Genomic DNA, 105,719 nt, shown 5'->3' on the forward strand with positions numbered 1-105,719 from the left:
GGCACCTCCGTCGCCCCCGACCCGGCGCGCGAGGTCGAGTACTGGACCGGCAAGGAGCTCGGCGCCCGCGCGCCGGAGGAGTACCTGGCCGAGGGCCGCAAGACGGTCAACCTCAACGACGAGTACCTGTACTACGTCCTGGGCGAGCCCAACGCCTTCAAGTACCCCACCGGGCGGCGCATCTACCAGGAGTGGACGCCGCTGGTGCTGCGCGGCACCAAGCCCGTCGCCACCCGCTACTCCGACCAGGTGCTCGGCGCCCGGTTCGCCGTCTGGTGCGACTACGCCAACGCCCAGACCCAGGACCAGGTGGCCCGGGGCATCCGGATGCCGCTGCGCGCCGTCGCCCAGAAGCTGTGGGACCCGCGCACTCCGGCGCTGGAGTGGGAGGACTTCAAGGAGCTCGCCGACAAGCTGGGGTGAGCCCCGGCCGCGTGCCGCTGTGACACTTCGGGCCGCCCGCGCGCAGAACAGACCATGGGCAGGGTTGGGGGGGACCAGCGCCGTGGCCGGATCCGGAGCGACGACGGGGAGCTCGGGGCGGCCGTCGCACGCGCCCAGGAGGGGGACGAGCGGGCCTTCACCGTCGTCTACCGGCTCGTCCATCCCGGGCTGCTCGCCCAGACGCGGAGCCTGGTCGGCGCCGAGGCCGAGGACGTGGCGTCCGACGCGTGGCTGGAGATCGCCCGTGATCTGGCGCGGTTCCGGGGCGACGGGGCGGGCTTCCGGGGCTGGGCCGCGACCATCGCGCGCCACCGGGCCCTGGACCATCTGCGCCGCCAGAAACGAAGACCCCGCACGGTCGGGCTCGACCAGGAGGCGCTGGAGCTGCCCGGCGGCCAGGACACCGCCGAGGCGGCCCTGGAGTTCCTGTCGACCCGCTGGGCGCTCCAGCTGATCGCCACGCTGCCGCGCGAGCAGGCGGAGGCGGTGCTGCTGCGGGTGGTGGCCGGGCTGGACGGCGTGGCGGCCGGGCGGATCCTGGGCAAGCGCCCCGGTTCCGTACGCACCTCGGCGCACCGGGGGCTACGGCGGCTCGCGCAGGGGCTGGAGCCGGGGCGTGAGCCGGAGCTGGAGCCGGAGGCGGACGGGCCTTGAGGGCGCCCCGGCGGGCGGGCGCGGGGGAGTCGGCGCGGAAGGACGGCCGGGGCCGCCACCCCCCACAGGAGAGGCCCCGGCCGTCTTCCGTCGGGGCCGTGTGGCGACCCCGTACTCCTCTCAGCGCCGCGGCTGCGTTTTCTGTCACACCGCGCTCCGTCAGCGAATTGTTGCGGGTTGTACAAGTAATGGACTTAACCGCCCCCAAGGCCGTACCGTGCTCCTTCGCGCCGGTCGGCGCGGCAGCGGTGACCGGCTGCGACACCAGGGCAGGGTGCAGGAGTGCAGGGGGAAGACGCGGAGCTGACCGCCGCGATACTCGCGGCACAGGGCGGCGACGAGAACGCGTTCCGCGCTGTGTACCGCGCGGTGCATCCGCGGCTGCTCGGCTATACCCGCACGCTCGTCGGCGAGTCCGACGCGGAGGACGTGACGTCCGAGGCGTGGCTGCAGATAGCGCGCGACATCGAGCGGTTCAGCGGCGACGCGGACCGGTTCCGTGGCTGGGCCGCCACCATCGCCCGCAACCGGGCCCTCGACCACATCCGGATGCGCGGCCGGCGCCCCGCCGTGGGCGGCGACGAGACCGAGCTGACCGGCCGCCCCGCCGACTCGGACACCGCGGGCGAGGCGATGGAGTCCCTCGCCACCGGACGTACGATGGCGCTCATCGCGCAACTCCCGCAGGACCAGGCCGAGGCCGTGGTGCTGCGGGTGGTGGTCGGGCTCGACGCCAAGAGCGCGGCCGAGACCCTGGGCAAGCGGCCCGGCGCGGTGCGGACGGCCGCACACCGCGGCCTCAAGCGGCTGGCCGAAATGCTCGGGTCGCAGGACGGCCCGGCGGATCTCGGCGGTGTGCCGCCGCAACGGAACCGGTCGTGCGGTGTGACGCAATCGGGCGCGCCGACGCAGAAGGACATGTGATGGCCGACGAGCGCCACGAATGGCTGGACGAGGACGCCGCGGAGCGGTTGCTGCGCGGTGAGCCGGTCGTTCCCGCCGACGACCGCGCCCGCGAGCAGGCCGAACGGCTCTCCGCCGTGCTGCGCGCGCTGGCCGGTCCTGACATGCGGCAGACCATGGGCGCCTCCGCCGCCCCGGCCGCCGGCGAACTGCCGGGCGAGGCCGCGGCGCTCGCCGCTTTCCGCCGCGCCCGCGCCGAGGCCGGTGCCCCCTCGGGCGCCCCGGCCGACACCGTCGTACGGGTCGGACGCGAACCCCGTGCCACCCGCACCCCCCGACGGCGACTGCGGCCGGTCCGTTTCGGCCTGGCCGCCGCGCTGGCCGGGTGCGCCCTGGGCGGCGTCGCCATGGCCGCCGGGACCGGTGTGCTGCCCGGGCTCGGCACCGCCGACCCCGAGCCGGTCTCGTCCGTGTCGGCCGCCAGGACGCCGGGCCCGATCTCCTCGGACTCGCCGTCGGCGCGCACCGGCGCCCCCACCGGCAAGCAGTCGCCCACGCCGGGGCGTACGCCGTCGGGCGGGGCCACCGCTCCCGGCACCGCCGCTCCCGGCACCTCTACGCCGGGCTCCGCCGAGCCCCCGAAGGCGACGCCGGACCCGGCGGCCACGAGCCAGGGCCCGCAGGGCGACTGGGCTTCCAAGAAGGTCGAGTACTGCCGCGACTTCCGCGCGGGACGCCTGGACCAGACCCGCCGGCACCGGCTGGAGATCGCCGCTCTGGGCGCCGCCCGGGTGAAGCAGTTCTGCGACCAGGTGATCGAGGACGCGGACCGGGGCGGCAAGGGCGGCTCCGGAGGCGACGGCGACGCGGGCGGCAAGGGCGGCTCCGGCGACGACAAGGGGGACGGCCATGGCGGGCACGGCGGCGCCTCCGGAGGCCGGGGCGGCCGTGACGGCTCGGTCCTGAAGCTGCCCTCCGTGAGCTGGTCGACGCCGCCCGCGAGCGGTTCACCCGAGCTCCCCGGGCTGCCGGGCACCGGCGATGCCACTCCCGGCGGCCCGACCCTGCCGCCCGCCGTCCCGGTCGTCCCGCCGACCTCCCGCGCGCTCGACCGCCTGGTGTGACACTTTTCGAGCCGCCGACGCAGTAAGAAGTGAGCCGACTGGTCATCGGCGGCGCACAGAGCCGGGGTTCCCCCCGTACCCAAGGCTCGGCGCGAATGGCGCGGGCGGGAGACGTTCCCCCGATCCCGCCCGCGCCCTCTCTCTTCCGGCCGGGCCACCACGGCGGCCCGGCGACCGGATCACCGGTCGACCAGGATCACCGATCGATCCCGACCACCGATCGATCCCGACCACCGGTCAAATGCCGATCACCGGCCAATCCCGATCACCAGTAGACGACGACCTTGTCGTTGACCCGGACCTGGTCGAAGAGCTTGGCGAGCTTGGCCTTGTCGCGCACGTTCACACAGCCGTGCGAGGCGCCCGCGTAACCGCGCTTGGCGAAGTCCGACGAGTAGTGCACGGCCTGGCCGCCGCTGAAGAACATCGCGTACGGCATGGGCGTGTGGTAGATCGACGAGACGTGGTTCTTGCTCTTCAGGAAGACCTTGAAGGTGCCTTCGCGGGTCGGCGTGTACTGCGAGCCGAACCGCACGTCCATCGACGACTGCACCTTGCCGTTCACCACCCAGTTGAGCGTGCGGGTGGTCTTGCTGATGCACAGCACGCGGCCGGTCATACAGCGCTTGTCCAGCTTGGTCTTCGGCTTGTTGACGGCCTGGCCCGCGAGCTCCTGGGGGGTCGGCTTGGTCGTCATGGCGGCCAGCCGCTGCCAGGTGGCGGTGTCGGCCGAGCCCGTGGTGGGCAGGCCGCGCTTGCTCTGGAAGCCCTTGACGGCCGCGCTGGTGACGCTGCCGTACGTACCCGTCGGCGTGTCGTCGAACCAGCCGACCTGGGCGAGCCGGGCCTGGAGCTCCTTGACCTGCGCGCCCTGGGCGCCGGCCGCCATCAGGATCTTCGGGGCGGGCCTGGCGGCGGTGGTGGAGCCGGCCGGGGCCGCCTCCGCGCCGCTCACGCCGTTGGGCTGGTTGTCGTTGGCGGTGTCGGCCGTCGGCGACGTCGTCTGGGACGAGGGCGCGGCCGCCGCGGGCTTCTGGTCGGCGGCCGGGGTCCCCGACGCCTTGTCCGACTGGGCGCCGCACGCGGCCGTCACGGTCAGGACCGTGGCCGCGGCGAGCGTTCTGGCTATGACAGTGGTGAGATGGATCCGGCGCATCGTCGCCCCCCTGATATTCCCTCTGGTGTCCCCAGAGACTGTTTCCCGGGCCGAACGGTTGCAAAAGCCGTCGAGGAAGCGAGGCGGAGCACATGGCGCGCGAGTCGGACGGTGCCCGGCGCACCGAGAGCGGTCTGCCCCTCGACCCGGTCTACGGGCCGGACGCCCTCGACGGGTGGGACCCGGCCCGGCAGCTGGGTGAGCCGGGCGGGTATCCGTTCACCCGGGGCGTCTACCCGACGATGTACACCACACGCCCCTGGACCATGCGCCAGTACGCCGGGTTCGGCACGGCGGCCGAGTCCAACGCCCGCTACAAGCAGCTGATCGCCCACGGCACCACGGGTCTGTCGGTCGCCTTCGACCTGCCCACCCAGATGGGACACGACAGCGACGCCCCGCTCGCGCACGGCGAGGTGGGCAAGGTCGGGGTGGCCGTCGACTCGGTCGAGGACATGCGGATCCTGTTCGACGGCATCCCGCTGGGCGAGGTCTCGACGTCGATGACGATCAACGCGCCCGCGGCGCTGCTGCTCCTGATGTACCAGCTGGTCGCCGAGGAGCAGGGCGTCCCCGCGCACGAGCTGACCGGCACGGTCCAGAACGACGTGCTCAAGGAGTACATCGCCCGGGGCACCTACATCTTCCCGCCCAAGCCGTCGCTACGGCTGATCGCGGACATCTTCCGGTACTGCCGGGCCGAGATGCCGAAGTGGAACACGATCTCGATCTCCGGCTACCACATGGCCGAGGCGGGCGCCTCGCCCGCGCAGGAGATCGCGTTCACGCTGGCCGACGGCGTCGAGTACGTCCGTACGGCGGTCGCGGCCGGGATGGACGTGGACGACTTCGCGCCGCGCCTGTCGTTCTTCTTCGTCTCGCGCACGACGCTCCTGGAGGAGGTCGCCAAGTTCCGTGCCGCGCGCCGGATCTGGGCACGGGTGATGCGGGAGGAGTTCGGCGCGAAGGACCCCAAGTCGTGGATGCTGCGCTTCCACACCCAGACGGCCGGGGTGCAGCTGACCGCCCAGCAGCCCGAGGTGAACCTGGTCCGGGTCGCCGTGCAGGGACTCGCCGCGGTGCTCGGCGGCACCCAGTCCCTCCACACCAACTCCTTCGACGAGGCGATCGCGCTGCCCACGGAGAAGAGCGCGCGCCTCGCCCTGCGCACCCAGCAGGTCCTCGCGTACGAGACGGACGTGACGGCGACGGTCGACCCGTTCGCGGGTTCGTACGTCATGGAGTCCATGACCGACGAGGTGGAGGCGGCGGCGCTGGCGCTGATGGAGCGGGTCGAGGACCTGGGCGGCGCGGTGAGCGCGATCGAGCACGGCTTCCAGAAGGGCGAGATCGAGCGCTCGGCGTACCGGATCGCCCAGGAGACCGACAGCGCCGAGCGGGTGGTGGTCGGGGTCAACCGCTTCCGCCTCGACACGGAGGAGCCGTACGAGCCGCTCCGCGTCGACCCGGCGATCGAGGCCCAGCAGACCGCCCGCCTGGCCCGCCTGCGCGCGGACCGCGACACCTCCGAGGTGACGGCGGCCCTGACCGCCCTCCAGCGGGCGGCCCGGGGCGAGGACAACGTCCTCTACCCCATGAAGACCGCCCTGCGGGCCCGCGCCACGGTCGGCGAGATCTGCGACGCGCTGCGGGAGGTGTGGGGGGCGTACGAGCCGAGCGAGGCGTTCTGAGGGACGGCACCGTGCGGCGGGTCGGAACCGGACTGTACGGACCCGCAGGTGTGTACAGTTCTGGCGATGGATCACAGCGCGCCCACGGCCTCCAGGTAGTCGGTCAGGCCCTGCGGGGTCTCGCTCGCCCAGCCGATGTAGCCGTCGGGGCGGATGAGGAACAGGCCCTTGCCGTACGGCTCGTACGGGCTCATCGCGTGGACGTGGACCTGGGGGGTGTCGAGCCGCGGCGGCTCGGTGCCGAAGGCCAGCAGGGTGAAGTGGGAGCCCTGGAACAGGTCGAAGAGGCGGCCCTCGGGCAGGGTGCCGTCGGGGGCGCGGTCGCCCGCCTCCAGGGCGCCGGCGCGGCCGGTCGCGAGCGGGCCGCCGCGGTAGGTGATGCCGAGGCCCTTCACCTCGTCGCCGCGGCTGTCGGCCCGGCCGAGCAGCGCCTCGCGGTGCAGCCGGGTGCTGATGCCCAGGACGCCCGCGGCGACCGGCTGCCGCTCGGCCTCGTAGGTGTCGAGCAGCGCGCCGGGGGCGCCGTGCTTCAGCACCTGACCGAGCTTCCAGCCGAGGTTGTAGGCGTCCTGGACGCTGGTGTTGAGGCCCTGCGCGCCGGCCGGGGAGTGGATATGGGCGGCGTCGCCCGCCAGGAAGACGCGCCCGGCGCGGTACTGGTCGGCCAGCGCCGCGCGCGGCTGGAAGTCGGAGGCCCAGACGACCTCGGCTATCTGGTCGGCGGCGACCGCGGTGCGGGCGGCGAGGAGCTTGCGTACGCCCTCGTCCGTGGCGTCCGGGACGGCGGCCGGATCGCTGTACTGGGCGACCAGCTGGAACAGCCGCTCGGTGCCCGGCAGCGGGCAGAGCACCGCGCCGCCGTCCGGGTGGCTGGTCCAGGCGTGCCAGTTGCGGTCGTCGGGGAAGGCGTTCTCGGTGAGGATCACGTCCGCGACCAGGAGTGGCTTGGGGTCGACGGTCTCGCCGGTCATGGTGATGCCCATCAGGCCGCGGACCGTGGAGCGGCCGCCGTCGGTGCCGACCAGATAGCGGGCGCGGATGTCCGGGGCGCCGGCGAAGTGAGCGGTGACGGAGTCGGCGTCCTGCTCGATGCCGGTCAGCTCGGTGTTGAGGACCAGCCGGCCGCCGAGCCGTACGAGCCGGTCGTGGAGCAGCGCCTGGAGGTGCGCCTGGCCGATCAGCACCGCGTCCCCGTAGGGAGACTGCCCGGTCGGCTCGGAGCGCTCGATCATGTCCCACTCGCGGCCGCGCGTGGTGCCCTCGGGCCCCTCCCAGGCGAGCATCTTCGGGTACGTGCGCGACGCCCGGCGGACCGCGTCGGCGAGCCCGAGGTCGTGCATCACCTCCTGGGTGCGGGGCTGGAGGCCCTTGCCGCGCGAGCCGGGGAAGAGGGTCGCGCCCTTCTCCACGAGCACGGCGGCGACGCCGCGCCGGGCGAGCTCGATGGCGAGGACGAGGCCGGCGGGCCCGGCGCCGACGACGAGGACGTCGGTGGCGGAGGGGACGCCGGGCGAGGGAGCCACGGGATCCTGGGAATCCTTAACGCTGTTAAGTGCCATGCCCGGAAGCATGGGCTTAACAGTGTTAAATTGTCAAGGTGGCTACGACGAGAATCGACCGGGCGCAGGTCGCCGACACCGCGCTGCGGCTCCTGAACGAGGTGGGCCTGGACGGGCTCACGCTCCGGGCGATCGCCAAGGAGCTGAAGGTCCAGGCACCCGCGCTCTACTGGCACTTCAAGAACAAGCAGGCGCTGCTCGACGAGATGGCGACGGTGATGTACCGCCGCCTCGCGCAGGCCGAGGGCGGCGTCCCCGGCGTGGCCCCGGACGCCCCCTGGCAGGAGCAACTGGCCGGATTCAACCGGGCGTTGCGCACGATGCTGCTGAGCTACCGGGACGGCGCGAAGGTGTACGGGGGCGCCCGCTTCACCGGCACCGACCACGCCCGCTCGCTCGAAGCGCTGCTGGAGGCGATGGGGGCGGCGGGCATCGCCCCGGCGGACGCGGCGCTGGCCGGGACGACCGCGTACTCGTACACGATGGGCTTCGTGGCGGAGGAGCAGGGCATGGGCCCCGAGCCCTTCGACGTCGAGGCCCGCGCGGTGCGCCTGGCCGCCTTCCCGTTGGCCGCGGCGGCGGGCGCGGACCTCTTCGGGGACTACGACGACCGCTTCGAGGCGGGCCTGAGGATGGTGATCGCGGGGGCGGAGGCGGTGTACGGCGGGAGGCCGGGGCCGTCGTGAGGGCGCCGGAGCCGGCCCTGCCCCCCCCGGCGCCGGACGAGGCCCCGGCCAGGGTCAGGGCCCCGGCCAGGTGCAGGGCCCCGGCCAGGGTCTGGGCCCCGGCCCCGGCCCCGGCCAGGGTCTGGGCCCCGGCCCCGGCCAGGGTCTGGGCCCCGGCCCCGGCCAGGGTCTGGGCCCCGGCCCCGGCCAGGGCCCCGGCCAGGACCCCGGCCCCCGGCCTCTGCTCCGCTTACGCGATACGCGCCCGCCGCGCCGCCGCCCGCGCCCGCCGCGCCAGCTTCCGTACCGTCGCGTTGCGCGGGATGAAGGCGAGCTGGCTCGGGATCGCGCCGGGCAGGGCCAGGGTGGTCAGGCGGCGGCGCTTGAAGTAGCGCCAGGTGTGCGGGGTCAGATGGCGCGCGAGGTAGCGCTCGGCCGCCGGGCGCAGGTCGGGCCGGATCTCGGACTGCATCGCGTAGCCGACCGCCGCCACCAGCGCCGCCAGGTCGTCCGGCGGCTCGGGCGCCTCGCCCTCCAGCGGCGCCACCAGCGCGTCCACCAGCGTCACCGGCACCCGGTTGCTGTTCTGGTACGGGGTGAGCCGGTCCAGGAGCAGCTCCGTGCCGGTGCGGGCGACCGGGACGCCGTAGAACGCCGACGCGGTCAGCAGCGCGGTGGAGAAGCAGCCGGCCACCAGCGCCGGGCGGATGCGCTCGTAGACCACCTCGGCCAGCAACGGGCTGTCCAGGACGGTCAGCTCGACGCCGAGCGCCTCGGCCTCCGTGCGCAGCGACGCGGACCAGGCGGGCGGCGCCGAGGGGTGCGGCTTGAAGACGATGTGGCGGTGACCGCGCGCGGCCGCGCCCCGCACCATGGCGAGGTGCAGCCGCTCCTCCTCGGCCTCGGTGAGGATCGAGAGCGCGGCCAGGTACTGCCCGAGCAGCAGCGCCGCCCCCTCGGGCACGTCCACGTCGGGGCCCTGGGCGGCCAGTTCGGCCACCACCTTGGTGAAGGCGGCCGTCGGGATGACCTCCGCGCCCACCCCGAACTCCCCGAGCAGCAGCGGCTCAAGGCCCGGCACCAGGTCCAGGTGCAGCACGCGCCGCACCCGCGAACCCACCAGCGGGTCCAGCTTGTTGCGGGTGGGGCCGTAGCTCATCAGCCCGTCCGCGTACACGTGCAGCGGCGCGTCCGGGAAGAGCTGGGCGACCGCGCCCGCCGGGTTGACCTGGATGGACTCGACGGCCAGCTCGATCCGGTCGTCCCCGAGGTCCCAGGCGCGCCGCAGCTGCCGCTCCCACAGCGGGACGTCGTCCGCGCGCGGCGCCCAGCCGCCCGGGTGCATCGGCGCGATGGTCTCGTTCCACGACAGCACCCCGTCGAAGCGCCCCCGCAGCACCTCGAAGCCCGTCATCGCGTCCAGCGAGGGCGAAGTCTCCGGAATCGGGGCGTTGTTGCTGACCAGGAGGAGGCGCCGGTCGGCCGGGCCGAAGCAGTCGCTGTCGAGCGCGGCGGCCAGCGTCGCCATCCCGTACAGCGTCGACGCCAGGAAGATCTGAGTCGTCCGCATCAGGCCGCGGCCCCCGCCGGACCGAGGGAGGCGGTGCGGCCGCGCAGCCGCCGCAGCCGGGAGGCGCGGCCCGAGTCCATCGAGTCGAGCGCCTCCTTGAGAATGTCCTGCGGCATCGCTTTCAGCGCTCCCGCACTCATGGTCCGCAGTTTCCGTGCCACGGCCGGTTCGAACCTTTCACTGTTTCCCAGGTGGTGGGAAATGATGGCGCAGTACGTCCGTACCGCCTTGGGCAGCAGTTCCGCGGAATGTGGATCTTGAGCTGTTTCCTCGATTACCTGGTCGAATGCCCGGATGAAATCGAGCTGGCGCACATCACCGATCTGCGTCAGTGAAGTGGCCACTCCGCGCCGGTAGTAGACGCCCAGCAGACCCACCACCGCGAAAGATTCCGCCTCCCGGTGCAGCCGCCAGATCCACGGCCGGTCCTCGGCCGTGCGCAGGCCGTCCGTGAAGTGCAGCAGCCCCCGCTCCACCAGCCGCCGGTGGTAGATCCCGGCCCAGGCGAACGCGTAGTCCACCGAGGTCGAGCGGGTGGCCGGCAGGATCGCCGTGCGCGGGTCGAGCACCTCGCCGCGCCGCCCGTGCGGCACCCGCTGCACCGAGCGCTGGCTGCCGGTGCACTGCACGTGGTCGGTGCGCAGGAAGTCGCAGCCCAGCTCCTCGACGGCGGCGACCAGTCGGGAGTAGTAGCCGGGCGCGAGCCAGTCGTCGCCGTCGAGGAAGGTGACGTACTCGCCGCGCGCCGCGTCGATGCCGGTGTTGCGCGCGGTGGCGAGACCGCCGTTCCTCTCGTGCCTGAGGACCACCGCCCCCGGCAGCTCGCGCTCGGCGCGGGCCAGGAGATCGGCCGTACCGTCCGAGGAGCAGTCGTCGACCAGAAGGAACTCGAAGTCGTCCCGCGCGTTGTCGCGGAGACTTCTCAGGGTGTCGGGGGCATAGGTCCGCACGTTGTAGAACGGCACGACCACGGAGAGCTTGACCACCCGGGTGACGCTAAGTGGCCCCGCGTCATTCGTACTGTCCGGGCGAGGGATGTTGCGTGAACACTGGGCGACCGGGTTGTTAACCGGTCCGCCGCACGGGCTCTTCCCCCTTTCGTAGACGCGCTGTTAACCATCTGTTGCGGTCCAGTTGGGCCGCCAAACGGAATGGATTCCTAGCTTCTTCGACGTGCCATCACGTACGAATCCCCTCGACGCCCCGCCGCGGATCGCCGTTCTCGCCGATTCCGACACCCGGTGGAAATGGGGTGCCCTCACCGCCCGCCGGATCGCCGAGCGCACGCCCGAGCTCAGCGGCTTCCTGCTGCGCGGCCGGGCCACCCCCACCCCGCGCCAGCTCGCCGAGGTCGGCGTCGGCGCCGACGCGCTGCGCGAGGTGACGATGGCCGCGTTCCTGCGTGCGGTCGAGCGCGAGCCGTACGACGTGGTGGTCCTCGCGCTGGTCGGCGGCGCCGCCCAGGCGGCCCTGCACGGCCTCGCCCGGCTGTGGCCCGCCGGCACCCGCAGGCCCGTCCTGGTCACCGGCTACGTCGGCGTGGTCTACGAGAAGCTCGCCGACGGCCTGCTGCTGCGCCACGGCGCCGACGTGGTGCTCGCCAACTCCCGCCACGACGCCGAGCGGTTCCGCGCGGTGTACGAGGGCGTGGGCGCCGACGCCTCGGCGGTGACCGAGGCAGCCCTGCCGTTCCTCGGGGGAGCGCCCTACCGGCCCGAGCCGGGCCGCGACACTCTGGTCTTCGCCGCGCAGCCGTCCGTGCCCGAGAGCCGCGCCGACCGGCTCTACCTGCTGCGGCGCCTGATCGCCCACGCCCGCCGCCACCCCGGCCGCGAGGTGCTGCTCAAGCTGCGCTCCAAGCCCGGCGAGCACACCACGCACATCGAGGAGCAGCCCTACCAGAAGCTCGCCCGGTCCCTGGAGCGGCCGCCCAACTTCCGTCTGGTGTACGGGAACATGGGCGAGGTCCTGGACCGTGCCGACCTGCTGGTCACGGTCTCCTCGACGGCCGCCCTGGAATCCCTGCACCGCCAGGTGCCCACCGCCGTCCTTACCGACCTGGGCGTACGCGAGGGCCTCGGCAACCACCACTTCATCGGGTCGGGCTGCCTCGCCTCCTGGGACGAGCTGGACGCCGGCCACCGCCCGAGCCCCGACGCGGGCTGGCTCGCCGCCCAGGGGGTCGCCCCCGGCGAGGCCTACGCCACCGCCTTCGACGCGGCCCGCGCCCGCATCGCGGACCTCCTCGCCCGCCCCGGCCTGCCGCCCGTACGGCCCTACTACACGCCCGCGACCGCCCCCGGCTATCTGCCCGGCCTCCTCGCCCGCCACCACCTCGCCCCCGACGGCACCCCGCTGCCGGGCGCCGCGCCCGAAGCGGAGGCCACCGGCGTACGCCGCCTGGTGCGCGACGCCGTACGGGACGCGGCCCGCGGGGCCTACCGCCACGGCGTGCAGCGCGTGGCCCCGGTCATCCGCCGGATGGGAGAACTCTGATGAACGCGCAGCCTTTGGCGAACGCCGAGCCCGTGGTGAACGCCCAGCCTCTGGCCAACGCCCAGCCCGTGGTGAACGCCCAGCCCACCGCGCCCGCCCCGCCGGCCCCGCCCAAGAAGGTCCTGGCCGTCATCCCGGCCCGGGGCGGCTCCAAGGGGGTGCCCGGCAAGAACCTCGCCGCGGTCGGCGGCGTCCCGCTGGTCGTGCGGGCCGTACGGGCCTGTCTCGCCGCGCGCCACGTCACCGATGTCGCGGTCTCCACGGACGACCCGGCGATCGCCTCCGCGGCCGCCGCGGCGGGCGCGCACGTCGTGGTGCGGCCCGCCGCCATCGCCGGGGACACCGCGACCAGCGAGGCGGCGGTGCTGCACGCCCTCGAAGAGCACCCGGACGCCGCCGTCGTCCTGCTCGTCCAGTGCACCAGCCCCTTCCTGACCCGCGAGGACGTGGACGGGGTCGCCGCGGCCGTCGTGGGCGGCGCCGACACGGCCGTCACCGTGGCCCCCTTCCACGGCTTCGTGTGGCGCGAGAGCGCTCAGGACGGCGGCGAGGGCATGGGCCACGACAAGGCCTTCCGCCCGCGCCGCCAGGACCGCCCCCAGGACTTCCTGGAGACCGGCGCCGCGTACGCCATGGACGCCGAGGGCTTCCGCACCCACCGGCACCGCTTCTTCGGGCACACCGCGCTGGTGCGGACCGACCCGGCCCGGGTCCTGGAGATCGACGACCCGCACGACCTGGCCCGCGCCCGCGCCCTCGCCCCGCTGCTCGACGCGGCCCGCACCCCGGACCGCGACGACGTCGACGCGGTCGTCCTGGACTTCGACGGCACCCAGACCGACGACCGCGTGCTCATCGACTCCGAGGGCCGCGAACTCGTCGCCGTGCACCGGGGCGACGGGCTCGGCGTCGCCGCCCTGCGCCGCTCCGGCCTGAAGCTGCTCATCCTCTCCACCGAGCAGAACCCGGTGGTCGCCGCCCGCGCCCGCAAGCTCCAGGTCCCCGTCCTGCACGGCGTCGACCGCAAGGACCTCGCGCTCAAGCAGTGGTGCGAGGACGCGGGGGTCGACCCGGCGCGGGTGCTCTACGCGGGCAACGACGTCAACGACCTGCCCTGCTTCTCCCTCGTCGGCTGGCCGGTCGCGGTCGCCGACGCCCATGACTCCGTGCGCGCCGCCGCGCGCGCGGTCACCGCCACCCCCGGCGGCGAGGGCGCGATCCGCGAGATCGCCGCCTGGCTCCTCGGACCCGAGCTCCACCACACCCCTTCGCTCCACAACTCCCCTGCCCAGTAAGGACATCCCCTCATGAGCAACCGTCTGCGCACCTTCGGCAGCCGCAGCGCCGGACCGGGTCAGCCGGTGTACGTCACCGGTGAGATCGGCATCAACCACAACGGTGACCTGGGCAACGCCCTCGCCCTGATCGACGCCGCCGCCGACGCGGGCTGCGACGCCGTCAAGTTCCAGAAGCGCACCCCGGAGATCTGCACCCCGCGCGACCAGTGGGACATCGAGCGCGACACCCCGTGGGGCCGGATGACGTACATCGACTACCGCCACCGGGTGGAGTTCGGCGAGTCGGAGTACCGCACCATCGACGAGCACTGCCGGAAGCGCGGGATCGACTGGTTCGCCTCCCCGTGGGACACCGAGGCCGTCGCGTTCCTGGAGAAGTTCGACCTCCCGGCCCACAAGGTCGCCTCCGCCTCGCTCACCGACGACGAGCTGCTGCGCGCCCTGCGCGCCACCGGCCGCACCGTCATCCTCTCCACCGGCATGTCCACCCCGAAGCAGATCCGGCACGCCGTCGAGGTGCTCGGCAGCGACAACATCCTGCTCTGCCACGCCACCTCCACGTACCCGGCGAAGGCCGAGGAGCTCAACCTGCGGGTCATCAACAGCCTGATGGCCGAGTACCCCAACGTCCCGATCGGCTACAGCGGCCACGAGACGGGCCTGCAGACCACGCTGGCCGCCGTCGCCCTCGGCGCCACGTTCGTCGAGCGCCACATCACCCTGGACCGCGCGATGTGGGGCTCCGACCAGGCCGCCTCCGTCGAGCCGGGCGGCCTGCAGCGCCTGGTGCGCGACATCCGCACCATCGAGGCGGCGCTCGGCGACGGCGTCAAGAAGGTGTACGAGTCGGAGCTCGCCCCGATGAAGAAGCTGCGCCGGGTCACCGGTGTCGTCGCCGAGGCCGAGGCCGCCGACGCCGACCGCGCGCCGGTCTCGGTCTGAGACGGGCCGGCCGCCGTGCCTCGGGACACCTCCGCCACGATCGCCTTCGTGGAGAGCCCGGTCCAGCTGCTCAACGTGCTGGAGTGGGCCCATTCCACGCGCCCGCTGCTGAACGGCGTGCCGGCCCAGCGGTCCGGGCCCCAGGACGCGGCGGCCGCCCGCGACGACCTCACCGTCGTCGTCCTCTCGCCCACCGACCCGATGTCACGCGGCCAGCTGCGCCGGATGGCGGAGCTGGCCCGCGAGGAGGGCATGCGGGTGCGCTGGGAGGAGGCGCGCGGCGGCCTCACCGCCCCTCTGCGCACCATCGGCGGGCTCTCCGGGCTGCTGCGCCGCGCCGACCGGATCGTCATCGGCGACCCGTTCTCGCGCTACGTCCATCTGCTGCTGACCGTGGCCCGCGCCCGTGACCTGGTCGTCGTCGACGACGGCACGGCCACCATGGAGTTCGTCGCCCAGCTGGGCAGCGGCGAGCGCCTGGTGCGCTGGCACCGGCGCGGCAGCCGGGCGGGGGCGCGCGATCTGCTCTTCGCCCCGTTCGCAGCCTCGGCGCGCCGTCGGCTCACCCCGTCCCGCAGGCGTACGGTCGAGGTGTTCAGCGCCATGCCCGTCCAGGCGCCGGAGGCGGTCACGGTCACCCCGAACACCTTCGGCTGGACCCGGGCCCGGTTCGGGCCGCCGCGCATCACCAAGGGCGCGGACATCGTGGGCACCTCACTGGTGGAGACGGGCGTGGTCGACCCCGACCGCTATCAGGAGGCGGTCGCGGCCCTGGCCCGCACCCACGGGGCCACCCGGTACTTCGCCCACCGCCGCGAGTCCCCCGAGAAGCTGCGCACCCTGCACCTGCGGACCGGGCTGGAGATCGTGCGGCCGGACCTGCCGCTCGAACTGATAGCCCGGCGCGGCCCGGTCGGGCGTACGATCCTCAGTTTTCCCTCCACGGTCGTGCACACCCTGCCGCCCGCGCTGGCGGGCACCGGGGTGCGCCTGCTGGTCTGCGACATCGACCCGGGCTGGCTCACCGACAAGGCCTCCCCGCGCGCCCAGGGCTTCCTCGCGGACGTCACCGGCTCGGCCCGCACCGCCCACGGGCTGCGCATGGTCGCGGCGTGAGCGGGCACACGGGCCGGGGAGCCGTCCGGGCGGCGCGGGACCCCGGTCCGGGCCGGGGCTGAGACGGCGCTGAGAGCACGCGGAGAGCGCACTGCGAAACACCTGCGACACGCCTGAGAAACGGGCGGCGAGTTTACCCAGCCCCCGAGGCCGACAACCGTCGGGCGGGCAGGTTTCTTTCCCCTATCGGGCTGAACTTTTGTTGATCGAAGGTTAGTTGGCCCCTGAAGGGGCCTACCCTTCAACAGGTGAACCAGTTGATGTCGCGCGCCTCCGACGAACCCGAAGCCGATCAGCCCGGGGAAGCCCCGCTGCCCGGGTTGCTCCCCGAGCCCCTGCGCGCCGAACTCATCGCCTTCCGCCGGGACTTGCACATGCACCCCGAGCTGGGAAACCAGGAGTTCCGCACCACCGCGGCGATCAAGAAGCGCCTGGAGGCCGCCGGGCTCAAGCCCCGGGTCCTCGACAGCGGGACCGGACTCCTGTGCGATGTCGGCACCCGGAAGGGGGCACGGCCCATGCTGGCGATCAGGGGGGACATCGACGCCCTGCCGATCCCGGACGCCAAGGTCAACGTGCCGTACCGCTCGACCGTCCCCGATCGGGCGCATGCCTGCGGCCACGACATCCACACCACCACCGTGCTCGGCACCGGCCTGGTGCTGGCCGAGCTGGACCGCCAGGGCCTGCTGCCGAACCCGGTCCGGCTGGTCTTCCAGCCCGCCGAGGAGGTGCTGCCCGGCGGCGCCACCGACGCGATCCGCTCCGGCGCGCTGGACGGCGTGGGCAGGATCATCGCGGTGCACTGCGACCCGCGCGTGGACGCGGGCCGGATCGGGCTGCGAGCCGGGGCGATCACCTCGGCGTGCGACCGTCTGGAGATCACCCTGCACGGGCCCGGCGGCCACACCGCCCGCCCGCACCTGACCACCGACCTGGTCACCGCCGCCGCCCGGGTGGTCACCGACGTGCCCGCGCTGCTGGCCCGCCGGATCGACGCGCGCGCCGGGCTCGCCGTCACCTGGGGCCGCATGGACGCCGGGCACGCCTGCAACGTCATCCCGATGCGCGCGGAGCTGGCCGGAACCGTGCGCTGCCTGGACCTGCACGCCTGGCGCGACGCGCCCGGCAAGGTGCACGCCGCGATCGACGAGGTGGCCACTCTGCACGGCGCCAAGCCCGAGATCAATTACGTCCGCGGCGTGCCGCCGGTCGTCAACGACCCGGCCGTGGCCGAACTCCTGCGCGAGGCTCAGACGGCGCGCCGAGGGTCGTACGCGATCGAGGACACCGAGCAGTCGCTGGGTGGCGAAGACTTTTCGTGGTACCTGGAACACGTGCCGGGCGCGATGGCCCGTCTGGGCGTGCGCACTCCCGGCTCCGACGCCCGTCTTGACCTGCATCGGGGTGATTTCGACGCCGATGAGGCCGCGATCCAGGTCGGTGTGGAGCTCTTCACTGCCGCAGCGCTGCTGGAAGGACACCGTTCGTAACCGGACACTTCATCGTCTGTTCGCGGCGATTCGATAACGGCTTCCGAACAGGTCTTTACGCGACATCTACGCGCGTTACGATCCGACGCGAAACCAGCGCCGGTAGGGGCGCTCTCGGTTCGTTTTGAAGGGACCTCCTCGTGCGCCGGGTATCCAAGATCGCTGCGGCCGGTATCGCCACCGCCGCGCTCGCGCTTTCCGCCACCGCGTGTGGCAGCACCTCCTCCGAGAAGGACAAGGGCTCCTCTTCGTCGTCCAGCGCGGGCGGCAAGGGCATCAAGGTCGGCGTCGCGTACGACGTGGGCGGCCGGGGCGACCACTCGTTCAACGACTCCGCCGCGCGCGGCATCGACAAGGCCAAGGGCGAGTTCGGCGGTGAGATCAAGGAGCTGACCGCCAAGACCACGGACACCGAGGCCGACCGCGTCGAGCGCCTCACCCAGCTGGCCCAGGCGGGCTACAACCCGGTCGTCGGCATCGGCTACGCCTACGCCAACTCGATGAAGCAGGTCGCCGCCAAGTTCCCGAAGACCACCTTCGGCATCGTCGACTCGGTCGTCGAGGGCGCGCCCAACGTCGACAACATCGTCTTCACCGAGGAGCAGGGCTCCTACCTCGCGGGCGTCGCCGCGGCGCTGAAGTCGAAGTCCGGCCACGTCGGCTTCATCGGCGGCGTGGACGTCCCGCTGATCAAGAAGTTCGAGGCGGGCTTCGTCCAGGGCGTCAAGGACACCAAGCCGTCCGACGACGTCAAGGTCCAGTACCTCTCGCACGGCTCGGACACCTCCGGCTTCGCCAGCCCCGACAAGGGCAAGGCCGCCGCGCAGGGCATGCTCGACGACGGCATCGACGTCGTCTACACGGCCGCCGGCTCCTCCGGCAACGGCGCCATCGAGGCCGTCGCGGGCAAGAAGGGCGCCTGGGCGATCGGCGTCGACTCCGACCAGTACAACCAGGCCTCGCTGGACAAGTACAAGTCCTCGATCCTGACCTCGGTCGTCAAGAACGTCGACATCGGCGTCTACGACCTGGTCAAGTCGGTCAAGGACGGCAAGCCGCTCACCGGCACCAACAGCTACCCGCTGAGCAAGGACGGCGTCTCGCTGGCCACCAGCGGCGGCTTCATCGACGACATCAAGGCCCAGATCGACGCGGCCAAGAAGAAGATCGTCGCCGGCGAGATCAAGGTCAAGACCACCCCGTGACCCGTGGCGGTCGGCACGACCGCCCCGCAGTCACCGCGCCCGGCTCCGGCCGGGCGCACCTGCCCGGCGGGCAGAGCGTCCTCGCTCTGCCCGCCGGGCATAACGAAGTGTCAACTCTACGCGCGTAGGCCGGAGTTGGCGCGCTAGCTTCTCCGGAAGCCCCCCGCCCCCCGCTCCTGCTCATGAGGAGAGTGCGCCATCAACGCGTCCAGCCCTCCCGCCGTCGAACTGCGCGGCATCACCAAACGCTTCCCCGGCGTCGTGGCCAACAAGGACATCGACATCACCGTCAAGAAGGGCACCGTCCATGCCCTCTGCGGTGAGAACGGCGCCGGCAAGTCCACCCTGATGAAGATCCTCTACGGCATGCAGAAGCCGGACGAGGGAACCATCACCGTCGACGGCGAGCAGGTGGTCTTCCACAGCCCCGCCGACGCCATCGCGCGCGGAATCGGCATGGTGCACCAGCACTTCATGCTCGCCGACAACCTCACCGTCCTGGAGAACGTGGTTCTCGGCGGCGAGAAGCTGTACGGCATCGGGGCCAAGGCCCGCAAGAAGATCCGGGAGATCTCGGACGCGTACGGTCTGAACGTCCGTCCCGACGCTGTCGTCGAGGACCTGGGCGTCGCCGACCGCCAGCGCGTGGAGATCCTCAAGGTCCTCTACCGCGGCGCCCGCACCCTCATCCTCGACGAGCCGACGGCCGTCCTGGTCCCGCAGGAGGTCGAGTCGCTCTTCGACAACCTGCGCGAGCTCAAGGCGGAGGGCCTGACCGTCATCTTCATCTCGCACAAGCTGGGCGAGGTGCTGAAGGTCGCCGACGACATCACCGTCATCCGGCGCGGCACCACGGTCGGCACCGCCGACCCCAAGAACACCACCACCAAGCAGCTCGCCGAGCTGATGGTGGGCAGCGAGCTGCCCTCGCCGGAGACCCGCGAGTCGACGGTCACCGACGTGCCGATGCTCAAGGTCGCCGACCTGGCACTGGCCGCCACCGACCCCGACGGCGTGGTCCGCGAGGTGCTCTCCGCGGTCTCCTTCACCATCCACAAGGGCGAGGTCCTGGGCATCGCCGGCGTCGAGGGCAACGGCCAGGCCGAGCTCGTCGAGGCCATCATGGGCATGCGCGACCCGGACGGCGGTGTCATCACCCTCGACGACACCGACATCTCGCACGCGCCCACGCGCAAGCGCCGCGAGGACGGCATCGGGTACATCCCCGAGGACCGCCACCGCCACGGGCTGCTGCTTGAGGCCCCGCTCTGGGAGAACCGCGTCCTCGGCCACGTCACCGAGCGCCCCAACTCCAAGGGCGGGCTGCTCGACAACAAGGCCGCGCGGCTGGACACCGAGCGCATCGTGCGCGAGTACGACGTGCGCACCCCCGGCATCGAGGTCACCGCGGCCTCGCTCTCCGGCGGCAACCAGCAGAAGCTGATCGTCGGCCGCGAGATGAGCCACAACCCCAAGCTCCTCATCGCCGCGCATCCCACCCGGGGCGTGGACGTGGGCGCGCAGGCGCAGATCTGGGACCAGATCCGCACCGCCCGCCACGAGGGCCTCGCGGTGCTGCTGATCTCCGCCGACCTGGACGAGCTGATCGGCCTGTCCGACACCCTGCGGGTGATGTACCGCGGCCGCCTGGTCGCCGACGCCGACCCCGCCACGATCACCCCTGAGGAGCTGGGCTCGGCCATGACCGGCGCCGCCGCCGGCCATCTGGAGCACCAGGACAGCACCGGGGGAGAGGACCGATGAAAAAGTTCACCCAGCGCATCGACAAGGAGAAGCTGCTCCTCGCGATCGCGGCCCCCGTGCTCGCGGTGGTCGCGGCGCTCGTCGTGACCGCCCTGGTCATCCTGGCCACCGGCAAGAACCCGATGCCCGCCTTCAACGACATGCTGTCGTACGGCTCGGCCAGCGACAGCCAGGTCTACATCCTCAACAAGGCGACGACGTACTACCTCGCGGGCATCGCGGTGGCCATCGGCTTCCGGATGAACCTCTTCAACATCGGTGTGGACGGCCAGTACCGCATCGCGGCCTTCCTCGCCGCGGTCCTGGGCGGCGCGGTCTCCCTGCCCGGCGTCGTCGCCATCCCGCTGATGATCGTCGCGGCCATGGCGGTGGGTGCCCTGTGGGCGGCCATCGCGGGCGTCCTCAAGGTCACCCGGGGCGTCAGTGAGGTCATCTCGACCATCATGCTGAACGCCATCGCGACCGCGATCATCGCCTATCTGCTCCAGCCCGAGCGGCTCGGCCAGCTTGACCAGGCGGGCACGCTGGTCTCCACCAAGCCGCTGCCCAAGAGCTCCTGGTTCTTCACCATCGACAACGGTGACGCCGGCCAGATCTGGGGCTTCGTCGTCCTCGCGGTCGTCGTCGGCGTGGCCTACTGGTTCGTCCTCGGCCGCACCCGGTTCGGCTTCGACCTGCGGGCCGTCGGCCAGTCCGAGTCCGCGGCCGCGGCGAGCGGTGCCAACGTCAAGAAGATGATCGTCACCAGCATGATCATCTCGGGTGCGGTGGCCGGTCTCGTCGGTCTGCCGACGCTGCTCAACGACAGCCACCAGTTCGACAACAGCTTCCCGCTCGGCCTCGGCTTCACCGGCATCGCCGTGGCGCTGCTCGGCCGCAACCACCCGGTGGGCGTCGCGCTCGCCGCCCTGGTCTGGGGCTACCTGGAGCGCACCACCGGCCACTTCGAAGTGATCGGCTACGACAAGGAGATCCTCGGCGTGATCCAGGGCGTCATCGTCCTGTGCGTCGTGATCGCGTACGAAGTCGTCCGCCGCTACGGCCTCAAGCGCCAGCAGCAGCGCGTCGGCGCCGAGCTGGCAGCCCAGGCCGCCAAGAAGCAGGAGGTGACGGCATGAGCGTCACGACCACCACCGCCAAGACCCCGCCGCCCCCCGCCGGGCTCAAGGGCAACGCCAAGCGCAAGTTCTCCTGGGCGCAGATCCTGCTGATCGTCGCGGGCGCGCTGATCCTGGTCTCCGCCGTGCGCATCATCACCGGCGCCAACCAGCTGACCTCCGAGGGCCAGATCAGCGCCGCGCTCGGCCTCGCCGTGCCGATCGGCCTCGCGGGCCTGGCGGGCCTGTGGTCCGAGCGGGCCGGCGTGGTCAACATCGGCCTCGAAGGCATGATGATCCTCGGTACGTTCGGCGCGGGCTGGGTCGGCTGGCAGTCCAGCCCCTGGCTCGGCCTGATCGCGGGCGTCGGCTTCGGCGTCCTGGGCGGCCTCGTCCACGCGGTGGCCACCGTCACCTTCGGCGTCGACCACATCGTCTCCGGTGTGGCCGTCAACCTGCTCGCGGTCGGCACCACGCAGTACATGGCCAAGCTCTTCTTCAACGAGGGCGACGCCGCGGCGAAGGGCGGCAACCCCAAGCAGTCGCCGCCCGCCGACCCGCTGCCCGACTTCACCGTCCCGGGCCTGTCCTCCGGTCTGGAGTCGATCCAGAAGCACCACTGGTTCCTGGTCTCCGACCTCGCCGGCATCCTCGGTGGTCTGATCACCCACGTCTCCTGGGTCACCGTCATCGCCGTGGCGCTCTTCGTGGGCACCTGGTGGGTGCTGTGGAAGAGCGCGTTCGGCCTGCGGCTGCGCTCCTGCGGCGAGAACCCGATCGCCGCCGAGTCGCTCGGCGTCAACGTGTACACGTACAAGTACGCGGCGGTCGCCGTCTCCGGCGGCCTCGCCGGTCTCGGCGGCGCCTTCCTGGCGCTCGTCACCTCGCACATCTACCTGGAGGGCCAGACCGGCGGCCGCGGCTACATCGGTCTCGCCGCGATGATCTTCGGCAACTGGCGGCCGGGCGGACTCGCCATGGGCGCCGGCCTGTTCGGCTTCTCCGACGCGCTCCAGCTGCGCAACGGCGGCACCACCGTGCACGCCCTGCTGCTCCTGCTCGTGGTGCTGCTGGTCGCCCTGGCCGCCTGGAAGGCGTACAAGAAGGCCGTGCTCCAGGCCGCGATCAGCGCGGTCATGGCCGCCGCGATCCTGGTCTGGTACCTGGCCACCGACGACGTCCCCAGCGACTTCGTCGGCGCCACGCCGTACGTGGTCACCCTGCTCGTGCTGTCGCTCTCCGCGCAGCGCCTGCGGATGCCCAAGGCCGACGGCATGCGCTACCGCAAGGGCCAGGGCAAGTGACGCCGGACGCCCCCGGTGCCCCCGCCGTCGACTGGGAGGCCCTGCGCGAGGCGGCCCGGGACGCCATGTCCCGGGCGTACGCCCCGTACTCGGAGTACCCGGTCGGCGCGGCCGCCCTCGTCGACGACGGCCGCACCGTCACCGGCTGCAACGTCGAGAACGCCTCGTACGGCCTCTCGCTCTGCGCCGAGTGCGGGCTCGTCTCGGCGCTGCGCCTGGGCGGTGGCGGCCGGCTGACGCACTTCGTGTGCGTCGACGGTCGCGGCGAGGCCCTGGTGCCGTGCGGACGCTGCCGCCAGCTGCTGTACGAGCACGGCGGCCCGGAGCTGCTCCTGGAGACCCCGGACGGGATCCTGCCGCTCTCCGCGATGCTGCCGCAGGCCTTCGGGCCGGACCATCTGAAGCACCCCCCGCTCAAGTAACCACCGCGGCCCCTCCGTTGCTGATCAGCGAGGGAGGGGCCGCACCCGTCAGCCCTCTCTATGCGCGTAGAGTCGCGTATACGTACGGACGTACCGCACTTGCCGGAAGGAATGCCATGGACGTCATCTCCGTCATCCGCACCAAGCGAGACCGGGGCGAGCTGAGCCCGGAGCAGATCGACTGGGTCATCGACGCCTACACCCGGGGTGTCGTCGCCGACGAGCAGATGTCGGCGCTCGCCATGGCGATCCTGCTCAACGGCATGAACCGTACGGAGATCGCCCGCTGGACCGCCGCGATGATCGCGTCCGGCGAGCGCATGAACTTCGACGCGCTCTCGCGCCCCACCGCCGACAAGCACTCCACCGGTGGCGTCGGCGACAAGATCACGCTGCCGCTCGCCCCGCTGGTCGCCGCCTGCGGCGCGGCCGTGCCGCAGCTGTCCGGCCGGGGCCTCGGCCACACCGGCGGCACCCTCGACAAGCTGGAGTCCATCCCCGGCTGGCGCGCGCTGCTCTCCAACGAGGAGATGCTGAACGTCCTGGACACCACCGGCGCGGTCATCTGCGCGGCCGGTGACGGCCTGGCTCCCGCGGACAAGAAGCTCTACGCCCTGCGCGACGTCACCGGCACGGTCGAGGCGATCCCGCTGATCGCGTCCTCGATCATGTCGAAGAAGATCGCCGAGGGCACCGGCTCGCTGGTCCTCGACGTCAAGGTCGGCACCGGCGCCTTCATGAAGACCATCGAGGACGCCCGCGAGCTCGCCTCCACCATGGTGGCGCTGGGCACGGACAGCGGCGTGAAGACGGTGGCCCTGCTCACCGACATGTCCACTCCGCTCGGCCTCACCGCCGGCAACGCCCTCGAAGTGCGCGAGTCCGTCGAGGTCCTCGCGGGCGGCGGCCCCCAGGACGTCGTCGACCTCACCCTGGCGCTCGCCCGCGAGATGCTGGACGCAGCCGGGATCAAGGACGCCGACCCCGAGAAGGCGCTCGCCGACGGCTCGGCCATGGACGTCTGGCGCCGGATGATCGCGGCCCAGGGCGGCGACCCGGACGCGACCCTGCCGGTCGCCCGCGAGCAGCACGTGGTGACCGCGCCGAGCTCCGGCGTGCTGACCCGCCTCGACGCGTACGACATCGGCGTCGCCGCCTGGCGCCTCGGCGCCGGCCGGGCCCGCAAGGAGGACCCGGTGCAGGCGGGCGCGGGCATCGAGCTGCACGCCAAGCCGGGCGACACGGTGACGGCGGGTCAGCCGCTGCTCACCCTGCACACGGACACGCCGGAGAAGTTCGAGTACGCCCTCCAGACGCTGGGTGCCTCGTACGACATCGCCCCGGCGGGCACGTCGTTCACCCCGAACCCGATCGTCCTCGACCGGATCGCCTGACGCTCCCCGGCACCTCCCCGCAGACCCGCACCCGGCCGATGACTTTCCCGGCCGGGGCGGGTCTGTTCCGTGTGACCCCCACCGAACCGGCCCACCTGGTCGTCCCCGCCCCCGTCACCCTCGCCGACGTACCCCCGCTCTGCGAGCGGCTGCGGGCGCTGTACGCGGCCGGGGCGCGGGAGGTGGTCTGCGACGTGGGCGGGCTCGTACGGGCCGATCTGGCGGCGGTGGAGGCGGTGGCCCGTCTGCGCCTCACCGCCCGGCGGGCGGGCGGGCGCATCGAGATACGGAACGCGGGGCCGGGGTTGGTGGCGCTGCTGCACCTTGCGGGGCTCCTCTAGGGCCCGGTCTTTGTCTGCGGGCCGACTGTGGTTGCTCGCGCAGTTCCCCGCGCCCCTAACCCCGTTTTCGCCTGCGGGCCGTCTGTGGTTGCTCGCGCGGTTCCCCGCGCCCCTGAAGTGCGCCCTTCGGGCCGCCCAGGGGATTGCCGCGCAGCGGCACCTAAGGGGCGCGGGGAACTGCGCGACCAGCCCACCACCGGGCCGCAGGTGAAAGACGTCAGTCCTCGCCGAGGGCTTGGGGCAAGCCGAACATCGGGAACCAACGCGCCGTGTCCAGGAAGGCGTTGAGCCCGACTATCTTGCCGTCGGCGATCTCCACCACCTGGAGCGCCCACGGCTCGTGGCGGCCCCCGGGACCACTCGGGCGGTACTGCCCGAACGCGGGCGTCCCGTTGGCCACCGTCGGCACCAGGCGCGAACCCCGGCAGTCGGCTCCGGGCCCCACGTGCCACGCCACGATGTCCTCGGGGCCGCGCAGCCACAGGTCGTACGGCGGCATCGACAGCGTCGCGTCCTCGTGCAGCAGGGACGTCAGGGCCGACATGTCGTACCCCTCGAACGCCGCCACATAGCGGGCCAGGAGCTTCTGCTGCTCCTCGTCGAGCGCGTCCGCCGCGTCCGAGGCGCGCGGCTCCGACTCCGCCAGCGTCGAACGCGCCCGCTGGAGCGCGCTGTTGACCGACGCCACCGTCGTCCCGAGCAGCTCGGCCACCTCGCTCGCCTTCCACGCGAGCACCTCGCGCAGGATGAGCACCGCCCGCTGCTTGGGCGGCAGGTGCTGGAGGGCCGCGACGAAGGCGAGCCGCACGCTCTCGCGCGCGACCGCCGTCTCGGCCGGGTCGTCCACCGCCGTCGGCAGCACGCGCGCGTCCGGCACCGGCTCCAGCCAGGTCACCTCCGGCCGCGAGCGCAGCACGGCCGAGGACGCGGTCTGCGGGGCCGTGAGGTCCATCGGGCGGGCCCGCTTGCCGCTCGCGGTCAGCATGTCCAGGCAGACGTTGGTGGCGATCCGGTAGAGCCAGGACCGCAGGGACGAGCGGCCCTCGAACTTCTCGTAGCTCCGCCAGGCCCGGACCAGCGTGTCCTGCACCGCGTCCTCCGCCTCGAAGGCCGAGCCGAGCATCCGGTAGCAGTACCCCGTCAGCTCGACCCGGTGCTTCTCCAGGCGCGAGTCCAGGTCCGTCTCCATCGACAGGTCACTCATCGCGTCCACCCCAGATCGCCCGTGTGCTCCAGCTCTTCGGAAGCTACAGGAGCCCACTGACAATCGCGCCTCAGGCGGGCGTTTCAGCAGGTCGCGTGGTGTGAGGTGAGGCGCGTCGCGGCGCGGCGCCGCTCGGTGCGGGCGGCGTGGCTGCCGTACAGCGTCACCGAGACGACGCCGAGGACGGCGAGCAGGCCGAGCAGCACCGTGGCGGGCCAGCCGCCCGCGTGGAAGGCGATCGCGCCGAGCGTCCCGCCCGCGCTGCTGCCCAGGTAGTACGCGGACTGGTAGAGCGCGGAGGCCTGGGCGCGGCCCGTCTTCGCGGTGCGGCTCACCGAGGAGGAGGCGACCGCGTGGCCCGCGAAGAACCCCGCGGTGATCAGCACCAGCCCCGCCAGGACCGCCGCCGGCGTGTCGAGCAGGCTCAGCACCAGACCGGCGGTCGTGGTCGAGACGGCCAGGTACAGCGCGCCCCGGCGGCCGAGCCGGGCGACCAGCTTCCCGGCCGCGGCGGACGAGACCGTACCGACCAGGTAGACCAGGAAGATCGAGCCGACGACGCCCTGCGGGAGGTTGAACGGCTCGGCGGTGAGCCGGTAGCCGATCACCGTGTAGACGGCGCCGAACACCGTCATGAAGAGCGCGCCGATCGCGTACAGCCGTACGAGCAGCGGGTCCGCGAGGTGGCCGCGCACGGTCGCCGCCAGGGCGCGCGGGTCCAGGGAGGCGGCCTTGAAGTTGCGGGAGCTGGGCAGCAGCAGCCGGAAGGCCACCGCGCACCCGGCGGCCAGCAGCCCGACCGCCGCCAGCGCCGCGCGCCAGCCCCACGCCTGAGCCACCCAGCCGGTCAGGATCCGGCCGCTCATGCCGCCGATGGAGTTGCCCGCCACGAACAGGCCGATCGCCGCGACCAGCGCCTTGGGCCGCACCTCCTCGGCGAGGTACGCCATCGCGGAGGCGGGCAGCCCGGCCAGGGCCGCGCCCTGGACCGCCCGCAGCGCCACCAGCCAGCCCACGTTCGGCGCGAACGGGACGAGCAGCCCCACGCCGACCGCGACCACCAGCGAGACCGTCATCGTCCGGGACCGCCCGAACCGCTCGGACAGCGCGCTCAGCGGCAGCACGCACAGCGCCAGCGCGCCGGTCGCCGCCGACACGGTCCAGCTCGCCGTGGAGGCCGACACCCCCAAGTCGCCCGAGATCAGCGGGAGCAGGGCCTGGGTGGAGTAGAGGAGGGCGAAGGTGGCGACCCCGGCGGCGAAGAGCGCGAAGCTCATCCGGCGGTAGCCGGGAGCACCCGGGAAGAGCTGGTCGGGGGACGGCGCGGTGGAGGCACCCACGGTGGTGGGTGCCCCGGTACTGGCAGGAGGCATGATTCGACCGTAGGCCCGGGAGATTTATGCGTCCAATGTATGGAGCGCGCATAATCGATGCACGTACGCATAAGCACAGCTCAGGCGGGTGTCTGTCATTGAACGGTAACGAAGAAGACATTGTCACGGTGCTCGCGCCCCGCCTCGCGTACTTCGCCGCGGTCGCCCGCCACGAGCACGTCACGCGCGCGGCGCACGAGCTCGGGGTGCCCCAGTCGACGCTCTCGCGGGCCATGGTCCGGCTCGAAGAGGACCTCGGGGTCGCCCTGTTCGCCCGCAAGGGCCGCACGGTCTCGCTCACCCCGGCCGGGCGCACCTTCCTCGGCTCGGCCGAGCGGGCCCTCGCCGAGGTCGGGCGGGCCGCCGAGTCGGTGCGGGCCGACGCCGACCCGGCCGCGGGCAAGGTCGCCTTCGGCTTCCTGCACACCATGGGCTCCGAGACCGTACCCGGCCTCATCCGGGCCTTCCGGGTCACCCATCCCCGGGTGCGCTTCACCCTGGTGCAGAACTACGGCGAGGCGATGATCGAGCGGCTGCGCGCGGGCGACCTCGACCTCTGCCTCACCTCGCCGGTGCCCGACGCGCCCGACCTCGTGGCCCGGCGCCTGGACGAGCAGCGGCTGCGGCTCGTCGTCCCCGACGACCACCGCCTCGCGGCCCGCAAGCGGGTCCGGCTGGCGGAGGCCGCCGACGAGACGTTCGTGACCCTGGAGCCCGGTTACGGACTGCGGCGCATCACGGACGACCTGTGCGCGCAGGCCGGGTTCACCCCGAGGGTCGCCTTCGAGGGCGAGGAGGCGGAGACCCTGCGCGGCCTGGTGGCGGCGGGCCTGGGCGTGGCTCTGCTGCCGCCGCCCGCGTTCGCCCGCCCGGGCGTCGTCGAGCTGACGGTGACGGCGCCGCGCGCGGCGCGCGAGATCGGCGTGGCCTGGCTGGACGGCCACCCGGACACCCCGCCGGTCGCCGCCTTCAAGGCGTTCCTGCTGTCGCGGCGCGGGCAGTTGCTGCCGGAGTGAGAACCCGTACCGCTGTATCCAGTGAGAACCCGTACCGCTGTATCCAGTGAGAACCAGTATCGCTGTATCCGCTGTATCCGCTACGAGTTGAGCGACTTGCCGAAGCCCGCCGCGAGCGGCATCCGCAGCCCCAGCGGCGGCGGGGCGGCCAGGGCGTCGGCGACCGGGCGCGCGTAGGGGTGCGTGAAGAGGGAGCCCTTCACGAAGTCGACGGCCAGGGCCAGGACTTCGGCCCGGTGCTGGCGCAGCCCGTGTCCGTCCGAGTGGACCTCGAAGCGGCAGGTGTCGCGGTTGGCCTTCTTCGCGCGCGTGGCGAGCCGGAAGGACAGCTCCGGGTCGCTGCGGGCGTCATTGGAGCCGTGCACTATCAGCACCCGCCGCCCCACCAGCTGCTTCACCGGCTCCGGCTCGGCCGCCACGTCCTCCTCGGGCAGCCAAGGGGCCAGCGAGAGCACGCAGTTGACGGCCCCGTGACCCGCCGCGCGCAGCGCCGCCCGGCCACCCATCCCGTGCCCGGCCAGGCAGACGGGCACGTCCCCGTACTTCCGCACCACCTCCTCGGCGGCCCACGCGGCGTCCGCCGCGAGCCGGGCGTCGTCGCCGTTCCAGCCCCGGCCCCGGTAGCGGACGAGATGGGCCACCAGCCCGTCGTCCCGCCCCGCCCGGGCCAGGCGCCGGGCCAGCGGCAGTGCCGAGGCGTACGAAACGGGGGAAGGGCGGCGCGCCGAGACGGGGTCGCCGTCCGGCAGCACCAGCACCACACCGCCGACCGAGGAGCCGGCGCCGGTCGCACCGACGGCCCGTCCGAGCCGGGCAGCAGGCAGGGAAGTCGCATGCTGTGCCATGGCAGAACAGTCTCAGAAGCCGAGGTGTACTCCACCCGTCCGCGCGGTCACTGTTACGTATCGGCAACCCGGCGACTCCCGGTGATCTACGCGCGTAGGGGCTAGCATGCGCAGATGACGAGCCAGACCACCGACGTACCGACCACGGACCAGATCCGCCGCGCCCCGAAGGTGCTGCTCCACGACCACCTCGACGGCGGTCTGCGTCCTGGCACCATCATCGAGATCGCCGAACAGACCGGGTACTCCCACCTGCCCGAGACCGAGGCCGACAAGCTCGGCATCTGGTTCCGGGAAGCCGCCGACTCCGGTTCCCTGGAGCGGTATCTGGAGACCTTCGCGCACACCTGCGCCGTCATGCAGACCCGCGACGCGCTCTTCCGCGTTGCCGCCGAGTGCGCCGAGGACCTGGCGCAGGACGGTGTCGTCTACGCCGAGGTGCGGTACGCGCCGGAGCAGCACCTGGAGAAGGGGCTGACCCTCCAGGAGGTCGTGGAGGCGGTCAACGAGGGCTTCCGGGAGGGCGAGCGCCGGGCCCGCGCCGACGGCAACCGCATCCGCGTCGGCGCGCTCCTGACCGCCATGCGGCACGCCGCCCGCGCCCTGGAGATCGCCGAACTCGCCAACTCCTACCGGGACTCGGGCGTGGTCGGCTTCGACATCGCGGGCGCCGAGGCGGGCTACCCGCCCACCCGTCACCTGGACGCCTTCGAGTATCTGAAGCGGGAGAACAACCACTTCACCATCCACGCGGGCGAAGCCTTCGGGCTGCCGTCGATCTGGCAGGCGCTCCAGTGGTGCGGCGCCGACCGGCTCGGCCACGGGGTGCGGATCATCGACGACATCGAGGTCGCCGAGGACGGCTCGGTGAAGCTGGGGCGGCTCGCCTCGTACGTACGGGACAAGCGCATCCCGCTGGAGATGTGCCCGACGTCCAACCTCCAGACCGGCGCCGCTGCTTCCTACGCCGAACACCCGATCGGGCTGCTGCGCCGGCTCCACTTCCGGGCCACCGTCAACACCGACAACCGGCTGATGAGCGGCACCAGCATGAGCCAGGAATTCGAGCGGCTGACCGAGGCGTTCGGCTACACGCTCGACGACATGCAGTGGTTCACCGTCAATGCGATGAAATCGGCGTTCATTCCTTTCGACGAACGCCTCGCCATGATCAGTGACGTCATCAAGCCCGGCTACGCCGAGCTGAAATCCGAATGGCTGTTCAAGCAGACCGCCGCGACCAGCGGGTCTACCCCGCTCATGGGCTGATCGGGTAAACGGTCGGAACGGCCGGGAGGAGTAATTCCCGGCCGTTTTCCGTGGTTTCACGTGTTTGCGGGGCGAGCTGCGGCCTGACTAGCTTGCAGAGCCGCTCAGATCCCCTTCCCTAGGATGAATTCCAAGATGAAGCAGTCTGCTGTCAAGACGCTCGGTGCCGCCGCTGTCGGTGTCGCCTTCGCCGCCGCTGCCGCCGGTACGGCCTCCGCCGCGCCCGCCATGGGCGGAGTGCCCGAGCTCCCCGCCCTGTCCGGCCTGACCAAGACGCTGCCCGTCGAGGGTGTCACCAACAAGCTCCCGATGGGTGCCGCGGGGTCGCTGACCCACGGTCAGCGCGCCCTGGGCAAGGGTGCGTCCGCCCTGCCGGCCGGGGCTCCCAACCCCGGCGACCTGCTCGGCGGTCTGCCGCTCGGCAGCCTGCCGCTCGGTGGCCTGGGCGGCTAGTCGCCGAAACGTGCCGCCTGGCGGTGCTGTGAGGCGCTGTGGCGGGGCGCACATCCGGCTGCGGGTGTGCGCCCCGCCGCGCATGTGTCAGGATCGCGGCTCGTACGCAGGCGATTGAACAGGTGAGTAGGGTTTCCAGGATGCGTGTGAAGGCGACTGGACTCGCCGTACTGACGGCGTCGGCGCTGCTCCTCACCACCGCGTGCGGCTCGTCGGGCGGCGCCTCCGACGGCAAGGCCGCCGCGCCCGCCCGGAACGGCTCCTCGGCCCCGGCGTCCGCGCGCACCGCGCTCCAGCGGGCGGCCCTCGAACAGGGCGACGTGCCCGGCTACCAGGTCTCCGCCGACACCACGGCCCAGGGCCGGGCCCGCCCGCGCGCCGACCGCGAGCGGTGCCAGCCGCTCGCGGACGTCATGGGCGACGAGCCGAACCCGCAGGCGCGCGAGACGGTCAACCGGGGTCTGGGCTCCCAGCGCCAACTCGGCCTCGCGGTCGCGGCCTCGCTCAGTACGTACGCGCGCCCCGACGCGGAGAGGCTGATCAGGGATCTGCGCGCGGCGGTCGCCGCCTGCCCGGGCTTCAAGGTCGACCTGGGCGGTACGAGCTCCACGTACGGGCGCGTGCGGGCGCGGGCGTACCGGATCGGCGGCGACGAGTCGGTGAGCTGGTCCGCGTCATCCACGCAGGTGAACGTGGAGACGCCGGTCCACATCGTCGTGGTGCGCCAGGGCGCGACGATCGTGCGGTTCATGACGATCAACCTCGGCGCGCCGGTCCGGGGCAGGGCGCCGGAGCTGGTGGAGGTGCCGAGGGAGGTGGCGGACAAGCAGCTGGAGAAGGTGCGCCGGGTACTGGCGTCCTAGGGCCTGTCGTCAAATTCCCGTCTGTCCTGCGACGCCTGGCACGCACTCTCGCACCAGACGCCGCCGGACCGCCCTTCGGGCGACGACGGGAATTTGACGACAGGCCCTAGTCCTGGGCGGTCACCGCGGTCACGGGGGTCACCAGGCGGTGCGGGCGCTCTTCTCGTTCGGGAAGAGGATCCACAGCGCTATGTAGAGCAGGAACTGGGGGCCCGGCAGCAGGCACGAGACCACGAAGATCACGCGCATGGTGGTCGCGGAGGTGCCGAAGCGGCGCGCGAGCGCCGCGCACACCCCGCCGATCATGCGTCCGTCGCGGGGGCGGGCGAGGCTGGCCATGGGGACTCCTTCAGGGCTTGACTCGGCTGGACCGACTGACTCGATCCTGCCGCCCCGAACCGGGCAAAGCGTCGGACTACGGGGCGATCCCGACCCTGGGAATCGTCGGGGTCCGACCCTGAGCCGCCGGTACGGGGACGTCCCGCTCCTGGCGCCGCCGCAGGGCGATCCGTCCGGCGGGCACCACGGCGATGTGGGCGAAGGCGGCCCCGGCGGTGTTCAGGAGCAGCGCGTCCACGTCGGCGACCTGGCCGGGCACGGAGGTCTGCAGCAGGGCGATGCCGAGCGAGACGAGTGCGGCGGCGGCGGTCGTACGGAGCAGGGAGCCGACGGGGGAGACGACGAGCCGCCCCCCGACGAGCGGCAGCAGCACGCCGAGCGGGGCGAGCATCAGGAGCCCCTCCCCGATGCGGTACGCGGCCTCCAGGGACCCCATCGCCAGGTCGGCGCGGATGCCGGCGAGCGGGGTGAGGTTGGGGGCGGTCACCCACATGACGTCGCGGGGGCGCAGCGTGAGCCACGCGACGAGCGCCATGTGCGCGAGGAGGAGGGCGAGGGCTGCCGCGCGGAACCGGAGAGCGGCGCTGGGGCCCGCACCATGACGCTGTTGCACGCCCCCCAAGACGCGCGGTCCCCCCCGATCGGTTCCCCCACCTTGCCGCCGCGCGCCCCAGCCTCCTGGGCCCCGCCCCGGCCCGGCCGGGTGGACGTCTGCCGTTTCGCGTGCGGCCCGGGCCCGGTGGGCGGCTGTGTGTTCGCCTGCGGGCCGGTGGAGGCTGGTCGCGCCCGCGCGGCGGAGCCGCACATGTCACAGGCCCCGCGCCCCTTACGGGGCTGGGCTGGTCGTGCCCGCGCGGCGGAGCCGCATATGTCACAGGCCCCGCGCCCCTTACGGGGCTGGGCTGGCCGCGCCCGCGCGGCGGAGCCGGACATGTCGCAGGCCCGCGCCCCTTGGGGGACTGGGCTGGTCGTGCCCGCGTGGTGGGGCCGTGCGTGTCACGGGCCCAACGCCCCTGAAAGTTGCGGGTTGCAGCGGCCGCACCCCCGAACCTCTTAGGGGCGCGGGGAACTGCGCGACCAGCCCCCACCGGCCCGCAGATGAACGGGGCCCGGGGCGAAGCCTCGGGAGTGGGGTGCAGGGGGCGCTGGCCCCGCAGGCGGGGGCCGGGGGCGTAGCCCCGGGGGCCCGCCTCGGCCCCGCCCGCCCCCGGAGGGTTCAGGGAAGGGGCGGCGTGGGGGAACTCGACCCGGTCGGGTGGAGCGCCTCGCCCAGTGTCGGGGCCGTGTCCGGGCGGGACTTCATCTCCGACGTACACGCGTAGCCCCGCGCGGGATCCTCCCCCGGCCCCCCGAGCACCACCTGCGCCCCGGACGACGTCGGCGTGTTCTCCGCGTACGTACACACGATCTGCGACAGCGCGAGCGCCGGCAGATCCTCGGGCCGCCGCGAGAGCCGGAGCGCGCCCGCCGGATCGCCCTTGCGCGCCGCCGTCACCGTCAGCGGACCGCGCACATCCGTCGTGTACCCCGCCGCCTTCTCGTCCCCCGTCGGCGTCACCTCCAGCTCGGAGAGCAGCGCCTCCGCGAACCGGAGGCGGTCGGCGGACGCCCGGCCCTCCGGGATCCGCACCGACCGCTCGGCCGACACCAGCTGCGCCCCGCACACCAGATAGACCCGGACCGTCACGCCCTCGAACTGCGGCGTCACCGCGTTCCCCGGCACCTCGCACGGCACCCGCGACGGCGCGGGCCCCGCGTCCACCGGGACCGCCGTCGGCCGGATGCCGCACCCGGTCACAGCTGCGCCCAGCGCCAGCAGGGCGAGCGCCCCGCCCGACAGCCGTGCTCTCACGCCTCCTCACCCCCACCGCGCGGCAGCCGCAGCACGAACACCGCGCCGCCCTCCGGCGAGTTCGCGGCCGTGATGTCGCCCCCGTGGATGTGCGCGTTCTCCATCGCGATGGACAGGCCCAGACCGCTGCCCTCCGACCGCGGCCGGGACGCGCTCGCCTTGTAGAAGCGGTCGAACACGTGCGGCAGCACCTCCTCCGGGATGCCGGGCCCGTGGTCCCGTACCGAGATCACCAGCTCCTCACCCTCAGCAGCCCCCTCCACCCGCACCGACACCCGTACCGGAGACCCGCCGTGCTTGAGCGCGTTCCCGATCAGGTTGGCCAGGATCACGTCCAGGCGGCGCGGGTCGAGCCGCGCCATGATGCCGCGCTCGGCGTCCAGGTCCACCGCGTCCAGCCACGCCCGCGCGTCGATGCACGCGGTGATCTGGTCGGCGATGTCCACGTTGTCCAGGACGAGTCTGGCCGTACCCGCGTCGAAGCGCGTGACCTCCATCAGGTTCTCGACCAGGACGTTCAGCCGCCGCGTCTCGGAGACCACCAGCTGCACGGCCGGCGCGATCATCGGGTCGAGGCTGTCCGCCTCGTCCTCCAGGACCTCGGTGACGGCGGTGAGCGCGGTCAGTGGCGTACGCAGCTCGTGCGACATGTCCGCGACGAACCGGCGGCTCGCCTCCTCGCGCGCGCTCATGTCGCTGACCTTCTTCTCCAGGCTCTCGGCCGTCTTGTTGAACGTCCGTGACAGATCGGCCAGTTCGTCCGTTCCCGAGACCCGCAGCCGGGTGTCGAGCTTGCCCTCGCCGAGCTGGCGGGCCGCGTCGCCGAGCCGCTGCACCGGCCGCAGCACGGTCGTCGCGGCTGCCTGCGCCAGCAGCGCGGAGCCGAGCAGCGCGAGCCCGGTGGCGATCCCGAGCGACCAGGCCAGCGAGTTGAGGTCCTGGCGCTCCTGGTCGAGCGAGGCGAGCATGTAACCGGTGGCGCCGCCCCCGATGATCTTTGTTCCGCCCACCAGGTACGGCTTTCCGCGCAGGGTCCTGCGCTGCCAGAACAGGTGGTACGGATAGGAGTTGCTGTCGGTGACCTTCTGCTTCTTGTTCACCGCCTCCTGGAGCGAGGCCGGTACGTCGTCGAGGGTGAAGCGGTCCACGTCGGACGCCCCCACGATCGGCTTGCCCGGGTCGCGCTGGTCCACCAGGAGCACCTGGTAGCCGGAGCTGACGTGGTGGCCGGAGCGGCTGCTGCCCGCCATCTGCTGGGCGGTCGTCTGCAGGTCGCGCGCGGTCGGCCTGAGCGGCAGCGAGGCCGCCCGGTTCTGCATCTCCTGCCGGAAGTCGCCGAGCGCCGCGTCCTGGGTGCGCACGAGCACGGCCTCGCGGTTGAGCCAGTACGCGATCCCCGACGCGGAGACGGCGGCGGTCAGCGCGACGAGCGCGAACACGACGACCAGACGCAGGCGCAGGCTGGTCCAGCGGAGGCCGGCGAGTATCGCCTTCTTCACGTTCCGAATCGCTGCTTTCTTGGGGACGGTGCCGGGAGTGCCGGGGTCAGGAAGGTGTGTCGAGGCGGTAGCCCACCCCGCGCACGGTACGGATCAGTGTGGGGGACGACGGTACGTCCTCGACCTTGGCCCGCAGCCGCTGTACGCACGCGTCGACCAGGCGGGAGTCGCCCAGGTAGTCGTGCTCCCACACCAGCCGCAGCAGCTGCTGGCGGGAGAGCGCCTGCCCCGGCCGCCGGCTCAGCTCCAGTAGCAACCGCAGCTCGGTGGGCGTCAGTTGCAGGTCCTCGCCGTTCTTGGTGACCGTCATCGCGGCGCGGTCGATCACCACACTGCCGAACGTGGCCGAGTCGGTGGCCTCGCGCTCGCCCCGGCGCAGCACCGCGCGGATCCGGGCGTCCAGCACCCGGCCCTGCACCGGCTTGACCACGTAGTCGTCGGCACCGGACTCCAGGCCGACGACCACGTCGATGTCGTCGCTGCGCGCGGTCAGCAGGATGATCGGCAGCTGGTCCGTGCGCCGGATACGGCGGCACACCTCGAAGCCGTCGATTCCGGGCAGCATCACATCCAGCACGACCAGATCCGGCCGCTGCTCGCGCAGCAGCTTCAGGCCGTCCTCTCCCGTCGCCGCGGTGGCCACTCGGTGGCCCTGGCGGGACAGGGAGAGTTCGAGCGCCGTACGGATGGCGTCGTCGTCCTCGATCAGCAACAGGAAAGGCACGGAGGTCATTCTGGCCCATGGGGGAGCGGAGTTCGACCTTCCGTGGACATCGCCCCCGCTCGACCGCGCACAGGCCGCTGTGACAGCCCTCTGACAGTCGTCGGACAACGCCATGCTGTGTCCATCCGGGGGGCGGCCCCCGGACCCCCAGCAGGGGCCCACCGTCCGTGGTGGCGCGCGCTGTGACAGGCCTGTGACAGTCGTCGGACAACGCCATGAAACTGGCTCGGCAAGCTCTTCCTCGTACCGACCGAAACAAGACTCCACCGACGGGGGGCGCGAGATGAACGCACTGCACAGCACCACCTCAAGCGCAGTTGTCACGCGTCTCCACGACGTCGTGCGGAGCGAGAAGTCCGGTGCCGTGAGCGGACGGGGGTGCGCTCGCGGCACCGGGCGTCAGCACCAGACGTACATGACGGTGCTCGACGCGGCGCCGGTCTCGCCCTTCAAGGGCGCGGGGACCAGCGGGGATGCGGCGTACGGGGAGGTCACGGGGGAGCGCTCGGGCTCGGAGGCGGAGTTCACCGCCTACGTGCAGGAGCGTCGGGCCTCCCTGTACGCCACCGCCTACCACCTGACCGGCGACCGGTTCGAGGCCGAGGACCTGCTGCAGAGCGCGCTGTTCTCGACCTACCGGGCCTGGGACCGGATCAGCGACAAGGCCGCGGTCGGGGGCTACCTCCGCCGCACCATGACGAACCTCCACATCAGCGCGTGGCGCCGCCGCAAGCTGAACGAGTACCCGACCGAGGAGCTGCCGGAGACGGCGGGCGACACGGACGCGATGCGCGGCACGGAGCTGCGCGCGGTGCTCTGGCAGGCGCTGGCGCGACTGCCCGAACTCCAGCGCACCATGCTGGTCCTGCGGTACTACGAGGGCCGTACGGACCCGGAGATCGCGGACATCCTGGACATCAGTGTCGGCACGGTGAAGTCGAGCATCTGGCGGTCGCTCCGCCGGCTGCGCGAGGACGACGTCCTCGCCTTCGGCCGTGACGAGGAGGAGTCCTTCGGCGAGCTGGTGGCCTGAAGGTCGATCCCGGCGGTGGCAGCCGCCGGAGTACGGGGGTCACGGGGGAGCGTACGGGGGCCGGCGTCTCGGGGGATACGTCGGACGTACGGGTAACGGGGGAACAGGCGGGACCGACGGGGCCGGGGGGCCCACTCGGTCCCGCTTTTTTCCGTTGGCTTCCGTCTGTGTGTGGGGCGTCCCGGTCGGCAGCCGCCGACGGTCGACTCAGACCTGCGCCGCGGGCGCGGCCACACACCGACCCGCCGCGGCCGCCGCGAGGCGGCCGAGCGCCTCCTCCTTGCCGCAGGGGTGCGCCCCCAGCGCCGCCTGCCGGGCCACGATCCCGCGCTCGGCCCGCATCAGCCGCCACCCCCGCCGCAACAGGAACGGCACGGACTTGCGCCCCTCCTTGAGGTCGCGCGCGAGCCGGCGCCGGAACGTCGTGGAGGGCCGCCCGCGCAGACACAGCGCGTCGGCGAGTACGCCGTGCTCCCGCACCCGCGCCACGATGTCCGCCGCGAAGATCCCCTCCGCGACGAACAGCGGCGTGCGGTCGATGCCGAACAGACTCGTCCCGGTCCGCGAGCTGGTGGCGATGTCGTACTCCGGCACGGCCGTACGCCCCGTACGGCACAGCTCGACGACGGCCGCCACGGCCGCGTCGGCGTCCCAGGACTGCGGGGAGTCCCAGTCGATGTCCGGGGAGTCGGGCACACGCGGCAGGGTCGGGTCGTCGCCCTCCTTGTAGAAGTCGTCCAGGCGCAGTACGGGCAGGCCCGTGCGCGCGGCGAGGGAGGACTTTCCGGAACCGGAGGGACCCGTGAGGAGGACGACGCGGGTCGGGATGGCGTGTGCGGTCACGGGACACCAGTCTGAGGCATGCACCCGGGAGGTGGACCCCTCGGGGAGCCCGTTGGTATCGAGCATCACACCTCAACTACGCTGCGTGCTCGCACCGATACGTAGGAGAGTGGGACGACATGGCACGAAACCAAGCCGACGGGACCCGTCGCGGCCGTGTGTTGCTGCGCGCCGGGCTCACCGCGACCGCCGCGGGCGCGGCGCTGGCCGGGGCCGCGGGCGGGGCCCAGGCGGCGGCCCCCGGCCCGACCGAGCTGGTCGGACAGGCCGTCGCGGACCTCGGGGCCACGGTGGACGGCTCCACGCGGTCCGTGACGGGCGACCTGTCGGCCGGGCTGACGAACAGCCTCGCCCCGGCGAAGACGCTCAGCCTGAACCCGTTCGCCAAGACGCGGGTGGACCCGTTGGACAACGCGGTGGGCACCCAGATCGCCGACTTCAAGCCGATCTCGACGGCGATGGCGACGGCCCCGCTGCACGAGAGCGGCGCGCTCAAGGACTTCCCGCTGGTCGGCGGCGCCGCGACCCGGCTGCTCCCGGGCTGACCACGAACAAACCGAACGGCGCCACGGGTGGGGGCCCGGGGCGCCGTTCGGGGTACTTGGGGGGGTGCGGTGACTGGGCAGAGCGATACTGCGCCGAGCCGGTGCACCCCCTCAGGGGCGCGGGGCCGTGACCTATGCGGCTCCGCCGTGCGGGCGCGCCCAGCCACGCACGGTCCGCAGCCGAACAACCGCGCCCCAGAAGTCGCGCCTAGTAGGCCGAGCCGGACGCGCCCAGCGACCCCGTCGGATGCCAGACCGTCTTGGTCTCCAGGAACGCCGTCATCCGGTGCGTACCGGGATCGGCGGACCAGTCGGCCGCGCCGGGGCGCAGCACCCGCTTGAGGTTGTCCGCCGCGGCGACCTCCAGCTCGCGCGCGAGCTCGGTGGACGCGCCCGTGAGGTCCAGCCCGTTGACGTCCTGGTGCGAGGCGAGCGGCAGCGCGATCTCGGCCGTCTTGCCGGAGAGGACGTTGACGACACCCCCCGGCAGATCGGAGGTGGCCAGCACCTCACCCAGCGACAGCGCGGGAAGCGGCGCCTTCTCGCTCGCGATCACCACGGCCGTGTTGCCAGTGGCGATCACCGGGGCGATCACCGACACCAGGCCCAGGAACGACGACTCCTGGGGCGCGAGGACGGTCACGACACCCGTCGGCTCCGGCGTGGACAGGTTGAAGTACGGCCCGGCGACCGGGTTCGCGCCGCCGACGATCTGGGCGATCTTGTCGGTCCAGCCCGCGTACCAGACCCAGCGGTCGACCGCCGCGTCGACGACCGCGGCGGCCTTGGACTTCGACAGCCCCTCCGCCTCGCCGACCTCACGGACGAACTGCTCGCGGCGGCCCTCCAGCATCTCGGCGACGCGGTAGAGGACCTGGCCCCGGTTGTACGCGGTCGCGCCCGACCAGCCGCCGAACGCCTTGCGGGCGGCGACGACCGCGTCCCGCGCGTCCTTGCGGGAGGACTGGGGAGCGTTCGCCAGCCAGTTGCCCTTCGCGTCGCTCACCTCGTACACCCGGCCGCTCTCGGAACGCGGGAACTTCCCGCCCACGTACAGCTTGTAGGTCTTGAAGACGCTCAGACGCGCCGCGGAAGACGTAGAAGACGATGAAGACTCAGACATCGAGGTAACCCTCCAGGCCGTGACGGCCGCCTTCGCGCCCGAAGCCCGACTCCTTGTAGCCGCCGAACGGCGAGGTCGGGTCGAACTTGTTGAACGTGTTGGCCCACACGACACCGGCCCGGAGCTTGTTCGCGACCGCGAGGATGCGCGAGCCCTTCTCCGTCCAGATGCCCGCCGACAGGCCGTACTGGCTGTTGTTGGCCTTGGCGACGGCCTCGTCCGGCGTACGGAACGACAGCACCGACAGGACCGGGCCGAAGATCTCGTCGCGGGCGATGGTGTGCGCCTGGGTGACGTTGGTGAACAGCGTCGGGGCGAACCAGTAGCCGGCGGACGGGAGCTCGCACGCCGGGGACCAGCGCTCGGCGCCCTCGGCCTCGCCGGTCTCGGCGAGCGCGGTGATCCGGGCCAGCTGCTCGGCCGAGTTGATGGCGCCGATGTCGGTGTTCTTGTCGAGCGGGTCGCCGAGGCGCAGCGTCGACAGACGGCGCTTCAGCGCGTCCAGCAGCTCGTCCTGGATCGACTCCTGGACCAGCAGGCGCGAGCCCGCGCAGCAGACCTGGCCCTGGTTGAAGAAGATGCCGTTGACGATGCCCTCGACGGCCTGGTCGATGGGGGCGTCGTCGAAGACGATGTTGGCGCCCTTGCCGCCCAGCTCCAGCGTGACCTTCTTGTCGGTGCCCGCCACGGAACGGGCGATGGCCTTGCCGACGGCGGTCGAGCCGGTGAAGGCGACCTTGTCGACGCCGGGGTGCCCGACGAGGGCCGCGCCCGCGTCGCCGTACCCGGTGAGGATGTTGACGACGCCCTTGGGCAGGCCCGCCTGGCGGCAGATGTCCGCGAAGAACAGGGCGGTCAGCGGGGTCGTCTCGGCGGGCTTGAGCACGACCGTGTTGCCGGTCGCGAGCGCCGGGGCGATCTTCCACGCCAGCATCAGGAGCGGGAAGTTCCAGGGGATGACCTGGCCCGCGACGCCCAGCGGCTTCGGGTTGGCGCCGTAGCCCGCGTGGTCGAGCTTGTCGGCCCAGCCCGCGTAGTAGAAGAAGTGCGCGGCGACCAGCGGGAGGTCCGCGTCGCGGGTCTCCTTGATCGGCTTGCCGTTGTCCAGGGTCTCCAGGACGGCCAGCTCGCGGCTGCGCTCCTGGATGATCCGGGCGATGCGGAAGAGGTACTTGGCGCGCTCGGAGCCGGGCAGCGCCGACCACTTCTCGAACGCCTTGCGGGCGGCCTTCACGGCCCGGTCCACGTCCGCCTCGCCCGCCTGGGCGACCTCGGACAGGACTTCCTCGGACGCCGGGCTGACGGTCTTGAAGACCTTGCCGTCGGCCGCGTCGACGAACTCGCCGTCGATGAACAGGCCGTACGAAGGCGCGATGTCGACGACGGAACGGGACTCCGGCGCCGGGGCGTACTCGAATACAGATGCCATGCTGATCAGTCCACCGTCACGTAGTCAGGGCCGGAGTAGCGGCCGGTCGCCAGCTTCTGACGCTGCATCAGCAGGTCGTTGAGCAGCGAGGAGGCGCCGAAGCGGAACCAGTGGTTGTCCAGCCAGTCCTCGCCCACGGTCTCGTTGACCAGGACCAGGAACTTGATCGCGTCCTTGGTCGAGCGGATGCCGCCGGCGGGCTTCACGCCGACCTGGACGCCGGTCTGGGCGCGGTAGTCGCGCACGGCCTCCAGAAGGACCAGGGTGTTGGCGGGCGTCGCGTTCACCGCGACCTTGCCGGTCGACGTCTTGATGAAGTCGGCGCCGCCCATCATGCCGAGCCAGGAGGCGCGGCGGATGTTGTCGTACGTGGAGAGCTCGCCGGTCTCGAAGATGACCTTGAGGCGGGCCTTGTCACCGCACTCGGCCTTCACGGCCGTGATCTCCTCGTACACCTTGAGGTAGTGGCCGGCCAGGAACGCGCCCCGGTCGATCACCATGTCGATCTCGTCGGCGCCGGCGGCCACCGCGTCGCGTACGTCCGCGAGCTTGACCGGGAGGGCGGCACGGCCCGCCGGGAAGGCCGTGGCGACGGACGCGACCTTCACGTCCGAGCCCTTCAGGGTCTCCTTGGCGGTGGCCACCATGTCGGGGTAGACACAGACGGCGGCGGTGGCCGGGGCGGTGCGGTCGAGCGGGTCGGGGTGGACGGCCTTGGCGGCGAGCGCCCGGACCTTGCCCGGGGTGTCCGCGCCTTCGAGCGTCGTCAGGTCGATCATCGAAATGGCCAGGTCGATGGCGTACGCCTTGGCCGTCGTCTTGATCGAACGGGTGCCGAGGGACGCGGCGCGCGCTTCCAGGCCCACCGGATCGATGCCGGGGAGCCCGTGGAGGAAGCGGCGCAGTGCCGCGTCCGACGCGGTCGCGTCGGCGAGGGCAGCTGCAGGTGCATTGGTGGGCATGGTCACCAGATGAGCATATCTACGCGCGTAGCGTCCTGTACAGCCCCGCTGGCCAGGACCGCTTTGGAACGCCGTCGTCGCCGGTGTCGCCCTCACCCCGGTCGTCACCGCGACCACCGCGCTCGCCGCGCCCGCGGCCTCCTCCGCCAAGGCGGGCGCCACCACCACCGACCGCTACGACGGCCTCAAGGTCTCGCTCGCTCCGGGGTACATGGCGGTTCTGCGCAACCACACCGCCGACGGCGGCGCCGAGGCCTGGATCCGCGCGGTCGGCCCGGACTGGAAGCCCTCCGACGGCTACGCCGGCAAGGTCCTGGCCGTGCTCGACCGGACGCACACCTCCGCCACCGTCGGCGGGCTCAAGCTGCGCCTGGCGGCCGCGACCGCCGAGATCCCGATGCTGGACGTCACCGGCGCCACCGGCAGCCGCACGATCCTGTTCCCCGAGCGCGTCAACGACGGTGCTCCCGTCCTGCGTACGGTCTCGCTCAAGGGCGGCCTGACCGCCAAGGTCTACCACCGGGGCGACCAGCACAAGTACTACACGGCGACCGTCCTCAAGGGGACCAAGGAGCTCGGCGAGCTCACGGCGGGCGCCGGGTACCCGTCCAAGGACACCAAGCGCTTCGGCAGCGTCCAGGTGACCCTCGACTCCGGGGGCGACGTCACCTCGGCCGAGGTGGGCAGCGACAGCCAGGACGTCGGCGGGCGCAAGCTGGCCGACGGCACCTACGGGGAGCTGTGGAAGAAGGGCACGGGCCAGTACGTCCTGGAGCTCGACCGGGACGGCTACCACGTGACGCTCGCGGCCGGCGGCCCCGCGAGCGGCCCCTCGGCGGGCGAGCAGGTCGACTCGATGTGGGTGGGCCTCGACAACGCGGGCAAGGTGGGCTCCTGGCTCAACAAGTCGGGCGGCTTCGACGCGGGCGCCTTCGAGTACACCAAGGGCTGCACCGCCTACCGCACCAGCGGCTCCCCGTTCGACGGTCTGAGCCTGCGGCTGTCCAACGGCCCCAAGGGCGCGGTCGCCGAGGTGCTCAACGCCAAGAACGGCACGGTCTACGACACCCTGTCCACCACCGACCGCGAGGGCGTCCTGGGCGGTGCCCGGGTCAAGGACCTGGAGCCGGGCCGGCCCACCTTCCAGATGCGCGTGCACGGCGGCCAGACCCCGTGGGACACCGTGAAGTTCCCGAAGAAGCCGGCCACGTGCGCGACCACCCCGGGCGACAAGACCGCCACCGCCACCGGCACTGGCACCACCGCCCAGACCGCCGCCACCGGCGTGCAGATCGTCCCCAAGGGCGCCGTCGCCGCCGGGGCCGAGGTCGAGGACGGCAAGGGCGGCAACACCGCGCTCGTCGCGGGCGGCGCGGGCCTCGCGTCCGTCGGCGTGGCCGGGCTCGGCTTCGCCGCGCTGCGCCGCCGGGGCGCCCGCCGCTGACCCGCACACGCTCCACCGGGGTGCCGCCACGACCTCCTTCGTGGCGGCACCCCGCCGTGCGTCGCGGCCCCCGGAGGACGTACTCGAACACGTAGTGCACAATCGGCCCCATGACGAGCCCCACGCCGCCCGCCGAGCCCACCTACGCCGACCGCGTCTACCGGTCACCCGGCGGCATCGCCGGAGGCGCGGTGCTCCTGGTGCTCGGGCTCTGGCTGGCCGGGGACGCGATCGCGCAGGGCCACGGCAGCGCCCCCTGGCTGGCGCTGGCCGGGCTGCTCTGCGGCGTGCCGCTGGTCTTCGCGTTCACCGTCCGCCCGGCCGTGTTCGCCAACGACGACCGGCTGCGGGTCCGCAACCCGTTCCGGACCATCACCCTGCCGTGGGCGGCGGTCGCGGACGTACGGGCCGGGTACTCCAGCGAGGTGTTCGACCAGGCCGGCACCAAGTACCAGCTGTGGTCGATCCCCGTCTCGCTGCGCCAGCGCAAGCGCGCCGCCCGCGCCCAGGTGCGCGCCTCGGCGTCCGACCCGTACAGCCGCACCTCGCCGACCGCGAGCGCTGACGACAAGTCCCGCCTCGCGCCCGCCGACCGCACCATCCGCGAGCTGCGCGAGCTGGCCGAGCGGGGCGCCGCACGCGAGGGAGGGCAGGGCGGCCCGAGCGTGCGCTGGGCCTACGAGATCATCGCCCCGGCCGCCGCGGGCGCGGTCCTGCTGATCGTGCTCCTCGCCGTCGCCTGACACGCCGGTACGGTACGGGGCCGCCGCCTCACGGCGGGCCGGGCCACACGAGCAGCATGTACGCGCCCAGCCACGCCGACGACAGGGCCGCCGCCCCCAGCATCAGCACGGCCACGTGGCGCCGCGCCCGGGCGAGCGCCACCGCGAGCGGCAGCAGCAGCGGGAAGCCGGGGACCAGGAAGCGGGCGCGCGGGAAGTAGACGCCGCCGCTGCCCAGCACGACGAGCAGCAGCACGCCCGAGAAGACCAGCAGCACCGGCGGCTGGCGGTCGGCGAGGCAGAGCAGGAAAAGCACGCCCGCCAGGATCAGCACGAGCGAGACGACCACCAGGAACAGCGCCGGGGAACGGTCGTAGACCAGCAGGGTGCGCAGCTCGCGCAGGGTGTCGGCGCCGCCGTCCCACTCGTTCGTCCACAGCCGCTGGACCGCGAAGTAGCCGTCCCAGCGGCCGAGCCGGGCCCCGACCCAGGCGACGAACCCGAACCAGCCCAGCGGCGCGAGCAGCGCCCCGGCGAGCGGGCGCCGGGCGAAACCGCCGCGCCACAGCGCCGCCAGGGCGGTGAGCGCGACCGCCGCCGCCACCGCGATGCCCGTCGGCCGGGTCAGCCCCGCCAGCGAGGCCAGCGCGCCCGCCGCCACCCAGCGGCCGGTCAGAACGCAGTACAGCGACCAGGCGGCGAGCGCGGTGAACAGCGATTCGGTGTAGCCCATCCACTGCACGGCGCCCACCGGCAGCGCGCCCCACAGGACCGCGAGGACGGTTCCGGCGCGCCGCCCGTACAGCCGGTCCCCGACCGCGAAGATCCCCCAGGCCGCGGCCGACGAGCACAGCACCGCGACGACGAGCCCCACGCTCGCCCGTGAGCCCGGCGTGACGGCGGCGACCGCCTTGATCACGGCCGGGTAGAGCGGGAAGAACGCCAGGTTGTTGTGGTTGAGCCGGGTGCCGAGCTCGTGGTCGTAGCCGTGGTCGGCGATGCCGAGGTACCAGTGCGAGTCCCAGGAGGTGGCGAGCGTCGTCCACACGCCGTGGTGCTGGAGGTGCGCCCAGCGGGCGAGGACGGCGAGGCCGAGCAGTCGTACGGCGAGGTGGCCGAGGAGGGCGGGGGCCGCCCGCCTGAACGCTGCCCGGGCCGAGGCCCGGATGACACGCAGACCGTCTCCGCCGTGCCCGTACGGGCTGCGGGCTGCGGGGACGGTACGGCGGCTCGTACGACTGCGCGCACGCGCCGCCGGTGAGGTGATCGGGGGCACGGCGGTGCTCCTGGGCTCGGCGAGCGGTTCCGGGTCACCCTTTCTCGGATGATCCGGAAAGGGTGCGGGGGGCTGCGCCGGACGCCGTAGGGGGTTCACGCTTTCGGGTGCGTTTTCCCTGGCGGGGAGCGTGTTCCCTTCGGCTGCGGACCGTCTGTGGCTGGTCGCGCAGTTCCCCGCGCCCCTAACTACCCAGGGGCGCGGGGCTGTGACATATGCGGCTCCGCCGCGTGGGCGCGAGCAACCCAGCACGGTCCGCAGACGAACGCCGGTCCGGTCAGATACCTGCGGCCGCCGCCAGGTCCCGCTTGATGCCCACCAGCAACTCCGCTGCCTTCGTACGCGCCTCGCCCAGCGCGTCCCGCGACGCCACCGGGACCACGACCTCCAGGTAGCACTTGAGCTTCGGCTCCGTGCCGCTCGGGCGGACGATCACGCGGGCGCCTTCGAGGTAGTAGCGCAGACCGTCGGTCGGCGGCAGCTCCTCGGTGCCCTCGGTGAGGTCCTCGGCCTTGGTGACCGCCAGGCCCGCCAGCGCCGTCGGCGGCTTCTCGCGCAGGCGCCGCATCGCGTCGGAGATGACCGACAGGTCCTCCACCCGCACCGACAGCTGGTCGGTGGCGTGCAGCCCGTGCCGTACGGCCAGGTCGTCCAGGAGGTCCAGGAGCGTGCGCCCCTGCTCCTTCAGGACGGACGCGAGCTCCGCGACGAGCAGGGCGGCGGTGATGCCGTCCTTGTCGCGTACGCCCTCGGGGTCGACGCAGTAGCCCAGCGCCTCCTCGTACCCGTACCGCAGGCCCTCCACGCGGGCGATCCACTTGAAGCCCGTCAGGGTCTCCTCGTAGCCCAGACCGGCCGCCTCGGCGATCCGGCCGAGCAGCGAGGACGAGACGATCGACTCGGCGAAGACGCCGCTCACGCCCCGGCCGACCAGGTGCTGGGCGAGCAGCGAGCCGACCTCGTCGCCGCGCAGCATCCGCCAGCCGCCCTCCACCGACGCGTCCGGCACGGCGACCGCGCAGCGGTCCGCGTCCGGGTCGTTGGCGATGACGATGTCCGGGACGACGGCGCGGGCGGCCTCGAAGGCCAGGTCCATCGCGCCCGGCTCCTCCGGGTTGGGGAACGCCACCGTCGGGAACGCCGGGTCCGGGTCGGCCTGCTCGGCCACCAGCGCCGGCGGCGGGAAGCCCGCCCGGGCGAAGGCCGCCGTCAGGACGTCCTTGCCGACGCCGTGCATGGCCGTGTAGACGACGCGGGCGGTGCGCGGGGACCCGGGGGTCAGCACCGCGTCCGTACGCTCCAGATAGGCCTCCAGGACCTCCTCGCCGAGCGTCTGCCAGCCGTCCTCGGGGCGCGGCACGTCGTGCAGCGAGGCGACCGCGGCGATCTCGGCGGCGATCTCGGCGTCGGCGGGCGGCACGATCTGCGAGCCGTCGCCGAGGTAGACCTTGTAGCCGTTGTCGCGCGGCGGGTTGTGGCTGGCGGTGACCTCGACGCCGGCGACGGCGCCCAGGTGCCTTATCGCGTACGCGAGCACGGGCGTCGGCAGCGGACGCGGCAGCACGACCGCCTTCAGGCCCGCGCCGGTCATCACGGCGGCCGTGTCGCGCGCGAAGTCGGCCGACTTGTAGCGCGCGTCGTAGCCGATGACGACCAGGCCGTCGCCCTGGCCCTTCGCCTTCAGGTACGCGGCGAGCCCGGCGGCGGCGCGGATGACGACCGAGCGGTTCATCCGCATCGGCCCGGCGCCCAGCTCGCCGCGGAGCCCGGCGGTACCGAACTGGAGCATGCCGCCGAACCGGACGGCCAGCTCGTCGAGCTCCTCGTTGTCGATGAGCTTGGCCAGCTCCTCGCGCGTCTCGCCGTCCGGGTCCTCGGCCAGCCAGGCCTTGGCCCGCGCGATCAGGTCCTGCGTCAGGTCCTGCGTCACGTCGATGAATCCCTTCCGGGTCGGATCAGGGGTCAGATGCGGTCGAGTACCCGGGTCAGCAGCGATCCCATCCGCGCCGCCGAGTCACGGCCGGCCTGGAGCACCTCTTCGTGGTTGAGGGGCTCGCCGGTCAGGCCCGCGGCCAGGTTGGTGACCAGGGAGATGCCCAGCACCTCGGCGCCGGCCTCGCGGGCCGCGATGGCCTCCAGGACGGTCGACATGCCGACGAGGTCGCCGCCGAGCACGCGGACCATGTTGATCTCGGCCGGGGTCTCGTAGTGCGGGCCGGGGAACTGGACGTACACGCCCTCCTCCAGCGACGAGTCGACCTCCTTGCACAGCGCGCGCAGCCGCGGCGAGTACAGGTCGGTCAGGTCCACGAAGTTCGCGCCGATGATCGGGGACGCGGCCGTCAGGTTGAGGTGGTCGCTGATCAGGACGGGCTGGCCCGGGCGCATGCCCTCGCGCAGACCGCCGCAGCCGTTGGTGAGCACGACGGTCTTGCAGCCGGCGGCGACGGCGGTGCGCACGCCGTGCGCGACGGCGGCGACGCCGCGGCCCTCGTAGTAGTGCGTACGGCCCAGGAAGACCAGCGCGCGCTTCTCACCGATCCGGTACGAGCGGATCTTGCCGCCGTGGCCCTCGACGGCGGGCGGCGGGAAGCCGGGAAGCTCGGTGACCGGGAACTCGGCCTCGGGCTCACCGAGCGCGTCGGCGGCCGGCGCCCAGCCGGAGCCCATCACGAGGGCGACGTCGTGGGTCTCGGCACCGGTCAGCTCGCGCAGGCGGGCGGCGGCGGCGTCGGCGGCGGCGTGGGGGTCGCCCTGGAGGTTGTCCGGAATAACAGATGCGTTCACGACGACGAGGGTAACCGGTGGGGCCCTACGCGCGTAGATGACTGGCGCACAAGGGGTGGATCGTTGTCTTGTCGTTTCCGACGAGAGGGCGTGCCCACGTCCGTGCCCGGGCTTTGTCCGCAGCCCGGTGGTGGGTTGCTCGCGCCCACGCGGCGGAGCCGCAAATGTCACAGCCCCGCGCCCCTGAATGCGCCCCTACGGGGCGATCCCTGTGCCGACCCCGGCGACCCGAACCCCCCAGGGGGCGCGACCAGCCCCCACCGGCCCGCAGACAAAGCCCGGGCACAGCGTCAGCAGGGCCGCTTCCGCAGCTCCATGACGTAGTCGTGCGGCGCCCCCGCCGACTCGGCCGCGTCGGCCAGCTCGCCCAGGTAGCGGGCCGAGGGCAGACCGCCCTCATAGGCGTTCAGCACGTACACCCACGCCGGCTCCTCCCCGTCCAGCGTGTCCACCCGCACCCGCATCCGGCGGTAGATGTCGAGGCCGACACCCTCCCAGCGGTCCATGGAGTCCTCGTCCAGGGGGGCGACGTCGTACAGCGCGACGAAGACCTGGGAGCGCGGTGCCTCCACGATCGTGGCGAGGGCACCCTCCCAGCCCATCTGCTCCCCGCCGAACGTCAGCCGCCAGCCGTTGAGCCAGCCGGTGCCGCGCAGCGGGGAGTGCGGTGCGCGGCGCGTCATCAGCCGCGGATCCATGTTGCCGGCGTACGCGGCGTAGAGCGACATGGTGTCGAGGGTACGACAGCGGCCCACGGGTGCCCGCGCGAGAATGGCACACGGGTGTGACAGCCGGATGGCGCCCCGGGGACGAAGCATCTTGAAGCGTGCGGGACAATGAGCTACGTACTGCATTTCCTCAATGCGAGGCGGACTTTTTCGTGACCCGGATCGTGATCATCGGTGGCGGACCCGGCGGATACGAGGCGGCCCTGGTGGGCGCCCAACTCGGCGCGGAGGTGACCGTCGTCGACTGCGACGGTCTGGGCGGGGCGTCGGTGCTGACCGACTGCGTACCGTCGAAGACTCTGATCGCGACGGCCGAGGTGATGACCACCTTCGACTCTTCGTACGAGGAGTTGGGCATCCTGGTCGCCGACGACACCCCGCCCGAGGAGCAGTCCGCCCGTGTCGTCGGCGTGGACCTCGGCAAGGTGAACCGGCGTGTGAAGCGCCTGGCCCTCGCCCAGTCCCATGACATCACCGCCTCCGTCACCCGGGCGGGCGCCCGGGTGCTGCGCGGCCGCGGCAAGCTCGGCGGGCCGCAGGGCATCGACGGCACCCGGGACGTCATCGTCACGGCCGCCGACGGCAGCGAGGAGATCCTCACCGCCGACGCCGTCCTGATCGCGACCGGCGGCCACCCGCGCGAGATCCCGGACGCGCTGCCGGACGGCGAGCGGATCCTGAACTGGACCCAGGTCTACGACCTGGACGAGCTGCCCGAAGAGCTGATCGTGGTCGGCTCCGGCGTGACCGGCGCCGAGTTCGCCGGCGCGTACCAGGCGCTCGGCTCCAAGGTCACCCTCGTCTCGTCCCGCGACCGGGTGCTGCCCGGCGAGGACCCGGACGCGGCTGCCGTCCTGGAGGACGTCTTCCGCCGCCGCGGCATGAACGTCATGGCCCGCTCGCGCGCCCAGTCCGCCAAGCGCGTCGGCGACCGCGTCGAGGTGACGCTCTCGGACGGCCGGGTCATCAGCGGTACGCACTGCCTGATGGCGGTCGGCGCGATCCCGAACACCGCCGGGATGAACCTGGAGGAGTCCGGGGTCAAGCTCCTGGAGTCCGGTCACATCTGGACCGACAAGGTGTCGCGGACGACCTCGCCGGGCGTGTACGCGGCCGGTGACGTCACCGGCATCTTCGCCCTCGCCTCGGTCGCGGCCATGCAGGGCCGGATCGCGATGTACCACTTCCTGGGCGACGCGGTGGCCCCGCTGAACCTCAAGACGGTCTCCTCGAACGTCTTCACCGACCCGGAGATCGCCACCGTCGGCTACTCGCAGGCGGATGTGGACGCGGGCAAGATCGACGCGCGCGTGGTCAAGCTGCCGCTGCTGCGCAACCCGCGCGCCAAGATGCAGGGCATCCGGGACGGCTTCGTCAAGATCTTCTGCCGCCCGGGCACCGGGATCATCGTCGGCGGCGTGGTCGTCTCGCCGCGCGCCTCGGAGCTGATCCACCCCATCTCGATCGCGGTCGACAACAACCTGACCGTCGAGCAGATCGCGAACGCGTTCACGGTCTATCCGTCCCTGTCGGGTTCGATCGCGGAGGTGGCGCGCCAGCTGCACTCGCGCAAGAGGGCGGGCGAGGCGTAACCGGGGTGCCCCGCGGCGCGGCGGCGCGGGACAAGACGCCCGGAGGGCGCCTATACCACTTCGTGGACACCTCTGTGCACACCTTCTGTTACTCGGCGCAAACTGCTGAAAACAAACGGCCGCTCAGGTTACTGTCAGTTTCGTGTTCGCTGCAGAACGTCGCCAATTGATCCTCGAAATGGTGCGTGCGAACGGGGCGGTATCGCTCCGGGAGCTCGCCCGCGTCGTCCAGACCTCCGAAGTGACCGTACGGCGAGACGTGCGGGCACTGGAGGCGGAAGGACTCCTCGACCGCCGGCACGGCGGTGCGGTACTGCCGGGCGGGCTCACGCGAGAGTCCGGCTTCCCGCAGAAATCCCATCTCGCGACCGCGGAGAAGACGGCCATCGCCGACCTCGCCGCGGGTCTTGTCGAAGAGGGCGAGGCCATCGTGGTCGGCGCGGGGACGACCACGCAGGAGCTGGCCCGCCGGCTCGCCCGCGTCCCCGGCCTCACGGTCGTCACCAACTCCCTGCTCGTCGCCCAGGCGCTGGCCCACGCCAACCGCGTGGAGGTCGTCATGACCGGGGGCACCCTGCGCGGCTCCAACTACGCGCTGGTGGGCAGCGGGGCCGAGCAGTCCCTCCAGGGGCTGCGGGTCTCGCGCGCCTTCCTCTCCGGGAGCGGGCTGACCGCCGAGCGCGGTCTGTCCACGTCCAACATGCTCTCGGCGAGCGTGGACCGGGCCCTGGTCCAGGCGGCCGCCGAGGTGGTGGTCCTCGCCGACCACACCAAGCTCGGCACCGACACCATGTTCCAGACGGTGCCGACGGACCTGATCACGCGCCTGGTCACCGACGAACCCCCCGGCCACGACGACCGCGCCGCCACCGAGCTCCAGGCCCTGGCCGACCAGGGCGTGCAGATCGCGGTGGCCGGGACCGCCTCCGGCGGCGAGGGCGTCCCACCGGGCCGCCAGCCCCGCCGGGACGTGCCGCTGCCGGGCCAGCGCCGTAGCCACCTGCCGGGCGCGGGGCCGCAGTTGCGCAGTGCGTCGCTGGGTGACCAGCAGGGTCCCGGGGAGCGGGCGAGAGTGGCTGATCTGCGCCGCCGCTAGACCCGCTAGACGGTATTCGGCCAGGCGTGGCGGTGCCCTCGCGGGTGTCGCCGCCGCGCGACCCCGGTCAGGGCTTCAGGCCCCGCAAGGTCAGGGCCAGCAGTCGGTCCGCCAACTGCGGGTCGTCCGGTGCCTGTTCGGCCGCCAGGGCGATCGCGTTGGTGAGCTGCATCAGGTCGCCGATGGTCACATCGACGCGTACGGAACCGGCCAGCTGGGCCCGTTCCAGCAGGGCGCTGCCCGCCTCCCGCATCGGCACGCTGCACTGCGCCAGGGCCGAACTGTCGTCGTGCGAGGCCGACATGAGGGCGCGGGCCACCCCGCGGTACTCACCCGTATGAGTGATGATGGCGCGCAGCCACTCCACGAGCGCCGTGCACGGCTGTTCGGCGTCGAGCAACTCCCGCGAGCGCGCGAGGAGTACGTCCACCTCGCTCTGGAAGATCGCGTTCATCAGCGCCTGCCGGTTCGGGAAGTGCCGGTACAGGGTGCCGATCCCGACGCCCGCGCGCTTGGCCACGTCTTCGAGCGAGGCGTCCGTCCCGTGCTCCGCGAACGCGCTCCTGGCCACGCCCAGGAGCCGCTCGTAGTTGCGGCGCGCGTCGGCACGCATGGGCCTCGTCGTCATACCCCAAGGATGCCCGAAGCGCGGGCTCAGGGGGCGGCCCGGTACCGGTCCAGTGCGGAGGCCCGCTCGTGGAAGGGGATGCGCGAGAAGCGCGACACCAGGGTCCACATCCGCCGCTCCTCGGCCAGTTCCTTGGGCAGGACGAGCCCGAGCGACTCGGCGAGCGGCTTGCGGCCCGCGTTCACCAGGGCGCGTACGGCCGCCGCCCACTCGTCGGTCGCGGCCACCGCGGCCCGGTACCAGAGCGGCACAAGCGCCAGCAGGACCCCGGCCGCGGTCAGCAGCAGCGGCACGTCGGCGGAGGCGGCGGGGAGGGTGGCCAGCGCGACCACGGCGACCGCGGTGTGCCCGGTGAGCAGCGCCACGAAGAAGTCGACGCTGGTCCGCGCCAGCTCGACCTGGCGGCAGTGCTTGTCGGGCGCGGCGCCGGTCAGCTCGTTGGAGAGGAGCTGGGTGTCCAGGCAGTACCGGTTCTGCCCGTACTCCTCGAAGCGGCGGATCGCGTTGCCGAGCCGGGTGGGCGCGATCTGCGCCGGATCCACCGGGAACCGGCTCAGCCGCTCCTGGAGCAGCCCGCGCTGCGCCGAGGTGCGCAGCCGGTCCTTGCGCACGGCCCGGGCCAGGCGCGGATCGCTGCGTACGCGGACGAGATCGGCGGCGGCGAGCGGGCCGAGCCCCGTGCCGTCGCGGGTGCGCCGCTCCAGGCCGAGCAGCTGGGTCCGGTCGGCGAGGGCACTGCGGGCGGCCCGCGCCCGCCGGCACCCCGCCTCGTAGGCGCGGGCGGGCCACAGCACGTACCCCTCCAGGAGCCGGTAGAGGAGGTTCTGCAGCGCGTTGAGGACCAGGCCGAAGAGCAGGGCGGCGGTCAGCAGCACCAGCATCGGGCCCGGCGCCGCGTCCGGCCACAGCCGCCGGGCGACGGCGGTCCGGCGCACACTGGGCGCGACGGCGAGGGCCAGCACCCCGAGGTTGAGGGCGGTCGGCAGTATCCACCCCACGAGCAGCGTCCAGGCGCCCCCCAGCACCCCCTTGGCGATGTCACCCAAGGTCGTCGTCTTCCCAGGAGTCGTCGTCGGGGTTGGTGGTGGGGCCGGGGGAGGTGTGGTGGGTGATGTCGGCCGCGGCCGCGCGGGCGCCGGGGCCGACGGCGAGGGTGCCGGGCGAGATGTTGCCGATGTAGATGCCGCTGTTCTGGGCGCGGTACGACTCCGTCCGCTGCTCGTCGAGGTCGGGCGCGGACAGGCCCCGGTCGCGCAGGGCTTCGCGTACGGCGTCGAGGACCAGCAGGCGCACGGTCCGGGAGATCCGCTGGGCCTCGGCGGCGGTGAGCGGGGGGAGGGCGGGCTCGGAGGCGAGTTCGCGGACGGAGAGGTGCGGGCCGCTCGGGGGACGGCTGCCCGGGGGCGACGGCAGCCGCTGCGCCCGCCGGACCGCCCAGGCGGCCAGCTCGGCCGGGAGGACCGCGGGGGCCGCCAACGTCCGGCCGAGCGGGAACCGGGCCGGCTTCGTTCCCCTGAACTCCCGGCGCACCGGCGGCAGGGCGCAGGTGACCTGCTGGACGAAGAGGACCGGGCCGTCCAGCCGGATCTGTACGAAGACGGTGGTCACCGGGGAGCCGAGGCCGCGCGAGACGATCCGCAGCCAGCGGGTGGAGGGGGGAAGCGCGCCGGGGATCAGGGGAGGCAGCGGCCGACGAGGCGCCCCCTCCTCCGGCAGCAGAAGACGCTCGTCGACCTGGGCGGCGAGACCCGGCACCCCCTCCACGGCCCGCGCAACGCCTCTCAGCGCGTCAGACGCCACGAACGTGCCGGTCCCGCCGCGCACTTCGGCCGCCAGCGCGAACGACTCCAGCACCGCTCCCGATCCGAGGAACGGCGTCGGGTCCCGGTAGACCACCGCCGGTGACGTCTGCTCCGCACGGGTCAGCTGGCTGATGACGTAGAGGCGGTGGCGGCGAGCGGGCTGCGTGGGACTTGTGTACGTGGACGACCGGATGAACCGCAGACGCTTCTCGACCGCCGCCCGGTGCGCCTCCGCCACCGCCGCCATCAGCGCGGGGCCCGCGACCGCGGCGGTGACCCCGGACCAGCCGTCGGGCCAGGGGGTCACGGCGGCGGCTGCGAAGGAGGCGCCCAGCACTACGCCGCCCAACACCCGCAGGGTCCCTGCCGTCACCCGTGCCACCGGATGACGCGCCCGGCGCAGGGCCGCCGCGCCCGCCAGCGCCGTGAATCCGGCCGCGTACAGCGCGTACAGCCAGCCCGCGAGGAGGAATCCGGCGATCCACACGAGCGCCATGGGCACGGCCCAGCGCAGCGCCGTCCGGCGGGCGTTCAGCGCCTCGGCGAGGACGGCGGCCGCGTCGACGTCGTACGACGGCGCGCTGTACCGCTCCTCGTGCTCGTACAGCTCGTCGAGGACGGCGTTCCGGTACCGGCGGTCCAGATGGACGCCGGCCATCAACTGCCGCGTGGTGAGGGATGGTTGCTCCGGCACCGCCGAAGCGTACCGCCGTGCGCAGCGGCGAGGCCCCCGCCGGCGCGAACCGGCGGGGGCCTCAACTGTTCATCGTGCTGCGGGAGTTCAGTCCTTGATCTCGCAGATCAGCGCGCCCGAGGTGACCGAAGCGCCGACCTCCGCCGACAGGCCCTTGATGGTGCCGGAGCGGTGGGCGTTGAGGGGCTGTTCCATCTTCATGGCTTCGAGGACGACGACGAGGTCGCCTTCCTTGACTTCCTGGCCCTCTTCGACGGCGACCTTGACGATGGTGCCCTGCATGGGGGACGCCAGCGAGTCGCCGGAGGCCGCCGAGCCGGCCTTCTTGGTGGCGCGGCGCTTGGGCTTGGCCCCGGCCGCCAGGCCCGTACGGGCCAGCGACATGCCGAGCGAGGAGGGCAGCGAGACTTCCAGGCGCTTGCCGCCGACCTCGACCACCACCGTCTCACGGCCCGCCTCCTCGTCCGTCTCGGCCTCGGCCGGGGCGGTGAAGGGCTTGATCTCGTTGACGAACTCGGTCTCGATCCAGCGGGTGTGGATGCGGAAGGGGTCGGCGGTGAAGGCGGGGTCGACCACGACGGCCTGGTGGAAGGGGATGGCGGTGGCCATGCCCTCGACCTTGAACTCGGCCAGCGCGCGGGAGGCGCGCTGGAGGGCCTGTTCGCGGGTGGCGCCGGTGACGATCAGCTTGGCGAGGAGGGAGTCCCAGGCGGGGCCGATGACCGAGCCGGACTCGACGCCCGCGTCCAGGCGCACGCCGGGGCCGCTGGGCGGGGCGAAGGAGGTGACGGTGCCGGGGGCGGGGAGGAAGTTGCGGCCGGGGTCCTCGCCGTTGATGCGGAACTCGAAGGAGTGGCCGCGGATCTCGGGGTCGCCATAGCCGAGTTCCTCGCCGTCGGCGATGCGGAACATCTCGCGGACGAGGTCGATGCCGGTGACCTCTTCGGTGACGGGGTGTTCGACCTGCAGGCGGGTGTTGACCTCCAGGAAGGAGATCGTGCCGTCGGTGCCGACGAGGAACTCCACGGTGCCCGCGCCGACGTAGCCGGCTTCCTTGAGGATGGCCTTGGAGGCGGCGTACAGCTCCGCGTTCTGGGCCTGGCTCAGGAACGGCGCCGGGGCCTCCTCCACCAGCTTTTGGTGGCGGCGCTGCAGCGAGCAGTCGCGGGTGGAGACGACGACGACGTTGCCGTGGGTGTCGGCCAGGCACTGGGTCTCGACGTGGCGGGGCTTGTCGAGGTAGCGCTCCACGAAGCATTCGCCGCGCCCGAAGGCGGCGACGGCTTCGCGGACGGCCGAGTCGTACAGCTCCGGCACTTCTTCGAGGGTGCGGGCGACCTTGAGGCCGCGGCCGCCGCCGCCGAAGGCCGCCTTGATGGCGATGGGCAGACCGTGCTCTTGGGCGAAGGCGACGACTTCGTCGGCGCCGGAGACGGGGTCGGGGGTGCCGGCGACCAGGGGGGCTCCGGCGCGCTGGGCGATGTGGCGGGCGGCCACCTTGTCGCCGAGGTCGCGGATGGCCTGCGGCGGCGGCCCGATCCAGATCAGACCGGCATCCAGGACGGCCTGGGCGAACTCGGCGTTCTCGGAGAGGAAACCGTAGCCCGGGTGGATCGCGTCGGCCCCCGAGTCCCGGGCCGCCTGGAGCACCTTGGCGATGTCCAGGTAGCTGGTGGCCGGGGTGTCACCGCCCAGGGCGAACGCCTCGTCGGCCGCGCGGACGTGCAGAGCGTCCCGGTCCGGATCGGCGTAGACGGCTACGCTCCCGATCCCGGCGTCCCGGCAGGCACGGGCGACACGGACAGCGATTTCGCCACGGTTGGCGATGAGCACCTTGCGCACGATGGCTCCCTCCTTGAAAACAAGCTGAGTTTAGGGAAGCCGTACACCGGCCCACGACCCGTCCCCTGTGGTGAGCTTGCCCACACGGAGTGTGATCCGAGGCCCGCTCATGTCGCGAAATCCCTTGTCGCACCACGGTACGCCGGGTCCCTGCCCGGCACATTAGCGTTCTGGTGTGGTCAAGGTCTCTGTCCCGGGGGCCAGGGGACCCCTCACATTCTTTGTGGAGTCCCTACGAATGGCCGAATGATTCTTTGCGGCCGGAAGATCGAGCTCGCTGTCTCGGCCAAGACCCTTGCCCAGGGGTTTACCGGTTAGTAGCGTTCGCGATGTCAGACGTACTACGGGTAACAGGGGCTGGGTGTCAGCAGGGGGTGGTGCGCCGTGGCGCGCAGACCGGTGGCTGTGGTGGCCGCGATCGTTCTCTTCGGCGAAGCCATCGGCATGGTGCTGATCAACTGGTTCCTGGGGCGGGTCGTCCATCAGCAGCACATGTCCATGGGCGGCGTCGACTCGGGCACCATGTCGACCACCACGTACGCCATGGGCGGCGTCTTCGGGTTCTACCTCGCCGTGTGCGGCGTGATCCTGCTGCTCACCGGGGTACGCGACCGCGAGCCCGGCCGCTTCGGGCGCATCCTGCTCGTCACCTGTGCGGTGGTGCACGGGGTGTTGGGCGCGCTGACGGTCGGGCTGATCGGCTGGACCGCGTTCGCGTTCATGATGGTGGTGCTGGCGCTGATCGTGCTGGTGCTGATGATGTACGCGCCTCGCTTGCCGGCGGAGCCGGTCGATGCGGCGCCGTCGGGTGACGGGACCCCGCCCGAGCCTGCTGCCGCCTGAGCGATTTCGTCTGCGGACCGCGGGCCCCTCAAAGGCCCCTACGGGCCGCCCACAGATCCGTGATCCCGATCCCCAGCTCCGCCAGCAACGTCCGCAGCAGCGGCAACGACAGGCCGATCACATTGCCCGGGTCGCCGTCGATGCCGTTCACGAACGGGGCCGAGCGGCCGTCGAGGGTGAACGCGCCCGCCACGTGAAGGGGTTCGCCGCTCGCCACGTACGCGGCGATCTCCGCGTCGCTCGGCTCGCCGAAGCGGACCGTGGTGGACGCCGTCGCCGAGGCGCGGCGGCCGTTCGCCGTGTCGATGACGCAGTGGCCCGTCCGCAGCACCCCGGCGCGGCCGCGCATGGACTTCCAGCGGGCCGTGGCCTCCTCGGCGTCGGCGGGCTTGCCCAGCGCCTCGCCGTCCAGCTCCAGCACCGAGTCGCAGCCGATGAGCAGGGCCCCGGCGGCCTCGGGACGGGCGGCGACCGCGTCGGCCTTGGCCTCGGCCAGGACGAGGGCGAGCTCGCCGGGGGTGGGGGCGGTGAGGGCGTCCTCGTCGACCCCGCTGACGATGACCTCGGGGGCGAGGCCGGCCTGGCGCAGCAGACCGAGCCGGGCGGGCGAGGCGGAGGCGAGGACGAGGCGGCGTACGGCGGCAGTCATACGGGCCATCGTAGACAGCGTCAGGAGGTGCGGGTCAGCGGAAGCTGACCATGAACATCCCCAGGACCATCAGCAGCGCGAGGACCAGCCACGCGCGCCGCATCATCGCCTGGGCGTCGCGCAGTTCCTTCGGCGGCTCGTTCTTCGGGTCGGACCACAGCATGCTGTCGATACTGCGGCCGTCGCGGCCCCGGCGCCTGAGTACCCGTACTCAAGCGCCGGGGGGCCGGGGACTACGCCGGCCAGTACGTCCGCGCCCAGGACCGGGGCCCCGGCCGCGGCACCGGGTGGCGGGCGATGCGGGCGGGGGTGGACCACTCCTCGGGCGGCAGGGGCGCACCGGACGACACGGACGCCGTCGCCGCGGCGCGCGCCTGGACCACCGCCAGTGCGGCGGCCAGCTCCTCGGGGGTGGGATTGCCCCGTACGACCTTGATCACAGCGGCTCCTTACAGGGGGATGTTGCCGTGCTTCTTCGGGGGGAGGGATTCCCGCTTCGTCCGCAGCTGACGCAGGCCCCGCACGATGTGCGCACGCGTCTCGGACGGCATGATCACGGCGTCCACATAGCCGCGCTCGGCCGCGATGTACGGGTTGAGGAGCGTGTCCTCGTAGTCGGAGATCAGCTGCGCCCGCGTGGCTTCCTGGTCCTCGGCCGCCGCGATCGTGCGGCGGTGCAGGATGTTCACCGCGCCCTGCGCGCCCATCACCGCGATCTGCGCGGTCGGCCATGCCAGGTTGAGGTCGGCGCCCAGGTGCTTGGAGCCCATGACGTCGTACGCGCCGCCGAACGCCTTGCGGGTGATGACCGTGATCAGCGGGACGGTCGCCTCGGCGTACGCGTAGATCAGCTTGGCGCCGCGCCGGATGATGCCGCCGTACTCCTGGTCGACGCCGGGCAGGAAGCCCGGCACGTCCACGAAGGTGATCACGGGGACGTTGAACGCGTCGCAGGTCCGGACGAAGCGCGCGGCCTTTTCACTCGCGTTGATGTCCAGGCAGCCCGCGAACTGCATCGGCTGGTTGGCGACGATGCCGACCGGGTAGCCCTCGACACGCCCGAAGCCGGTGACGATGTTCGGCGCGAAGAGCGCCTGGGTCTCCAGGAACTCGCCGTCGTCAAGGACGTGCTCGATGGCCGTGTGCATGTCGTACGGCTGGTTCGCCGAGTCCGGGATGAGCGTGTCCAGCTCCCGGTCGGAGTCCGAGACCTCCAGGTCGGCCTCCTCGGGGAAGGCCGGGGGCTCGCTCAGGTTGTTCGAAGGCAGGTACGACAGGAGGGACTTGACGTACTCGATGGCGTCCTTCTCGTCGCCCGCCATGTGGTGCGCCACGCCCGAGGTGGTGTTGTGGGTGCGCGCGCCGCCCAGCTCCTCGAAGCCGACGTCCTCGCCGGTGACCGTCTTGATGACGTCCGGGCCGGTGATGAACATGTGCGAGGTCTGGTCGACCATCACCGTGAAGTCGGTGATGGCGGGGGAGTACACCGCGCCGCCCGCGCAGGGGCCGACGATCAGCGAGATCTGCGGGACCACGCCCGAGGCGTGCACGTTGCGGCGGAAGATCTCGGCGAACAGGCCGAGCGCGACCACGCCCTCCTGGATGCGGGCGCCGCCGCCGTCGTTGATGCCGATGACCGGGCAGCCGGTCTTCAGCGCGAAGTCCATGACCTTGACGATCTTCTCGCCGTAGACCTCGCCCAGCGACCCGCCGAAGATGGTGAAGTCCTGGGAGTAGACGCAGACCGGGCGCCCGTCGACCGTGCCGTAACCGGTGACGACACCGTCTCCGTACGGGCGGTTCTTCTCGATCCCGAAGTTGGTCGAGCGGTGCCGGGCGAACTCGTCGAGCTCGACGAACGACCCCTCGTCGAGGAGCAGGTCGACGCGCTCGCGCGCGGTCAACTTGCCCTTGGCGTGCTGCTTTTCCACAGCGCGCTCGGAGCCGGCGTGCGTCGCCTCCCCGATGCGGCGCTGCAGATCCGCGAGCTTGCCCGCGGTCGTGTGGATGTCAGTCACTGTTGGCTGCTCCGGCTCGGACATCGGGATGCGGCTCCCTGCCTGGTCACGGGTTTCGGCTGGCTACTGACTCGTAGGGTAGTGGCGCGGATACCGTTCGGCAGTGCGTCGTTTGCCACACCGGGGTGCGCTTGCGCCCGCGCGCCTAACCTGGCTCGTATGACGCCCCAGGACGCATCCGAAAGCCGCTGGTCCGACCTCGACCGGCCTCCTCTCAACGCCTCCGCCCTGCGCCACGCCCTCGTGCGGCCGGGCGCCCTGTGGACCTCCCTGGACGTGGTCCAGGCGACGGGCTCGACCAACTCCGACCTGACCGCCCGGGCGAAGGAGCTCCCCGAGGGCGCGGTCCTGGTGGCCGAGGAGCAGACCGCCGGACGCGGCCGCCTCGACCGCAGCTGGTCGGCGCCGGCCCGCTCGGGCCTCTTCTTCTCCGTGCTGCTGCGGCCCGGCGCGGGCGTCCCGGTGGAGCGCTGGGGCTGGCTGCCGCTGCTCACCGGGGTGGCGGTGGCCACCGGTCTGTCCCGCGCCGCGGGCGTCGACACGTCGCTGAAGTGGCCCAACGACCTGCTGGTCAAGGTCGGCGGCGAGGAGCGCAAGGCGGGCGGGATCCTGGCCGAGCGGGCGGGCGAGGACGCGGTGGTGGTCGGCATCGGCCTCAACGTGACCCTGCGCGCCGACGAACTGCCGGTGCCCGGCGCCGGGTCGCTGGCGCTGGCCGACGCGGTCTCCACCGACCGCGAGACGCTGCTGCGGGCCGTCCTGCGCTCCCTGGAGCAGTGGTACGTGGACTGGCGCGAGGCGGGCGGCGACCCGGCGGCGTCCCGGCTCCAGGAGACGTACGCGGCGGACTGCGCCACGCTCGGCCGGGCCGTGCGCGCCGAGCTCCCCGGCGACCGCTCGGTGTCCGGCGAGGCGGTCGCGGTGGACGGGGACGGGCGTCTGGTGCTCGCCACGGAAGGCGGCGGGCGCGAGCCGGTGGCGGCGGGTGACATCGTCCACCTGCGCCCGGTGGCGGGCTGACGGGCGGCACGGCGGTGCGCCCTCGGGATCGCCCCCGCCGGCACCCGCGATATCACCCGAGGTATGCCTCCGTATCGCCTCGGAGTGACAAGGCAATGGGTGCGAGGACGTGAGCTACGGCACACCTGCCGTATCGTGGAGCCCGATCCAGCGACAGATCGGCAGGTAAGTGCGCAGGGAACGGGCAGGAGGCGGCTGGTGACCGTCGACGACACGCAGTCCGGTGAGGGTGCCGGCCCCCCCTCGGAGCCGCCGCCCTCCACCTACCCGACCCCGCACCACGTCGTGGACCACACCGCCGAACCCACCGCCGATCCGCTCGCCATCCGCCTGGAGCAGCTGATCCTGGGCGCGGACCGCCGGTACACGCCGTTCCAGGCCGCCCGGACCGCCGGGGTCTCCATGGAGCTGGCCTCGCGGTTCTGGCGGGCCATGGGCTTCGCGGACATCGGGCAGGCCAAGGCGCTCACCGAGGCCGACGTGCTGGCGCTGCGGCGTCTGGCCGGTCTGGTCGAGGCGGGGCTGCTCAGCGAGCCCATGGCGGTCCAGGTGGCCCGCTCCACCGGGCAGACCACCGCCCGGCTGGCCGAATGGCAGATCGATTCCTTCCTGGAGGGCCTGACCGAGCCGCCCGAGCCCGGTATGACCCGTACGGAGGTCACGTACCCGCTGGTGGAGCTGCTCCTGCCGGAGCTGGAGGAGTTCCTGGTCTATGTGTGGCGGCGCCAGCTGGCCGCCGCCACCGGGCGCGTGGTGCAGGCCGCCGACGACGAGGAGATGGTCGACCGGCGGCTCGCCGTCGGCTTCGCGGACCTCGTCGGGTTCACGCGGCTCACCCGGCGGCTGGAGGAGGAGGAGCTGGGCGAGCTCGTCGAGGCCTTCGAGACGACCGCGGCCGACCTGGTGGCCGCGCACGGCGGCCGGCTCATCAAGACGCTCGGCGACGAGGTCCTGTTCGCCGCCGACGACGCCGGAACCGCGGCCGAGATATCGCTCCGGCTGATCGAGACGATGGGCCACGACGAGACGATGCCGGCGCTGCGCGTGGGCATCGCGTTCGGCACGGTCACCACCCGGATGGGCGATGTGTTCGGTACGACTGTGAACCTGGCCAGCAGGCTCACCTCGATAGCGCCCAAGGACTCGGTCCTGGTGGACGGCGCGTTCGCGGAGGAGCTGGCGCGTACGGGCGACGCGCCGGTGTCGGAGACGCAGGCGGCGGAGGAGGCCGCGAAGGCGGAGAAGGAGGGCGAGGAGCCCCCCAAGTACCGCTTCGCACTCCAGCCGATGTGGCAGCGGCCGGTGCGCGGGCTCGGCGTGGTCGAGCCCTGGATGCTGCACCGCCGTGGGGCCTGATCCGGTGCGTGACTTCGTCCGCGGGCCGCATGTGCCGCAGCCCCGCGCCCCTTACGGGCGCTGACGCGCCCACCTAGGATCTCCCGACGTAACGTTCGTTAACGTCGTCGGGAGGGTCTCATGGGCACGGATGAGCAGCGGTACGGGGAGTTCGTGGGCGTGCGACGGCACGGGTACGTCGCCGAGCTGGTCCTGGACAGGCCCAAGGCCATGAACGCCGTCTCCACCGAGATGGCCCGCTCGATCGCCGCCGCCTGCGACGCGCTCGCCGCCGACCCCGACGCGCGGGCGGTCGTGGTGACCTCCACGCACGAGCGGGCCTTCTGCGTCGGCGCGGACCTCAAGGAGCGCAACTCCTTCACCGACGCCGAGCTGGTGCGCCAGCGCCCCACCGCGCGGGCCTGTTACACCGGCGTCCTGGAGCTGCCGATGCCGACCGTGGCCGCCGTGCACGGCTTCGCGCTGGGCGGCGGGTTCGAGCTGGCGCTCGCCTGTGACCTGATCGTGGCGGACGCGACGGCGGTCGTCGGCCTGCCGGAGGTCTCGGTCGGCGTGATCCCCGGCGGCGGCGGTACACAGCTGCTGCCCCGGCGCGTGGGCGCGGCCCGGGCGGCCGAACTGGTCTTCACGGCACGGCGGGTGGAGGCCGAGGAGGCGCGCGGGCTCGGCCTGGTCGACGTGCTCGTGGGCGCGGGCGAGGACCGGGACGAGGCGCTGGCGCTGGCCGGGCGGATCGCGGCGAACTCGCCGGTCGGGCTGCGCGCGGCGAAGCGGGCGATGCGGCTGGGGCACGGGCTCGACCTGCGGGCGGGCCTGGAGGTCGAGGACGCGGCGTGGCGGTCGGTGGCGTTCTCGGGGGACCGGGCGGAGGGCGTCGCGGCGTTCAACGAGAAGCGGAAGCCGCAGTGGCCGGGCGAGTGAGCTGATCTCGCGGTCGGCTCGCGTGGTCGACTCTTGCGGTCGGCTCGCGCGGTCGGCTCTTGCGGTCGGCTCTTGTGATCGTCCGGGCCCGGCCAACTGATCAAAACGGGGCAAACCTCCCTAAGGTGGAGGGATGCGCGGTGAGGGCGAGGGTGTCGGCGGGACCGAGGGCGTACGGCTACGGGCCGTGGTGTCGCTGGCGCAGGCGATGGCGGCGGCCCACAGCCCGCGCGAGTCCTGGCGGGCGGCGGCGCTCGGCGCGCGGGACGCGCTCGCCGGGAACTTCGCCGCGCTCTCCACGTGGGAGCGGGAGCTGGGGCGGCTGCGGGTCCTGGTGAACGAGGGCGAACGGGCCGAGGGGGAGGAGGAGTTCCCGGAGGACGAGACGTATCCGGTGCACCAGTTCCCCGAGATCACCGAGTTCCTGCACGAGCGGTGGGCCGGCGGAGGCGAGCCCAACGCCTGGGTCGAGACGGCGGCGGGGCCCGGGGACGCGGCGGGCTACTGCCACGAGCGCGTGACGGCGCTGCGACGGCGCGGGCGCGGCTGCTGCGTGGTCGCGCCGATCGTGCTGCACGGGCGGGCGTGGGGCGAGCTGTACGTGGCCCGGCCGGTGGGCGCGCCGGTCTTCGACGCGGCGGACGCGGACTTCGCGACCGTCCTGGCGTCGGTGGCCGCGGCCGGGATCGCCCAGACGGAACGGCTGGAGGAGGTCCGCCGCCTCGCCTTCACCGACCCGCTGACGGGTCTGGCCAACCGCCGGGCGGTGGACGTACGCCTGGACGAGGCGATCGAGAGCCACCGGCGGGACGGGTCGGTGGTGAGCCTGGTGGTGTGCGACCTGAACGGTCTGAAGCGGGTCAACGACACACGGGGCCACGCGGTGGGCGACCGCCTCCTGGAACGTTTCGGCTCCGTCCTCTCGCTGTGCGGGGCGATGCTGCCGGGGGCCCTGGGGGCGCGGCTCGGCGGCGACGAGTTCTGTCTGCTGGCGGTGGGGCCGTCGTCGGAGGAGGTGGTACGGGTGGCGTCCGAACTGTGCGTACGGGCGGGGGAGTTGGAGCTGGGGGAGGGCGTCGCCTGCGGAGTCGCCTCCACGGGCGACCCCATCGGGCCGGTGCGATCGGCCCGCCGTCTGTTCCGGCTGGCGGACGCGGCGCAGTACCGGGCGAAGGCGGCGCGGTCGGTGACGCCGGTGGTGGCGGGGCGGGACGGGGCGGTCGTCCAACTCGCGGACATGCCGCAGCCGGAACGGGCGGAGCGGCGCCGGTTCCGTGGCCGGGGCTGACTTCCGGGGCTGCGCCCCGGTCCCCGTTCGTCTGCGGACCGTGGCGGGCTGGTCGCGCAGTTCCCCGCGCCCCTAAGAGCGCCCCTTCGGGCCGCCCAGGGGGATTGCCGCGCAACGGCATCTTCAGGGGCGCGGGGAACTGCGCGACCAGCCACCCACGGTCCGCAGACGAAGCACCCGGCCGCCCGCCCAGGGCTTTCGGGAAGGGGCGGGGTGGGGGGAATCTCCCGTAAGGACCCAACCCGCACTCCACTAGTGACACACGCCGATTCAATCCGTACGCTGCTGAATATGGATATGCACACTGTCGTGGTGGGGACGTCCGGGACGACCCCGGAGGACGTCGTCGCCGTCGCCCGTCAGGGCGCCCGGGTCGAGCTCTCGGCCGAAGCACTCGACGCCCTCGCCAGAGCACGCGCGATCGTCGACGCCCTCGCCGCCAAGCCGGAGCCCGTGTACGGCGTCTCCACCGGCTTCGGCGCCCTCGCCACCCGGCACATCAGCCCGGACCTGCGCGCCCAGCTCCAGCGCAACATCGTGCGCTCGCACGCCGCCGGCATGGGCCCGCGCGTGGAGCGCGAGGTCGTGCGCGCGCTGATGTTCCTGCGGCTGAAGACCGTCGCCTCGGGCCACACCGGCGTACGCCCCGAGGTCGCGCAGACCATGGCGGACATCCTCAACGCCCAGATCACCCCCGTCGTCCACGAGTACGGCTCGCTCGGCTGCTCCGGCGACCTCGCGCCGCTCTCGCACTGTGCCATGACCCTGATGGGCGAGGGCGACGCCGAGGGGCCCGACGGGGTGGTGCGGCCCGCCGGCGAGCTGCTCGCCGAGGCCGGCATCGCGCCCGTCGAGCTGCGCGAGAAGGAGGGCCTGGCCCTCCTCAACGGCACCGACGGCATGCTCGGCATGCTGGTCATGGCCCTCGCCGACCTGAAGAAGCTGTACACCTCCGCCGACATCACCGCCGCGCTCTCCCTGGAGGCGCTCCTCGGCACCGCCAAGGTCCTCGCGCCCGAGCTGCACGCCATCCGCCCGCACCCCGGCCAGGGCGCCTCCGCCGCCAACATGCTGGCCGTCCTGAAGGGTTCCGGCCTGACCGGGCACTTCCAGCAGGACGAGGCCCCGCGCGTCCAGGACGCGTACTCGGTGCGCTGCGCCCCGCAGGTCGCCGGCGCGGGCCGCGACACCATCGCGTACGCCCTCACCGTCGCCGAGCGCGAGCTCGCCTCGGCCGTCGACAACCCGGTCGTCCTGCCCGACGGCCGGGTGGAGTCCAACGGCAACTTCCACGGCGCCCCGGTCGCCTACGTCCTGGACTTCCTGGCGATCGCCGCCGCCGACCTCGGCTCCATCGCCGAGCGCCGCACCGACCGCCTGCTCGACAAGAACCGCTCGCACGGCCTGCCGCCGTTCCTCGCGGACGACGCCGGCGTCGACTCGGGCCTGATGATCGCCCAGTACACCCAGGCCGCCCTGGTGAGTGAGATGAAGCGGCTGGCCGTCCCGGCGTCCGCCGACTCGATCCCGTCCTCCGCGATGCAGGAGGACCACGTCTCCATGGGCTGGTCGGCCGCCCGCAAGCTGCGGACCACGATCGACAACCTGACCCGGATCATCGCCGTCGAGCTGTACGCGGCGACCCGGGGCATCGAGCTGCGCCACGGCCTCACCCCCGCGCCCGCCTCCCAGGCCGTCATCAAGGCCGCCCGGGAAGCCGGTGTCGGCGGCCCCGGCCCGGACCGCTTCCTCGCCCCCGACCTGGCCGCCGCCGACGCGTTCGTGCGCAGCGGCGCGCTGGTCGCGGCCGTCGAGCCGGTGACCGGTCCGCTGGCCTGAGATCACGGCGGTACGCGCGAAGGGGCGCCCGGGGACTTCCCGGGCGCCCCTTCACGTACGCGTACTTCAGTACCGCTGCCTCGCCCGGCGCACCGAGAAGGCGACGAACCCGGCCCCCACGCCCAGGAAGAGCGTGCCGCCGAAGAGGTACGGGGACGTGTCGACGGTGCCGGTGTCGGCGAGGGCGAGATCCCCCTGCGTGCCCTTGGCGGCGGCCGTCGAGTGGGCCGGGGACGACTGTGGCTTGCCGTCCGTGGCGTTGGCCGATGGGACGAACCACAGAGCGCAGAGCAGCGAGCCCGCCGCGGTGGCGGTGAGCAGAGGCCGGCGAGCGACGGACACCTGGTCGATCCCCCTTGTGGATACGGCGAATTGGTGGTGTACGCCGATGCTAGTGAAAGCAGCGGGTCGCGGGAAAGTCGCGGAGGCCCCGAGCCCTACGCTCCGACGCATGACGACTGAAGAGGTGCCTCGCTATGTCCGCCTCCGGGTGGATTTGGTACTGGAGATCGATGACCCGGAGGCGCTGACCGGCGCGGCTCTGGAGCGCATCGCGGCGGACGAGCTCCTTCCGGACCGGGAGCGCGCGCATGCCCAGTCCGCCGTACGGGAAGACGAGGCGGAGGCCCTGGCGTATCTGGTCGACCCCTTCGACCTGGTCGCCGAGGTGCCGGGGGTAGAGCTCGCACAGGCCTCCTGGAGCAGTGAGGAGGTCGAGTACGACCCCGACGACGAGGACTGGGACCTCGACGAGGAAGATGAGGGCGACGAGGAGAGCGGCGAGGAGGACGGGGACGACGGCCCGCGGCCGTGACGTCCGATCCGAGGAGCCACGGGGCCGGTTTGTCCGGCCCGGGTGGTGTTTCCCACATCTCCTCCGTAAAAGGAACCACAGCCTCAGTCGCTATGTTGTTCAGTCGATGGCTTGGGGACCGGCAATGATGGAGAAGCGTGTGATGACGGAGAGTAAGCGGCGCAAGGGCCTCGTGGCCGCGTCCGCGGTGCTGGGCGGCGTACTGCTGCTGTCTGCCTGCAACGACGACGGCAAGGACAAGGGCGGCGCCGACGCCTCGAAGACGTCGCAGTCCCAGGTCGACAAGGCGGCCGAGAAGGACACCTCCGACGCGAAGATCACCATCACGCCCAAGAACGGCGCCGACAACGTCGGCATCAACAACGACACCAAGGTCGCCGTCACCGACGGCAAGCTGACCTCGGTCGTCATGACGTCCGCCGAGGGCACGCCGGTCACGGGCAAGATATCCGCGGACGGGCTGAGCTGGGTGCCGGACAAGCAGCTGAAGCGCTCCGCCAAGTACAAGATCACGGCGACGGCGCAGGACGCGAAGGGCCGCCAGGCCCACGAGAACGCCTCGTTCGCGACCGTCTCGCCCGCCAACAGCTTCATCGGCAACTTCACGCCCGAGTCCGGCTCCACGGTCGGCGTGGGCATGCCGGTCTCGGTGACCTTCGACAAGGCGGTCACCAACAAGAAGGACGTCCAGTCCCACATCTCGGTGACCTCCAGCAGCGGCCAGGAGGTCGTGGGCCACTGGTTCGGCGCCCAGCGCCTGGACTTCCGCCCGCAGGACTACTGGAAGTCCGGCTCGACCGTCACCATGAAGCTCGACCTGGACGGCGTCGAGGCCAAGCCGGGCGTCACCGGCGTCCAGGAGAAGACGGTCACCTTCAAGATCGGCCGCAACCAGGTCTCGACGGTCGACGCCCAGACCCACCAGATGACCGTCACGCAGGACGGCAAGACCGTCAAGACGATCCCGATCTCGGCGGGCGCGCCCGACCACAAGACGTACAACGGCACGATGGTGATCTCCGAGAAGTTCAAGGAGACCCGGATGGACGGCGCCACCGTCGGCTTCAAGGACGGCGACGGCAAGGGCGAGTACGACATCAAGGACGTCCCGCACGCGATGCGGCTCTCCGCCTCCGGCACGTTCATCCATGGCAACTACTGGGGCGCCAAGTCCATCTTCGGCAGCGTCAACACCAGCCACGGCTGCGTCGGCCTCTCCGACACCAAGGGCGCGGGCGACGCGGGCACCGCGGGTGCCTGGTTCTACGAGCACTCCATCGTCGGTGACGTGGTCGTCGTCAAGAACACCGGCGACAAGACCATCGCGCCCGACAACGGCTTCAGCGACTGGAACATGGGCTGGGAGCAGTGGAAGGCGGGCTCGGCGGCCTGACCCCGTCCCGCACACCGCGTACACCCCGTACGGCAGCGGCCGCACCCGGCATCCGGGTGCGGCCGTTTCGCGTTCTCATGCCGCTCCCATCGCGGCCTTAACCCACCATCACCGCGCCCCTGTCACGCGAGCGCGTCGGCGGCCTGACCGGTCGGTGCGCCCTCACTGAGAGCGCGTCGGCGGGGTGGCGGGAGCCGGGCGGCTGCCCGGGCCGGAGGGGTCCGGGTCCGGGGCGGCCGCCCAGCTCGCCAGCAGCCGCAGCGAGTCCGCCGAGGGCGAGCCCGGCTCCGCGTAGTACGTCACCAGCGACAGGTCGTGCTCGTCGGGCAGCTTCAGCGTCTCGTACGACAGCGTCAGCTCGCCCACCAGCGGGTGGTGCAGCCGCTTGGTGCCGTGGCCCTTCTGGCGGACGGTGTGGGCGGCCCACAGCGTACGGAACTCGTCGCTCTTGACCGAGAGTTCGCCCACGAGCGCCGTGAGCAGCGGGTCGTCCGGGTAGCAGCCCGCGCACAGCCGCAGCACGCCGACCACCTCGGCCGCCTTGTCCTGCCAGTCCACGTACCGCTCGCGGGCGGTCGGGTCGAGGAAGACGTGGCGGGCGAAGTTCCGCTCCTCCGGCGGGAGGGCGACGAAGTCGCCGATGAGGGCGGCGGCCATCCGGTTCCAGGCCAGCAGGTCGAGCCGGCGGCCCAGGATGTACGCCGGGACCGCCTCCATCGAGTCGATCAGATGGTGCAGCTGCGGCCGCACCCGCCGCTCGTTCGCGTACGCCGACTTCTTCTTCCTGACCGCCTTCGGCTTCGCGAGGTGCGTCAGATGCTGCTGCTCGGCCTCGGTGAGCCGCAGCGCCCGGGCGATCGCGTCGAGCACCTCGGCCGACACGTTCTGCCCGTTCCCCTGCTCAAGGCGGGTGTAGTACGCGACCGAGACCCCGGCGAGCTGGGCCAGCTCCTCCCGGCGCAGCCCCGGCACCCGGCGGTGCCGCCCGAAGTCGGGCAGGCCCACGTCCCCGGGCTTGAGCCGGGCCCGGCGGGAGCGGAGGAATTCGCTGAGTTCGGCACGCTGGTCCATGACACCCCAGTATCAGGCTGACACGCGAAGTCGTACGACGGGGAGCCTGACCCTGTCAGTAGTACGCACGGCACGCGTACGCACGCCGGACGTACGAAGAGCAGGGGGCTGGGTGGCGGGCGGCGGCTGCGGCACCGTGGACGGCGTACCCGAGAATCCCGAGGAGTCAAGGCAATGACCACCGTCGCCGCCTACGCCGCCCCCGCCGCCAAGGCCCCGCTGGAGCGCACCACCGTCGAGCGCCGCGCCGTCGGCACGCACGACGTCCTGATCGAGATCAAGTACGCCGGCATCTGCCACTCCGACATCCACCAGGCCCGCGAGGGCTGGGGCGAGGCCATCTTCCCGATGGTCCCCGGCCACGAGATCGCCGGTGTGGTCACCGAGGTGGGCACCGGCGTCACCAAGTACGCCGTCGGCGACCGGGTCGGCGTCGGCTGCTTCGTCGACTCCTGCGGCGAGTGCGCGCAGTGCGCGGCCGGGCAGGAGCAGTTCTGCGCCCAGGCCGTCGGCACGTACAACGCCATCGGCCGGGACGGCGAGCCCACCTACGGCGGCTACTCCACCCACGTCGTCGTCTCCGAGCGCTTCGCGGTCCGCATCCCCGACGCCCTGTCGCTGGACGTCGCCGCGCCGCTCCTGTGCGCGGGCATCACGCTCTACTCGCCGCTCAAGCGCTGGCAGGCGGGCCCCGGCAAGAAGGTCGCGATCCTGGGCCTCGGGGGCCTGGGCCACATGGGCGTCAAGATCGCGCACGCGCTCGGCGCGGAGGTGACCGTGCTCAGCCAGACGCTGCGCAAGCAGGAGGACGGGCTGAAGCTGGGCGCCGACCACTTCCACGCCACCAGCGACCCGAAGACCTTCGAGCAGCTCGCGGGCTCCCTGGACCTGATCGTCTCGACGGTCTCGGCCCCGCTGGACCTCGGCGCGTACCTCTCGCTGCTCCGGCCGGGCGGCGCCCTGGTGAACGTCGGCGCCCCCGAGGAGCCCAACTCGCTCAACATGTTCGGCCTCATCGGCGGCAACAAGATCCTCGCCGGTTCGATGATCGGCGGCATCGCGGAGACCCAGGAGATGCTGGACTTCTGCGCGGAGCACGGCCTGGGCTCGGAGATCGAGCTGATCCGCGCGGACGAGATCAACGAGGCGTACGAGCGGGTGCTGGCGAGTGACGTGCGGTACCGGTTCGTGATCGACGCGGCGACGATCTGAGGGAGCGGGCGGGTCCGGGCCGGGTCCGGGCCGGAGCCGGGCTGGGGCCGGGCTGGGGCCGGGCCGGGTCCGGGCTGGGTCCGGGCTGGGGGGGGGCGCTTACCTGCCGGGTAATCGACCCCCCTCCCCGCCCCCGGCAGGATCAGGGCATCCGAACGGCATCACGTACCCGGAGGCTGTCATGACCGCATACGCCATAGCCCACCTGCGCCCCACCGGCGGCCCCGTCCCCGAGGAGGTCTTCGTCTACATGGAGCGCATCCAGGAGACCTTCGCGCCCTTCGGCGGGGAGTTCCTGGTGCACGGGACGACGGTGGAGGTGCGCGAGGGGGAGTGGCCGGGCGCCCTGGTCATGATCGGCTTCCCAGGAATGCCGGAGGCCCGAGCCTGGTACGACTCCCCGTCCTACCAGGCCCTCCTCCCCCTCCGCACGGCCCACATCCCCGGCGACCTGATCCTGGTGGAGGGGGTGCCCCCGAACTACGACGCGGCGAAGACGGCGGAGCGGTACCGGGCGGCGGAGCGTCCTTAGATGCCGGTGCCCGTTCGTCTGCGGGCCGGTGGTGGGCTGGTCGCGCAGTTCCCCGCGCCCCTTAAATGCCGCTACGCGGCATCCCCGGGCGCGCCCCGGCTGGCGGTTTGGGGGCGCGGGGAACTGCGCGAGCAACCCAGCACGGTCTGCAGATGACGGCGGGTTTAGGGGCGCGGGGAACGGCGCGCCCAGCCACGCACGGTCTGCAGATGACGGCGGGTTTTGGGGGCGCGGGGAACTGCGCGAGAAGCGAGCACGGTCTGCAGACGACAGAGGGTTTAGGGGCGCGGGGAACGGCGCGATCGGCCCCCACCGGCCCGCAGGCGAACACCGGGCCAAGAAGGGGCGCGGGGAACTGCGCGATCGGCCCCCACCGGCCCGCAGGCGAACACCGGGCCAAGGAGGGGCGCGGGGAACTGCGCGATCGGCCCCCACCGGCCCGCAGGCGAACACCGGGCGAAGAAGGGGCGCGGGGAACTGCGCGATCGGCCCCCACCGGCCCGCAGACGAACACCGGGCCAAAGACACACGCGGGGAACTGCGCGACCAGCCACACACGCCCCCGCCGCGCGCCGGGCTCAGCCGCACGCCCCCCGCCAAGGCCACCCGTACGACGAACCCAACCGGTACTCCCCACCCCGCCGCACCGTAAGCCGAACCCACTCCCCGTCGCGCCCCACACACGCCCCCGCGCCCCCATCCACCCGCAGCCAGGGCGAATAAGCGACCCGCACGGTAGCGGAGCCGGCCCGGTCCATCCGGACGACCAGGTGAGCGTCGTCCCCCCGCACCACCACCCCCGGCGCCGACACCAGCGGCACCGCGTCCCGTACCCGGTACACCGTCCAGTGCGCGTCCGACCACACCCGCTCCAGCCACGGCACACCGCCCCGCACCAGCGCGGCCTCGGCGGTGGCGGGCCCGTCCGGGCGGCCGTCGTGGAGGACGACGAGGCCGACGGCCCACCGGTCGAGCCACGCCCGGTACGTCCCCGGCGAGAACGACCCGTCGTAGAAGAGGCGCCCCCGCTCCACGTCCAACTGCCGGTTCCACCCCCGCGCGTTGTTGACGTACGCGCCGAGCACCGCCGCCTCCCGGTGGTTGCGCGCCGGCACCACCTCCACGCGCGTCCGGTCGGAGCCGAGCCGCCGCAGCTCAGCGACGAGCCCGTCGGTGTGCGTCGCCCACGCGGGCGTGACGGTGGAGACCTCGATGTCGTCGAGCGTCTTGTCGCGCAGCCAGTTGACGGAGACGAGCAGGACCACGGCCAGCACGACCCGCCGCGTCCGGTCGAGCCCGGGCGCGAGGAGCGCGGCGAGCAGGACGGGCGCCCCGGCCAGCCCGAGGAGCCGCTCCACGTTGGTACCGACGGGGGAGGCCACGCAGTACGTGAGGACGACCCCCACCGCGTACACGGCGGAGCCGAAGCGCACGACCCTCCACGTAGGCGATACGGGCGCCGCGAGCAGGAGCGCGGCGCAGACGGCGAGCGGCATCCACACCTTGCCGAGCGCCATGGGCTGTTCGCCCTCGAAGGGGAAGAGGAGGGTGGTGGCCGCGACGATCGCGCACGGCGGCACGCTCAGGACGGCGGCCTTGCCCCACTGCCGGTCGAGGCCGTACGCGGCGCCGGCGACGAGCAGGAAGAGCCCGGCGACGGGGCTGGCCATCGTGGCGAGAGCAGTGCTCACGCACGCGAGCGCCAGTCTCGTCCTGGAGCGGCGCACCGACCCGAGAGCGGGTGCGGCGCCCCCCGGCCCCCCACGCGGCGGCCCCTGGACCAGCAGACACGCCGCGAGCCCGAAGGCGACCCCCACCGCGAACGTCGTACGCCCGGACACCACGTTGCACCACAGCGCCGCCGCGGCGAGCAGCGCGGGCCACAGCCCCCGCCACGGCCCGTCGCCGCCCCCGAACCGCCCGCCCCTCGCGTCCCGCGAGCCCTCCGCCCGTACGAACAGCAGAGCCATCAGCCACGTACTGGAAAGCCCCGCCACCACCGACACCGTGCGCACCCCGAACGCCGCCATCAACCACGGCGTCAGCAGGCTGTAGTTGGCGGTGTGCGCGCCGCCGTACCAGGACAGGTTGTACGCCGACCCCGGGTGCCGCGCCGCGAAGCCGGCCCAGGCGAGCTGAGCCGCGAGATCGCCGCCGCCGGTCGCGAGGACGAGTGCCCACACGGCGTACAGCGGAAGGACCGTCAGCGTCGCGACCACGGGCACGCGCACCCCGGGCCGCAGCCAACTCCCGCGCAGGGGCGAGGCGGTTACGTCGCCGGCGGTATCGGTCCCCAGGACCTGGCTGCGGGTGCCCACCGATCCACCCTACGGCGAGGTGCCCCATGCCTCCGGCCCCGTACCCGCGCCCCGACCGCCGCGCCTGAGCGTCCATGCCGGAACGCCCATGCCGGAACGCCCATGCCGGAACGCTCATGCCCGCGCCGCGACCGTCTGGACTGAAGGCCCTTGGCGGAACCCTCAAGGCGACCCGGCCGCCACGGCCTCCGCGATCCGCACGGCCACGTGTGCCGGGACCATGCCGACGTCAACCCAAGGCGTGCCCTTGCCACTCACGGCGGGCCGCAGCCGGGCCTTGCCGATGGATCCGTCTGCTGTCAGCGGCGGCGCTCCCAGTACTCCGAGAAGGGGACGGCGTGTGCCTGCGCGGTGTCCCGGTAGGCGCGGTACTCGGGCAGCCGGTGCGGCGGCAACAGCTCCGCGCCGACGAACGCGCCCGCGTCCGTGTAGCCGACAGCTTCCGCAGCATCTTGCCCCCACGCGTTGAGTACGACCGCAGGATTCGATGCTCCTGATGCGGGCCCGCCGAGGTCAACCACCGCCGCTTTCCACAACGGGAAAGGCGGCCCGGCGTCAGCCCTCCGCCCGCGCCACCCCGATCGGGCAGGAAACCCCCGTCCCCCCGATCCCGCAATACCCGCCCGGGTTCTTGTCGAGGTACTGCTGGTGATACCCCTCGGCCGGGTAGAAGGTGCGCCCCTCCGCCGGGAGGATCGTCGTGGTGATCTCGCCGTGGCCCGAGGCCGTCAGGACCTTCTGGTAGGACTCGCGGGACGCGGTGGCCGCTGCCGACTGGGCCTCGGAGTGGGTGTAGATCGCGGAGCGGTACTGGGTGCCCACGTCGTTGCCCTGGCGGAAGCCCTGCGTGGGGTTGTGGGATTCCCAGAAGAGCTTCAGGAGGGTGGCGTACGAGACGACCGACGGGTCGTAGACCACGCGGACCGCTTCCGTGTGGCCCGTCAGGCCCGAGCAGACCTCGTCGTACGTCGGGTTCTGCGTGTAACCGCCCTGGTAGCCGACCAGGGTCGTCCACACGCCCTCCGTCTGCCAGAACTTGCGCTCGGCGCCCCAGAAGCAGCCCAGGCCGAAGTCCGCCACCTCCAGGCCCTCGGGGTAGGGGCCCAGCAGCGGGTTGCCCAGGACCGTGTGGCGGTCGGGGACGGTGAATTCCGGCTCGGGGCGGCCCTTGAGGGCCTCCTCGGGCTGGGGGAGGACGGGCGTGCGGCTGTTCAGGAACATCGCGGGGGCTCCTCGGCCGGGGAGGGAGTCTGGTGCAGTCCGTTCAACGTTTGGGGGTGGTGGGGGATTCCCCGCCTCGTTCCGGAGGGGTGTGGGACCCCAGCCCCCAGGGGATCCCCCACCACCGACGCCCGGGCCCCTGCCCCGGCAAGCCCCCCCTCAGCGCGGCAGCGTCGCCGGGCTCCCCCCGTTCGCCTCGTACCCCGCCACCGCCAGCGCGCGGTACAGCGCGTACTGCGCCGCCGGGTCCTCGGAGAGCGTCCACGGCAGGGCGCCCACGAAGCCGTCCAGGCGCACGAACTGGTCCATCGACTCCGACCAGCGCTCCGCGCCGACCAGGAAGAACGCCAGCAGATGGCGGACGTGCGCCAGGACCGGGTCGTCGGGGCGGGCCGAGTGGACCGCGTGCAGGGCGCCCTCCAGGGCGCGGCTCACCACCATCGTGCGGTGGAAGTCCTGGACCAGGACGATGTCGGGCAGGTGCTCGTACACCGCGAACAGCGGCAGCGCGGCCAGCAGCGACCCCTGCGGCGCCCGCGCCGCCGCCGACGTCGCGAACTCGTCCGCCAGCGCGCGCGAACCGTGCCACTTCTCGCACCAGTAGTGGAGGGCCGACAGGTGCGCCCCCATGTGGTTCGGGGCGCGGTCGATCACCTTCGCCCAGAGTTGCTCGAAGTCGGTGTGGGAGTACGCCAGTCCGCGTGCCACCGCCAGTTCCACTATGTGCGGGATCGGGTCGCCCGGAGCCAGCAGCGCCGCCTCCGCGCAGACCGCGCGCGCCTCCTCCAGGATGATGCGGAAGTCGTCCTGCCCGGCCGACGACGAGCGCCACGCCTGCTGGACCAGGAACTCCGCGTGCACCTGCGCCGCGCCCGCGTCCTTCGGGGCCTCCGAGCGCCACTTGCGCAGCCACGCGCCGCCGACGCCGGGGCGCTGCGCCAGCTCCAGCGAGGCCGCGCCCGCGAAGGCCTGGACGCGCTGCCAGCGCAGCTCGCCCTCCTTGGGCGTGCCCGCGAGCAGCTGCGCCGCCGCCCGCCATTCCTGGGTGGCCTGCACCACGTCCAGTACGTCCAGGAGGTCCTGGTCCGGGCCCGGCAGCCGTACGTCCAGCTCCTCCTGGCGCGCGAAGCCGTACTCCGCCGGGTCCGCGGCGTCGGGCGCGCCCGGCTCGGCCAGCTGGATGCCGGCCCGGCGCCGCCGCATCGCCCACGGCCCCAGGGCCATCGTCAGCATGCACGCGGCGATCAGGATCCAGAGAATCTCCATGCCTCAAGCGAACCAGACCCCACTGACATCTGGCCAACCCGGCAGCCGCCGGCCGGGGCCCGGGGCCGACGGCAACCACCGGCCCGGGCCCGGAAGCCACCCGCCCCGGGCCCCGCCCCGGGCCCCGCCCCGGGAACCCCGGTCTCACCTGGCGGCGACCCGGATCTCAGGAAACGGCGAGCGCGCCCCACCCCGCCACCGGCGAACTAGGCTCTGGACCATGAGCCACGAGCACCTCGACAAGAGCTTCGAGACCATCGCGATCCACGCCGGTAACACCGCGGATCCGCTGACCGGCGCGGTCGTACCCCCGATCTACCAGGTCTCCACATATAAGCAGGACGGCGTCGGCGGGCTGCGCGGCGGCTACGAGTACAGCCGCAGCGCCAACCCGACCCGCACCGCCCTCGAAGAGAACCTGGCGGCCCTGGAGGGTGGTGTGCGCGGGCTCGCCTTCGCCTCCGGCCTCGCCGCCGAGGACTGCCTGCTGCGTACGCTGCTGGCCCCCGGCGACCACGTGGTCATCCCCAACGACGCGTACGGCGGTACGTTCCGCCTCTTCGCCAAGGTCGTCTCCCGGTGGGGCGTGGAGTGGTCGGTCGCCGACACCTCCGACCCGGCGTCGGTACGGGCCGCGGTCACCGACCGTACGAAGGCCATCTGGGTCGAGACGCCCTCGAACCCGCTGCTCGGCATCACCGACATCGCGGCCGTCGCGGCGGTCGCCAAGGACGCCGGGGCCAAGCTGGTCGTCGACAACACCTTCGCCAGCCCCTACCTCCAGCAGCCGCTCGCGCTCGGCGCGGATGTCGTCGTGCACTCGCTGACCAAGTACATGGGCGGGCACTCGGACGTCGTCGGCGGTGCGCTGGTCACCAACTCCCGCGAGTTGGGCGAGGAGTTGGCGTACCACCAGAACGCCATGGGCGCCGTCGCCGGGCCGTTCGACTCCTGGCTGGTGCTGCGCGGCATCAAGACGCTGGCCGTGCGCATGGACCGGCACAGCGAGAACGCCGGGAAGATCGCGGAGATGCTGACCCGCCACCCCAAGGTGTCGCAGGTCCTCTACCCGGGGCTGCCCGAGCACCCCGGCCACGAGGTCGCGGCCAAGCAGATGCGGGCCTTCGGCGGCATGATCTCCTTCCGGGTCACCGGCGGCGAGCAGGAGGCGGTGGACCTGTGCGCCCGCACCAAGGTCTTCACGCTCGGTGAGTCGCTCGGCGGCGTCGAGTCGCTGATCGAGCACCCGGGCCGGATGACGCACGCCAGTGTCGCCGGGTCCGCCCTGGAGGTGCCGGGTGACCTGGTGCGTCTGTCGGTCGGCATCGAGAACGCGGACGACCTGCTGGCCGACCTCCAGCAGGCGCTGGGCTGACGGTCGCGGCAGACCCCGTAGGGGTCCCGGGTGCCCCGGGACCCCTCAGAACCCCTCCACCGGTGGCGCCACCGTCGACGGCGGCGCCACCCACGGATGCACGCGCGACGCCCACACCGCGAAGACCACCGCCGCCGTCACGATCACCAGCCACATCAGCCGCCGAGCGGCCCGGCGACGGCGCAGCAGCCGCAGGCCCAACTCGTACGCGCGCGTGGCGAGTTCGGCCGGTACCGGGGGGTGCGGGCCCTCTAGGAGGCGGCGGACCTCCGCCTCCTTGCGGTCGGGCAGGCTCATGACACCCCCTCCACGCTCATGAGACCCCGTCCACGCTCATGACACCCCCTCCGCCGTCGGCCGCGGACGCGCCTGCCGGGGTGCCGCCCGGGCGCTGCGCATCGTCGCGATCGCGCGCGTGCAGATCACCCGGACGCGCTCGGACGGCAGGCCGATCAGCGCGGCGACCTGTTCCTCGGCGACGCCCTCGTACAGCCGCAGGACCAGGACGAGCCGCTCCTGCGGGGTGAGCCGGGCCAGTACGCCCGTCGCCCGCTCGCGGTGGCGGTGGTGGCGCCAGGCGGTGCTCGCGAACCGGGCGGCCAGCTCCTGGCGGGTGCGGTCGTACGGGTCCTCGCCGCGCTCGGGGTTCCAGCGCGCGTAGGTCCGTGCCAGGGCTGCGGTCAGCAGGCGACGGGCCCGCTCGTTGTGCTCGGGAGGCTCGCCGGTGAGCAGGGTGGCGGCATGGAGCAGCCGGCCCCCCGCGCCCGCCACGAACGCCTCGAACTCGCGGGCGCTGCGGCGCTGCCGTTCCGACTGCCGCTCGCGCATGGCCTCATATGAAGCCCGTGCGCGCGGCAGGTCAAGAGGTCGGCGCCGCCGGGTCCTGGGAGGCCGACTGCCGGGCCGAGAGAGCTGAGTTGAAGCGGGTCAGGAGGGTGCAGAAGGACTCCCGTTCCTGCTCGCTCCAGCCGTCGGTCACCTGTGCCATGAGCTCGCGGCGCGAGGAGCGCACCTCTTCGAGGCGGGTCTGGCCGCGCGGGGACAGCTGGAGCACGACCGCGCGGCCGTCCTCCGGGTGCGAGGTCCTTTTCACCAGGCCCGTGTCGACGAGCGGGGCGACCTGGCGGGTGACCGTGGACGAGTCGATGCCCATGCCGGCGGCGAGCGCCTTGACGCCCATCGGGCCTTCCTGGTCGAGCCTGTTGAGCAGCAAGTACGCCGCGCGGTCCATGGAGTTGCGGACCTGGCCGACGCCGCCGAGACGGGTCTGCTCCGCGCGGCGCGCGAAGATGGCCACCTGGTGCTGGAGGGCATCGAGGAGACCTGGGTCGAGATGGGAAGTCATGTCCTGAGTAGTGGGCATGGCCGGGGCTCTCTCGTGCGGCGGTCGGTGTGGTGGGGGACAGAGTACGCGGCCGGGCCGGTACGCGTACCGGCCCTGCGCAAAGCTGTGGACAACTGCCCGGAGGATCCGGCGCGGAGCGGCCGCCGGGCCCATGAGCTGCGAGACTTGCGGTCATGAGCTTCAGTACGCCTGACCCCTGGCATCCCCTGATCCTCGACGACGTCCGCGGCGCGCAGAAGATGCTCGCGGGGGTCGCCAGGATGACCGCGATGGAGGGCTCCCGGCATCTGACGCAGCTGGTCGGTGCCCCGGTCCACCTCAAGTGCGAGAACCTCCAGCGCACCGGGTCCTTCAAGCTCAGAGGCGCCTACGTACGGATCGCGGGGCTGCGTCCCGAGGAGCGGGCGGCCGGGGTGGTGGCGGCCAGCGCGGGCAACCACGCGCAGGGCGTGGCGCTTGCCTCCTCGCTCCTGGGCGTGCGCTCCACGGTGTTCATGCCGGTCGGCGCGCCCCTGCCGAAGGTCGCCGCGACCCGGGAGTACGGGGCGGAGGTCGTCCTGCACGGCACGGTCGTCGACGAGACGCTGGCGGCGGCCGAGGCCTACGCGCGCGAGACGGGCGCCATCTTCATCCACCCCTTCGACCACCCGGACATCATCGCGGGCCAGGGCACGGTCGGCCTGGAGATCCTGGAGCAGTGCCCGGAGGTGCGCACCATCGTCGTCGGGGTCGGCGGCGGGGGACTGGCGGCGGGCATCGCGGTCGCGGTGAAGGCGGTCCGCCCCGATGTGAAGGTGATCGGCGTGCAGGCGGCGGCTTCTGCCGCGTACCCGCCCTCGCTGGCCGCCGGACATCCGGTGGCGATCGACCCGGCCCCGACGATGGCCGACGGGATCAAGGTGGGGCGGCCCGGGGACGTGCCGTTCGCCCTGATCAGGGAGTTGGTGGACGAGGTCCGTACGGTGACGGAGGACGAGCTCTCCAGTGCGCTGCTGCTCTGCATGGAGCGGGCCAAGCTGGTCGTGGAGCCCGCGGGGGCGAGTCCGGTGGCGGCGCTGCTGAGCGACCCCGGGGCGTTCCGGGGGCCGGTGGTGGCGGTCCTGTCGGGCGGCAACGTGGACCCGGTGCTGCTCCAGCGGATCCTGCGGCACGGGATGGCGGCCGCCGGGCGCTATCTGAGCCTGCGGCTGCGCCTGCCGGACCGGCCGGGGGCGCTCGCGGCTCTTCTCAGGTCATTGTCAGTGGTCGACGCTAACGTCCTTGATGTGAGCCACGTACGCACCGATCCGCGGCTCGGACTCACCGAAGTGGAGGTGGAGTTGCACCTGGAGACGAAGGGGCCGCAGCACTGCCTGGAGGTCGGGGCTGCGCTGCGGGAAGAGGGGTACCAGGTCATTTCCTGACGCCCGCGCGCCCGCGCCGCCGAAGTCGTTAAATCCCTTGAGTAAACGCGATACATCGCGTTAGCCTCTGTTCCGCGCCACAGCTCCACCGGGCATCACATACCCGGCAAATTTAGGATTTGTGTACGAAACGACCCAACTCTGGGGGTACCCAACATGCCAGGCGCCATCTATGCCGAAGGCCTGGTGAAGACGTTCGGCGACGTAAAGGCTCTGGACGGCGTGGACCTCGATGTCCCCGAGGGCACGGTTCTGGGCCTGCTCGGCCCCAACGGCGCCGGCAAGACCACCACCGTCCGCGTCCTGACCACCCTGCTCCAGCCCGACAGCGGCAGGGCCACGGTCGCGGGCATCGACGTGCTCAAGCATCCCAACGAGGTGCGCCGCGCGATCGGGCTCTCCGGTCAGTTCGCGGCGGTCGACGAGTATCTGACCGGCCGTGAGAACCTCCAAATGGTCGGCCAGCTCTACCAGATGAAGGCCAAGGAGGCGAAGGCCAGGGCGGGCGAGCTGCTCGACAAGTTCAACCTCGCCGACGCGGCCGACCGCCCCGCCAAGACGTACTCGGGCGGTATGCGCCGCCGGCTCGACCTGGCCGCCGCCCTGGTCGTGTCGCCGCCCGTGATGTTCATGGACGAGCCGACGACCGGCCTCGACCCGCGCAACCGCCAGCAGTTGTGGGAGGTCATCCAGGAGCTCGTCGCGGGCGGCACCACCCTGCTGCTCACCACGCAGTATCTGGAGGAGGCCGACCACCTCGCGCACGACATCTGCGTGGTCGACCACGGCCGGGTGATCGAGCGCGGCACCGCCGACCAGCTCAAGGCCCGCACCGGCGGCGAGCGCGTCGAGGTCGTGGTGCACCAGCACGAGGAGATCGAGCCCGCCCGCGCGGTGCTCGCCGGGTTCGGCAAGGGCGAGGTAGCCGTCGCCGAGCACACCCGCAAGCTCACCGTGCCGGTGACCGGCGGCGCCAAGCTGCTCGCCGAGGTCATCCGCGAGCTCGACAACCGCGGAGTGGAGATCGACGACATCGGGCTGCGCCGCCCGACCCTCGACGACGTCTTCATCTCCCTCACCGGCCATGTGGCCGAGCAGAAGGACGAGGACGAGAAGGAGGCCTCCAAGTGACCGCCGTTGTCGAAACCCCGCACCTCACAGCCCCGAAGCCGCGCGGCGGCATCGTCCAGTCGGTCAACGACTCGCTGGTCGTGGCCAAGCGCAATCTGATCCGGATGATGCGCATCCCCGAGATGATCATCTTCGGGCTCATCCAGCCGATCATGTTCGTGGTGCTGTTCAGCTACGTGTTCGGCGGCTCGGTCAACATCGGCGGATCCACGAACCCCGGCGACTACCGCGAGTTCCTGATGGCGGGCATCTTCGCGCAGACCGTCACCTTCGCCACGGCCGGCGCCGGCGCGGGCATCGCGGACGACATGCACAAGGGGCTCATCGACCGGTTCCGGTCGCTGCCGATGGCCCGGGGCGCCGTTCTCACCGGCCGCACGCTGGCCGACCTGGTGCAGACGGCGCTGACCGTGGTGGTGCTCGCCGCCGTCGGCCTGCTGGTCGGCTGGCGCGTCCACCACGGCATCCCGAAGGCGCTCGGCGCGTTCGCGCTGCTGCTCCTGCTCGGGTACGCGTTCTCCTGGATCGGCGCCCTGATCGGCCTCACGGTCCGTACGCCCGAGGCGGCCACCTCCGGCGGGCTGATCTGGCTCTTCCCGGTGACGTTCGTGTCCAACGCGTTCGTCGCCACCTCCGGGATGACGCCGTGGCTGCGGCACGTCGCCGAGTGGAACCCGTTCAGCGCCACCGTCCAGGCCTGCCGGGACCTCTTCGGCAACCCGGGCGTGGTGCCGTCCAACGCGTGGCCGATGCAGCACCCGGTGATCGCCTCGCTGCTCTGGTCGCTGCTGATCATCGTGGTGTTCCGGACCCTGGCGGTACGCAAGTACCGCTCGGCGACGGCCTGACAGGCACGGCCTGACACGCGACGGCCTGACACACACGGCGAACACCGCGGATACGGCGAACACGGCGAAGCCCCCGGCCGCCCTTCTCAGGGCCGCCGGGGGCTTCGCGTACGTACTACCGCTTCAGCTGCTTACGGAACGGGGCTCAGCCCGTGTACGGCGTGGCCGCGAGGATCTTCACCGAGGCCTTCTTGCCGTTCGGCAGTTCGTACTCGGCGTCCTCGCCGATCTTCTTGCCGTTCACACCGGAGCCGAGCGGGGACTGCGGCGAGTACGTCTCGATCTCCGTCGACGCGTACTCGCGCGAGGCGAGCAGGAACTCCAGGGTGTCGTCCTCGTCGCCGTCGAAGGCGATGGTGACGAGCATGCCCGGGGCCACCACGCCGTCCGCGGCGGGCGCCTCGCCCACCTTGGCGTGCTCAAGGAGCTGGGTCAGCTGGCGGACCCGGAGCTCCATCTTGCCCTGCTCCTCCTTGGCCGCGTGGTACCCGCCGTTCTCCCGGAGGTCACCCTCCTCACGGGCCGCCGCGATCTTTACGGCGATCTCCGTGCGCGCGGGACCAGACAGATACTCCAGCTCGGCCTTGAGCTGGTTGTACGCCTCCTGGGTCAGCCAGGTGACGTTGTCGCTGGTCTGGGTCACAGGTGCTCCTCGTCGGTACTGGGAATACAAGCGCATCGCCCTACCCAGAAGGATGTGCCTTCTCGGGCGGGCGAAACCACGAGCCTAACAATTCAAGGCGCGAAGGGGGAGGACGAAAACCATAGGGACATCGTCGGCGCAGGTCAGCGCGGGCCTGATGGCCGCGGTGTCGGCCGGGTCGGACGGGCCTGCCCGGCTGGGGCCCTGCCCGGCCGGGACCGGACCGGCCGCCTCAGACCGACCCCTCAGACCGACCCCTCAGACCGACCCCTCAGACTGACCGCCTCAGACTGACCGCCTCAGACGGACTTGCAGCCGACCAGGTCGACGGCGGTCGCCCGCGAGGTGGTCTGGACGGTGACCACCTGGTCGATGCGGCCCTGCCGCTGCTCGAAGCGGACGTCCTTGCGGCCCACCTCGTCGCCGTCGGTCTCCAGGGCGCGCAAGGTGCAGACACCGGTCTCGCCCTTGTCCTTGCGGACTTCCAGATGGACCTCGACGGCCTTGGCGGAGACCACCTTGAACTTGATGACCTCGGCCGACACGGACTGGCCGCCCACGTAGTCGTAACCGATCCAGCCGACCACACCGAGCAGGGCGACACCGAGGACCGAACCGATGATCTTGAGCTTGCGGTCGGCGCGCTGGTCCGCGGTGCGCCCGTAGCGCCCCTCGGGAAGCGGTTGGCTTGCCGCGGCCATGGTCGTCCTCCTGCTGCTGGGGGCCCGGAATTTTCCGCCCCCCGATTCGGTCACTATAGAAGCCGCCCATCGCGCCGGATGACCGAGGGCAACACCAGGGCGCCGAATCACTTGAGGATCTTGTCTTGACTGAGCAGCTGCGACTGATGGCCGTGCACGCCCACCCCGACGACGAGTCGAGCAAGGGCGCGGCCACCATGGCGAAGTATGTGTCCGAGGGGGTGGACGTGCTGGTCGTGACCTGCACGGGAGGCGAGCGCGGCTCCATCCTCAACCCGAAACTCCAGGGCGACAAGTACGTCGAGGAGCACATCCACGAGGTGCGCAAGAAGGAGATGGACGAGGCGCGCGAGATCCTCGGCGTCAAGCAGGAGTGGCTGGGCTTCGTCGACTCGGGGCTGCCGGAGGGCGACCCGCTGCCGCCGCTGCCCGAGGGCTGCTTCGCCCTGGAGGACGTGGACAAGGCGGCGGGCGAGCTGGTCCGCAAGATCCGCGCCTTCCGTCCGCAGGTGATCACCACGTACGACGAGAACGGGGGCTACCCGCACCCCGACCACATCATGACCCACAAGATCTCCATGGTGGCGTTCGACGGGGCGGGTGACACCGAGAAGTTCCCGGAGTCCGAGTTCGGCCCGGCCTACCAGCCGCAGAAGCTCTACTACAACCAGGGCTTCAACAAGCCGCGCACCCTGGCGCTGCACCACGCGCTGCTCGACCGGGGCATGGAGTCGCCGTACGGCGAGTGGCTGGAGCGCTGGAAGGAGTTCGAGCGCGTCGAGCGCACGCTGACCACGCACGTTCCGTGCGGGGAGTTCTTCGAGATCCGCGACAAGGCGCTGATCGCGCACGCCACGCAGATCGACCCCGACGGCGGCTGGTTCCGGGTTCCGATGCACATCCAGAAGGAGGTCTGGCCGACGGAGGAGTACGAGCTGGCGAAGTCGCTCGTGGACACTTCCCTCCCCGAGGACGACCTCTTCGCGGGCGTACGCGAGAATGCCTGATATGAGCGCAAGCCTGGCACTGACGCACTTGGTCCCGCTGGCCAAGGAGATCGACAACGACAAGGTGACGCCCGGAGTCCTCGGCTTCGTCGTCTTCGCGGCGCTGGCCGTGGGGGTGTGGCTGCTGATGAAGTCGATGAACCGGCACATGGGGAAGGTCGACTTCGAGGAGGCGCCCGAGTCGGGGACGGCCCCGGCGACGGCCTCCGGCAAGGGTGAGCCGAAGAAGGCGTAGCCCCGCTGGGGTGCGGAGTCGTCTGCGGGCCCGCTGTGGCTGGTCGCTCCCCCAAGTTCTCGGCTTCGCTCGAACAGGGGGGACCCCCGTCGCGGCGGAGCCGCACAATGTCACAGCCCCCTGCCCCTTAGGGAAGGGCCTGGCCCTGATAGCCAGGCCCTGCCAGACGGGGCGCGGGCTATCGCCCCGCCCCCACCGGCACCCCCATGACCTCCCGGGAGTGGCGGGTCGGGACCATGCCCAGGGGCCAGGCCTGCCAGCCGGCCTCCAGTTCCACGCCGCGCTCCAGCATGAGCGCGTACGCCTCCGCGCAGTCCTCCAGTTTGCTGTCGCGGGTGGCGTGGTGGGCGCGGATCAGCTGGGACAGCTCCTCCTCGGCGACCGCGACGCCGATCTCGAAGCCGCCCGCCGAGGCGTACGGGAGCAGGGTGCAGCGCAGGAAGCGGGCCCAGTCGCCGCCCCTGCGGTCCCCGTACGAGTCGAACAGCTCGACCGCCTCGTCGCACAGCCGCAGCGCCTGGGGCGCGCGGTTGTTGCCCGCGTCGATCAGGGCCAGCTCCAGACAGGTCCAGCCCTCGCCGTGGGCGACCCCGATGCGGTGGAAGTCGGCGCGGGCGTCGACCAGGAGCTGACGGGCGAAGCCGGAGTTGCGCAGGTTGCCGGTCTGGGCGGCGCGCTGGTCCCGGGTGACCCGCCCGGAGTGGTGGCGGGCGCAGGCCAGGCCGTACACGTCCCGCATCCGCGAGAACATCGTGCGGGCGCGCTCCAGCTCGCGGACCGCCTGGTCGCGGTCGCTGAGCTCCTCCAGGGCCTGGCCCAGGTAGTACAGCGTCCATGCCTCGCCGCGCGCGTCCTCCTGCTCCCGGTGGCGGGCCAGGGCCTGGCGCAGCCCGTCGACGGCCGGGTTCGGGTCGCCGTCCACGAGGCGGGCGCGGGCCAGCTGAGTCAGCGCCCAGGCCTCGCCCCGGCCGTCGCGGGTGCGGCCGTACAGATCGAGCGCGGTGCGCAGCTCGTCCTCCGCGCGCGGCACGTCGCCCATCCGCAGGCACACCTGGCCCAGCTGGAAGTGGGTCCACGCCTCGCCGTGCAGTGACTCGCCCTCGCGGTGCAGGGCCAGCGCCGTGTCCAGCAGGGTCAGCGCGTCCGCCAGGTTCGCCCGGTCGCGCTCGACCGCCGCCAGCGCGTGCAGCGACCACGCCCGGTCCTCGTCCTGTTCGGGCGAGGACTGGAGCTCGATCGCCTCGCGCAGCCGGGCCGCCGCCTCGGTGAGGTTTCCCTGGTGGTGCAGCGTGATGCCGAGCGAGGCGAGCGCGAGCGCCGCGCCCGCGTCGTTCTGCGCCTCCCGGTAGAGGCCGACCACCGAGGTCAGCGTGGTGCGGGCGGTGTCGAGCTCGCCCAGCTGGCGGGCCGCGATGCCGGTGCGCCACCGTACGGAACGCTCGAGGAGGCCCTGGTCGACGGCCTGGGTGAGCTCGCTGATCTCGCCCAGGCGGTAGAGGTCGCCGCGCAGCAGGCAGTAGTCGCACAGCGCGCCGAGCAGGTTGAGCACCGCCTGCTGGTCGACGTCCTCCGCGTCGCGCAGCGCGGCCGTGATGAAGCTCGACTCGTCGTCGAGCCAGCGCAGGGCCGCGTCCAGCGAGGTGAAGCCGTGGCCGCCGAACTGTCCGGCGCGGGTGGAGAGTTTGCCGTCGACCATACGGATCACGGCGCCGGCGAGGTCCGCGTAGTTCTGGATCAGCCGCCCCTGCGCGGCGGTGCGCTCGGCGGCCTCCTCCTCGTCCAGGAGCCGGGCCCGCGCGAACGCCCGCACGGTGTCGTGCAGGCGGTAGCGGTCGGCGCGGACCTGGTCGATCAGGCCCGCCCGCGCCAGATCCGCGAGGAGCCGGCCCGCCTCCGCGTCGCTCGTGGCGAGCAGCGCCGCCGCGGCCGCCGCGCCCAGCGAGGCCCGCCCGGCGAGCGCCAGGCGCCGCAGCAGTCTGCGGGGCTGCTCGGACTGGTCGGTGTAGCGCAGCCACAGGGCCCGCTCGACGGGCGCCACCGGCCCGTACGCCCCGAGGTCCGCCACGAGCGCCCGCGCGTCGCGGGGCCCGAGCGAGGAGCCCGCGATGCGCAGCGCGAGCGGCAGACCGCCGCACAACTCCCGTACGAGCGCGGCGGCTTCACCGTCGTACGGCTCTTTGGAGTCCTCTTGGGCGCACGCGCGCAGCAGCTCCTCCGCGCCCGCCTCGTCCAGCGGCTCCACCGCCAGCTGGTGCACCCACGCGGGGAAGTCGTCGGGCAGCTCGAGGGGGTGCGTGGCCGTCACCAGGACCAGGCTGTCGGAGCGCTCGGGCACCAGGGTGCGCACCTGCTCGGCGTCGTGGGCGTCGTCCAGGACCACGGTGACCGGAAGGCCCGTCAGATGCTGGTGGTAGAGCTCGGCGAGCCGGCGCACCTGCTGGTCGGCGGAGGAACGCTCTCGGAAGAGCAGTTGCTCGCGGGGCGCGCCCAGCCGGTTGAGCAGGTGCAGCAGCGCGTCCCGGGTGGGCAGCGGCTTCTGCGCGCCACCCCGCAGATCCACCAGGCACGCGCCACGGAACTGGTCGCGCAGCTGGTGCGCCGCCCGTACGGCCAGCGTCGTGCGGCCCACGCCCGCCGGGCCGTGCAGCACCACGACCGTGGGGCGGGTCTCGGTGGCGGCGCGCGCGGACTGCACCCATTGGGTGATCCTGCCGAGTTCCGCGCGCCGCCCCGCGAACGGCCCCTGTGGCTCCGGCAGATGGCCGAACGACTGCTCCAGGACCGAGCGGCGCCGGGCCGCGGCGCTCTTGTCGGTGCCGCGCAGCTGGGTGGGCACGGAGGCGCTGGTCTTCTTGCCGGGACGGACCGCCGGGGCCGTCATCCGCTGCTGGTCCAGGAACGGGCGGATGCCCCGGACGTCCAGGGCCGTGAGCCACTGCAGGCGCAGCTGTTCGGCGCCGCCCGGCCGGCCGAGCTCGCCCGCGCGCCGGTGGGCGGCGGGCCAGTGCGCGGCGGTCACCCGTACGACGGTGGTCGCGGCCCCGGCGACGGCCACGGCCGCCCCCGCGCCGACCGCGGGTCCCGCGCCCGTCCCGAGCGCCGCGTCCGCGACGACGGCGGCGACGGCCGCGACCCCGGTCACCAGGAACGCCGTGCCCGCCTTCTCCCGCGCGAACCGGTCGCCCAGCGTCGGCTGCCCGGCCGCGGCCTCGTCCAGCGCCCGGGTGTACGCCCCGTACTCCTCCTCGGCGCTCGCCGCCAGCGTGTCGAGTGCCGCCCGGCCGCGTGTCAGCAGCGCGTTGGCGTCGGCGCGGCCGCCGGAGCGCCGCACCTCCTCCTCGACCGCGCGTACCAACAGCCGCTCGGCCTCCGCCCGATGGCCGTCCCGCATGTGCGTCCCCCTCCGAGAGCGTCCGCTGCGACTTGAGTCCTGGTCGAGTGTGCCGTTGGTGTCAAGTGTCCTGCGTGCCGCGCGTCGGCGCGAGGGAGTCGGCGGATCATCTCGCCCGTGGGGGAGGATGGCCCCATGCCGAACCGCCTGGCCCATGAGACGTCCCCGTATCTGCTCCAGCACGCCGACAACCCCGTCGACTGGTGGCCCTGGTCCCCCGAGGCGTTCGCCGAGGCCCGCGAGCGCGGGGTCCCGGTGCTGCTCAGCGTCGGGTACAGCAGCTGCCACTGGTGCCATGTCATGGCCCACGAGTCCTTCGAGGACGAGACGACGGCCGCGTATCTCAACGAGCACTTCGTCAACGTCAAGGTCGACCGCGAGGAGCGGCCCGACGTCGATGCCGTCTACATGGAGGCGGTGCAGGCGGCGACCGGTCAGGGTGGCTGGCCCATGACCGTCTTTCTGACGCCGGACGCCGAACCGTTCTACTTCGGCACCTACTTCCCGCCCGAGCCCCGCCACGGCATGCCCTCGTTCCCGCAGGTCCTGGAGGGGGTGAAGGCCGCCTGGACGGGGCGGCGCGAGGAGGTGGGCGAGGTCGCCGCGAAGGTCGTACGGGACCTGAACGAGCGCGAGCTGGTGTACGGCGGGGGCGCCGGGGTGCCCGGCGAGGAGGAGCTGGCGGGTGCGCTGCTCGGGCTGACCCGCGACTACGACGAGCGCAACGGCGGCTTCGGCGGCGCGCCCAAGTTCCCGCCGTCGATGACGCTGGAGTTCCTGCTGCGCCACCACGCCCGTACGGGCGCCGAGGGCGCGCTCCAGATGGCCGCCGACACCTGCGAGAAGATGGCGCGCGGCGGAATCTACGACCAGCTGGGCGGCGGCTTCGCCCGCTATTCGGTGGACCGCGAGTGGGTGGTGCCCCACTTCGAGAAGATGCTCTACGACAACGCGCTGCTGTGCCGGGTGTACGCCCATCTGTGGCGGGCCACCGGCTCGGAGCTGGCGCGCCGGGTCGCCCTGGAGACCGCCGACTTCATGGTCCGCGAGCTGCGTACCAACGAGGGCGGCTACGCCTCGGCCCTGGACGCCGACAGCGACGACGGCAGCGGGCGCCATGTCGAGGGCGCGTTCTATGTGTGGGCGCCCGCGCAGCTCGCCGAGGTGCTGGGTGAGAAGGACGGCGAGGCGGCCGCCCGGCACTACGGGGTGACCGAGGAGGGCACCTTCGAGGAGGGCGCCTCCGTCCTCCGACTCCCCTCCGACGGCGGCCCGGTGGCGGCGGACGTACGGGACCGGCTCTTCGCGGCCCGCGAGCGGCGGCCGCGCCCCGGCCGGGACGACAAGGTCGTCGCCGCCTGGAACGGCCTGGCGATCGCGGCGCTGGCGGAGACGGGCGCGTACTTCGACCGCCCCGACCTGGTCGAGCGGGCGACCGAGGCGGCGGACCTGCTGGTCCGCGTCCACATGGACACCGGCGCGCGTCTGTCCCGTACCTCCAAGGACGGCCAAGCCGGCGCCAACGACGGTGTGCTGGAGGACTACGCCGACGTGGCGGAGGGCTTCCTGGCGCTCGCGGGCGTGACCGGGGAGGGGGCCTGGCTGGAGTTCGCCGGGTTCCTCCTGGACATCGTCCTGGACCAGTTCACCGCCGAGGGCGGGGTGCTCTACGACACCGCGCACGACGCCGAACGGCTGATCCGGCGCCCGCAGGACCCCACGGACAGCGCCACCCCGTCGGGCTGGACGGCGGCGGCGGGCGCGCTGCTCTCGTACGCGGCCCACACCGGCTCATCCGCCCACCGGGCCGCCGCCGAGGGCGCGTTGGGCGTGGTGAAGGCCCTGGGCCCGCGCGCCCCGAGGTTCATCGGCTGGGGCCTGGCAGCGGCCGAGGCCCTGCTCGACGGCCCCCGCGAGGTGGCCGTGGTGGGCCCGCCCGGCGGCGAACTCCACCGGGCCGCGCTGCTGGGCCGCGCCCCGGGCGCGGTGGTGGCGGTGGGCGACCCGGGCGGCGCCGAGTTCCCCCTCCTGGCGGACCGGCCGCTGGTCGACGGCGCCCCGGCGGCGTACGTCTGCCGCCACTTCACCTGCGAGGCACCGGTGACGAACGCGGAGGCGCTGGCGCAGGCGCTGTCCTGAGTGCGCACGCGGGTTCCCCGCGCCCGTGCGGGGCGCGGGGAAGCCGTGCGGATCAGTTGTCGTTCTTGAAGATGCCGATGCCCACCCAGTCGCCGTCGCTCGGCGGCATCCACGCCCGGACCCACTCGTCCTGCGAGCCCAGCCAGGCGCCGCCGTTCTGGCCGCAGGTCTTGTCGGTCCACTTGCTGAAGTGCATCGAGTCGCGCCACCACCAGCCGTACATGCGGGTCTCGTAACCCGGCGTCGCCAGGCAGGCCGTGGTCGGCTGGCCCTTCTGGTTGAAGCCCTGGATCTTGATCGACGCGACCCTGTGGGTCTCGTCGTAGATCACGATCTGCTGCCCGTCGGTGCCCGCGAACGCGGTCCCGCCGGTGGCGGCGATGCCCGCGACGGCCAGCGCGCCGGTGGTGGCGGCCATGGCGAACTTCTTGCCCATACCCATGAGTTGCTCCCCCTTGGTCATGCACACATGATCATGTGCGGTGAGATCGTACGACACGTCAGGTGATGGTCGAGCATGCCGATAACCGGATGATCAGTCAGTTATGATCACCCCACAACGGCAGTCGACGGGGGAAACCGACGCCGAGGTGATGCGGGGAACCACCTTCCGGAAACCGGTCGATCCGCCATGCCCGCGACGGGCCGTGGCCGACCGGACGACCACGCCGGAACGCCTCCTTCCGCCATCAGGATTCACGCACCCCCGAGTCCCGAGCCCCGCTCACCAGAGAGAGAAACATGGCGGACGAGAAGGTCCTTGCTGCCCAGGAGTGGGTCAACGCCACTTATTCGATGGTTCCCGGCTATGTGAAGTGCCCCGAGGACGGGCGCACCGGCTGGTCGACGATGTTCTCGCTGACGATGGCGCTGCAGGCCACGCTCGGCATGGCCCCGCTGGTCGCGAGCTTCGGTCCGGGCACGCTGTCCGAGCTCGCGAAGCGCGGCGACATCGGCCCGAACGAGCAGAACGTCAACATCAAGAAGATCGTCGAGCACGCCCTGTTCTGCAAGGGCTACTGGGGCGGCGACGGTACGGGGTCGTACGGCGCGGCCACCGACAAGTCGGTCAGGGCGCTCAAGAACGACGCCGGCCTCGACGCCTCCAACGGCCTTGTGTCACCGAAGGTCTTCAAGGCGCTGCTCAGCATGGACGCCTACATATCGTCGCCGAACGGCGGCACCGACACGGTCCGCGCGGTCCAGCGGTGGCTCAACGGCCGCTACTTCAGCCACTCGTCGTTCTTCGTCGGTCCCGCCGACGGGGTGTACTCCCGCGATGTGCAGAAGTCGCTGATGAAGGCGATCCAGTACGAGCTGGGCATACCCGACGACCAGGCGACCGGCGCGTTCGGCCCCGGCACCCAGGCGGGTCTGAAGGCCCACACGGTCAAGGAGGGCGACTCGGGGATCTGGGCCCAGCTCTTCTCGGCGGCGTGCGTGTTCAACTCGCCGATCCCCAACGCCAAGGGCGACAGCAACATACCCACCACGTTCCGGGACAAGTTCGACTCCAAGCTCACCGAGTGGGTCAAGGCGTTCCAGAGCTTCTCCGAGCTCGACACCAGGGACGGCCGGGGCGACTACCGCACCTGGGCCCAGCTGCTGGTCTCGACCGGCGACCCGGACCGGACCGCCACGGCCTGCGACACCCGCTTCCAGATCACCCGCCCGCGCGCCGACGCCCTGTACAAGGCGGGCTACCGCTATGTCGGCCGCTACCTCTTCGACCCGCCGGGCAGCACGCTCGACAAGGAGATCAAGGACGGTGAGCTGGCCGACATCTTCGCGGCCGGGCTGAACGTCTTCCCGATCTACCAGGACAACGCGCGCCGCCTCCAGGACTTCACGTTCGAGCAGGGCTTCGAGCACGCGCTGAACGCCCACGCCTGCGCGGACGGCTACGGCTTCAACCGGGGCACCGTCATCTACTTCGCGTGCGACTACGACGCGACCACCGACGAGATCGCCTCCAACATCGTGCCCTACTTCCAGGGCGTCCAGGCGGGTCTGGCGAACCGGGGGAAGAAGTACGTGCACGGCGTCTACGGCTCGCGGAACGTCTGCACGCAGGTCAGCAAGAACACCGACGCCCGCTACTCCTTCGTCTCCGGCATGTCCTGGGGCTTCTCCGGCAACCTGGGCTTCCCGCTGCCGCCGAACTGGGCCTTCAACCAGGTCAAGGAGTTCAAGTTCATCTACAGCGGCGACTCGTTCGACCTCGACAACGACGTCCACCGCAGCGGCAGCGACACCGGCCAGAACACGGTGCACCAGCAGGTGCAGCCGGCGAACGAGTTCGTCAAGTACATCACCACGCTCTTTCCGCTGGCGCTCCAGTACGGCAAGGGCGACCCGAACCAGCTGGTCATGGAGTACGGGCGGCAGAAGGCGTACGCCGGCTTCAAGTGGTGGGCCCTCATCGGTTCGCCGGACGAGGACTACATCAAGTTCGCCAACAGCAGGGGCGCGTCCCTCCTCCAGGACTTCAAGGACCCCGTCACGGGCTACACGATCGGTGCCGAGCACCTGCTGGCGGCCGCCAACGGCCACTACGTGAAGCCGCAGCAGGAGGACGACATCAGGAAGATCGGTGAGGGCGACATCGCCGGCTGGGCCGGCGACCTCATCACGCTCTACGGGGAGTGGCGGCGCGATGTGAAGGCGTATCCGTCCGGATACACCTACTGCCAGGCCAAGTTCGGCAAGATCGGCGTGGTCTCCACGTTCAGCTTCAACGACCTCATCGAGGACGCGGACGGCTATCTGATCGCCCGGCGTGCGCAGCGCGGCGGTCAGCTGGTCGACATCGTCCGTGAGCACTACGGGCAGGGCGAGCGCGACGCGGGTGCGCTGACGCGCTTCCGCGACTACTTCGAGGAGCGGTTCGGCGGCAGCACCGACTTCATGGTGACCATGGCCCGCTCGGTCCTGCTGCAGCAGTCCAACCCGAAGATCGCGATCGGGCGCACCTCGCTCATCCGGGACATCGCGGGCTCCAACGCGACCCTGCCCGAGCAGCTCTCCGACGACGTCCTCAACGGCTTCTGCCGGGGCTTCGCCGACGGGCTGCACGACCGCGTCCTGCAGGAAGCCAACGCCAAGGGCCTCTAGGCCCGGGTCCGTCGTACGAAAGTGATGAGGAACCGATTCATGAGTGATGTCATGACGCACGCGGTACGCGTCGACCGCCGCCGCTTCCTGGTGGCCGGCGCGGGCGTCGCCGGGGGCGCGGCGCTGGTGGCGGGCGGGATGTCCGGCACGGCCGTCGCGGCCCCGGCCGCCCCCGCCACCCCCGCCGTTCCGGCGGCTCCGGCGGCGACGGAGTGGCACGGGCGCGCCTCCGCCAACGGCTGGCCCGTCGTCGCCTCGGCGCCGTCGCACCGCGTCGAGGGCGCGGGCGGGGTGGGCTTCACGGCGCTGGACGGCGACGTGGCGACCGTGCTCACCCACGTGGTGCGCCGCTTCCACTACGAGATCCACACGCTGGGCGCGGGCGAGGTCACCGGCCACTCCACCGCGCGGGCGGTGGCGGCGCCGTACGAGAGCAACTACCTCTCCGGCACGGCGATCGCGATCCGGCCGCTGCAGTACCCGGCGCGGGCGCGCGACGGGTTCTTCCCGTACGAGCTGGTGGTCGTCCGGGACATCCTGGCGGACCTGGAGGGCGTGGTGAAGTGGGGCGGCGACGAGTCCACCGCCAAGGAGTCGCACTTCCAGATCGACGTGCGCCCCGGCGACTCGGGGCTGCGCCGGGTGGCGGCGAAGCTGCGCGGCTGGGAGGAGCGGCCGGGGGCGGGGGCGGGCACGATCGATGTGCTGGGCCCGGGGCGGGTCAGAGCCGCGAAGGCCTTGGCGGCCCGCCAGCGGTGACGGGGATCGGCCCGGTGTTTGTCTGCGGGTAGTGGTGGGTTGCTCGCGCCCGCGTGGCGGAGCCGCACAATGTCACAGCCCCGCGCCCCTGAAGGCCGGCCCGTCGGTCGGGTGCGGGTCCGCTTGGGTTGCTCGCGCCCGCGTGGCGGAGCCGCACAATGTCACAGCCCCGCGCCCCTTGAGGGGCGCGGGGAGCTCGCGGCCGGCCACGTACCGCCCGCAGAGGGACTACCGCAGCCCGTCCCGCACAGCGGACAGCGACCGCTCCACCAGTTCCACCAAGTCGTCCTCGTGGTCCCGTTCCGCCCAGTACACCGCTGCCTCGTAGAGCGCCGCGAGGACCGCCATCGAGTACGTCCGGACCTCCAGCTCCCCCTCCTCGCGGCCCGTTCGCTCCGCGACCACCTGGCACAGAAGGCGGCTGCTGGTCGCCATGGACTGCATCATCCGGGCCCGCAGCGCCGGTACCTGGACCAGCAGGGTCGTCCGCTGAATCGTCTCCTCTGGGGCGTGCTCCAGGGTCAGCCGGGTCGCCTTGACCATGACCTGGCGCAGGGACTCCAGGAGCGGCTCGTCCGCCGGGCGGGCGCGCAGCTCGGCGACTATGAACGGGTCGAACTCGTCCGTGAGGACGATGTCCTCCTTCGTGGGGAAGTAGCGGAACACCGTCGACGGGGACACCTCCGCCGCCTCCGCGATCTGCTCGACCGTCGTCGCGTCGTACCCCTGCTCGGCGATCAGCCGGTACGTCGCGCGCCGGATCGCGACGCGCGTCTTGAGCTTCTTGCGTTCGCGCAGCCCGAGCTGCGGCTGCATGTCCTCGGCGAGGGAGTCGAGGGAGCGGGGGCGACGAGAGGTGGCGGACATGTCGACATTCTCAGGCATCCGTGGCGTCCACGGCGTCCACGGGCGTACCCGCCACCTCCCGCGCGGCCGGTTCCGGCCCCTGCCGCCCCGGCAGCAGCGCCGCCGCGAGCAGGGCGGTGACCAGCGCCGCCGCCCCGCACACCAGCAGCACCGTGGTCATGCCGTGGACGTACGCGGAGTCGGCCGAGGCGGCCAGCCGCGCGTCGCCCAGGCGCGCCGCGACCAGGTGCGCGGCCACCACCGAGTCCCCGGCGCGGTCCGCCGCCGGGCCCGGCAGCCCGGCCGTGTCGAGCCGGTCCGTGAACACCCCCGCGAGCAGCGAGCCGAGGAGCGCGATCCCGACCGCGCTGCCCACCTGACGTACGGTCATCAGCAGCCCGGATCCGCTGCCCGCGCGGTCGGGCGGCAGCGTGGCGAGCGCGGCCGTCATCGCGGGCACCATGGCGAAGCCGAAGCCGAGCCCGGTCACCGTCAGCCACAGCGCGGTGAACCCGTACCCGCTCTCCACCGTCGTCCGGCTGCCGAGGAAGGCCGAGAAGGCGAGCACCACCAGGCCCGCGCTGATCGTGGAGCGCGCGCCGAACTGCCGTACCACCGGCTCCCCGGCCTTGGCCGCGATCACCAGTCCGCCCATCAGGGGCAGCATCCGCAGCCCGGTGCCGAAGGCGTCGTTGCCGAGCACCGCCTGGAGGTACTGCGGCAGGACGAACATCAGCCCGGCGAGGATGAACATCACCAGCGTCGCCGCCAGCGTGTTCAGCAGGAACGGCCGGTGCGCGAGGAGCTTCATGTCGAGCATCGGACGCGGCACCCGCCGCTCCCGTACGACCAGCGCGGCGATCAGCGCCGCGCCGCCGACCAGCGTGGCGACCACCACCGCGTCGCCCCAGCCGCGCGTCGGCGCCTCGATGATCCCGTAGATGAGGGAGCCGAGACCGGCGGCGGTGAGCGCGGTGGAGAGGGCGTCGACGCGCGGGGAGGCCGGGTCGCTCGTCTCCGGGAGCAGGAAGGCGCAGGCGGTGATGCCGATCGCGACCATCGGGACGTTGATCAGGAAGACCGAGCCCCACCAGAAGTGGTTGAGCAGGAAGCCGCCGATGATCGGGCCGAGCGGCAGGCCGAGCGCGGAGGAGGCGGTGACGATCGAGACGGCCCGGGTGCGCTCCTCGGCGGGGAAGAGCGAGGGCAGTACGGCCAGGGCGAGCGGCATGACGAACGCGGCTCCTATCCCCATGACCGCGCGGGCCGCGATGACCGCCCCCACGCTGGTGGTCAGCGTGCCGACCAGCGAGCCCGCCAGGAAGATCGCGAGGCCGGTGATCAGCATCCGGCGGCGGCCGAAGCGGTCGCCGAGGAGTCCGGCGGGGAGCATCAGCGCGGCGAAGACCACGACATAGGCGTCGGCCATCCACTGCTGCTGGCCGGTGGTGGCGCCGAGCTGCTGGGCCATGGTCGGCAGCGCGACATTGAGGATGGTCATGTCGAAGCCGAGCACCAGCATGCTCGCGACCATGGCCGCCAGCGCCCACCAGCGCCGTGGATCGGGACCGGACACCTGCGTCATGGCACACCTCCGTGAGAGTTACCGTCAAGTGACAGTAACTCTCAAAAGAGGGTCGGCGTCAAGAATGCTGGTAGGCGACCAGGGAGATGCCGACGTAGTGGACGGCGAACGCCGCCAGCGTCAGGGAGTGGAACACCTCGTGGAAGCCGAACCAGCGCGGCGAGGGGTTGGGGCGCTTGATGCCGTAGATCACGCCGCCCGCGCTGTAGAGCAGCCCGCCGACGACCACCAGGACGAGCACCGCGATGCCGCCGGTGCGCATGAAGTCGGGGAGGAAGAAGACGGCCGCCCAGCCCATCGCTATGTAGCAGGGCGTGTAGAGCCAGCGCGGGGCGCCGACCCAGAAGACGCGGAACGCTATCCCCGCGAGCGCCGCCGCCCACACCGCCCACAGGAGCACCCGGCCGGTCGAGTCCGGGAGCAGCAGCAGGGTGAGCGGGGTGTAGGTGCCCGCGATGATCAGGAAGATGTTGGCGTGGTCGAGCCGGCGCAGGATCGCCTCGCCGCGCGGGCCCCAGTCGCCCCGGTGGTAGACGGCGCTGACGCCGAACAGCAGACAGGCGGTCAGGACGTAGATCGTGCAGGCGATCCGCCCCCGGGTCGAGTGGGCGAGCGCGATGAGCACGATGCCCGAGACGACCACGGCCGGGAACATCCCGGCATGCAGCCAGCCGCGCAGTTTGGGCTTCAGGGGCTTTGCCGGCACAAGGGCCGTCACCTGATCAGTCATGTCCCGCATGCTACCTACGGCGCCGTAAGTTACGGATAGGGGCGGCCCGTAACCGTATGCCCGACCCATGCCCCGAACGCGGGCGCCGGAGGTGAACATCACATGACGAGTGGCGATGCTCACGTGAGAGTGCCTCTGGACATATGGGCGAGCGGCACGGATGATCAGATGAGTGCGGTCGGCACCGGATGAGCGCCAGGTACCAAAGAAGCGTCCGGGTCGCAGCCCCCACGGGGCAACGAACGAAATTCCCCCACAAGGGGATACCGAACCCTCAACAAGGAGCGATCGTGGCGCGCGACATCGCGGCTCCCACCACTGTCCCGACGAATCACCAGGAGCTCATCTCCTGGGTAGACGAGATCGCAGCCATCACGCAGCCGGACAGGGTGGTCTGGTGCGACGGCTCCGAGGCCGAGTACGAGCGCCTCTGCGAGGAGCTCGTCGCCAAGGGGACGTTCAAGAAGCTCGACCCGATCAAGCGCCCGAACTCGTACTACGCCGCGTCCGACCCGACCGATGTCGCGCGGGTCGAGGACCGCACCTTCATCTGCTCCGAGAAGGAGGAGGACGCGGGGCCGACCAACCACTGGAAGGCCCCCGCCGAGATGAAGGAGATCTTCGCGGGTGAGAAGGGGATCTTCCGGGGCTCGATGCGCGGCCGCACCATGTACGTCGTGCCCTTCTGCATGGGCCCGCTCGGCTCGGACCTCTCCGCGATCGGCGTCGAGATCACCGACTCCGCCTACGTCGCCGTCTCGATGCGCACGATGACGCGCATGGGGCAGCCGGTCCTGGACGAGCTCGGCACCGACGGCTTCTTCGTCAAGGCCGTCCACACCCTGGGCGCCCCGCTGGAGGCGGGCGAGGCCGACGTGCCGTGGCCCTGCAACTCCACCAAGTACATCTCGCACTTCCCCGAGACCCGCGAGATCTGGTCGTACGGCTCGGGCTACGGCGGCAACGCCCTGCTCGGCAAGAAGTGCTACGCGCTGCGCATCGCCTCCGTCATGGCGCGCGACGAGGGCTGGCTGGCCGAGCACATGCTCATCCTGAAGCTGACCCCGCCGCAGGGCGAGTCCAAGTACGTCGCCGCGGCCTTCCCGAGCGCCTGCGGCAAGACGAACCTCGCCATGCTGGAGCCGACGATCTCCGGCTGGACCGTCGAGACCATCGGCGACGACATCGCGTGGATGCGGTTCGGCGAGGACGGCCGGCTGTACGCGATCAACCCCGAGGCCGGTTTCTTCGGCGTCGCGCCCGGCACCGGTGAGCACACCAACGCCAACGCGATGAAGACGCTGTGGGGCAACTCGGTCTTCACCAACGTCGCGCTCACCGAGGACGGCGACGTGTGGTGGGAGGGCATGACGGAGGAGGCGCCCGCGCGCCTCACCGACTGGAAGGGCAACGCCTGGACGCCGGAGTCCGAGACCCCGGCCGCCCACCCGAACGCCCGCTTCACCGTCCCGGCCGGCCAGTGCCCGACGATCGCCCCCGAGTGGGAGGACCCCAAGGGCGTCCCGATCTCCGCGATCCTCTTCGGCGGCCGCCGCGCCTCCGCCGTACCGCTGGTGACCGAGTCCTTCGACTGGAACCACGGCGTCTTCCTCGGCGCGAACGTCGCCTCCGAGAAGACCGCCGCCGCCGAGGGCAAGGTCGGCGAGCTGCGCCGCGACCCGTTCGCGATGCTGCCGTTCTGCGGCTACAACATGGGCGACTACATGGCCCACTGGGTCAAGGTCGGCGCCACCGCGGAGGCGGCCAAGCTGCCCAAGATCTACTACGTGAACTGGTTCCGCAAGAACGACGCGGGCAAGTTCGTGTGGCCCGGCTTCGGCGAGAACAGCCGCGTCCTGAAGTGGATCGTGGAGCGCCTGGAGGGCAAGGCCGAGGGCGTCGAGACCCCGATCGGCATCCTGCCGACCAAGGAGTCCCTGGACACCGAGGGCCTCGAACTGCCCGAGGCGGACCTGGAGTTCCTGCTCAAGGTCGACCCCGAGGTCTGGCGCGAGGAGGCGGCGCTGATCCCCGAGCACCTCAACACCTTCGGGGACCACACGCCCAAGGAGCTGTGGGACGAGTACCGCTCGCTGGTCGCCCGCCTGGGCTGACCCGCCCGCCCGAGACTCGTGGCGGGCTGCCCCGAACACCGCCCTGACCAGTGGGGTCACGACGGTCCGCCACGACACGATCGGCCCCCGGAGCCCCCTCACGGCTCCGGGGGCCGAACGCATTCCCGAGGTCGTTTTTCGCCAGGGTGGCTGCCGGGGGCGGGCGTTCGCGGGACACTCGGACCCGGAGCGCGTTGGGCCGAGTGAGGGGGCGCGGAGCGTGCGCACACCGGTGAGTGATCCGATGCGGGTCGGGCCGTACCGCATCGTCGGACGGCTGGGGTCCGGCGGCATGGGCTGGGTGTATCTGGGGCGGTCGCCCGCGGGCCGGGCCGTCGCCGTCAAGGTCGTACGTCCCGAACTCGCCGCCGACGACGAGTTCCGGCGACGCTTCGCCCGCGAGGTGGCGGCGGCGCGGCTGGTCGGCGGCGCGTTCACGGCGGCGGTCGTCGACGCCGACCCGGAGGCGGAACTGCCCTGGCTGGCCACGGCGTACGTGCCGGGGCCCGCCCTGTCGGAGGCGGTCGGCTCGGACGGGCCGCTGACCGGGGGACAGGCCCGCAGGCTCGGGGCCGGGCTGGTGGAGGCGCTCCAGGCCATCCACGGCGCCGGAGTGGTCCACCGCGACCTCAAGCCGTCGAACGTGCTGCTCGCCGCCGACGGGCCGCGCGTCATCGACTTCGGCATCTCCAGCGTGGCCGGCGCCACCGGGCTGACCCGGGCGGGCGCCCTGATGGGGACGCCGCCGTACATGTCGCCGGAGCAGATGACCGGGTCGGGCCGGGTCGGGCCCGCCAGCGACGTCTTCTCGCTGGGCGGGGTGCTCGTCTACGCCGTCACCGGGCGTCCGCCGCACGGCCACGGCGCCGGAGTGGCCTACCGGGTGGTGCACGCCGAGCCCGAAATCGACGACGTACCGGGTGAGTTGATGCCGCTGGTCGCCGGGTGCCTGGCCAAGCGGCCCGAGGACCGGCCCGGCCTCGACGCGCTGCTCCAGGGGCTGATCGGCCCGGACGCGGGCGCCGCGCGGGCGCTCACCTGGCCGCCGCCCACGGTGGCCCGGCGGATCCGGGTCCGCACCGGCGAGCTGGAGGTCCGCCGGGCGTCCGGCAGCGGGGCCTCGCTGCGGTCCTGTCTGCTGCTGCACGCGCAGACGCTGCTCGACGCGGGGCTCAGCGACGCCATGGTGATCGAGGCGGTGGGCCGTGCGGCACTCTGAGGGGGCGCCGACGGGCTCGGGCGCCGACCTGGGCGCGCGGTGGCGCCCGCTCGTCCACGGGTGGGCGTCCGGGCACCGGCTGCACTGCGAGGAGGACACGGTCTCCGTCTCGCTGCGCTTCGACCTGGCGGAGGCGGGAAGAGCCGTCACCGTCCGGTTCATGACCACCACCAAGCTGCTGGTCGCGTTCATGACCGACGGCCGGTTCCTGCGCGGCGACCAGCTGGCGACGGCCGCCGCCGCGGCCAACGCCTGGAACACCGAACAGCTGGTCCCGATGCTGTCGGTGTGGGACGTACGGGGGCCGAGGCCCTGTATCGCCGGGGTCTGCACGCTGCCGCTCAACTGCCGGATGAACCAGCCCGAATTCGATGCGCTGGCCGGTGACTGGGTGGAACAGGCGAGGCAGATGTTCATGCGGTGCCACCAGGTTTTCCAGTTGTAGGTGGGGTTGGCGGGAATGGCCCCGAATTGGCCAAAACCCTTACGGGCGGCGGCCGGTGGCGTCATATTTGCGATGTGCTTTTCCGGGGGCGGGGAGGTTTTCGCAACATGGGGCATCTCCGGTGTCCGCGCGGTGCGCGACGACTGTGGGCGGCGACCGGGCCGCTGAACGGGGCGCTGACCGGGCCGCCGGCCAGGAGGCCGGCCGGGGCGGTGACAGGACTGCTGACCAGGCTGCTCGGCCCGGCTCTGCTCGCCCTGGCCCTGCTCGCCGCGCCCTTTCCGGCCGCCGCCGCCGACGGCACGTCCTGCTCGGGGACCCTGGCCGAGCGGCTGGGCTGCTGGGCCGATCGCGTCGGCGCCCAGGACGCGTCCGTGCTCGTCACCCTGAACCGGCCGCTGGAGCTCGAAGGGAAGGCCGCCGACTGGAAGCTCTCCCAGCGCAAGGCCGCCTTCGACCGCGGCCCGCTGGTCCTCATGGTTCCGGCCGGGCACCCGACCGGCGCGGGCGGCACCCTGCTGCTCGTCCTCGCCGGCGACCGGCTCGTCGACCCGGGCGCCGAGATCACCCGGCTCGACGACAGGACCCTGGGCGCCCTGCGCGAGGCGGGCGCCTGCCCGGGCAAGCTCTGCGAGACGGTCGCCGCGGCGGGTCACAAGGACAAGGCCCTGCGCGGCAAGGCGCTCCTGGACGCGGGCCTCGCCGCCGAGCTCGGCCGCAACTCCGACAGCGTCGGCGGCTCCGGTGGCTCGGGCGGCTCCTCGCTCCTGGTCCCGGCGCTCGGCGTGGCCGCCCTGCTGTTGCTCCTGGTGACCGCGCTGGTCTTCGCGGTACGCCGCTCGCAGGGCCCGCGCCTGGCGTTCGCCGTGCCCGCCCCGGGGGGCCCGGCGGCCGCGTCCACCAGCCGTACGGGCGCGGCGGGCGCGCCGGGCAGGCACCGGTCGGCGCCCGGCCGCGACGCGGGCAGACCGTCCGCCCCCGGCCGCGTCGCCGTCGTACGGACGGCACTGCACCCGCAGGGGTACGTCGAGCTCGACCAGTGCCTGCACCGGGCGGTCTGGGCCGAGCCCGGCACGCCCGCGCCCGCCCCCGGCACCACCGTCGAGGTGAGCGAGGGCCGGGGAAAGGACGCCGGGATCCTGTACGCCCACGCGTACGCCGGAAGTTGAACACGCGACGAGGAACACCGGCACGGGGAGAGGTCAGATGCGCAGACAGCAGCCACCCAGGACACTTCCGGCGGAGTACGCCGACATCGAGTTCGAGAACAACGCCCAACGGCTGCCGCTGGTGCTGTGCCTCGACACCTCCAGCTCGATGGCGGGCGCGCCCATCGAAGCGCTCAACACGGCGCTGAGCGAATGGACCCGCGAGCTCCACGACGACGTCAGCCTCAGCTACAGCGTCGAGGTCGCCGTCATCACCTTCGGCGGGCGGGGCGTCACCGCCTGGCGCGGCGGGCAACCGCTCGAACCGGGCTCCCCGGTCGGCCCGTTCGTCGCCGCCCACATGTTCGAGCCGCCGAGGCTGGCCGCCTCCGGGGTGACCTTGATGACCGAGGCCCTGGAGCTGGCCATGCACGTCGTGGCCGCCCGCAAGACCGAGCTGCGCTCCCAGGGCCTCCAGTACTACCGGCCGCAGATCTGCCTGGTCACCGACGGCCTCCCGACCGACGGCACCGGCCACATCAGCCGCACCTGGCAGCGGCTCGTCCCGGTGCTCGCCCAGGAGCAGGCCGCGCGTCGCTTCCGGCTGTACGCGATCGGGGTCGGCGGGCTGACCGACCTGGCCGAGCAGGTGCTCCAGGCGTACGCGCCGAAGTTCAACGCGCGGCTCCAGGGCTTCCCGTTCCGCCAGCTGCTCCAGATGATGTCGGCGAGCGCCAGCGCCGAGACCAAGGGCGCGGGCGACGAGGTCTTCGAGAAGATCTTCAGCCAGTTCAAGACGCAGCGCCCGGCCTGGGAAGCCTGAGCGGGCCATGGAGGCGCGGGCGAACGGGAGTTGGCGGGTGCACGGCCTGAGCGTGGAGGGCTACCGGCACCGCCGGGACGGCGTCGCCTGCCAGGACGCCTGGCGGTGCTCGACGGACGGGCCCGTCACGGTCCTCGCGGTCGCCGACGGCGCGGGCAGCCGGCCGCGCTCCGGCGAGGGCTCGGTGCTCGCGGTGGGCCTGGCGGTGGAGCACTTCGGCCGGCTGCCCGCCGCGGGCGCCGACGGCCCCGCCGCGCACCGCCTGCTGCGCCAGGCCTTCCAGCGGGTCGTGGACGACTTCCTCGACCGTACGGGCGAAGTGGCCGGGGACCACGCGACCACGCTCACCGTGGTGGTGCTCACGCCCGGGTGGCTGGGGCACGTCAGCGTCGGGGACGGCTTCGTGGTGCTGCGGGCCGGGAGCGAGGACGGTGAGCGGCAGTTCCATCTGCTGCCGCAGCCCGCCGCCGTGAGCGAGTACAGCAATGAGACGGTGTTCCTCACCACGCCGGACGCGGCGCGCTGGGTGCGGACCGACTGCGTACGGGACGAGGGCGTCGACGGCGTCCTGCTCTCCACGGACGGCCTGGCGCAGGCCGCGCTGTCGTGGTCCGGGGGCGCCCCGCAGGCGCCGAACGAGTCCTTCGCGGCGGCGGTGCTGCGCTCGCTGGACACGTCGCCGGCCTCCGGCGACGAGGACGACCGCCTGGCGGCCCTGCTGCGCTCCGACCGCCTGACCGCGCTCAACGGGGACGACAAGACGCTGCTGCGGGCGGTCCGTACGGTACGGGCGGTTCGTGGGGGAGGTGCCGTATGAGCGGGCGCACGGTGTTGCTCGGCGGGGTGCCGGTCGTCCTCGCCGCCGAGCCGCTCAAGGGCGGCGGCCAGGCGGCCGTCTACCCCGTCGAGGGCGACGACCACACCGTCGTCAAGCTCTACCGGGACCCGCCCGGCCCCGAGCAGGAGCGGCGGCTGACCCGGATGCTCACGATGTCCCCGCTGGGCGGACGCCCCACGGACCGCTCCCAGCGCCCCGAACTGGCCTGGCCGACGGCGCCCGCGCGGGCGCCGGGCGGCGAGTTCCTGGGCTACGCGATGCAGCGGTTCGGCGAGCCCGAACACGTCCAGCTGGTGGGCCTGTTCACGCGGGCCCAGCGGATCCGGCTCTTCCATGACCGGGCGGACTGGCGGTTCATGCTCGGGGTGGCGTGGAACCTGGCGTTCATGACGGCCCGGATGCACCACGAGGGCCTGGTCATCGGGGACTTCTCCAGCAGCAACGTGGTGGTGGACGCGAACGGCTTCATCACGTTCCTGGACTGCGACTCGATCGCCTTCACGGACGCGGTCACGGGGGAGCTGTTCCCCTGCCTCATGCACACGACCGACTACTCGGCGCCGGAGCGGCACGCGGGCGGCCCGGCGACGCGGGCCAGCGACGACTTCGCGCTGGCGGTCCTCGTCTACCAGCTCCTGACGGCCGGGAACCACCCCTTCGGGGGTGTGCCGCACGACAGCGCGCCGGAGTCGACGGTCCAGGACAACATCGCGGCGAGCATCTCGTACGTGGTGCGGCCCGAGCAGGTCGTGGTGCCGCGCGGGACCGTGGACCCGTCGGTGCTCCCGCCCGAGCTGCTCGCCCTCTCCCGGGCGGCGTTCGGCCCCGGGGTCCTCGACCCCGCGGCCCGGCCGTCGGCCGAGGACTGGCTGCGGGCGCTGGACCGTGAGCGGGCCCGTGTACGGGTGTGCGCCTCCCGGCCGCGCCATACGTACGGGTCGCACCTGGCGGGTTGCCCGTGGTGCGCGAGGGCGTCTGTGACGGGCCACGACGTCTTCAACACGGGCCCCGTGCCGGCCGCGCCCCCTCGGCCGGAGTGGCGAACGGTGCTCCTGATAACCCTGGTGCTCCTACTCCTCGTGATCCTGGCCCTCTCCGCCCGGTGAGCCGCCCGCGCCCCTTTTTGGCCCGGTCTTCGTCTGCGGGTGGTGGTGGGTTGCTCGCGCAGTTCCCCGCGCCCCTAAGTGCGCCCCTTCGGGACGCCCCGGGGATGCCGCGCAGCGGCATTTAAGGGGCGCGGGGAACTGCGCGAGCAACCCGGCACGGTCCGCAGACGAACGGTGTTTGAGGGGCGCGGGGAACTGCGCGAGCAACCCAGCACGGTCCGCAGGCGACATCGGGTTCAGGGGCGCGGGGAACTGCGCGAGAAGCGACCACGGTCCGCAGACGACATCGGGTTTAGGGGGCGCGGGGAACTGCGCGAGCAACCCGGCACGGTCCGCAGACGAACGGTGTTTGAGGGGCGCGGGGAACTGCGCGAGCAACCCAGCACGGTCCG

The 105,719-nt window shown here is 72.4% G+C and carries 98 protein-coding genes (1 of these 98 cut by a window edge); 54 read left to right on the forward strand and 44 right to left on the reverse strand.

Annotation, left to right across the window (positions count from 1 at the left end; genetic code table 11):
• The 4 genes from AB0G17_RS21305 to AB0G17_RS21320 form a co-directional block, all read left to right on the forward strand.
• Window positions 1–423: the 3' end of a family 20 glycosylhydrolase gene (locus AB0G17_RS21305; RefSeq protein WP_361385138.1), read on the forward strand. The gene continues 1,170 nt to the left of window position 1, outside the view; 423 of the gene's 1,593 nt are visible here — the last part of the coding sequence; its start codon lies off the left edge, out of view; it ends in the stop codon at window positions 421–423.
• A 54-nt stretch (window positions 424–477) separates the two neighbouring features.
• Window positions 478–1,098 carry an RNA polymerase sigma factor gene (locus tag AB0G17_RS21310; RefSeq protein WP_361384836.1) on the forward strand — a complete coding sequence of 207 codons (621 nt, stop codon included), beginning with the start codon at window positions 478–480 and terminating at the stop codon, window positions 1,096–1,098.
• A gap of 282 nt (window positions 1,099–1,380) precedes the next feature.
• The gene (locus AB0G17_RS21315; protein ID WP_361384839.1) at window positions 1,381–2,022 is read left to right on the forward strand and encodes an RNA polymerase sigma factor; all 642 of its coding nucleotides are present in this window, start codon (window positions 1,381–1,383) and stop codon (window positions 2,020–2,022) included.
• Window positions 2,022–3,125, forward strand: a complete 1,104-nt coding sequence (locus tag AB0G17_RS21320; protein ID WP_361384842.1) for a hypothetical protein — start codon at window positions 2,022–2,024, stop codon at window positions 3,123–3,125. Before AB0G17_RS21315 ends, AB0G17_RS21320 begins: the two co-directional genes overlap by 1 nt.
• A 265-nt stretch (window positions 3,126–3,390) precedes the next feature.
• On the opposite strand, the gene AB0G17_RS21325 is transcribed toward AB0G17_RS21320, so the two are convergent.
• Window positions 3,391–4,281, reverse strand: coding sequence for a L,D-transpeptidase family protein (locus AB0G17_RS21325; RefSeq protein WP_361384845.1), 891 nt, complete (start codon window positions 4,279–4,281; stop codon window positions 3,391–3,393).
• A gap of 92 nt (window positions 4,282–4,373) precedes the next feature.
• Here AB0G17_RS21325 and AB0G17_RS21330 point away from each other — a divergent pair, with 92 nt between their 5' ends.
• Window positions 4,374–5,972: a methylmalonyl-CoA mutase family protein gene (locus tag AB0G17_RS21330; RefSeq protein ID WP_361384848.1), complete on the forward strand. Its 1,599-nt coding sequence runs from the start codon at window positions 4,374–4,376 to the stop codon at window positions 5,970–5,972.
• A gap of 71 nt (window positions 5,973–6,043) precedes the next feature.
• Here the strand turns inward: AB0G17_RS21330 and AB0G17_RS21335 are convergent, their stop codons facing one another.
• Window positions 6,044–7,495: an FAD-dependent monooxygenase gene (locus tag AB0G17_RS21335; RefSeq protein WP_361384851.1), complete on the reverse strand. Its 1,452-nt coding sequence runs from the start codon at window positions 7,493–7,495 to the stop codon at window positions 6,044–6,046.
• Between the two features lie 74 nt (window positions 7,496–7,569).
• Here AB0G17_RS21335 and AB0G17_RS21340 point away from each other — a divergent pair, with 74 nt between their 5' ends.
• The gene (locus AB0G17_RS21340; protein ID WP_361384854.1) at window positions 7,570–8,217 is read left to right on the forward strand and encodes a TetR/AcrR family transcriptional regulator C-terminal domain-containing protein; all 648 of its coding nucleotides are present in this window, start codon (window positions 7,570–7,572) and stop codon (window positions 8,215–8,217) included.
• 229 nt (window positions 8,218–8,446) lie between these two features.
• Here the strand turns inward: AB0G17_RS21340 and AB0G17_RS21345 are convergent, their stop codons facing one another.
• Together AB0G17_RS21345 and AB0G17_RS21350 are read right to left on the reverse strand one after the other, a co-directional pair.
• On the reverse strand, window positions 8,447–9,766 hold the full coding sequence (locus AB0G17_RS21345) for an alpha-2,8-polysialyltransferase family protein (RefSeq protein ID WP_361384857.1): 1,320 nt from the start codon (window positions 9,764–9,766) through the stop codon (window positions 8,447–8,449).
• The gene (locus tag AB0G17_RS21350; protein ID WP_361384860.1) at window positions 9,766–10,752 is read right to left on the reverse strand and encodes a glycosyltransferase family 2 protein; all 987 of its coding nucleotides are present in this window, start codon (window positions 10,750–10,752) and stop codon (window positions 9,766–9,768) included. The genes AB0G17_RS21345 and AB0G17_RS21350 overlap by 1 nt, the downstream gene beginning before the upstream one ends.
• A gap of 187 nt (window positions 10,753–10,939) precedes the next feature.
• Between AB0G17_RS21350 and AB0G17_RS21355 the strand changes: the two genes are divergently transcribed.
• The 12 genes from AB0G17_RS21355 (at window position 10,940) to AB0G17_RS21410 (ending at window position 24,638) form a co-directional block, all read left to right on the forward strand.
• Window positions 10,940–12,262 carry a DUF6716 putative glycosyltransferase gene (locus AB0G17_RS21355; protein WP_361384863.1) on the forward strand — a complete coding sequence of 441 codons (1,323 nt, stop codon included), beginning with the start codon at window positions 10,940–10,942 and terminating at the stop codon, window positions 12,260–12,262.
• On the forward strand, window positions 12,262–13,557 hold the full coding sequence (locus tag AB0G17_RS21360; RefSeq protein ID WP_361384866.1) for an acylneuraminate cytidylyltransferase: 1,296 nt from the start codon (window positions 12,262–12,264) through the stop codon (window positions 13,555–13,557). Before AB0G17_RS21355 ends, AB0G17_RS21360 begins: the two co-directional genes overlap by 1 nt.
• Window positions 13,558–13,569: 12 nt before the next feature.
• Complete coding sequence (locus AB0G17_RS21365; protein ID WP_361384869.1) at window positions 13,570–14,502, forward strand: N-acetylneuraminate synthase family protein; 933 nt, start codon at window positions 13,570–13,572, stop codon at window positions 14,500–14,502.
• Window positions 14,503–14,550: 48 nt separating this feature from the next.
• Window positions 14,551–15,618, forward strand: a complete 1,068-nt coding sequence (locus tag AB0G17_RS21370; protein ID WP_361384872.1) for a hypothetical protein — start codon at window positions 14,551–14,553, stop codon at window positions 15,616–15,618.
• A 260-nt stretch (window positions 15,619–15,878) separates the two neighbouring features.
• Window positions 15,879–17,111 carry an amidohydrolase gene (locus tag AB0G17_RS21375; RefSeq protein WP_361385141.1) on the forward strand — a complete coding sequence of 411 codons (1,233 nt, stop codon included), beginning with the start codon at window positions 15,879–15,881 and terminating at the stop codon, window positions 17,109–17,111.
• A gap of 140 nt (window positions 17,112–17,251) precedes the next feature.
• Window positions 17,252–18,316 carry a BMP family ABC transporter substrate-binding protein gene (locus AB0G17_RS21380; RefSeq protein WP_361384875.1) on the forward strand — a complete coding sequence of 355 codons (1,065 nt, stop codon included), beginning with the start codon at window positions 17,252–17,254 and terminating at the stop codon, window positions 18,314–18,316.
• 228 nt (window positions 18,317–18,544) lie between these two features.
• Window positions 18,545–20,080 (forward strand): ABC transporter ATP-binding protein, encoded by a 1,536-nt coding sequence (locus AB0G17_RS21385; RefSeq protein WP_361385144.1) that lies wholly within the window; start codon window positions 18,545–18,547, stop codon window positions 20,078–20,080.
• Window positions 20,077–21,198 carry an ABC transporter permease gene (locus tag AB0G17_RS21390; RefSeq protein ID WP_361384878.1) on the forward strand — a complete coding sequence of 374 codons (1,122 nt, stop codon included), beginning with the start codon at window positions 20,077–20,079 and terminating at the stop codon, window positions 21,196–21,198. Before AB0G17_RS21385 ends, AB0G17_RS21390 begins: the two co-directional genes overlap by 4 nt.
• Window positions 21,195–22,481: an ABC transporter permease gene (locus AB0G17_RS21395; RefSeq protein WP_361384881.1), complete on the forward strand. Its 1,287-nt coding sequence runs from the start codon at window positions 21,195–21,197 to the stop codon at window positions 22,479–22,481. Before AB0G17_RS21390 ends, AB0G17_RS21395 begins: the two co-directional genes overlap by 4 nt.
• The gene (locus tag AB0G17_RS21400; protein WP_361384884.1) at window positions 22,478–22,903 is read left to right on the forward strand and encodes a cytidine deaminase; all 426 of its coding nucleotides are present in this window, start codon (window positions 22,478–22,480) and stop codon (window positions 22,901–22,903) included. Before AB0G17_RS21395 ends, AB0G17_RS21400 begins: the two co-directional genes overlap by 4 nt.
• A gap of 116 nt (window positions 22,904–23,019) precedes the next feature.
• On the forward strand, window positions 23,020–24,297 hold the full coding sequence (locus AB0G17_RS21405) for a thymidine phosphorylase (RefSeq protein WP_361384887.1): 1,278 nt from the start codon (window positions 23,020–23,022) through the stop codon (window positions 24,295–24,297).
• A gap of 71 nt (window positions 24,298–24,368) precedes the next feature.
• Window positions 24,369–24,638 (forward strand): STAS domain-containing protein, encoded by a 270-nt coding sequence (locus AB0G17_RS21410; RefSeq protein ID WP_361384890.1) that lies wholly within the window; start codon window positions 24,369–24,371, stop codon window positions 24,636–24,638.
• Between the two features lie 217 nt (window positions 24,639–24,855).
• Here the strand turns inward: AB0G17_RS21410 and AB0G17_RS21415 are convergent, their stop codons facing one another.
• Together AB0G17_RS21415 and AB0G17_RS21420 are read right to left on the reverse strand one after the other, a co-directional pair.
• Entirely contained in the window at window positions 24,856–25,842 is a 987-nt protein-coding gene (locus AB0G17_RS21415) for a sigma-70 family RNA polymerase sigma factor (RefSeq protein WP_361384892.1), read from the reverse strand.
• Window positions 25,843–25,925: 83 nt separating this feature from the next.
• Window positions 25,926–27,215, reverse strand: coding sequence for an MFS transporter (locus tag AB0G17_RS21420; RefSeq protein ID WP_361384894.1), 1,290 nt, complete (start codon window positions 27,213–27,215; stop codon window positions 25,926–25,928).
• A 35-nt stretch (window positions 27,216–27,250) separates the two neighbouring features.
• Here AB0G17_RS21420 and AB0G17_RS21425 point away from each other — a divergent pair, with 35 nt between their 5' ends.
• Window positions 27,251–28,231, forward strand: a complete 981-nt coding sequence (locus AB0G17_RS21425; RefSeq protein WP_361384897.1) for a LysR family transcriptional regulator — start codon at window positions 27,251–27,253, stop codon at window positions 28,229–28,231.
• A gap of 80 nt (window positions 28,232–28,311) precedes the next feature.
• Here AB0G17_RS21425 and AB0G17_RS21430 read toward each other — a convergent pair whose 3' ends face one another.
• Complete coding sequence (locus tag AB0G17_RS21430) at window positions 28,312–29,076, reverse strand: alpha/beta hydrolase (protein ID WP_361384900.1); 765 nt, start codon at window positions 29,074–29,076, stop codon at window positions 28,312–28,314.
• A gap of 114 nt (window positions 29,077–29,190) precedes the next feature.
• Between AB0G17_RS21430 and AB0G17_RS21435 the strand changes: the two genes are divergently transcribed.
• The 3 genes from AB0G17_RS21435 (at window position 29,191) to AB0G17_RS21445 (ending at window position 31,661) form a co-directional block, all read left to right on the forward strand.
• Entirely contained in the window at window positions 29,191–30,345 is a 1,155-nt protein-coding gene (locus AB0G17_RS21435) for an adenosine deaminase (RefSeq protein WP_361384903.1), read from the forward strand.
• A gap of 135 nt (window positions 30,346–30,480) precedes the next feature.
• The gene (locus tag AB0G17_RS21440) at window positions 30,481–30,798 is read left to right on the forward strand and encodes an ATP-binding protein (RefSeq protein WP_361384906.1); all 318 of its coding nucleotides are present in this window, start codon (window positions 30,481–30,483) and stop codon (window positions 30,796–30,798) included.
• A gap of 140 nt (window positions 30,799–30,938) precedes the next feature.
• Window positions 30,939–31,661 carry a hypothetical protein gene (locus AB0G17_RS21445; RefSeq protein ID WP_361384909.1) on the forward strand — a complete coding sequence of 241 codons (723 nt, stop codon included), beginning with the start codon at window positions 30,939–30,941 and terminating at the stop codon, window positions 31,659–31,661.
• 138 nt (window positions 31,662–31,799) lie between these two features.
• Here the strand turns inward: AB0G17_RS21445 and AB0G17_RS21450 are convergent, their stop codons facing one another.
• The 5 genes from AB0G17_RS21450 to afsQ1 form a co-directional block, all read right to left on the reverse strand.
• On the reverse strand, window positions 31,800–32,000 hold the full coding sequence (locus AB0G17_RS21450) for a PspC domain-containing protein (protein ID WP_361384912.1): 201 nt from the start codon (window positions 31,998–32,000) through the stop codon (window positions 31,800–31,802).
• 76 nt (window positions 32,001–32,076) lie between these two features.
• Window positions 32,077–32,613 (reverse strand): VanZ family protein, encoded by a 537-nt coding sequence (locus AB0G17_RS21455; RefSeq protein WP_361384915.1) that lies wholly within the window; start codon window positions 32,611–32,613, stop codon window positions 32,077–32,079.
• 603 nt (window positions 32,614–33,216) lie between these two features.
• Window positions 33,217–33,852, reverse strand: coding sequence for a hypothetical protein (locus AB0G17_RS21460; protein ID WP_361384918.1), 636 nt, complete (start codon window positions 33,850–33,852; stop codon window positions 33,217–33,219).
• Window positions 33,849–35,351, reverse strand: a complete 1,503-nt coding sequence (locus AB0G17_RS21465) for a HAMP domain-containing sensor histidine kinase (RefSeq protein WP_361384921.1) — start codon at window positions 35,349–35,351, stop codon at window positions 33,849–33,851. Before AB0G17_RS21465 ends, AB0G17_RS21460 begins: the two co-directional genes overlap by 4 nt.
• A gap of 46 nt (window positions 35,352–35,397) precedes the next feature.
• Window positions 35,398–36,075, reverse strand: coding sequence for a two-component system response regulator AfsQ1 (afsQ1, locus tag AB0G17_RS21470; protein WP_188276234.1), 678 nt, complete (start codon window positions 36,073–36,075; stop codon window positions 35,398–35,400).
• Window positions 36,076–36,358: 283 nt separating this feature from the next.
• Here afsQ1 and AB0G17_RS21475 point away from each other — a divergent pair, with 283 nt between their 5' ends.
• Window positions 36,359–37,108: a SigE family RNA polymerase sigma factor gene (locus tag AB0G17_RS21475; protein WP_361384926.1), complete on the forward strand. Its 750-nt coding sequence runs from the start codon at window positions 36,359–36,361 to the stop codon at window positions 37,106–37,108.
• Window positions 37,109–37,315: 207 nt separating this feature from the next.
• Here AB0G17_RS21475 and AB0G17_RS21480 read toward each other — a convergent pair whose 3' ends face one another.
• Window positions 37,316–38,017 (reverse strand): uridine kinase, encoded by a 702-nt coding sequence (locus AB0G17_RS21480; RefSeq protein ID WP_361384929.1) that lies wholly within the window; start codon window positions 38,015–38,017, stop codon window positions 37,316–37,318.
• A 53-nt stretch (window positions 38,018–38,070) separates the two neighbouring features.
• On the opposite strand from AB0G17_RS21480, the gene AB0G17_RS21485 reads away from it, so the two are divergent.
• Entirely contained in the window at window positions 38,071–38,496 is a 426-nt protein-coding gene (locus AB0G17_RS21485) for a hypothetical protein (protein ID WP_361384932.1), read from the forward strand.
• A 208-nt stretch (window positions 38,497–38,704) separates the two neighbouring features.
• On the opposite strand, the gene AB0G17_RS21490 is transcribed toward AB0G17_RS21485, so the two are convergent.
• From AB0G17_RS21490 to deoC, 3 genes are read right to left on the reverse strand one after another with little or no spacing between them, the layout of a single operon-like run.
• Entirely contained in the window at window positions 38,705–39,619 is a 915-nt protein-coding gene (locus AB0G17_RS21490) for an aldehyde dehydrogenase family protein (protein ID WP_361384935.1), read from the reverse strand.
• Window positions 39,612–41,048 (reverse strand): aldehyde dehydrogenase family protein, encoded by a 1,437-nt coding sequence (locus tag AB0G17_RS21495; protein WP_361384938.1) that lies wholly within the window; start codon window positions 41,046–41,048, stop codon window positions 39,612–39,614. The genes AB0G17_RS21490 and AB0G17_RS21495 overlap by 8 nt, the downstream gene beginning before the upstream one ends.
• A 5-nt stretch (window positions 41,049–41,053) precedes the next feature.
• On the reverse strand, window positions 41,054–42,010 hold the full coding sequence (gene deoC, locus AB0G17_RS21500; protein WP_361385147.1) for a deoxyribose-phosphate aldolase: 957 nt from the start codon (window positions 42,008–42,010) through the stop codon (window positions 41,054–41,056).
• A gap of 211 nt (window positions 42,011–42,221) precedes the next feature.
• On the opposite strand from deoC, the gene AB0G17_RS21505 reads away from it, so the two are divergent.
• Together AB0G17_RS21505 and AB0G17_RS21510 are read left to right on the forward strand one after the other, a co-directional pair.
• Window positions 42,222–43,454: a hypothetical protein gene (locus AB0G17_RS21505; RefSeq protein WP_361384941.1), complete on the forward strand. Its 1,233-nt coding sequence runs from the start codon at window positions 42,222–42,224 to the stop codon at window positions 43,452–43,454.
• Window positions 43,455–43,564: 110 nt separating this feature from the next.
• The gene (locus AB0G17_RS21510) at window positions 43,565–44,197 is read left to right on the forward strand and encodes a PH domain-containing protein (protein ID WP_361384944.1); all 633 of its coding nucleotides are present in this window, start codon (window positions 43,565–43,567) and stop codon (window positions 44,195–44,197) included.
• Between the two features lie 28 nt (window positions 44,198–44,225).
• Here the strand turns inward: AB0G17_RS21510 and AB0G17_RS21515 are convergent, their stop codons facing one another.
• From AB0G17_RS21515 to AB0G17_RS21530, 4 genes are all read right to left on the reverse strand, one after another.
• The gene (locus AB0G17_RS21515; protein ID WP_361385150.1) at window positions 44,226–45,353 is read right to left on the reverse strand and encodes a glycosyltransferase family 39 protein; all 1,128 of its coding nucleotides are present in this window, start codon (window positions 45,351–45,353) and stop codon (window positions 44,226–44,228) included.
• A 376-nt stretch (window positions 45,354–45,729) separates the two neighbouring features.
• On the reverse strand, window positions 45,730–47,370 hold the full coding sequence (locus AB0G17_RS21520) for a phospho-sugar mutase (RefSeq protein ID WP_361385153.1): 1,641 nt from the start codon (window positions 47,368–47,370) through the stop codon (window positions 45,730–45,732).
• A 44-nt stretch (window positions 47,371–47,414) separates the two neighbouring features.
• On the reverse strand, window positions 47,415–48,239 hold the full coding sequence (locus AB0G17_RS21525; RefSeq protein WP_361384947.1) for a purine-nucleoside phosphorylase: 825 nt from the start codon (window positions 48,237–48,239) through the stop codon (window positions 47,415–47,417).
• Window positions 48,240–48,529: 290 nt separating this feature from the next.
• The gene (locus AB0G17_RS21530) at window positions 48,530–48,967 is read right to left on the reverse strand and encodes a gamma-glutamylcyclotransferase (RefSeq protein ID WP_101389760.1); all 438 of its coding nucleotides are present in this window, start codon (window positions 48,965–48,967) and stop codon (window positions 48,530–48,532) included.
• Window positions 48,968–49,119: 152 nt separating this feature from the next.
• On the opposite strand from AB0G17_RS21530, the gene AB0G17_RS21535 reads away from it, so the two are divergent.
• Window positions 49,120–50,559, forward strand: coding sequence for an NAD(P)H-quinone dehydrogenase (locus AB0G17_RS21535; protein WP_361384950.1), 1,440 nt, complete (start codon window positions 49,120–49,122; stop codon window positions 50,557–50,559).
• Between the two features lie 142 nt (window positions 50,560–50,701).
• Entirely contained in the window at window positions 50,702–51,655 is a 954-nt protein-coding gene (locus AB0G17_RS21540) for a DeoR/GlpR family DNA-binding transcription regulator (RefSeq protein WP_361384953.1), read from the forward strand.
• Between the two features lie 67 nt (window positions 51,656–51,722).
• Here the strand turns inward: AB0G17_RS21540 and AB0G17_RS21545 are convergent, their stop codons facing one another.
• The 4 genes from AB0G17_RS21545 to AB0G17_RS21560 form a co-directional block, all read right to left on the reverse strand.
• Window positions 51,723–52,283 (reverse strand): helix-turn-helix domain-containing protein, encoded by a 561-nt coding sequence (locus AB0G17_RS21545; protein WP_361384956.1) that lies wholly within the window; start codon window positions 52,281–52,283, stop codon window positions 51,723–51,725.
• Window positions 52,284–52,309: 26 nt separating this feature from the next.
• A complete protein-coding gene (locus tag AB0G17_RS21550) occupies window positions 52,310–53,329 on the reverse strand; it encodes a hypothetical protein (protein WP_361384959.1) in 1,020 nt (339 codons plus the stop codon).
• On the reverse strand, window positions 53,322–54,779 hold the full coding sequence (locus AB0G17_RS21555; protein WP_361384962.1) for a hypothetical protein: 1,458 nt from the start codon (window positions 54,777–54,779) through the stop codon (window positions 53,322–53,324). The genes AB0G17_RS21550 and AB0G17_RS21555 overlap by 8 nt, the downstream gene beginning before the upstream one ends.
• Window positions 54,780–54,866: 87 nt before the next feature.
• Window positions 54,867–56,621 carry a biotin carboxylase N-terminal domain-containing protein gene (locus AB0G17_RS21560; RefSeq protein ID WP_361384965.1) on the reverse strand — a complete coding sequence of 585 codons (1,755 nt, stop codon included), beginning with the start codon at window positions 56,619–56,621 and terminating at the stop codon, window positions 54,867–54,869.
• Between the two features lie 384 nt (window positions 56,622–57,005).
• On the opposite strand from AB0G17_RS21560, the gene AB0G17_RS21565 reads away from it, so the two are divergent.
• Entirely contained in the window at window positions 57,006–57,464 is a 459-nt protein-coding gene (locus AB0G17_RS21565; protein WP_361384968.1) for a hypothetical protein, read from the forward strand.
• Window positions 57,465–57,492: 28 nt separating this feature from the next.
• Here the strand turns inward: AB0G17_RS21565 and AB0G17_RS21570 are convergent, their stop codons facing one another.
• The 4 genes from AB0G17_RS21570 to AB0G17_RS21585 all read right to left on the reverse strand — a co-directional run bounded on the left by AB0G17_RS21570 (window position 57,493) and on the right by AB0G17_RS21585 (window position 60,155).
• Complete coding sequence (locus AB0G17_RS21570) at window positions 57,493–58,122, reverse strand: nucleoside triphosphate pyrophosphatase (protein WP_361384971.1); 630 nt, start codon at window positions 58,120–58,122, stop codon at window positions 57,493–57,495.
• Window positions 58,123–58,147: 25 nt separating this feature from the next.
• Window positions 58,148–58,276 (reverse strand): hypothetical protein, encoded by a 129-nt coding sequence (locus AB0G17_RS21575; RefSeq protein ID WP_361384974.1) that lies wholly within the window; start codon window positions 58,274–58,276, stop codon window positions 58,148–58,150.
• A 70-nt stretch (window positions 58,277–58,346) separates the two neighbouring features.
• Window positions 58,347–58,553, reverse strand: coding sequence for an acyl-CoA carboxylase epsilon subunit (locus AB0G17_RS21580; RefSeq protein ID WP_361384977.1), 207 nt, complete (start codon window positions 58,551–58,553; stop codon window positions 58,347–58,349).
• A gap of 9 nt (window positions 58,554–58,562) precedes the next feature.
• Window positions 58,563–60,155 carry an acyl-CoA carboxylase subunit beta gene (locus AB0G17_RS21585; protein ID WP_361384980.1) on the reverse strand — a complete coding sequence of 531 codons (1,593 nt, stop codon included), beginning with the start codon at window positions 60,153–60,155 and terminating at the stop codon, window positions 58,563–58,565.
• A 135-nt stretch (window positions 60,156–60,290) separates the two neighbouring features.
• On the opposite strand from AB0G17_RS21585, the gene AB0G17_RS21590 reads away from it, so the two are divergent.
• From AB0G17_RS21590 to hutH, 5 genes are all read left to right on the forward strand, one after another.
• Window positions 60,291–61,151, forward strand: a complete 861-nt coding sequence (locus AB0G17_RS21590; protein ID WP_361384983.1) for a biotin--[acetyl-CoA-carboxylase] ligase — start codon at window positions 60,291–60,293, stop codon at window positions 61,149–61,151.
• 198 nt (window positions 61,152–61,349) lie between these two features.
• Window positions 61,350–62,507, forward strand: coding sequence for an adenylate/guanylate cyclase domain-containing protein (locus AB0G17_RS21595; protein WP_361384986.1), 1,158 nt, complete (start codon window positions 61,350–61,352; stop codon window positions 62,505–62,507).
• Window positions 62,508–62,627: 120 nt separating this feature from the next.
• Window positions 62,628–63,428 (forward strand): enoyl-CoA hydratase-related protein, encoded by an 801-nt coding sequence (locus AB0G17_RS21600; protein WP_361384989.1) that lies wholly within the window; start codon window positions 62,628–62,630, stop codon window positions 63,426–63,428.
• Between the two features lie 133 nt (window positions 63,429–63,561).
• Window positions 63,562–64,716 (forward strand): diguanylate cyclase, encoded by a 1,155-nt coding sequence (locus AB0G17_RS21605; RefSeq protein ID WP_361384992.1) that lies wholly within the window; start codon window positions 63,562–63,564, stop codon window positions 64,714–64,716.
• Between the two features lie 297 nt (window positions 64,717–65,013).
• The gene (gene hutH / locus AB0G17_RS21610; protein ID WP_361385156.1) at window positions 65,014–66,555 is read left to right on the forward strand and encodes a histidine ammonia-lyase; all 1,542 of its coding nucleotides are present in this window, start codon (window positions 65,014–65,016) and stop codon (window positions 66,553–66,555) included.
• Between the two features lie 66 nt (window positions 66,556–66,621).
• Here hutH and AB0G17_RS21615 read toward each other — a convergent pair whose 3' ends face one another.
• Complete coding sequence (locus AB0G17_RS21615; RefSeq protein ID WP_361384995.1) at window positions 66,622–66,897, reverse strand: hypothetical protein; 276 nt, start codon at window positions 66,895–66,897, stop codon at window positions 66,622–66,624.
• A 109-nt stretch (window positions 66,898–67,006) separates the two neighbouring features.
• On the opposite strand from AB0G17_RS21615, the gene AB0G17_RS21620 reads away from it, so the two are divergent.
• Both AB0G17_RS21620 and AB0G17_RS21625 read left to right on the forward strand, forming a co-directional pair.
• Window positions 67,007–67,369 carry a hypothetical protein gene (locus AB0G17_RS21620; RefSeq protein ID WP_361384998.1) on the forward strand — a complete coding sequence of 121 codons (363 nt, stop codon included), beginning with the start codon at window positions 67,007–67,009 and terminating at the stop codon, window positions 67,367–67,369.
• 127 nt (window positions 67,370–67,496) lie between these two features.
• Window positions 67,497–68,762, forward strand: a complete 1,266-nt coding sequence (locus tag AB0G17_RS21625; protein ID WP_361385159.1) for an Ig-like domain-containing protein — start codon at window positions 67,497–67,499, stop codon at window positions 68,760–68,762.
• Window positions 68,763–68,924: 162 nt separating this feature from the next.
• On the opposite strand, the gene AB0G17_RS21630 is transcribed toward AB0G17_RS21625, so the two are convergent.
• Entirely contained in the window at window positions 68,925–69,833 is a 909-nt protein-coding gene (locus tag AB0G17_RS21630; protein ID WP_361385001.1) for a helix-turn-helix transcriptional regulator, read from the reverse strand.
• A 174-nt stretch (window positions 69,834–70,007) separates the two neighbouring features.
• Here AB0G17_RS21630 and AB0G17_RS21635 point away from each other — a divergent pair, with 174 nt between their 5' ends.
• Both AB0G17_RS21635 and AB0G17_RS21640 read left to right on the forward strand, forming a co-directional pair.
• Window positions 70,008–71,045: an NAD(P)-dependent alcohol dehydrogenase gene (locus AB0G17_RS21635; RefSeq protein WP_361385004.1), complete on the forward strand. Its 1,038-nt coding sequence runs from the start codon at window positions 70,008–70,010 to the stop codon at window positions 71,043–71,045.
• 181 nt (window positions 71,046–71,226) lie between these two features.
• Window positions 71,227–71,577, forward strand: a complete 351-nt coding sequence (locus AB0G17_RS21640) for a DUF1330 domain-containing protein (protein ID WP_361385007.1) — start codon at window positions 71,227–71,229, stop codon at window positions 71,575–71,577.
• Window positions 71,578–72,155: 578 nt separating this feature from the next.
• Here the strand turns inward: AB0G17_RS21640 and AB0G17_RS21645 are convergent.
• From AB0G17_RS21645 to AB0G17_RS21660, 4 genes are all read right to left on the reverse strand, one after another.
• A complete protein-coding gene (locus tag AB0G17_RS21645) occupies window positions 72,156–73,802 on the reverse strand; it encodes a hypothetical protein (RefSeq protein WP_361385162.1) in 1,647 nt (548 codons plus the stop codon).
• A 392-nt stretch (window positions 73,803–74,194) separates the two neighbouring features.
• Window positions 74,195–74,416 (reverse strand): hypothetical protein, encoded by a 222-nt coding sequence (locus tag AB0G17_RS21650; RefSeq protein ID WP_361385010.1) that lies wholly within the window; start codon window positions 74,414–74,416, stop codon window positions 74,195–74,197.
• 34 nt (window positions 74,417–74,450) lie between these two features.
• On the reverse strand, window positions 74,451–75,116 hold the full coding sequence (gene msrA, locus AB0G17_RS21655; RefSeq protein ID WP_361385013.1) for a peptide-methionine (S)-S-oxide reductase MsrA: 666 nt from the start codon (window positions 75,114–75,116) through the stop codon (window positions 74,451–74,453).
• Window positions 75,117–75,275: 159 nt separating this feature from the next.
• Entirely contained in the window at window positions 75,276–76,382 is a 1,107-nt protein-coding gene (locus AB0G17_RS21660; RefSeq protein WP_361385016.1) for a hypothetical protein, read from the reverse strand.
• Window positions 76,383–76,602: 220 nt separating this feature from the next.
• On the opposite strand from AB0G17_RS21660, the gene AB0G17_RS21665 reads away from it, so the two are divergent.
• Window positions 76,603–77,757, forward strand: a complete 1,155-nt coding sequence (locus AB0G17_RS21665; RefSeq protein ID WP_361385019.1) for a cystathionine gamma-synthase — start codon at window positions 76,603–76,605, stop codon at window positions 77,755–77,757.
• A gap of 45 nt (window positions 77,758–77,802) precedes the next feature.
• Here the strand turns inward: AB0G17_RS21665 and AB0G17_RS21670 are convergent, their stop codons facing one another.
• Genes AB0G17_RS21670 through AB0G17_RS21680 form a run of 3 tightly spaced genes read right to left on the reverse strand, consistent with a single transcriptional unit; the run spans window position 77,803 to window position 79,120 of the window.
• Entirely contained in the window at window positions 77,803–78,054 is a 252-nt protein-coding gene (locus AB0G17_RS21670; RefSeq protein ID WP_361385022.1) for a hypothetical protein, read from the reverse strand.
• Between the two features lie 36 nt (window positions 78,055–78,090).
• On the reverse strand, window positions 78,091–78,585 hold the full coding sequence (locus AB0G17_RS21675; RefSeq protein ID WP_361385025.1) for a sigma factor-like helix-turn-helix DNA-binding protein: 495 nt from the start codon (window positions 78,583–78,585) through the stop codon (window positions 78,091–78,093).
• A 31-nt stretch (window positions 78,586–78,616) separates the two neighbouring features.
• On the reverse strand, window positions 78,617–79,120 hold the full coding sequence (locus tag AB0G17_RS21680; protein ID WP_361385028.1) for a MarR family transcriptional regulator: 504 nt from the start codon (window positions 79,118–79,120) through the stop codon (window positions 78,617–78,619).
• A gap of 155 nt (window positions 79,121–79,275) precedes the next feature.
• Here AB0G17_RS21680 and ilvA point away from each other — a divergent pair, with 155 nt between their 5' ends.
• From ilvA to AB0G17_RS21695, 3 genes are all read left to right on the forward strand, one after another.
• Window positions 79,276–80,505, forward strand: a complete 1,230-nt coding sequence (ilvA, locus tag AB0G17_RS21685; RefSeq protein WP_361385031.1) for a threonine ammonia-lyase — start codon at window positions 79,276–79,278, stop codon at window positions 80,503–80,505.
• A gap of 156 nt (window positions 80,506–80,661) precedes the next feature.
• Complete coding sequence (locus AB0G17_RS21690) at window positions 80,662–81,636, forward strand: ATP-binding cassette domain-containing protein (protein ID WP_361385034.1); 975 nt, start codon at window positions 80,662–80,664, stop codon at window positions 81,634–81,636.
• Window positions 81,633–82,484, forward strand: coding sequence for an ABC transporter permease (locus AB0G17_RS21695; protein ID WP_361385037.1), 852 nt, complete (start codon window positions 81,633–81,635; stop codon window positions 82,482–82,484). Before AB0G17_RS21690 ends, AB0G17_RS21695 begins: the two co-directional genes overlap by 4 nt.
• Window positions 82,485–82,629: 145 nt before the next feature.
• On the opposite strand, the gene greA is transcribed toward AB0G17_RS21695, so the two are convergent.
• Both greA and AB0G17_RS21705 read right to left on the reverse strand, forming a co-directional pair.
• Window positions 82,630–83,127: a transcription elongation factor GreA gene (gene greA, locus AB0G17_RS21700; RefSeq protein WP_361385040.1), complete on the reverse strand. Its 498-nt coding sequence runs from the start codon at window positions 83,125–83,127 to the stop codon at window positions 82,630–82,632.
• Between the two features lie 299 nt (window positions 83,128–83,426).
• Entirely contained in the window at window positions 83,427–83,828 is a 402-nt protein-coding gene (locus AB0G17_RS21705; protein ID WP_361385043.1) for a DUF4307 domain-containing protein, read from the reverse strand.
• 125 nt (window positions 83,829–83,953) lie between these two features.
• Between AB0G17_RS21705 and mca the strand changes: the two genes are divergently transcribed.
• Both mca and AB0G17_RS21715 read left to right on the forward strand, forming a co-directional pair.
• The gene (mca, locus tag AB0G17_RS21710; protein WP_361385046.1) at window positions 83,954–84,835 is read left to right on the forward strand and encodes a mycothiol conjugate amidase Mca; all 882 of its coding nucleotides are present in this window, start codon (window positions 83,954–83,956) and stop codon (window positions 84,833–84,835) included.
• The gene (locus AB0G17_RS21715; protein WP_361385049.1) at window positions 84,828–85,070 is read left to right on the forward strand and encodes a hypothetical protein; all 243 of its coding nucleotides are present in this window, start codon (window positions 84,828–84,830) and stop codon (window positions 85,068–85,070) included. Before mca ends, AB0G17_RS21715 begins: the two co-directional genes overlap by 8 nt.
• A gap of 178 nt (window positions 85,071–85,248) precedes the next feature.
• On the opposite strand, the gene AB0G17_RS21720 is transcribed toward AB0G17_RS21715, so the two are convergent.
• A complete protein-coding gene (locus tag AB0G17_RS21720) occupies window positions 85,249–88,461 on the reverse strand; it encodes a tetratricopeptide repeat protein (RefSeq protein WP_361385052.1) in 3,213 nt (1,070 codons plus the stop codon).
• A 135-nt stretch (window positions 88,462–88,596) separates the two neighbouring features.
• Between AB0G17_RS21720 and AB0G17_RS21725 the strand changes: the two genes are divergently transcribed.
• Window positions 88,597–90,600 carry a thioredoxin domain-containing protein gene (locus AB0G17_RS21725; RefSeq protein ID WP_361385055.1) on the forward strand — a complete coding sequence of 668 codons (2,004 nt, stop codon included), beginning with the start codon at window positions 88,597–88,599 and terminating at the stop codon, window positions 90,598–90,600.
• Window positions 90,601–90,652: 52 nt separating this feature from the next.
• Here the strand turns inward: AB0G17_RS21725 and AB0G17_RS21730 are convergent, their stop codons facing one another.
• Window positions 90,653–91,063 (reverse strand): hypothetical protein, encoded by a 411-nt coding sequence (locus AB0G17_RS21730; RefSeq protein WP_361385058.1) that lies wholly within the window; start codon window positions 91,061–91,063, stop codon window positions 90,653–90,655.
• A 278-nt stretch (window positions 91,064–91,341) separates the two neighbouring features.
• Here AB0G17_RS21730 and AB0G17_RS21735 point away from each other — a divergent pair, with 278 nt between their 5' ends.
• Window positions 91,342–93,714, forward strand: a complete 2,373-nt coding sequence (locus AB0G17_RS21735; protein ID WP_361385061.1) for a glycoside hydrolase domain-containing protein — start codon at window positions 91,342–91,344, stop codon at window positions 93,712–93,714.
• A gap of 39 nt (window positions 93,715–93,753) precedes the next feature.
• Window positions 93,754–94,473, forward strand: a complete 720-nt coding sequence (locus AB0G17_RS21740; protein ID WP_361385064.1) for a hypothetical protein — start codon at window positions 93,754–93,756, stop codon at window positions 94,471–94,473.
• A 228-nt stretch (window positions 94,474–94,701) separates the two neighbouring features.
• Here the strand turns inward: AB0G17_RS21740 and AB0G17_RS21745 are convergent, their stop codons facing one another.
• Genes AB0G17_RS21745 through AB0G17_RS21755 form a run of 3 tightly spaced genes read right to left on the reverse strand, consistent with a single transcriptional unit; the run spans window position 94,702 to window position 97,643 of the window.
• Window positions 94,702–95,340 (reverse strand): TetR family transcriptional regulator, encoded by a 639-nt coding sequence (locus tag AB0G17_RS21745; RefSeq protein ID WP_361385067.1) that lies wholly within the window; start codon window positions 95,338–95,340, stop codon window positions 94,702–94,704.
• Between the two features lie 10 nt (window positions 95,341–95,350).
• Window positions 95,351–96,904 carry an MFS transporter gene (locus AB0G17_RS21750; RefSeq protein ID WP_361385070.1) on the reverse strand — a complete coding sequence of 518 codons (1,554 nt, stop codon included), beginning with the start codon at window positions 96,902–96,904 and terminating at the stop codon, window positions 95,351–95,353.
• Window positions 96,905–96,962: 58 nt separating this feature from the next.
• Window positions 96,963–97,643 (reverse strand): hemolysin III family protein, encoded by a 681-nt coding sequence (locus tag AB0G17_RS21755; protein WP_361385073.1) that lies wholly within the window; start codon window positions 97,641–97,643, stop codon window positions 96,963–96,965.
• A 281-nt stretch (window positions 97,644–97,924) separates the two neighbouring features.
• Here AB0G17_RS21755 and AB0G17_RS21760 point away from each other — a divergent pair, with 281 nt between their 5' ends.
• The 7 genes from AB0G17_RS21760 to AB0G17_RS21790 all read left to right on the forward strand — a co-directional run bounded on the left by AB0G17_RS21760 (window position 97,925) and on the right by AB0G17_RS21790 (window position 105,327).
• Window positions 97,925–99,748, forward strand: a complete 1,824-nt coding sequence (locus AB0G17_RS21760; protein ID WP_361385076.1) for a phosphoenolpyruvate carboxykinase (GTP) — start codon at window positions 97,925–97,927, stop codon at window positions 99,746–99,748.
• A 220-nt stretch (window positions 99,749–99,968) separates the two neighbouring features.
• The gene (locus tag AB0G17_RS21765; RefSeq protein ID WP_361385079.1) at window positions 99,969–100,967 is read left to right on the forward strand and encodes a serine/threonine-protein kinase; all 999 of its coding nucleotides are present in this window, start codon (window positions 99,969–99,971) and stop codon (window positions 100,965–100,967) included.
• Window positions 100,954–101,412: a hypothetical protein gene (locus AB0G17_RS21770; RefSeq protein WP_361385082.1), complete on the forward strand. Its 459-nt coding sequence runs from the start codon at window positions 100,954–100,956 to the stop codon at window positions 101,410–101,412. Before AB0G17_RS21765 ends, AB0G17_RS21770 begins: the two co-directional genes overlap by 14 nt.
• Before the next feature lie 212 nt (window positions 101,413–101,624).
• Entirely contained in the window at window positions 101,625–102,581 is a 957-nt protein-coding gene (locus tag AB0G17_RS21775) for a hypothetical protein (protein ID WP_361385085.1), read from the forward strand.
• Between the two features lie 37 nt (window positions 102,582–102,618).
• Complete coding sequence (locus tag AB0G17_RS21780; RefSeq protein ID WP_361385088.1) at window positions 102,619–103,383, forward strand: hypothetical protein; 765 nt, start codon at window positions 102,619–102,621, stop codon at window positions 103,381–103,383.
• Between the two features lie 7 nt (window positions 103,384–103,390).
• Window positions 103,391–104,200 carry a PP2C family serine/threonine-protein phosphatase gene (locus AB0G17_RS21785; protein ID WP_361385090.1) on the forward strand — a complete coding sequence of 270 codons (810 nt, stop codon included), beginning with the start codon at window positions 103,391–103,393 and terminating at the stop codon, window positions 104,198–104,200.
• Entirely contained in the window at window positions 104,197–105,327 is a 1,131-nt protein-coding gene (locus AB0G17_RS21790) for a hypothetical protein (protein WP_361385093.1), read from the forward strand. The genes AB0G17_RS21785 and AB0G17_RS21790 overlap by 4 nt, the downstream gene beginning before the upstream one ends.
• The last annotated feature ends 392 nt before the right edge of the window (window positions 105,328–105,719 follow it).

The organism is Streptomyces sp. NPDC023838, assembly GCF_040639555.1.
Classification (GTDB): domain Bacteria; phylum Actinomycetota; class Actinomycetes; order Streptomycetales; family Streptomycetaceae; genus Streptomyces.

What these genes read in the sequence shown, in the direction of transcription:
- AB0G17_RS21755 (WP_361385073.1), bottom strand. Translation starts at nt 97,643, where the DNA reads ATGCGGGACATGACTGATCAGGTGACGGCCCTTGTGCCGGCAAAGCCC.
- AB0G17_RS21570 (WP_361384971.1), bottom strand. Translation starts at nt 58,122, where the DNA reads ATGGCCCGTATGACTGCCGCCGTACGCCGCCTCGTCCTCGCCTCCGCC.
- AB0G17_RS21440 (WP_361384906.1), top strand. Translation starts at nt 30,481, where the DNA reads ATGAAGCAGTCTGCTGTCAAGACGCTCGGTGCCGCCGCTGTCGGTGTC.
- AB0G17_RS21730 (WP_361385058.1), bottom strand. Translation starts at nt 91,063, where the DNA reads ATGACCAAGGGGGAGCAACTCATGGGTATGGGCAAGAAGTTCGCCATG.
- AB0G17_RS21670 (WP_361385022.1), bottom strand. Translation starts at nt 78,054, where the DNA reads ATGAGCCTGCCCGACCGCAAGGAGGCGGAGGTCCGCCGCCTCCTAGAG.
- AB0G17_RS21625 (WP_361385159.1), top strand. Translation starts at nt 67,497, where the DNA reads ATGGAGAAGCGTGTGATGACGGAGAGTAAGCGGCGCAAGGGCCTCGTG.
- AB0G17_RS21330 (WP_361384848.1), top strand. Translation starts at nt 4,374, where the DNA reads ATGGCGCGCGAGTCGGACGGTGCCCGGCGCACCGAGAGCGGTCTGCCC.
- AB0G17_RS21590 (WP_361384983.1), top strand. Translation starts at nt 60,291, where the DNA reads ATGACGCCCCAGGACGCATCCGAAAGCCGCTGGTCCGACCTCGACCGG.
- AB0G17_RS21430 (WP_361384900.1), bottom strand. Translation starts at nt 29,076, where the DNA reads ATGGCACAGCATGCGACTTCCCTGCCTGCTGCCCGGCTCGGACGGGCC.
- AB0G17_RS21640 (WP_361385007.1), top strand. Translation starts at nt 71,227, where the DNA reads ATGACCGCATACGCCATAGCCCACCTGCGCCCCACCGGCGGCCCCGTC.
- AB0G17_RS21750 (WP_361385070.1), bottom strand. Translation starts at nt 96,904, where the DNA reads ATGACGCAGGTGTCCGGTCCCGATCCACGGCGCTGGTGGGCGCTGGCG.
- AB0G17_RS21390 (WP_361384878.1), top strand. Translation starts at nt 20,077, where the DNA reads ATGAAAAAGTTCACCCAGCGCATCGACAAGGAGAAGCTGCTCCTCGCG.
- AB0G17_RS21605 (WP_361384992.1), top strand. Translation starts at nt 63,562, where the DNA reads ATGCGCGGTGAGGGCGAGGGTGTCGGCGGGACCGAGGGCGTACGGCTA.
- deoC (WP_361385147.1), bottom strand. Translation starts at nt 42,010, where the DNA reads ATGCCCACCAATGCACCTGCAGCTGCCCTCGCCGACGCGACCGCGTCG.
- AB0G17_RS21660 (WP_361385016.1), bottom strand. Translation starts at nt 76,382, where the DNA reads ATGGAGATTCTCTGGATCCTGATCGCCGCGTGCATGCTGACGATGGCC.
- AB0G17_RS21420 (WP_361384894.1), bottom strand. Translation starts at nt 27,215, where the DNA reads ATGCCTCCTGCCAGTACCGGGGCACCCACCACCGTGGGTGCCTCCACC.
- AB0G17_RS21490 (WP_361384935.1), bottom strand. Translation starts at nt 39,619, where the DNA reads ATGTCTGAGTCTTCATCGTCTTCTACGTCTTCCGCGGCGCGTCTGAGC.
- AB0G17_RS21745 (WP_361385067.1), bottom strand. Translation starts at nt 95,340, where the DNA reads ATGTCCGCCACCTCTCGTCGCCCCCGCTCCCTCGACTCCCTCGCCGAG.
- msrA (WP_361385013.1), bottom strand. Translation starts at nt 75,116, where the DNA reads ATGTTCCTGAACAGCCGCACGCCCGTCCTCCCCCAGCCCGAGGAGGCC.
- AB0G17_RS21435 (WP_361384903.1), top strand. Translation starts at nt 29,191, where the DNA reads ATGACGAGCCAGACCACCGACGTACCGACCACGGACCAGATCCGCCGC.
- AB0G17_RS21345 (WP_361384857.1), bottom strand. Translation starts at nt 9,766, where the DNA reads ATGCGGACGACTCAGATCTTCCTGGCGTCGACGCTGTACGGGATGGCG.
- AB0G17_RS21740 (WP_361385064.1), top strand. Translation starts at nt 93,754, where the DNA reads ATGAGTGATGTCATGACGCACGCGGTACGCGTCGACCGCCGCCGCTTC.
- AB0G17_RS21690 (WP_361385034.1), top strand. Translation starts at nt 80,662, where the DNA reads ATGCCAGGCGCCATCTATGCCGAAGGCCTGGTGAAGACGTTCGGCGAC.
- AB0G17_RS21585 (WP_361384980.1), bottom strand. Translation starts at nt 60,155, where the DNA reads ATGTCCGAGCCGGAGCAGCCAACAGTGACTGACATCCACACGACCGCG.
- AB0G17_RS21485 (WP_361384932.1), top strand. Translation starts at nt 38,071, where the DNA reads ATGGCACGAAACCAAGCCGACGGGACCCGTCGCGGCCGTGTGTTGCTG.
- AB0G17_RS21635 (WP_361385004.1), top strand. Translation starts at nt 70,008, where the DNA reads ATGACCACCGTCGCCGCCTACGCCGCCCCCGCCGCCAAGGCCCCGCTG.
- AB0G17_RS21320 (WP_361384842.1), top strand. Translation starts at nt 2,022, where the DNA reads ATGGCCGACGAGCGCCACGAATGGCTGGACGAGGACGCCGCGGAGCGG.
- AB0G17_RS21365 (WP_361384869.1), top strand. Translation starts at nt 13,570, where the DNA reads ATGAGCAACCGTCTGCGCACCTTCGGCAGCCGCAGCGCCGGACCGGGT.
- AB0G17_RS21735 (WP_361385061.1), top strand. Translation starts at nt 91,342, where the DNA reads ATGGCGGACGAGAAGGTCCTTGCTGCCCAGGAGTGGGTCAACGCCACT.
- ilvA (WP_361385031.1), top strand. Translation starts at nt 79,276, where the DNA reads ATGAGCTTCAGTACGCCTGACCCCTGGCATCCCCTGATCCTCGACGAC.
- AB0G17_RS21715 (WP_361385049.1), top strand. Translation starts at nt 84,828, where the DNA reads ATGCCTGATATGAGCGCAAGCCTGGCACTGACGCACTTGGTCCCGCTG.
- AB0G17_RS21675 (WP_361385025.1), bottom strand. Translation starts at nt 78,585, where the DNA reads ATGCGCGAGCGGCAGTCGGAACGGCAGCGCCGCAGCGCCCGCGAGTTC.
- AB0G17_RS21510 (WP_361384944.1), top strand. Translation starts at nt 43,565, where the DNA reads ATGACGAGCCCCACGCCGCCCGCCGAGCCCACCTACGCCGACCGCGTC.
- AB0G17_RS21720 (WP_361385052.1), bottom strand. Translation starts at nt 88,461, where the DNA reads ATGCGGGACGGCCATCGGGCGGAGGCCGAGCGGCTGTTGGTACGCGCG.
- AB0G17_RS21600 (WP_361384989.1), top strand. Translation starts at nt 62,628, where the DNA reads ATGGGCACGGATGAGCAGCGGTACGGGGAGTTCGTGGGCGTGCGACGG.
- AB0G17_RS21445 (WP_361384909.1), top strand. Translation starts at nt 30,939, where the DNA reads ATGCGTGTGAAGGCGACTGGACTCGCCGTACTGACGGCGTCGGCGCTG.
- AB0G17_RS21475 (WP_361384926.1), top strand. Translation starts at nt 36,359, where the DNA reads ATGAACGCACTGCACAGCACCACCTCAAGCGCAGTTGTCACGCGTCTC.
- AB0G17_RS21575 (WP_361384974.1), bottom strand. Translation starts at nt 58,276, where the DNA reads ATGCTGTGGTCCGACCCGAAGAACGAGCCGCCGAAGGAACTGCGCGAC.
- AB0G17_RS21620 (WP_361384998.1), top strand. Translation starts at nt 67,007, where the DNA reads ATGACGACTGAAGAGGTGCCTCGCTATGTCCGCCTCCGGGTGGATTTG.
- AB0G17_RS21665 (WP_361385019.1), top strand. Translation starts at nt 76,603, where the DNA reads ATGAGCCACGAGCACCTCGACAAGAGCTTCGAGACCATCGCGATCCAC.
- AB0G17_RS21375 (WP_361385141.1), top strand. Translation starts at nt 15,879, where the DNA reads ATGTCGCGCGCCTCCGACGAACCCGAAGCCGATCAGCCCGGGGAAGCC.
- hutH (WP_361385156.1), top strand. Translation starts at nt 65,014, where the DNA reads ATGCACACTGTCGTGGTGGGGACGTCCGGGACGACCCCGGAGGACGTC.
- AB0G17_RS21325 (WP_361384845.1), bottom strand. Translation starts at nt 4,281, where the DNA reads ATGCGCCGGATCCATCTCACCACTGTCATAGCCAGAACGCTCGCCGCG.
- AB0G17_RS21680 (WP_361385028.1), bottom strand. Translation starts at nt 79,120, where the DNA reads ATGCCCACTACTCAGGACATGACTTCCCATCTCGACCCAGGTCTCCTC.
- AB0G17_RS21360 (WP_361384866.1), top strand. Translation starts at nt 12,262, where the DNA reads ATGAACGCGCAGCCTTTGGCGAACGCCGAGCCCGTGGTGAACGCCCAG.
- AB0G17_RS21415 (WP_361384892.1), bottom strand. Translation starts at nt 25,842, where the DNA reads ATGAGTGACCTGTCGATGGAGACGGACCTGGACTCGCGCCTGGAGAAG.
- AB0G17_RS21395 (WP_361384881.1), top strand. Translation starts at nt 21,195, where the DNA reads ATGAGCGTCACGACCACCACCGCCAAGACCCCGCCGCCCCCCGCCGGG.
- AB0G17_RS21790 (WP_361385093.1), top strand. Translation starts at nt 104,197, where the DNA reads ATGAGCGGGCGCACGGTGTTGCTCGGCGGGGTGCCGGTCGTCCTCGCC.
- AB0G17_RS21785 (WP_361385090.1), top strand. Translation starts at nt 103,391, where the DNA reads ATGGAGGCGCGGGCGAACGGGAGTTGGCGGGTGCACGGCCTGAGCGTG.
- AB0G17_RS21450 (WP_361384912.1), bottom strand. Translation starts at nt 32,000, where the DNA reads ATGGCCAGCCTCGCCCGCCCCCGCGACGGACGCATGATCGGCGGGGTG.
- AB0G17_RS21530 (WP_101389760.1), bottom strand. Translation starts at nt 48,967, where the DNA reads ATGTCGCTCTACGCCGCGTACGCCGGCAACATGGATCCGCGGCTGATG.
- AB0G17_RS21425 (WP_361384897.1), top strand. Translation starts at nt 27,251, where the DNA reads ATGTATGGAGCGCGCATAATCGATGCACGTACGCATAAGCACAGCTCA.
- AB0G17_RS21310 (WP_361384836.1), top strand. Translation starts at nt 478, where the DNA reads ATGGGCAGGGTTGGGGGGGACCAGCGCCGTGGCCGGATCCGGAGCGAC.
- AB0G17_RS21545 (WP_361384956.1), bottom strand. Translation starts at nt 52,283, where the DNA reads ATGACGACGAGGCCCATGCGTGCCGACGCGCGCCGCAACTACGAGCGG.
- AB0G17_RS21405 (WP_361384887.1), top strand. Translation starts at nt 23,020, where the DNA reads ATGGACGTCATCTCCGTCATCCGCACCAAGCGAGACCGGGGCGAGCTG.
- AB0G17_RS21705 (WP_361385043.1), bottom strand. Translation starts at nt 83,828, where the DNA reads ATGGCCGCGGCAAGCCAACCGCTTCCCGAGGGGCGCTACGGGCGCACC.
- AB0G17_RS21480 (WP_361384929.1), bottom strand. Translation starts at nt 38,017, where the DNA reads ATGCTCGATACCAACGGGCTCCCCGAGGGGTCCACCTCCCGGGTGCAT.
- AB0G17_RS21725 (WP_361385055.1), top strand. Translation starts at nt 88,597, where the DNA reads ATGCCGAACCGCCTGGCCCATGAGACGTCCCCGTATCTGCTCCAGCAC.
- AB0G17_RS21505 (WP_361384941.1), top strand. Translation starts at nt 42,222, where the DNA reads ATGGCGGTTCTGCGCAACCACACCGCCGACGGCGGCGCCGAGGCCTGG.
- AB0G17_RS21780 (WP_361385088.1), top strand. Translation starts at nt 102,619, where the DNA reads ATGCGCAGACAGCAGCCACCCAGGACACTTCCGGCGGAGTACGCCGAC.
- AB0G17_RS21630 (WP_361385001.1), bottom strand. Translation starts at nt 69,833, where the DNA reads ATGGACCAGCGTGCCGAACTCAGCGAATTCCTCCGCTCCCGCCGGGCC.
- AB0G17_RS21495 (WP_361384938.1), bottom strand. Translation starts at nt 41,048, where the DNA reads ATGGCATCTGTATTCGAGTACGCCCCGGCGCCGGAGTCCCGTTCCGTC.